Origin of the sequence: Siminovitchia fordii DSM 16014 = CIP 108821 (assembly GCF_000374565.1) — a bacterium.
Classification (GTDB): Bacteria; Bacillota; Bacilli; order Bacillales; family Bacillaceae_C; genus Siminovitchia; species Siminovitchia fordii.
In genome coordinates, this window is the sequence record NZ_KB894689.1 from 115,343 (window position 1) to 220,845 (window position 105,503).

At 42.8% G+C, this 105,503-nt stretch carries 98 protein-coding genes, 3 pseudogenes and 1 riboswitch; of the genes and pseudogenes, 72 read left to right on the forward strand and 29 right to left on the reverse strand.

Annotated features, from left to right (window positions below):
• The first annotated feature begins 21 nt into the window (after positions 1 to 21).
• From C509_RS0109320 to C509_RS0109385, 14 genes are all read left to right on the forward strand, one after another.
• Positions 22 to 975, forward strand: a complete 954-nt coding sequence (locus C509_RS0109320) for a VOC family protein (protein ID WP_018706662.1) — start codon at positions 22 to 24, stop codon at positions 973 to 975.
• Between the two features lie 274 nt (positions 976 to 1,249).
• Entirely contained in the window at positions 1,250 to 3,013 is a 1,764-nt protein-coding gene (locus C509_RS0109325) for a 2-oxoacid:acceptor oxidoreductase subunit alpha (protein ID WP_018706663.1), read from the forward strand.
• A complete protein-coding gene (locus tag C509_RS0109330; RefSeq protein ID WP_018706664.1) occupies positions 2,994 to 3,863 on the forward strand; it encodes a 2-oxoacid:ferredoxin oxidoreductase subunit beta in 870 nt (289 codons plus the stop codon). The genes C509_RS0109325 and C509_RS0109330 overlap by 20 nt, the downstream gene beginning before the upstream one ends.
• Before the next feature lie 56 nt (positions 3,864 to 3,919).
• Entirely contained in the window at positions 3,920 to 4,171 is a 252-nt protein-coding gene (locus C509_RS0109335; protein WP_018706665.1) for a ferredoxin, read from the forward strand.
• A gap of 492 nt (positions 4,172 to 4,663) precedes the next feature.
• Positions 4,664 to 5,524: an HpcH/HpaI aldolase/citrate lyase family protein gene (locus tag C509_RS0109340; protein ID WP_018706666.1), complete on the forward strand. Its 861-nt coding sequence runs from the start codon at positions 4,664 to 4,666 to the stop codon at positions 5,522 to 5,524.
• A gap of 42 nt (positions 5,525 to 5,566) precedes the next feature.
• On the forward strand, positions 5,567 to 6,721 hold the full coding sequence (locus tag C509_RS0109345; protein WP_018706667.1) for a CaiB/BaiF CoA transferase family protein: 1,155 nt from the start codon (positions 5,567 to 5,569) through the stop codon (positions 6,719 to 6,721).
• A 36-nt stretch (positions 6,722 to 6,757) separates the two neighbouring features.
• Positions 6,758 to 7,279: a MaoC family dehydratase gene (locus C509_RS0109350; RefSeq protein WP_018706668.1), complete on the forward strand. Its 522-nt coding sequence runs from the start codon at positions 6,758 to 6,760 to the stop codon at positions 7,277 to 7,279.
• A gap of 39 nt (positions 7,280 to 7,318) precedes the next feature.
• On the forward strand, positions 7,319 to 8,479 hold the full coding sequence (locus C509_RS0109355) for an acyl-CoA dehydrogenase family protein (protein ID WP_018706669.1): 1,161 nt from the start codon (positions 7,319 to 7,321) through the stop codon (positions 8,477 to 8,479).
• Between the two features lie 168 nt (positions 8,480 to 8,647).
• Positions 8,648 to 10,027: an MmgE/PrpD family protein gene (locus C509_RS0109360; protein ID WP_018706670.1), complete on the forward strand. Its 1,380-nt coding sequence runs from the start codon at positions 8,648 to 8,650 to the stop codon at positions 10,025 to 10,027.
• An 18-nt stretch (positions 10,028 to 10,045) separates the two neighbouring features.
• Entirely contained in the window at positions 10,046 to 10,747 is a 702-nt protein-coding gene (locus tag C509_RS0109365) for a GntR family transcriptional regulator (RefSeq protein ID WP_018706671.1), read from the forward strand.
• Positions 10,748 to 10,788: 41 nt separating this feature from the next.
• Entirely contained in the window at positions 10,789 to 11,898 is a 1,110-nt protein-coding gene (locus C509_RS0109370; RefSeq protein ID WP_018706672.1) for a zinc-binding dehydrogenase, read from the forward strand.
• 259 nt (positions 11,899 to 12,157) lie between these two features.
• Positions 12,158 to 12,991 carry an AhlS family quorum-quenching N-acyl homoserine lactonase gene (gene ahlS, locus C509_RS0109375; RefSeq protein ID WP_018706673.1) on the forward strand — a complete coding sequence of 278 codons (834 nt, stop codon included), beginning with the start codon at positions 12,158 to 12,160 and terminating at the stop codon, positions 12,989 to 12,991.
• A gap of 80 nt (positions 12,992 to 13,071) precedes the next feature.
• Positions 13,072 to 14,523, forward strand: a complete 1,452-nt coding sequence (locus C509_RS0109380; protein ID WP_018706674.1) for an aldehyde dehydrogenase family protein — start codon at positions 13,072 to 13,074, stop codon at positions 14,521 to 14,523.
• A 46-nt stretch (positions 14,524 to 14,569) separates the two neighbouring features.
• Positions 14,570 to 15,694: a zinc-dependent alcohol dehydrogenase family protein gene (locus tag C509_RS0109385; protein ID WP_018706675.1), complete on the forward strand. Its 1,125-nt coding sequence runs from the start codon at positions 14,570 to 14,572 to the stop codon at positions 15,692 to 15,694.
• 456 nt (positions 15,695 to 16,150) lie between these two features.
• On the opposite strand, the gene C509_RS0109390 is transcribed toward C509_RS0109385, so the two are convergent.
• From C509_RS0109390 to C509_RS0109415, 6 genes are all read right to left on the reverse strand, one after another.
• Complete coding sequence (locus C509_RS0109390; protein ID WP_018706676.1) at positions 16,151 to 17,689, reverse strand: HAL/PAL/TAL family ammonia-lyase; 1,539 nt, start codon at positions 17,687 to 17,689, stop codon at positions 16,151 to 16,153.
• Positions 17,690 to 17,709: 20 nt separating this feature from the next.
• Positions 17,710 to 19,293: a BCCT family transporter gene (locus C509_RS0109395; protein ID WP_018706677.1), complete on the reverse strand. Its 1,584-nt coding sequence runs from the start codon at positions 19,291 to 19,293 to the stop codon at positions 17,710 to 17,712.
• A gap of 143 nt (positions 19,294 to 19,436) precedes the next feature.
• The gene (locus tag C509_RS0109400; protein WP_018706678.1) at positions 19,437 to 20,411 is read right to left on the reverse strand and encodes an agmatinase family protein; all 975 of its coding nucleotides are present in this window, start codon (positions 20,409 to 20,411) and stop codon (positions 19,437 to 19,439) included.
• Between the two features lie 3 nt (positions 20,412 to 20,414).
• Positions 20,415 to 21,671, reverse strand: coding sequence for an imidazolonepropionase (hutI, locus tag C509_RS0109405; RefSeq protein WP_018706679.1), 1,257 nt, complete (start codon positions 21,669 to 21,671; stop codon positions 20,415 to 20,417).
• Entirely contained in the window at positions 21,668 to 23,347 is a 1,680-nt protein-coding gene (gene hutU / locus C509_RS0109410; RefSeq protein WP_018706680.1) for a urocanate hydratase, read from the reverse strand. Before hutU ends, hutI begins: the two co-directional genes overlap by 4 nt.
• A gap of 195 nt (positions 23,348 to 23,542) precedes the next feature.
• Positions 23,543 to 25,012, reverse strand: a complete 1,470-nt coding sequence (locus C509_RS0109415) for a response regulator transcription factor (RefSeq protein WP_018706681.1) — start codon at positions 25,010 to 25,012, stop codon at positions 23,543 to 23,545.
• A 567-nt stretch (positions 25,013 to 25,579) separates the two neighbouring features.
• Here C509_RS0109415 and C509_RS0109420 point away from each other — a divergent pair.
• The 10 genes from C509_RS0109420 (at position 25,580) to C509_RS0109470 (ending at position 36,327) form a co-directional block, all read left to right on the forward strand.
• Positions 25,580 to 27,898 (forward strand): xanthine dehydrogenase family protein molybdopterin-binding subunit, encoded by a 2,319-nt coding sequence (locus C509_RS0109420; protein ID WP_018706682.1) that lies wholly within the window; start codon positions 25,580 to 25,582, stop codon positions 27,896 to 27,898.
• A gap of 3 nt (positions 27,899 to 27,901) precedes the next feature.
• Positions 27,902 to 28,720 carry an FAD binding domain-containing protein gene (locus C509_RS0109425; RefSeq protein WP_018706683.1) on the forward strand — a complete coding sequence of 273 codons (819 nt, stop codon included), beginning with the start codon at positions 27,902 to 27,904 and terminating at the stop codon, positions 28,718 to 28,720.
• 26 nt (positions 28,721 to 28,746) lie between these two features.
• Positions 28,747 to 29,181: a (2Fe-2S)-binding protein gene (locus C509_RS0109430; protein ID WP_033369953.1), complete on the forward strand. Its 435-nt coding sequence runs from the start codon at positions 28,747 to 28,749 to the stop codon at positions 29,179 to 29,181.
• Positions 29,182 to 29,398: 217 nt separating this feature from the next.
• Entirely contained in the window at positions 29,399 to 30,244 is an 846-nt protein-coding gene (locus C509_RS0109435) for a MurR/RpiR family transcriptional regulator (protein WP_018706685.1), read from the forward strand.
• Positions 30,245 to 30,268: 24 nt separating this feature from the next.
• Complete coding sequence (locus C509_RS0109440) at positions 30,269 to 31,084, forward strand: GNAT family N-acetyltransferase (RefSeq protein WP_018706686.1); 816 nt, start codon at positions 30,269 to 30,271, stop codon at positions 31,082 to 31,084.
• Positions 31,074 to 32,180 (forward strand): o-succinylbenzoate synthase, encoded by a 1,107-nt coding sequence (gene menC / locus C509_RS0109445; RefSeq protein WP_018706687.1) that lies wholly within the window; start codon positions 31,074 to 31,076, stop codon positions 32,178 to 32,180. Before C509_RS0109440 ends, menC begins: the two co-directional genes overlap by 11 nt.
• 66 nt (positions 32,181 to 32,246) lie before the next feature.
• Positions 32,247 to 33,326 (forward strand): YkvI family membrane protein, encoded by a 1,080-nt coding sequence (locus C509_RS0109450; protein WP_018706688.1) that lies wholly within the window; start codon positions 32,247 to 32,249, stop codon positions 33,324 to 33,326.
• Positions 33,327 to 34,542: 1,216 nt separating this feature from the next.
• Positions 34,543 to 35,151, forward strand: a complete 609-nt coding sequence (locus C509_RS0109460) for a class I SAM-dependent methyltransferase (RefSeq protein WP_018706690.1) — start codon at positions 34,543 to 34,545, stop codon at positions 35,149 to 35,151.
• 196 nt (positions 35,152 to 35,347) lie between these two features.
• Positions 35,348 to 35,638: a hypothetical protein gene (locus tag C509_RS0109465; RefSeq protein WP_018706691.1), complete on the forward strand. Its 291-nt coding sequence runs from the start codon at positions 35,348 to 35,350 to the stop codon at positions 35,636 to 35,638.
• A gap of 125 nt (positions 35,639 to 35,763) precedes the next feature.
• Positions 35,764 to 36,327 carry an FAD-dependent oxidoreductase gene (locus tag C509_RS0109470; protein ID WP_018706692.1) on the forward strand — a complete coding sequence of 188 codons (564 nt, stop codon included), beginning with the start codon at positions 35,764 to 35,766 and terminating at the stop codon, positions 36,325 to 36,327.
• Between the two features lie 160 nt (positions 36,328 to 36,487).
• On the opposite strand, the gene C509_RS24745 is transcribed toward C509_RS0109470, so the two are convergent.
• The 4 genes and pseudogenes from C509_RS24745 to C509_RS0109490 form a co-directional block, all read right to left on the reverse strand.
• Positions 36,488 to 36,928, reverse strand: a complete 441-nt coding sequence (locus C509_RS24745; protein ID WP_342664518.1) for a GNAT family N-acetyltransferase — start codon at positions 36,926 to 36,928, stop codon at positions 36,488 to 36,490.
• A 400-nt stretch (positions 36,929 to 37,328) separates the two neighbouring features.
• A pseudogene (locus tag C509_RS27000) lies at positions 37,329 to 37,412 on the reverse strand (YjcZ family sporulation protein); the annotation flags it as partial.
• A gap of 172 nt (positions 37,413 to 37,584) precedes the next feature.
• On the reverse strand, positions 37,585 to 39,051 hold the full coding sequence (locus tag C509_RS0109485; RefSeq protein ID WP_018706694.1) for a sodium:solute symporter family protein: 1,467 nt from the start codon (positions 39,049 to 39,051) through the stop codon (positions 37,585 to 37,587).
• A 3-nt stretch (positions 39,052 to 39,054) separates the two neighbouring features.
• The gene (locus tag C509_RS0109490; RefSeq protein WP_018706695.1) at positions 39,055 to 39,270 is read right to left on the reverse strand and encodes a hypothetical protein; all 216 of its coding nucleotides are present in this window, start codon (positions 39,268 to 39,270) and stop codon (positions 39,055 to 39,057) included.
• A 1,501-nt stretch (positions 39,271 to 40,771) separates the two neighbouring features.
• On the opposite strand from C509_RS0109490, the gene C509_RS0109505 reads away from it, so the two are divergent.
• Together C509_RS0109505 and C509_RS0109510 are read left to right on the forward strand one after the other, a co-directional pair.
• On the forward strand, positions 40,772 to 42,139 hold the full coding sequence (locus tag C509_RS0109505; protein ID WP_018706698.1) for an amino acid permease: 1,368 nt from the start codon (positions 40,772 to 40,774) through the stop codon (positions 42,137 to 42,139).
• A gap of 38 nt (positions 42,140 to 42,177) precedes the next feature.
• Entirely contained in the window at positions 42,178 to 42,429 is a 252-nt protein-coding gene (locus C509_RS0109510; RefSeq protein WP_018706699.1) for a hypothetical protein, read from the forward strand.
• Between the two features lie 39 nt (positions 42,430 to 42,468).
• Here C509_RS0109510 and C509_RS0109515 read toward each other — a convergent pair whose 3' ends face one another.
• From C509_RS0109515 to C509_RS0109560, 11 genes and pseudogenes are all read right to left on the reverse strand, one after another.
• Positions 42,469 to 43,881 (reverse strand): sodium:solute symporter family protein, encoded by a 1,413-nt coding sequence (locus tag C509_RS0109515; RefSeq protein WP_018706700.1) that lies wholly within the window; start codon positions 43,879 to 43,881, stop codon positions 42,469 to 42,471.
• A 255-nt stretch (positions 43,882 to 44,136) separates the two neighbouring features.
• Entirely contained in the window at positions 44,137 to 45,102 is a 966-nt protein-coding gene (gene speB / locus C509_RS0109520) for an agmatinase (protein WP_018706701.1), read from the reverse strand.
• 101 nt (positions 45,103 to 45,203) lie between these two features.
• Positions 45,204 to 46,532: a sigma-54 interaction domain-containing protein gene (locus C509_RS0109525; protein ID WP_245542457.1), complete on the reverse strand. Its 1,329-nt coding sequence runs from the start codon at positions 46,530 to 46,532 to the stop codon at positions 45,204 to 45,206.
• 560 nt (positions 46,533 to 47,092) lie between these two features.
• The gene (locus C509_RS0109530) at positions 47,093 to 48,301 is read right to left on the reverse strand and encodes a homoserine dehydrogenase (RefSeq protein WP_018706703.1); all 1,209 of its coding nucleotides are present in this window, start codon (positions 48,299 to 48,301) and stop codon (positions 47,093 to 47,095) included.
• Positions 48,302 to 48,439: 138 nt separating this feature from the next.
• Positions 48,440 to 48,547, reverse strand: a riboswitch (SAM riboswitch).
• A gap of 293 nt (positions 48,548 to 48,840) precedes the next feature.
• Positions 48,841 to 48,993 carry a hypothetical protein gene (locus tag C509_RS26080; protein ID WP_018706704.1) on the reverse strand — a complete coding sequence of 51 codons (153 nt, stop codon included), beginning with the start codon at positions 48,991 to 48,993 and terminating at the stop codon, positions 48,841 to 48,843.
• Positions 48,994 to 49,061: 68 nt separating this feature from the next.
• Entirely contained in the window at positions 49,062 to 49,193 is a 132-nt protein-coding gene (locus C509_RS27210) for a hypothetical protein (protein WP_281168065.1), read from the reverse strand.
• Positions 49,194 to 49,270: 77 nt separating this feature from the next.
• Positions 49,271 to 49,348 (reverse strand): annotated as a pseudogene (locus tag C509_RS27345) (DUF1540 domain-containing protein); the annotation flags it as partial.
• 788 nt (positions 49,349 to 50,136) lie between these two features.
• Positions 50,137 to 50,274 carry a hypothetical protein gene (locus tag C509_RS26085; protein WP_169509197.1) on the reverse strand — a complete coding sequence of 46 codons (138 nt, stop codon included), beginning with the start codon at positions 50,272 to 50,274 and terminating at the stop codon, positions 50,137 to 50,139.
• A gap of 44 nt (positions 50,275 to 50,318) precedes the next feature.
• A complete protein-coding gene (locus tag C509_RS0109550) occupies positions 50,319 to 51,023 on the reverse strand; it encodes a hypothetical protein (protein WP_018706707.1) in 705 nt (234 codons plus the stop codon).
• A gap of 38 nt (positions 51,024 to 51,061) precedes the next feature.
• Positions 51,062 to 51,772, reverse strand: coding sequence for a DUF5058 family protein (locus C509_RS0109555; protein ID WP_018706708.1), 711 nt, complete (start codon positions 51,770 to 51,772; stop codon positions 51,062 to 51,064).
• Between the two features lie 35 nt (positions 51,773 to 51,807).
• On the reverse strand, positions 51,808 to 53,022 hold the full coding sequence (locus C509_RS0109560; RefSeq protein WP_018706709.1) for a M20 metallopeptidase family protein: 1,215 nt from the start codon (positions 53,020 to 53,022) through the stop codon (positions 51,808 to 51,810).
• Positions 53,023 to 53,412: 390 nt separating this feature from the next.
• Here C509_RS0109560 and C509_RS0109565 point away from each other — a divergent pair, with 390 nt between their 5' ends.
• Positions 53,413 to 54,849 carry an amidase gene (locus C509_RS0109565; protein ID WP_018706710.1) on the forward strand — a complete coding sequence of 479 codons (1,437 nt, stop codon included), beginning with the start codon at positions 53,413 to 53,415 and terminating at the stop codon, positions 54,847 to 54,849.
• Between the two features lie 97 nt (positions 54,850 to 54,946).
• On the opposite strand, the gene madM is transcribed toward C509_RS0109565, so the two are convergent.
• Positions 54,947 to 55,711: a malonate transporter subunit MadM gene (gene madM, locus C509_RS0109570; protein ID WP_018706711.1), complete on the reverse strand. Its 765-nt coding sequence runs from the start codon at positions 55,709 to 55,711 to the stop codon at positions 54,947 to 54,949.
• Entirely contained in the window at positions 55,692 to 56,120 is a 429-nt protein-coding gene (gene madL / locus C509_RS0109575; protein WP_018706712.1) for a malonate transporter subunit MadL, read from the reverse strand. Before madL ends, madM begins: the two co-directional genes overlap by 20 nt.
• Before the next feature lie 230 nt (positions 56,121 to 56,350).
• Here madL and C509_RS0109580 point away from each other — a divergent pair, with 230 nt between their 5' ends.
• The 36 genes from C509_RS0109580 to C509_RS0109765 all read left to right on the forward strand — a co-directional run bounded on the left by C509_RS0109580 (position 56,351) and on the right by C509_RS0109765 (position 92,574).
• On the forward strand, positions 56,351 to 57,001 hold the full coding sequence (locus C509_RS0109580) for a GntR family transcriptional regulator (protein ID WP_018706713.1): 651 nt from the start codon (positions 56,351 to 56,353) through the stop codon (positions 56,999 to 57,001).
• Between the two features lie 17 nt (positions 57,002 to 57,018).
• Complete coding sequence (gene mdcH, locus C509_RS0109585) at positions 57,019 to 57,948, forward strand: malonate decarboxylase subunit epsilon (protein ID WP_018706714.1); 930 nt, start codon at positions 57,019 to 57,021, stop codon at positions 57,946 to 57,948.
• Between the two features lie 16 nt (positions 57,949 to 57,964).
• Positions 57,965 to 59,626: a malonate decarboxylase subunit alpha gene (mdcA, locus tag C509_RS0109590; protein ID WP_018706715.1), complete on the forward strand. Its 1,662-nt coding sequence runs from the start codon at positions 57,965 to 57,967 to the stop codon at positions 59,624 to 59,626.
• Positions 59,627 to 59,628: 2 nt separating this feature from the next.
• Complete coding sequence (locus C509_RS0109595; RefSeq protein WP_018706716.1) at positions 59,629 to 60,495, forward strand: triphosphoribosyl-dephospho-CoA synthase; 867 nt, start codon at positions 59,629 to 59,631, stop codon at positions 60,493 to 60,495.
• Between the two features lie 17 nt (positions 60,496 to 60,512).
• On the forward strand, positions 60,513 to 60,809 hold the full coding sequence (locus tag C509_RS0109600; protein ID WP_018706717.1) for a malonate decarboxylase subunit delta: 297 nt from the start codon (positions 60,513 to 60,515) through the stop codon (positions 60,807 to 60,809).
• On the forward strand, positions 60,802 to 62,487 hold the full coding sequence (locus tag C509_RS0109605) for a biotin-independent malonate decarboxylase subunit beta (protein ID WP_018706718.1): 1,686 nt from the start codon (positions 60,802 to 60,804) through the stop codon (positions 62,485 to 62,487). Before C509_RS0109600 ends, C509_RS0109605 begins: the two co-directional genes overlap by 8 nt.
• Complete coding sequence (locus C509_RS0109610; RefSeq protein ID WP_018706719.1) at positions 62,478 to 63,080, forward strand: malonate decarboxylase holo-ACP synthase; 603 nt, start codon at positions 62,478 to 62,480, stop codon at positions 63,078 to 63,080. Before C509_RS0109605 ends, C509_RS0109610 begins: the two co-directional genes overlap by 10 nt.
• 581 nt (positions 63,081 to 63,661) lie before the next feature.
• Positions 63,662 to 64,051: a VOC family protein gene (locus tag C509_RS0109615; protein ID WP_018706720.1), complete on the forward strand. Its 390-nt coding sequence runs from the start codon at positions 63,662 to 63,664 to the stop codon at positions 64,049 to 64,051.
• 441 nt (positions 64,052 to 64,492) lie between these two features.
• Positions 64,493 to 64,828, forward strand: a complete 336-nt coding sequence (locus tag C509_RS23720) for a hypothetical protein (RefSeq protein WP_018706721.1) — start codon at positions 64,493 to 64,495, stop codon at positions 64,826 to 64,828.
• Positions 64,829 to 64,839: 11 nt separating this feature from the next.
• Entirely contained in the window at positions 64,840 to 66,732 is a 1,893-nt protein-coding gene (locus C509_RS0109625; protein ID WP_018706722.1) for a XylR N-terminal domain-containing protein, read from the forward strand.
• A 32-nt stretch (positions 66,733 to 66,764) separates the two neighbouring features.
• Positions 66,765 to 67,247 (forward strand): flavin reductase family protein, encoded by a 483-nt coding sequence (locus C509_RS0109630; RefSeq protein WP_018706723.1) that lies wholly within the window; start codon positions 66,765 to 66,767, stop codon positions 67,245 to 67,247.
• Between the two features lie 46 nt (positions 67,248 to 67,293).
• Positions 67,294 to 68,571, forward strand: coding sequence for a Rieske 2Fe-2S domain-containing protein (locus C509_RS0109635; RefSeq protein ID WP_018706724.1), 1,278 nt, complete (start codon positions 67,294 to 67,296; stop codon positions 68,569 to 68,571).
• A gap of 8 nt (positions 68,572 to 68,579) precedes the next feature.
• Positions 68,580 to 69,779, forward strand: a complete 1,200-nt coding sequence (locus C509_RS0109640; protein ID WP_018706725.1) for a dipeptidase — start codon at positions 68,580 to 68,582, stop codon at positions 69,777 to 69,779.
• 289 nt (positions 69,780 to 70,068) lie between these two features.
• Entirely contained in the window at positions 70,069 to 70,431 is a 363-nt protein-coding gene (locus tag C509_RS0109645) for a hypothetical protein (protein ID WP_018706726.1), read from the forward strand.
• Positions 70,432 to 70,463: 32 nt separating this feature from the next.
• Entirely contained in the window at positions 70,464 to 71,513 is a 1,050-nt protein-coding gene (locus C509_RS0109650) for a TRAP transporter substrate-binding protein (RefSeq protein WP_018706727.1), read from the forward strand.
• A 22-nt stretch (positions 71,514 to 71,535) separates the two neighbouring features.
• A complete protein-coding gene (locus C509_RS23725) occupies positions 71,536 to 72,108 on the forward strand; it encodes a TRAP transporter small permease (protein WP_018706728.1) in 573 nt (190 codons plus the stop codon).
• On the forward strand, positions 72,108 to 73,397 hold the full coding sequence (locus C509_RS0109660) for a TRAP transporter large permease (protein ID WP_018706729.1): 1,290 nt from the start codon (positions 72,108 to 72,110) through the stop codon (positions 73,395 to 73,397). The genes C509_RS23725 and C509_RS0109660 overlap by 1 nt, the downstream gene beginning before the upstream one ends.
• A gap of 144 nt (positions 73,398 to 73,541) precedes the next feature.
• A complete protein-coding gene (locus C509_RS0109670) occupies positions 73,542 to 74,933 on the forward strand; it encodes an Asp-tRNA(Asn)/Glu-tRNA(Gln) amidotransferase GatCAB subunit A (RefSeq protein WP_018706731.1) in 1,392 nt (463 codons plus the stop codon).
• Between the two features lie 13 nt (positions 74,934 to 74,946).
• Positions 74,947 to 75,990 carry a TRAP transporter substrate-binding protein gene (locus C509_RS0109675; protein ID WP_018706732.1) on the forward strand — a complete coding sequence of 348 codons (1,044 nt, stop codon included), beginning with the start codon at positions 74,947 to 74,949 and terminating at the stop codon, positions 75,988 to 75,990.
• 18 nt (positions 75,991 to 76,008) lie between these two features.
• Positions 76,009 to 77,109 carry an NAD/NADP-dependent octopine/nopaline dehydrogenase family protein gene (locus C509_RS0109680; RefSeq protein ID WP_018706733.1) on the forward strand — a complete coding sequence of 367 codons (1,101 nt, stop codon included), beginning with the start codon at positions 76,009 to 76,011 and terminating at the stop codon, positions 77,107 to 77,109.
• On the forward strand, positions 77,096 to 78,100 hold the full coding sequence (locus tag C509_RS0109685; protein ID WP_018706734.1) for a 3-hydroxybutyryl-CoA dehydrogenase: 1,005 nt from the start codon (positions 77,096 to 77,098) through the stop codon (positions 78,098 to 78,100). The genes C509_RS0109680 and C509_RS0109685 overlap by 14 nt, the downstream gene beginning before the upstream one ends.
• Positions 78,101 to 78,203: 103 nt before the next feature.
• Complete coding sequence (gene dctP / locus C509_RS0109690; protein WP_018706735.1) at positions 78,204 to 79,208, forward strand: TRAP transporter substrate-binding protein DctP; 1,005 nt, start codon at positions 78,204 to 78,206, stop codon at positions 79,206 to 79,208.
• Between the two features lie 31 nt (positions 79,209 to 79,239).
• The gene (locus tag C509_RS0109695; protein WP_169509198.1) at positions 79,240 to 79,737 is read left to right on the forward strand and encodes a TRAP transporter small permease; all 498 of its coding nucleotides are present in this window, start codon (positions 79,240 to 79,242) and stop codon (positions 79,735 to 79,737) included.
• Positions 79,737 to 81,047, forward strand: a complete 1,311-nt coding sequence (locus tag C509_RS0109700) for a TRAP transporter large permease (RefSeq protein WP_018706737.1) — start codon at positions 79,737 to 79,739, stop codon at positions 81,045 to 81,047. The genes C509_RS0109695 and C509_RS0109700 overlap by 1 nt, the downstream gene beginning before the upstream one ends.
• A gap of 125 nt (positions 81,048 to 81,172) precedes the next feature.
• Positions 81,173 to 82,204: an NAD(P)/FAD-dependent oxidoreductase gene (locus C509_RS0109705; RefSeq protein ID WP_018706738.1), complete on the forward strand. Its 1,032-nt coding sequence runs from the start codon at positions 81,173 to 81,175 to the stop codon at positions 82,202 to 82,204.
• A gap of 57 nt (positions 82,205 to 82,261) precedes the next feature.
• Positions 82,262 to 82,525 carry a ferredoxin gene (locus C509_RS0109710; RefSeq protein ID WP_018706739.1) on the forward strand — a complete coding sequence of 88 codons (264 nt, stop codon included), beginning with the start codon at positions 82,262 to 82,264 and terminating at the stop codon, positions 82,523 to 82,525.
• A 317-nt stretch (positions 82,526 to 82,842) separates the two neighbouring features.
• A complete protein-coding gene (locus C509_RS0109715; protein WP_245542458.1) occupies positions 82,843 to 83,631 on the forward strand; it encodes a dioxygenase family protein in 789 nt (262 codons plus the stop codon).
• An 80-nt stretch (positions 83,632 to 83,711) separates the two neighbouring features.
• Positions 83,712 to 84,851, forward strand: a complete 1,140-nt coding sequence (locus tag C509_RS0109720; RefSeq protein ID WP_018706741.1) for a muconate/chloromuconate family cycloisomerase — start codon at positions 83,712 to 83,714, stop codon at positions 84,849 to 84,851.
• On the forward strand, positions 84,848 to 85,315 hold the full coding sequence (locus tag C509_RS0109725) for a DUF3237 domain-containing protein (protein WP_018706742.1): 468 nt from the start codon (positions 84,848 to 84,850) through the stop codon (positions 85,313 to 85,315). The genes C509_RS0109720 and C509_RS0109725 overlap by 4 nt, the downstream gene beginning before the upstream one ends.
• Positions 85,316 to 85,340: 25 nt before the next feature.
• Positions 85,341 to 86,183 carry an alpha/beta fold hydrolase gene (locus tag C509_RS0109730; protein WP_018706743.1) on the forward strand — a complete coding sequence of 281 codons (843 nt, stop codon included), beginning with the start codon at positions 85,341 to 85,343 and terminating at the stop codon, positions 86,181 to 86,183.
• Positions 86,180 to 86,872, forward strand: coding sequence for a CoA transferase subunit A (locus C509_RS0109735; protein ID WP_018706744.1), 693 nt, complete (start codon positions 86,180 to 86,182; stop codon positions 86,870 to 86,872). Before C509_RS0109730 ends, C509_RS0109735 begins: the two co-directional genes overlap by 4 nt.
• Positions 86,869 to 87,522 (forward strand): 3-oxoacid CoA-transferase subunit B, encoded by a 654-nt coding sequence (locus C509_RS0109740; RefSeq protein WP_018706745.1) that lies wholly within the window; start codon positions 86,869 to 86,871, stop codon positions 87,520 to 87,522. The genes C509_RS0109735 and C509_RS0109740 overlap by 4 nt, the downstream gene beginning before the upstream one ends.
• Positions 87,519 to 88,721, forward strand: a complete 1,203-nt coding sequence (gene pcaF, locus C509_RS0109745; protein WP_018706746.1) for a 3-oxoadipyl-CoA thiolase — start codon at positions 87,519 to 87,521, stop codon at positions 88,719 to 88,721. The genes C509_RS0109740 and pcaF overlap by 4 nt, the downstream gene beginning before the upstream one ends.
• A gap of 529 nt (positions 88,722 to 89,250) precedes the next feature.
• Positions 89,251 to 90,006 (forward strand): SDR family NAD(P)-dependent oxidoreductase, encoded by a 756-nt coding sequence (locus C509_RS0109755; RefSeq protein ID WP_018706748.1) that lies wholly within the window; start codon positions 89,251 to 89,253, stop codon positions 90,004 to 90,006.
• 78 nt (positions 90,007 to 90,084) lie between these two features.
• Positions 90,085 to 91,212: an acyl-CoA dehydrogenase family protein gene (locus C509_RS0109760; RefSeq protein WP_018706749.1), complete on the forward strand. Its 1,128-nt coding sequence runs from the start codon at positions 90,085 to 90,087 to the stop codon at positions 91,210 to 91,212.
• 738 nt (positions 91,213 to 91,950) lie between these two features.
• On the forward strand, positions 91,951 to 92,574 hold the full coding sequence (locus C509_RS0109765) for a hypothetical protein (RefSeq protein WP_018706750.1): 624 nt from the start codon (positions 91,951 to 91,953) through the stop codon (positions 92,572 to 92,574).
• Between the two features lie 302 nt (positions 92,575 to 92,876).
• On the opposite strand, the gene C509_RS26735 is transcribed toward C509_RS0109765, so the two are convergent.
• Positions 92,877 to 93,032, reverse strand: coding sequence for an RlpA-like double-psi beta-barrel domain-containing protein (locus C509_RS26735; protein WP_211214262.1), 156 nt, complete (start codon positions 93,030 to 93,032; stop codon positions 92,877 to 92,879).
• Positions 93,033 to 93,041: 9 nt separating this feature from the next.
• Positions 93,042 to 93,209 carry a hypothetical protein gene (locus C509_RS26090; RefSeq protein ID WP_018706751.1) on the reverse strand — a complete coding sequence of 56 codons (168 nt, stop codon included), beginning with the start codon at positions 93,207 to 93,209 and terminating at the stop codon, positions 93,042 to 93,044.
• 70 nt (positions 93,210 to 93,279) lie between these two features.
• Between C509_RS26090 and C509_RS0109775 the strand changes: the two genes are divergently transcribed.
• The 6 genes and pseudogenes from C509_RS0109775 to C509_RS27005 form a co-directional block, all read left to right on the forward strand.
• Complete coding sequence (locus tag C509_RS0109775; RefSeq protein ID WP_245542459.1) at positions 93,280 to 94,395, forward strand: DUF4145 domain-containing protein; 1,116 nt, start codon at positions 93,280 to 93,282, stop codon at positions 94,393 to 94,395.
• Positions 94,396 to 94,661: 266 nt separating this feature from the next.
• Positions 94,662 to 95,618, forward strand: coding sequence for a TRM11 family SAM-dependent methyltransferase (locus tag C509_RS0109780; RefSeq protein WP_018706753.1), 957 nt, complete (start codon positions 94,662 to 94,664; stop codon positions 95,616 to 95,618).
• 559 nt (positions 95,619 to 96,177) lie between these two features.
• Positions 96,178 to 97,017, forward strand: coding sequence for a diaminopimelate epimerase (dapF, locus tag C509_RS0109785; RefSeq protein ID WP_018706754.1), 840 nt, complete (start codon positions 96,178 to 96,180; stop codon positions 97,015 to 97,017).
• 142 nt (positions 97,018 to 97,159) lie between these two features.
• The gene (gene cuyA, locus C509_RS0109790) at positions 97,160 to 98,179 is read left to right on the forward strand and encodes a D-cysteate sulfo-lyase (RefSeq protein WP_018706755.1); all 1,020 of its coding nucleotides are present in this window, start codon (positions 97,160 to 97,162) and stop codon (positions 98,177 to 98,179) included.
• A 242-nt stretch (positions 98,180 to 98,421) separates the two neighbouring features.
• The gene (locus C509_RS0109795) at positions 98,422 to 99,678 is read left to right on the forward strand and encodes a dicarboxylate/amino acid:cation symporter (protein ID WP_018706756.1); all 1,257 of its coding nucleotides are present in this window, start codon (positions 98,422 to 98,424) and stop codon (positions 99,676 to 99,678) included.
• A 271-nt stretch (positions 99,679 to 99,949) separates the two neighbouring features.
• Positions 99,950 to 100,079 (forward strand): annotated as a pseudogene (locus tag C509_RS27005) (tyrosine-type recombinase/integrase); the annotation flags it as partial.
• Between the two features lie 81 nt (positions 100,080 to 100,160).
• Here C509_RS27005 and C509_RS0109800 read toward each other — a convergent pair.
• From C509_RS0109800 to C509_RS0109810, 3 genes are all read right to left on the reverse strand, one after another.
• A complete protein-coding gene (locus tag C509_RS0109800; RefSeq protein WP_018706757.1) occupies positions 100,161 to 100,973 on the reverse strand; it encodes a class I SAM-dependent methyltransferase in 813 nt (270 codons plus the stop codon).
• Between the two features lie 130 nt (positions 100,974 to 101,103).
• Complete coding sequence (locus C509_RS26095) at positions 101,104 to 101,271, reverse strand: adhesive domain-containing protein (RefSeq protein ID WP_018706758.1); 168 nt, start codon at positions 101,269 to 101,271, stop codon at positions 101,104 to 101,106.
• A 510-nt stretch (positions 101,272 to 101,781) separates the two neighbouring features.
• Positions 101,782 to 102,933 (reverse strand): pyridoxal-phosphate-dependent aminotransferase family protein, encoded by a 1,152-nt coding sequence (locus C509_RS0109810; RefSeq protein WP_018706759.1) that lies wholly within the window; start codon positions 102,931 to 102,933, stop codon positions 101,782 to 101,784.
• Positions 102,934 to 103,226: 293 nt separating this feature from the next.
• On the opposite strand from C509_RS0109810, the gene C509_RS27010 reads away from it, so the two are divergent.
• The 3 genes from C509_RS27010 to C509_RS27215 all read left to right on the forward strand — a co-directional run bounded on the left by C509_RS27010 (position 103,227) and on the right by C509_RS27215 (position 103,798).
• The gene (locus C509_RS27010; RefSeq protein ID WP_281168066.1) at positions 103,227 to 103,367 is read left to right on the forward strand and encodes a UvrD-helicase domain-containing protein; all 141 of its coding nucleotides are present in this window, start codon (positions 103,227 to 103,229) and stop codon (positions 103,365 to 103,367) included.
• A 61-nt stretch (positions 103,368 to 103,428) separates the two neighbouring features.
• Positions 103,429 to 103,611, forward strand: a complete 183-nt coding sequence (locus tag C509_RS26740; protein ID WP_211214263.1) for a hypothetical protein — start codon at positions 103,429 to 103,431, stop codon at positions 103,609 to 103,611.
• Positions 103,612 to 103,666: 55 nt separating this feature from the next.
• On the forward strand, positions 103,667 to 103,798 hold the full coding sequence (locus tag C509_RS27215) for a hypothetical protein (RefSeq protein WP_018706761.1): 132 nt from the start codon (positions 103,667 to 103,669) through the stop codon (positions 103,796 to 103,798).
• A gap of 221 nt (positions 103,799 to 104,019) precedes the next feature.
• Here C509_RS27215 and C509_RS0109825 read toward each other — a convergent pair whose 3' ends face one another.
• Complete coding sequence (locus tag C509_RS0109825; protein WP_018705594.1) at positions 104,020 to 105,378, reverse strand: IS1182 family transposase; 1,359 nt, start codon at positions 105,376 to 105,378, stop codon at positions 104,020 to 104,022.
• Positions 105,379 to 105,503: the final 125 nt, after the last annotated feature.

Below are 105,503 nucleotides of genomic sequence, written 5' to 3' on the forward strand. Positions count from 1 at the left end.
TGAAAAGGAGTAAAATTCCGCTTGATTAAACCGTTATTTGGAAATAATCAAATCAACCAATTGGCTTTTGTCGTCAAAGATATTAAGGCAGCAAATGAAGCCTTCACAAAGTTATTGGGAATTAAAAAAACGGAACCCTTTTTGACGGGAGACAGCTCGGTTTCCAAGGTTATATACAAAGGAAAACCTACGGAGTCAAGATCTAAATTGGTTTTTTTGAATACACCAACTGTTCAATTTGAACTTATTGAACCGGATGAAAATCCCGGAACCATGCGGGAGTTTCTGGACAAGGTTGGTGAAGGAATTCATCATATCGCTTTTGATGTCGATTCAATTGATACCTATCTTCCGGTTATGGAGGAAAAGGGATATCCCGTTTTACAAACTGGTGAATTTACCTTTAGTGAAGGACGATACGTATATGTCGATACAGAAAAGGATCATAAAACTTTAATTGAGCTGCTTGAAAGTCAGGAACCAAGAGATACGGAATGGCAGAAGCCAGAGGATGAAAATAGGGGGCCTTTGTTAGGGACCAATAAAGTGGAGCAGCTTGCAATTGTTGTGAAAGATCTTGATGCAGCGGCAGATACTTATTGTCAATTACTTGGTGTAGAGAAGCCCGAAGTTATTTACTCGGCTCCAAGGGAATTGACGAATGTCATTTATAAAGGGGAGCCTACAGAAGCCAAGTCGAAATATTTGTTTATTCAGACTCCATTGATTCAACTTGAATTGATTGAGCCTGGCGACTCTCCGAGTACGTGGAAAGATCACCTTGATACGTATGGGGAAGGTGTTCATCACATATCATTTGTAGTAAATGATATGGATGAAAAAGTTAAGATGCTTGAAGAGATGGGGTACCCGGTTATACAAACAGGTAACTTTTATAATGGAAAAGGCCGATATGCATACATGGATACGACCTCCACTTTTAAAGTCATCATTGAATTATTGGAGCGTTTTTAACTTCATTCAGCAGAAAACTCCCACTTTTGTAAGTGGTGAGATGAATGCATATTAGTATTCCATTCAGTGGGGGATCAAACCCCGGCTGAATAAAATCAAAGCCTCCGGCGGATGCCACAGATTTTCAGAGGAAATTATCGAGCGGATCTCGATAAAATCTGGGCGCAAATACGCCAGGGCGCATTTGATTTCGGTCACCATTAGTATAGTTAATGCCTTGCTGAATGGACTGTATTTGTCTATTAAAGGCCAAATTTTAGGAATGGGGATTGTTATGAAAGCACAAATTGCATGGAAGGTCGGAGGCCAGCAAGGAGAAGGTATTGAAAGCACGGGAGAAATCTTTTCCGTCGGCCTGAACCGGCTGGGTTATTTTTTATATGGATATCGCCACTTCTCATCCAGAATCAAAGGCGGTCATACGAATAATAAGATTCGTGTGAGCACAGAGAAGGTAAATGCAGTATCGGGTGATTTAGATATCCTTGTGGCTTTTGACCAAGAAACAATTGATTTGAATGAACATGAACTGACAGAAGAAGGCATCATTATTGCTGATGCTAAATTCAACCCGACGAAGCCGGAAAGCTCAAAAGCTCAGCTGTATGCCGTCCCATTTACGGAAATTGCTTCTGAACTGGGCACTTCTTTAATGAAGAATATGGTTGCTATTGGCGCTACATGTGCTGTGATGAATCTGGAGGTTGAGGTTTTCAGCAGTGTCATCAGAGAAATATTTGGAAGAAAAGGCGAAGAGATCGTTCAGAAGAATATGCAGGCGATGCAGGAAGGGTATTTGTATATGAAAGATAGCCTGGGAGGCTCAGGGTCTTCATTATCTCTTGCTGAAGCTGATGGCATAAGAAGAATGTTCATGATCGGAAATGATGCCATTGCTCTGGGGGCTTTAGCTGCAGGAGTTCGTCTGATGCCTGCTTATCCAATTACACCAGCTTCTGACATCATGGAATATTTGATTAAAAAATTGCCGAAAGTCGGCGGCACCGTTATTCAAACAGAAGATGAAATTGCGGCTGTAACAATGGCGATTGGCTCGAATTATGCAGGGACCCGTGCTTTTACGGCTTCCGCAGGTCCGGGATTATCACTGATGATGGAGGCCATTGGACTATCCGGAATGACTGAAACACCGCTAGTTGTCGTGGATACACAGCGGGGAGGCCCTTCCACAGGGTTGCCGACAAAGCAGGAACAGTCTGATTTGATGCAAATGATTTATGGAACACATGGGGAGATTCCAAAAGTAGTCATTGCTCCGAGCACAGCGGAAGAAGCTTTTTATGATACAGTTGAAGCCTTTAATATTGCGGATGAATACCAATGTCCAGTCATTCTCTTGTCCGATTTGCAGCTTTCTTTGGCCAAGCAGACAGTCAATCCGTTTGATCTGAGCCAAGTAGAGATCCGACGGGGGAAACTGATGAAAAAAGTGGAGGCTCAAGAAGATAAGTCGATCTATTTCAAACGTTTTGAAATAACTGATGACGGGATTTCACCGAGAGTCCTTCCGGGGACAAAAAATGGCATCCACCATGTGACAGGACTGGAGCATGATGAAGAAGGACGGCCGAACGAAACGGCCCCGAACCGGAAAAAGCAAATGGTCAAAAGGATGCGCAAGCTAAGCAACTTTGTAGAAAAATTCCCGAATCCCATTGCTGTACACTCGCCTCATGAACAAGCAGATTTGCTGCTTATCGGCTTCAATTCCACAAGGGGTGCCATTGAAGAAGCGATGGAGCGGCTTGAAAAAGAGGGAGTCAAAGTAAACCATGTGCATATTCGGTTAATCCATCCGTTTCCGGCAGATCAGGTAAGGCTCTATATTGATTCAGCCAAACATGTCCTGGTTCTGGAAAATAATGCGACCGGCCAACTGGCCAATATCATCAAAATGAACGTGGGATATATTGATAAAATTCACAGCCAATTGAGGTTTGATGGTGACCCATTCTATTCAGAGGATGTCTATAAAGCGAGCAGGGAGGTGCTGGAGCATGGCTACGTCAACATTTAAAGACTTCAGAAATGGTGTAAAGCCCAATTGGTGCCCTGGCTGCGGAGACTTTTCGGTTCAAGCGGCCATCCAGCGCGCAGCCGCCAATGTTGGACTGACACCTGAAGAACTTGTCCTTGTTTCTGGCATCGGATGCTCCGGCCGGATCTCGGGTTATATCCGGTCTTATGGATTCCATGGGGTGCATGGACGTGCACTGCCGATTGCCCAGGGAGTGAAGATGGCCAATCGTGACCTCACTGTGATTGCAGCCGGTGGTGATGGAGATGGGTTTGCTATTGGAATCGGCCATACAATCCATGCCATGCGCCGTAATATGGATATCACCTATATCGTGATGGACAACCAAGTCTACGGATTGACAAAAGGTCAGACCTCACCACGCTCGGATGATGGATTTGTTACTTCTTCCACTCCGGATGGATCCATTGAGAGAGCGCTCTCGCCAATGGAGACGGCATTGATCAGTGGAGCAACATTTGTGGCCCAGAGTTTTTCGTCAGATATAATAGATCTGACGGCCACAATTGAAGCTGGGATTCAGCATAAAGGATTCTCCATCATTAACGTGTACAGTCCTTGCGTAACCTACAATAAGGTGAATACGTACGAGTGGTTTAAAGAGAACTTGACCAAGCTGACGGATATTGATGGTTATGATCCAACAAATCGTACAATGGCCATGAACACTTTAATGGAGAACAACAGCCTTGTAACGGGAATCATCTACCAAGAAGAGCGGCCTTCGTACCAGGAAATGGTGAAAGGATATGCTGACAAACCTTTGGTGCAGTCCCAGACCAACTTGGAACCAGAACTTTTCCAAGAGCTTGTCAATGAATTTATGTGAAGCTTTTCGGGTTAACAAACTGAACAGCGGCGTATTTTACGGAAGGAGATGATCGAATGGCTAAATTTACACGAGTAGACCAGGATACTTGCATTGCCTGTGGTGCTTGCGGAGGAGTGGCTCCCGATATTTTCGATTACGATGATGAGGGATTTTCTTTTAGCATATTAGACGATAATCAGGGAATCACCCCCGTAGAAGGCGAATTGGAGGATGACTTGATGGATGCTTTGGATGGATGCCCAACTGAATCAATTAAAATTCAGGACAAACCATTTGCCCATATAGAGGAAGAAAAGGCAGTGTAAAAATAAATTAAAATCGATGGGAGGAGAGATTAGGTTCTCTCCTTATTTTATTTACAAAAAAAGTGACCTGAAACGTAGAATACATGAGATTCGGGTTTTTTCTTTTTCCTATCGCTACTGGCTCATCGCTGAAATGTGGGCTTGTTTTAAAAAAGCAGTTGTTAACTTCCGAAATTGAGCAGGCCGGGAATGACCAATCGAATTTCCTCTTGATTAAATAGCTTCTAAATCTACTATTTTTATAATTTCATTTCCCTATAATAAATTTGGTTATCCGCAGTTCAAGGATGAAGGACAATATGATGATAACCGTGTGCATGATCACGCCAAGAATCGTTATGAAAGGATTGGTTGATAAAGTTGTCTAGTCCAATGTATTTAATTTTGTCAATTGTATTCAGATTATTTACTTTACACAGAAAACTTAATGTATTATGATAATAATTGTATCCAATATCCAAAATGAAAATAAACCTACAAAAAGGTGATTTTATGCATAGGTCATGGTTGTTTGTACCGGGAAGCCAGGATAAATACCTAAAAAAAGTAAAGGAGCTTAAGACAGATGTAATTATTTTTGATTTGGAAGATTCCGTTATTAAGGCAAAAAAAGACGAAGCAAGAGTCAAAGTTTCAGAGGCAATCAGTGATATGCGGACAAAAGTAAATTTTGTAAGGGTTAATGGAATATATACTGAATTTTTCATAGATGATCTCGAAAAATTGGTAAGGCCTGGCTTAACTGGCATTGTTCTTCCGAAAGTCAACAAAAGGGACGATATGATTATCGCCGATTATATGTTGGATCAAATTGAAAAGAAACACTTACTTGAGCCTAAGTCGGTAACGATTGTTCCTATTATCGAATCTGCCAAGGCTCTTCATAATGCATATGATATTGCATCCTCTTGCAATAGGGTCAAGTGCTTGGCATTTGGGGCTGAAGATTTGATGTTGGATATGAATATCAAATCAAGTAATGGAATAGAAACATTATATGCACGTTCAAAGATGATAGAGGTCTCCAAAGCCTCAAGCATAGGTCCCCCTATTGATCAAATTTATCCGAATTTAGCTGATATGGAAGGGCTGAGGAAGGAAGCGGAAAACGGAAGAAATTTGGGTTTTCAAGGGAAGCTATTGATTCACCCAAACCAAGTTGAAACGATTAACGAAGTTTTTACACCAACAATTGAAGAGATTAACGAAGCGAAAGAAGTTATAGAAAAGTACCACAAATCGATAGTGGAAGGATTTGGCGTATCAAAAGTTAATGGAAAAATGATAGATGCTCCTATTGTGGAAAAGGCAAAAAGGATTCTTGATTATGCTGAAAGAAACAAAACAACATAAGAGTCACTGTTGTCGTGAAACCTTACAAAGAGGTGAAAAAGGATGCTTCCATTAAAAGGTATAACCGTTGTTACATTGGAGCAAGCAATTGCAGTTCCATTTGCAACGCGCCAATTGGCCGATCTGGGGGCAAGGGTCATTAAAGTAGAACGTCCGGTGACGGGTGATTTTGCAAGAAATTATGATACAACAGTAAATGGATTATCAAGTCATTTTGTTTGGTGCAATCGTTCAAAAGAGTCCATTGTCCTAGATTTGAAAAATGAAAGAGATCAAGAAGTATTCGATCGCTTGCTAGAAATAGCCGATGTTTTTATTCAAAACCTTGCTCCTGGGGCATTGGAGAGAATGGGGTATGCCCAAAAAAAATTGATTCAAAAACACCCAAAGTTAATTATATGCAGTTTATCCGGCTATGGGAGCGGAGGGTTATATCAGAACAAAAAAGCATACGATCTGCTTATTCAATGTGAATCTGGCCTTGTTTCAATAACGGGAAGCGAGGACACCCCTTCTAAGGCGGGAATATCAATCGCCGATATAGCCGGGGGCATGTATGTATACTCGGGGATTCTTACAGCACTTTTAAACCGTGAAAAATCAGGTAAAGGTACAATTTTGGAAGTCTCGATGCTGGAGGCCCTTGGTGAATGGATGGGGTATCCGATGTATTATGCTGCATATGGAGGAAAAGATCCAGAAAGGACGGGTGCTAGTCACTCAACGATCTATCCGTATGGACCTTTTACATGTAAAGAGGGGAAAAAAGTTTTCCTGGGCATACAAAATGAAAGGGAATGGGCCAGCTTTTGCGAGCATGTACTAAAAAAACCTTCTCTTGTGACAGACGCGAGATTTATGAACAATACAAACAGATCAAAAAATCGAGAAGAGTTAAAAGAAATCATAGAGAACCAATTTAAAGAAATGTCTATTCATGATGTTATTTCAAAATTGGAAAAAGCAAAGATAGCCAATGCAAGACTAAACACACTGAAAGATTTCTTTGAACATCCACAGTTGGAAGCACGTGAACGATGGAGGACGGTTAAAACCACAGCCGGCAGTATTGCTGCTTTAATTCCCCCGGTTACAATGGAAGGATTCGAACCGGTCATGGATCCGGTACCGGCTTTGGGAGAACATACTGATGCTATTTTGACGGAGTTGGGATTAAGCTCTTTTTCTAACGAATAGAAGCAGATTAATTTTTTTCGAAGAGGGAGGATGGAAATGGGTATAAAGGAAGGCTGGACAAGCCGATTTTACGAGGATTTTGAGGTGGGAGATATCTATCCGCATCCTTTGGGGAGAACCGTCACAAAAACAGACAATATCTGGATGACTTTGCTTACACAAAACACCAATCCCATTCATTTTGATGACTATTACTCAAAGCAGACAGAGTTTGAAAAACCATTGGTTGATTCAACGTTTACGCTTGCACTTGTTACAGGTCAATCAGTCACTGATATATCTCAAAATGCGATGGCAAATTTGGGATGGGATGAAATACGCTTGCCAAATCCTGTGTTTGAGGGAGATACGATTTATTCCTATTCTAAAGTGCTTCATAAACGTGAATCCAAGTCGCGCAATAATGTTGGCATTGTTCATGTGAAAACTGTGGGATATAACCAAAAAGGCGATATTGTCATCACCTATAAGCGAACGTTTATGGTCTATAAAAGAGATAAGGCTCCAAACAGAGAGAGTTATTTGCTAAAGCGGGTGTTGGAAAAGGACAAGGATTAAGCTATAGATAAATTGTTTAAAGCGGGAGGCATGATGAATATGGCTGTAAGTGCGCCTGAGGAATTGGACCTGATCAGAAAAAGCATAAAAGCATTATGTTCAAGGTTTCCTGAATCATATTGGAGAGAGATGGATGAAAAAAAAGCTTATCCCGAAGATTTCATTCAAGCATTGACAAACGAAGGCTGGTTATCCATTTTAATACCAGAAGAATACGGTGGATCTGGCCTCGGAATGGTGGAAGCAAGTATTATTCTCGAAGAAATCAACCGTTCGGGCGGGAATGCAGGAGCCGGCCATGCTCAAATGTACACGATGGGTTCCATTCTTAGATATGGAAACGAAGATCAAAAGCAGCGCTATCTTCCGAAAATCGCCAGCGGAGAACTACGGCTTCAGGCCTTTGGAATTACCGAGCCTACTGCGGGAAGTGATACGACTAGCATAGAGACAAGAGCTGTCAGAAAAGGGGACAAATATCTAGTCAATGGACAAAAAATATGGATTTCCCGTACCCAGCATTCTGATCTGATGCTGTTGCTTGCCAGGACCACGCCCAAAGACCAGGTAAAAAGAAAGACAGAAGGATTAAGCTTATTCATTCTAGATATGCAGGATCAAAAAAATAACATAACCATCAGGCCCATAGATACGATGATCAATCATTCAACAACGGAGGTGTTTTTTGAAAACGCCGAAATTCCCGTGGAAAATTTAATTGGTGAAGAAGGAAATGGTTTTAAACAAGTCCTCAGCGGGATGAACGCTGAACGTATCCTAATCGCTTCAGAATGCATAGGGGATGCAAAGTATTTTGTGGATAAGGCCGTTCAATATGCAAATGAACGTGTTGTTTTCAACCGTCAGATCGGTGAAAACCAAGGGGTGCAATTTCCAATAGCACAAGCATATATGGATGCAGAAGCGGCTAAGCTGATGCGTGATCAAGCTGCTGAATTGTTTGATGCCGGGGAAAATTGCGGTGCGGAAGCAAACATGGCCAAATACCTTGCGTCCGAGGCTTCATGGAAAGCTGCGAACGCAGCGATGAATACGTATGGGGGTTACGGATTTGCTTCTGAATATAATATAGAGCGTAAATTTCGTGAGGCACGCCTTTTTATGGTGGCGCCAGTTACGAATAATCTTGTCACAAGCTATGTCGCACAGCATGTGTTGGGGTTGCCTCGTTCTTTTTAAAGTACGCCGGTTTTTTGGAATATTTGTTTAAAAAGCTTTGTTTTGTCCAACTCAGCGCCTATCGACTGGCAGAAGTTGCGCCTTCTCACCCTTTACTTCGTCGAAAGTGCTCCAATCTGCGATAAAAAGGCGCTTGCGATTTTTTTTATAAAGAAAGAGGTGTGTGTTGTGGGAATAAGTCAAAGGCTGGCTGAATATATTCACGATATCAAATATGAAGATTTGCCAAAAGACGTTGTTGAATTTACTAAACTATGTATCTTGGATTACTTTGGTTCTGCTATTGCCGGGTCAACTAAGCAGCCCATACAAATGATTGAGGAAATGGTACGGGAACTGGGTGGAGAGTCCCAGGCAACTCTGATGACAGGCGGAAGAAGTTCCATAACCAACGCGGCGCTTGTCAATGGGGCGGCAAGTCATATCATGGAATTAGATGATATCCATAAAACATCCATCATCCATGCCGGAACTGTCATCATTCCTGCTGCTATAGCTGTGTCAGAGTGGAAAGAATCAAGTGGAAAAGATTTAATCACGTCTATTGTTGCAGGATACGAAGTTGCCTATAGAATAGGCGAAGCAGTCACGCCGTCACACTATTACTATTGGCATAATACCGCAACGTGCGGTACGTTCGGAGCTGCTGCATCAGCAGGAAAGCTACTAAATTTAAATAAAGAGGAATTAATTCATGCACTTGGAAGCGCCGGAACCCAAGCCGCGGGCTTGTGGGAGTTTATCGAGGACGGAGCAATGTCTAAACAGCTGCATCCCGGAAAAGCTGCGATGAATGGGGTAATCAGCGCCCTTCTGGCACAGAAAGGTTTTACCGGCGCAAGTGAAATCCTAGAAGGACGACGCGGATTCTTTGAAGCAATGAGTAAAGAATATGATGTGAAAAAAGTTACCCGAGGGCTTGGTAACCAATTTAAGATCACGGAAAATTCTTTTAAAATCCATGCCTCCTGTCGTCATACACACCACGTAATGGACCTCATGATCGAACTTCATCACGAGGATAGACTCTCCTTTGAAGAAATCGATAAAATAGTCATCTATACTTATCAAACCGCTATCGATATTACCGACAACAACCAGCCCAGTACGGAATATGCAGCCAAGTTTAGCATCCAATTTTGCACCGCATTGGCATTGTTACAGGGGAATGGGGACTTCGACCAGTTTAATCAAAGAACACTTTGGGATCCAAAAATTCGTAAGTTGATGAATCGCGTATTTGTTAAGACTGATTCCGAAATGACAAGCTCATATCCGAAAAAATGGGGAGCGAAGGCTGAGATCTTCCTAACGTCGAGGAGTGTGATTACTAGAGTGACCGACTTTCCGAAAGGTGACCCAGAAAAACCGGTAACTAAAAAAGAACTGCTCGCTAAATTTATGAAAATGGCCTCAATGATGCCCAAACAGCGGCTTAAAAACTTTACTGACAAACTAATGGACTTGGAGAATTTGAGTGAAATTGGACCGATTATGAGTTTCATAGAAGAGAGTAATTTTGAGAGAGTCAGGGAAGGACAAACTTAAATTCAAGAGGGAGATTGCATGGAGAGCTATTTATTGACAGAACAAGACCGTTCTACTTTACAGAGCAAGGTAACAAACAAACTACGGGAAGTAATTTTAACGGGGCATTTTAATATGGGTGACCGATTGGTTCAAGAAGAGTGGGCAGACAAACTTGGGGTCAGCCGTATGCCCATAAGGGAAGCTTTGGTTCAGCTGGAAAAGGAGGGCCTTGTCCGGATCGAACCGCGGAGGGGTGCCATTGTAACTCCGATATCTGTTGAAGATATTAAGGAAATATACCAATTAAGGGTGTTGCTTGAGGGGGAGGCGGTGGAACGTGCCCTTCCTTATATTGAAGAAGAGGATATCAAGGAGCTTTCTAGGTTGGACAGCATGATGAGATCATTGGGCAACACGGAAGAGGACGTTGAAATATATATGAGATTAAATATCGAATTCCACCATATTTTGCGGCGTGGATGTCCTTGGAGAAGAATTCATGACATGATCGATACACTTTGGAAAGGGATTCCGCCATATACGCCAAGCCTATTGGCTGACCATTTGGAGGAAACTCATAAGGAACATGGACTGATGATCGAAGGGATTAAACAAAGGGATGCCAAAAAGCTTCGAAAAGTAATAGAAAGGCATATTTTAAGGACTAGGGATAATTTGATCGAGGTAATCCTGGAAGCCGAAAAGGAAACAAACAGGAGCAGAAGTAAAGATTTTTAAAAAAAATGTAAGCGCTATATTAGAGGAATGGAGGCTATGAGATGACTAAGGTTATTCAAAAAACAGGAAAAGTGGCGGTCATGATTGAGCCGGAAAAGCTGTCCTACCAGGAGTATGAAATCCCGGAGCCGGAAAATGGGGCAGTTGTACTGAAGGTAAGGAGAACAAACATATGCGGCTCCGAGCTTCATATATGGCAGGGGCTGCATCCGACGAAAAGAAAGGGAGTGCTTGGGCATGAGATGATAGGGGAATTATATGCAGCCGGAAAAGACGTGACCACGGACTACGCCGGCAATCCCATCAAAATAGGGGACCGTATTGTATCTGCATACTACATTACGTGCAGAAAATGTACACCTTGTGTAGAAGGTAAATTTCACTTATGTGAACATGCATACGACTTCTGGAATAAGGATCCGGAGGAATCACCGCATTTTCATGGAACCTATGCAACGCATTATTACATCCACCCTGACCAGTATTTTTATAAAGTACCGGATAATGTTTCGGACGTGTCGGCAGCAAGTGCCAATTGTGCGTTATCACAAGTATACTTCGGCATAGACAAGGCACGGGTTACTTACAATGAATTTGTTGTCATCCAAGGAGCAGGGGGCCTCGGTTTGAACGCAATTGCCGTAGCTAAGGAAAAAGGGGCCATTGTCATCGTGATTGACGGAGTGGAAAGCAGGCTTGAGCAGGCTAAACAATTCAGGGCGGATTATACGTTGAATTTTAATGACTATCTCTCAACGGAAGACTTGGCCGATGCGGTCAAGCAATTAACGGGCGGTAGCGGTGCGCACGTCGGAATAGAATTAACGGGAAATCCTAAGGCTTTTGCAGAAGGTATTTATTTCATCCGACCTGGCGGAAGATTTGTAAGTATTGGAAATATTACCCCTGGGAAGCTTGTAGAGTTCGACCCAGGCTTACTGACAAGGAAATCCATTGATATCATATCAGCTGTTCGTTATGACCCTTGGTATCTATATAAATCATTACAGTTTCTATCTGCCAATGATGGAAAATATCCTTTTGACAAAATATTGGATGCTGAGTTTTCGTTGGATGAGATCAAAACGGCGCTGGATAAATCGGCATCAAGGGAAGTGACGAGAGCAACCATTTTGGTCAATCAAGATTAACTTTTTATGATGTTAGGGAGGTGGCTTTTAAACGGTTTGGGTCAATCTTTTTAACTTCATTCAGCGGAAGTCTCCCACTTTTGTAAGTGGTGAGATTTAAGTATATAGGTATTCCATTCAGTGGGGGCAAACCCAGCTGAATAAAGTTAAAGCCTCCGGCGGATGCCAAAGATTTTCAGAGGAAATTTACCGAGCGGAGTTCGATAAAAATCTGGCCGCAAATACGCCAAGGCGCATTTGATAAAATGGAGGGATAAAAATGAGTCAAACAAAGTTGTATGTTTTGGATACCGGGAGAATGAGGATGGATAAAAATTTTATGGTTGCCATGCATAACCCCGCAAACATTGATAATCCTAACCCGCCAGCTGAATTTATCGAGTTTCCTGTGTACGCTGTTCTGATAGACCACCCTGATGGAAAAATATTGTTTGATACTGGCTGTAACCCGGAAGGTATGGGTAAGGAAGGCCGCTGGCCGCAGGCTACTCAAAAAATGTTCCCTCTCTTTCAGGATGAATCTTGTTATTTGATTAACCGTCTTGAACAGTTGAAGGTGAGACCGGAGGATATCCGATACGTGGTTGCCTCCCATCTTCATCTTGACCATGCAGGATGCCTGGAACTGTTTACGAATGCAACGATCATAGTCCATGATACTGAATTGTCCAATACGATGAAGCAATATGCAATGACGAAAGAGATGGGTGCCTATATATGGGCCGATATTGATGCCTGGATTAAAAAAGATCTATCGTGGAGAACAATCATGCCTAATGAGGATGAAATTGAACTTGCCAGTGGCATTAAAATATTGAATTTTGGTGCAGGGCATGCTTGGGGACTTTTGGGGCTTCACATAGAACTGCCTGGAGAGGGAGGGATTTTACTTGCATCCGACGCCGTGTATTCAGCAGAAAACTATGGGCCGCCAGTCAAGCCCCCAGGGATTATTTATGATTCCATCGGTTATATAAATACAGTTGAGAAAATCAAGAAATATGCAGAAAGAACAAATAGTCAAGTATGGTATGGGCATGATACCGAGCAATTTCATAGATTTATAAAATCGACGGAAGGATTCTATGAATAATTCAGGTTAATCTCATGAGGTGTCGCAGTGTTCATGAGATTGATTCCTTTAGGCAGGAATTAGTACGTTGAAAGGACAAGATGGGAATGGATGAAAAAGCATTTCAATTTGGTTCATTTATAGATGGGGAAGAAATAAAAGGGCTCGGTAGAAAAGAATTGGAAGTTCTTAACCCATATAACCAGAAGGTAATTGGGACCATATCCTGTGGAGTTGTTAATGACGTAAAACTCGCCGTCGCTGCTGCCGATAAGGTTTATCATGAAACAATGAAAAAAATGCCAGCTTATGAGCGCTCAAACATTCTCCGTCATGCAGCCGACCTATTGGAACAAAAATTTGAAGATTTTTCAAGATTGCTTACTCTTGAAGCTGGGAAGCCAATCCGTGAGAGCAGAGGAGAAGTGACCCGTGCTTTACAAGTTTTGCGTCTTGCGTCCGAAGGAGCAAAAAATATTTTCGGAGAACAAATACCATTGGATATTGCCGTTGGAGGCACAAACCAGATCGGTTTTACAAAGCGGGTCCCACTAGGAGTAGTAGCAGCTATTACCCCTTTTAATTTTCCATTAAACTTGGCGCTCCATAAAATTGCTCCTGCCATCGCAGCGGGCAATACAGTCGTCCTTAAGCCTGCAGAAAAAACACCATTGTCTTCCGCTATGCTTTATAAACTTTTTGACCAGGCAGGTTTGCCAAAAGGAGCCCTTAATGTCGTAATGGGGCTTGGGACTGAGTTGGTGGAAACGCTCGTGACAGATCCATTGGTGAAAAAAGTTTCATTTACCGGAAGTAATGAAGTGGGCTGGAAAATAGATGAGATGGCAAAGAGAAAAAAAGTGACATTAGAGTTGGGGTCGAATGCTCCTAATATTATCTTTTCTGACTGTGATCTGGACCATGCTGTTCAATCGATTGTACTGGGAGGATTTACTTTCGCAGGACAGGCCTGTGTTTCTGCGCAGAGAATTTATGTACAAAATGAAATATACGATGAATTTATCAATAAATTGGTCACTGAGTTAAAAGAACTAAAAATGGGTGACCCGCTTGATGAGGCAACAGAGCTAGGGCCAATGATTACGGAAGAAGCAGCCAAAAGAGCTGAAACCTGGATTTTGGAAGCGAGAGAGCAGGGAGCTCACATCGTCTTGGGTGGCAATCGCAGAGGAACAATGGTGGAGCCAACAGTAATCACTAATGTGAATCCCCGGATGAATGTAGTATGCGCTGAAGTTTTTGCTCCTATCGTCAGCATTATACCGTTTACTGATGAAAAGGAAGTAATTAAGAAAGCGAATCAATCAGAATTCGGTCTGCATGCAGGGATTTTTACAAACAACATCAATCGTGCGATGCAAATGGTGGACGCTATAGAAACAAGCGGGGTTTGGATTAATGAATCATCGGTCCGCCGGTATGACCACATTCCTTATGGAGGGATTAAAAATAGCGGCTTGGGCAAGGAAGGCATCAAATATGCGATTGAAGGAATGACGGACATAAAGTTTGTTGGCATTAAGCTTATTTAGTCTGAGTCGCTGAACGATAAAACTCTTAAAAAAGGATGGGTTGATAGTGAAGATTAAATCAGCAGTCTTGCGTGAATCCGGGGCGCCTACTCCTTATGCGGAAAGTCGGCCGATTAAAATTGAAACTCTGGAATTGGACTCCCCTCAAAGGGGAGAAGTGCTTGTTCAAATTAAAGCGGCCAGTTTATGCCACTCGGATTTGTCTGTCATGGACGGAAGCAGGCCAAGACCGCTGCCGATGGCATTGGGGCATGAGGCTGCTGGAATTGTTGCAAAAGTGGGAGAAGGCGTTACTGATCTTGCGGAAGGAGATCATGTCGTTTGCGTCTTTGTGCCCAGCTGTGGACAGTGTATTCCATGTAAAGAGGGCCGACCGGCGCTTTGTGAACCAGGTGCTGAGTCCAATACTGCAGGCACCTTATTGTCAGGAGGAAGACGGCTGCATACAGAAACGGAAAATATTAACCATCATGTCGGCGTTTCAGCTTTTTCCGAATACACCGTTGTATCAAGGCATTCATTAATAAAGGTTGAAAAGGATATTCCGTTTGAGAAGCTTGCCCTATTTGGGTGTGCAGTCATTACAGGTGTAGGTGCAGTAATAAATACGGCAAATATCAAGTTAGGCAGCACAGTTGCGGTCGTTGGACTTGGAGGAGTAGGCTTAAGTGCACTTATTGGTGCCATTGCAGCGGGAGCGAGTAAAGTAGTTGCAATAGATATAAATGATAGTAAGTTGCAGCTTGCAAAAGAGCTGGGGGCAACGCATACTTTTAATTCAAAGGATCCGGATGCCGTCCATTCTATTCGTGAACAAACAAGTGGAGGGCTGGATTACGTATTTGAAACGGCTGGAGCTGTATCAGCAATGGAAGTTGCATACCAAATTACGAAAAGGGGCGGTACCACTATTACCACCGGCTTGCCGCATCCAGAACATCATTTTTCCTTCCCATACTTAACCTTGACGGCCGAGGAAAGGACCTTAAAGGGTTCTTATGTAGGAAGTTGTGTACCAAACCGGGATATTCCAAGATTTATAGATCTATTTAAACAAGGCCGCCTCCCGGTTGACAGACTGCACAGCGAAACCATTTCTTTGGAAGATATTAATGAAGGATTTGACAAGCTGGCAAAAGGAGAATCACTTAGGATAATTATAAAAATGTAGAATAGAAATATGAAGATACACTTACGTTAAGGGCTTTTGCAGGCTCTTTTTCTTTTTAAAGTAACTGATACACTTTGAGGATTCAATATTTCCAATTGATAGCTTTGATGGGCCGTGCTGTTTGATTTTTTTGCAAAGACAGTTTATCAGAGCGGTGTACAGCAACTCTTAGCATCCATTGTATAACTTTGTTTAAACTAAAAACCCCCTTTAAGTAGCCAGGCTTTATTTTTTTACCTGTCTACTTAAAGGGGTATATCAATCTCAAGAAAGCTTTTTTTACAATCTCTATTAGCGCTGTAAATACGCATTTTCCCGATGTTTCCTCTTCCAATTTCAAGATTAAAGGGATGTTATTTTTATTTTCGTGAATCTTTAAAATAATACAAATATAACGACTTTGTTTCCAACAGGTCTTTTGCAAGATTCAAGATAATAAGAAATAATTCTATCCTTCTATAATGGATGCCCGATAGTTTCTTCAACTATATAAATAATCTTGTTCGAATGAATAAGTTCCCGAAGACTTTGAATGTATGGATAGAGATATAAATCTTGATCGAGTTCAGGAACTAATTCTGATATACGGCTTAATACAGCACTTGAGGCAGATCCAGGCGATAAATCCTCTTCAATTAAATGAAAAGCTTGATAAATTGATAGCAGTTCGATTGCTAAAATAAATTCAAGTTTCTCTGCTATTTTACGTGCTTTTTTAGCCGCATTATACCCCATTGCCACATAATCCTCTTGATCGGCACTAGTCGAAATATTATCTACAGTCGATGGGTGCGATAATATCTTCATATCATTTAACAAACCTGCTTGTGTATATTGAGGAATCATAAGTCCTGAATTTAATCCCGGCTTCTCTACAAGGAAGGAAGGTAAATCGGAAAGCCTGCTGTTTATAAGGCGGCTATTCCTTCTCTCTGACATTTTTGCGATAGCAGTAGCTGCAATACATGCGGAATCTAGTTCAATACCTATATAGGATGAATCACAATTACACCCGGATATTGCCCTTGCATTTTCTTCATCGGGCCATATAATTGGATTATCACAACAAGCATTCATTTCAATATCAAAAGTTTTTAACGCATCATTTAATGTTTTCTTTGCTGCCCCATGAAGTTGTGGAATTGCTCGTAGAGACAACGCATCCTGTAACCTGTAATCCATAAACTTTTTTGAGATAGAAGAGTCAGATAATATCGTTCGGATATTAAAAGCTGTATCTCTTTGGTCCTTATGAGGCCGGACACTCATTAAATTATCGTCAAACGCACGCACTGTTCCTTTTAATACTTCTAAAGCCATCGCGCCAATAATATCTGCCGTTTTCGAAGCCATTAACATATCAAATAAAGCCAACGCCCCAATACCGGTGGGACTGGTTGTCCCATTGATAAGAGCCAACCCCTCTTTAGCAGAAAGCTGAATAGGCTCTGCATTAATTTTACGAAGTGCTTTTGTTGCCGGAAGAAGCTCTCCATTTATATAGGCCATACCCTCACCGATTAAAACAAGTGCAATATGTGCTTCGATACTTAAGTATCCAACTGAACCTTCTCCGGGAGCAAACGGGGTCAACCCTTTATTTAAAAATTCTTTATACATGTCAAGAATTTCAAGCCTGACTCCTGAATATCCCTGTCCTAAGTTTTGCAAAACCATTAGCATTACGGCCCGAACTTCCTCTTCTTTAAGCGGGTCTCCAACTGACGTAGCATGGGACAAAAGAATATTCTTTTGTAATTGGACTGTCTCCTCTGGCATAATCATTTTTGAAGACAATGCTCCAAATCCTGTATTTACTCCATACATGACTTTTTTTTCTTCTATCCACTTTTCCACAAGTTGCCTTGAAGCCAATACTCTTTGACAGTATTTATCTGAAAACTCAACCTTGGCCTTAAAACGTGAAACCGCTACTAAGTCTTCCAGTGATATTGGCTCTCCAAGAGTTACTTTTGTAATATCTTTAGGCAGCATCTTAATATCCCTCCTCTTTCTTATTTTTTTACCTCATCTACAAAAAACATTTTAATTGCTGAAGCAACCTGTAAGACAAAAACAAACAGAATAGCTGTACCACCAAGAGCAGCCAAGTATTTAACACCATCCACACCTTGTTCTCCACCGGCAAATGCTACCATAACAAAAGCGATAATACCGATAGAAATAGCCCATAGAAGCTTTTTCCATTGATCCGGTTCCTCATCATGGCGAATGTTTGCAGTACACAATTGAGATATAGAACGGACCATTGAGTCAGCCGCAGTTGCAAAAGATAAAATAAGAGTTAACATTATAACTGGAATGATAATGAATCCCAATGGTAAATTGGATAAAAATGTCCACAACCCCGCTACAGCACCACTGTTCTTTATCGTTCCGACTAAATCTGCAACATTATTTTGCTGCCAGTTTAAAGCAGTACCGCCCCAAATGCCGATCCACACGATACTAAATACCGAAGGCAATATCCAGTTCACAATCATGAATTCACGGATTGTGCGTCCTTGAGAAATGACCGCCAGATAAATCCCCATAAGCGGAGCATACGCAATCCATATAGCCCAATCATATAGTGTCCACCACATGACCAGAGCTTCCCCACCTATGTCAATTGGATCAAGCCCCCATACCCAAAAATTTTGCAACCAGTATCCCATACCTGCTGTAGAGGTACGCAAATTGTACAACGTCGGTCCCAAAAGGATGAGCGCAAAAAGAATAATATAAAAGACCTTCACATTAATTTCCGATAATATGCGAATTCCTTTATCTAAGCCTCTCAATGTCGATAAAGTAAAAGTAGCTGTAATCAAAATAGTTAAAGTCAACCAAATAAAAGGACTTTGAGGTATTTTATAGATGGCTTCAATGCCCGATCCTACCAAGGCAAGTCCCGCTCCCAATGAAGATGCTAAACCGAGAGCAATTGCCAAAACAGCGAGCGTATCGACTATACTTGGCCAGATTCCTCTTGTTATCCTGTCTCCAAACAAAGGAGTCAACGTTGCAGATACAGATAACGATTTTTTTCGATTGTAGTACATATAGGCAACTACTAAACCACTTAATGAATACATAGCATAGGGAATAAACGACCAATTGTAGAAGCTGCGGCCCATCGCATAAATAGCTGCAAGCGGGGTACCTGGTTCCACTCCGGCTCTTTCCATTTCCCCGTAAATATTTCCAAAATATATAATTGGTTCATTTACACCGTATGTAATTAACCCTGTGGCAATACCGCCGGTCAAAGCCATGGCAAACCAAGCTGAAAACTTGTACTTAGGCTTTGTATTTGCACCCCCTAACCGTACATTGCCTAGTTTTGAAAAAGTCACAATTGCAACAATTATTAATGCCACAATAGAAACAATCTGATATAACCATCCCAGCCCCTTTAAGGACCCAACAAATCCATTCATGGCAATGTCCGTTAATAATTTGTTATTAACGATACCGAGAATTGCACCTCCCCCTACAATGAAAAAAGCAGGCCAAAATACTCCCTTTCTTGTTTTTCGTTTAGCGGTTTCATCAGTTTCTTCAAGTTCAGCAATGTCCCTTTCAGCTTTTAGCATGATAATTCCCTCCTTATTACGGATAATCAAATTTGGATTTCGAAAAACACCTGTAATCGCTTGCATACAGAATTACATTAGTGAACTTGCAAAAATAACACATACCGCCGGTAACCGGCGATATGTATACAACTTTAAACCTTTTACTTGACGTGAACCATCGCTCTGCCTGTCACAAACTGTAACCAGGCATATACTCCGGTTTTCACCGTTTCAGAAACTGACGAATCTTTCGTCGGGTCCAAACAGACAAAGTCGAGATTTTGCACTTCCGTACATTTCCCAATTTCGATCAATGCGTCAAACAGTTCTACTGTCGTCATGCCGCCTGGAGTTGATGCGGGAACTCCAGGGGCTTGCGTAATATCAAGAACGTCCATATCAACCGTTACGTAAATACGATCTACTTTTTTAGATAGGCAATCCAACGCCTCTTTGACATGAACCGAGACGCCCTTTTTCCTGGCTTGCTTGAGTGTGACCATATTAATCTCATGTTTTTTCGCATAGTCAACGAGAGGTCGCGCATTGAAAAAGCCGTGTAATCCGATGTTATAGACATCCCTACCTTTGATTACGCCACCGTCAATAAGTTGTCTAATCGGCGTTCCATTAGCAGGCCCAAGCTCGGCTGGATCTCGGACATCCAAATGTGTATCAAGTTGCAGAATGCCGATGGTTTCATTGGGAAAAGCTTGCTTAATTCCACGAACAGCGCAGGCGGTCGTGGAGTGATCTCCCCCAATCATACAAATAGTAGATTTATAATATTGTTGGGAGAGATATGCCGTGGAAGCCTCAATTCTATTATGCGATTCCAAAATATTGGTTGTATGCATGACAACATCTCCAGCATCCGATACTTGGAGTGTTGATAAGTCGATATCCTCATCTAAATTGTAAGTAGTAAAGCTCTTCCACATTTTCCGGAATTCTTGCGGATATAAAGAAGCGCCGGACACGCTGATGGAGGATCGTGAAATCGGAGCGCCATAAAGCAGCAGGTCAGGTGCCTCCGTTCCTTCATTAAGCGGGCGAACCCATTGGTGAACAAAATAAGGCTCCCCTTCAATTGAATTCCAATACCACTCTGGTCTACTCAGCCAATTTTCTCCCATCTGTTATACCACCTGGATTCCTTTCTTCCAAACTGATTGTACATGATTGACTCCAAATAAATATTGCAATTCCTGATAGTTTTTCACATTCCACAGAACTATATCTCCCAGCTTGCCTACTTCCAGGGATCCAACCTGATCCTGGCGGTTGATTGCACAGGCAGCATTGTATGTAGCTGCCGTCAGTGCCTCCGCTGGTGTCATCCGCATGGAAATGCAGGCAAGGTTCATGACGAGCGGCATGGAAGTTGTAGGTGATGAACCAGGATTGGCATCGGTCGAAATCGCCACGGCAACACCTTCATCAATCATGGCGCGGCCAGCAGCGGCTTGTTCTCGCAAATAAAGCGCAGTTGCAGGAAGAAGGCAGGCAATCGTACCGGATTTCGCCATCGCGCGAATTCCTTCTTCAGATGCCTTCAATAAATGCTCAGCCGAAATCGCTCCAACTTTGGCAGCCAACTCAGCTCCACCGTATGGCTCAATTTCATCGGCGTGGATTTTTGGAGTCAGCCCATAACGTTTGCCTGCTTCCAGAATCCGTTCGGATTGTTCAGGCGTATAGACATCTTTTTCACAAAATACATCGTTAAACTCGGCTAATTTTTCCTCAGCAACGATAGGAAGCATTTCTTTAATGACAATGTTGACGAATTCATCTTCATGCCCCTTGTACTCAGGCGGAACCGCATGGGCGCCCATGAATGTTGGTACAAGATCGATCGGATGAGTCTCTTGAAGCTTTTTCATGACGCGGAGCTGCTTCAATTCCGTCTCCAGATCCATTCCATAGCCGCTTTTCCCTTCAACTGTTGTAACACCATGGGCAAGGAAGGAGTTCAGGCGTCTTGTTGACTGCTCGATCAACTCTTCTTCTGACGCTTCCCTTGTCATACGGGTGGTGGCATGTATGCCGCCACCGGCGTTCATGATTTCCATATACGTGGAACCTTTGAGCCGCATTTCAAATTCCCGTTCACGGCTGCCTCCGTATACTACGTGTGTATGAGGATCGACAAGGCCAGGGGTCACCAGGTGGCCTGTTGCATCCACAACTTGCGCTTCATGCACTCTTGAAGCATATTGCTGTTCAAGCTCCACCGTTGTGCCTATTGCCTTGACGACACCGTCCTCGATCCATACACTTCCATCTTCAATTAATCCCAATTCCGACATTGCCTCTTTTGAACGCGGTCCGTTCACATCAGAAGCAAGCGTTGCAAGCTGCGCCGCGTGTTTGATCCAAACAGGCTTTGTCAATTTCGGTCACTCCCTTTATCTAGCATTGGAATTTTCATACCTGTTTCACGTGCCTTATTAACTGCAATATCATAACCTGCATCAACGTGGCGGACAATTCCCATTCCAGGATCAGTTGTAAGTACACGCTGTAGACGGGCTTCCGCCTCTTTCGTACCATCAGCTACGATAACCACCCCTGCGTGAAGGGAATAACCCATACCTACTCCGCCCCCGTGGTGCACGGATACCCATGTCGCGCCGCCGACAGCATTAATCATCGCATTGAGGATCGGCCAGTCAGCCACAACATCCGAACCATCTTTCATCGCTTCAGTTTCACGGTTGGGGGACGCGACCGAACCGGAATCCAGATGGTCTCTTCCGATAACGATCGGGGCTTTCAATTCGCCGTTGGCAACCATATCATTCAGGATTTTGCCAAAGCGTGCACGTTCCCCATAGCCAAGCCAGCAAATACGGGAAGGGAGGCCTTGGAATTCAATTTTCTCTTGAGCCATGCGTATCCAGTTGCAAAGATGCTCATTATCCGCAAATTCTCGCAAAATGGCCTCGTCTGTTTTATAAATATCTTCAGGATCACCTGAAAGAGCGGCCCAGCGGAAAGGACCTTTACCCTCACAGAACTGTGGTCTGATATAAGCCGGAACGAATCCCGGAAAATCAAATGCATTTTCGACACCCTCGTCTTTGGCAACCTGACGGATGTTATTTCCATAGTCAAAAGTGATGGCGCCTTTCTCCATCATTTCCAACATCGCTCTTACATGGGCGGCCATAGATGCTTTTGATAGTTTCACATATTCATCCGGATTGGATTCACGAAGCTGTGCTGCTTCTTCCAATGACATCTTTGATGGTACATAACCGTTCAGCGGATCATGCGCGGATGTTTGATCTGTAAGGGCATCCGGAATAAAATCACGTTTGATCATTTCTGGTAAAATATCAGCCGCGTTGCCGACCAAACCAATGGATAAAGCTCTACCTGCTTTCTTCGCTCTCTCAGCCAAATGAATGGCCTCGTCCAATGAATGGGCTTTCATGTCGGTGTAGCGCGTTTCAATGCGGCGGTCAATTCTTGTTTCATCGACGTCGATTGCAATGACTACACCGCCGTTCATTGTCACAGCCAATGGCTGAGCCCCGCCCATGCCGCCAAGCCCTGCTGTAACAGTAATTGTATTTTTCAATGTACCATTGAAGTGTTGCTTCGCAAGTTCAGCAAATGTTTCATATGTTCCTTGAACGATTCCCTGCGAACCAATATAGATCCAGCTTCCCGCAGTCATCTGCCCATACATCATAAGTCCTTTTTTATCCAGTTCATGGAATGTATCCCAGTTTGCATAAGCGGGAACAATGTTGGAATTTGCAATCAGTATGCGTGGAGCGTCAGTATGGGTTTTGAAGACAACGACAGGCTTGCCTGATTGTACAAGCAGGGTTTCATCTTCATCAAGTTCTTTCAACGTCTCTACAATAGCGTCAAAAGATTCCCAGTTGCGTGCCGCTTTCCCGATACCTCCATAAACAACGAGTTTGTCCGGATGTTCTGCCACTTCGGGATCTAAGTTGTTCATTAGCATGCGGAGCGCCGCTTCTTGCTGCCAGCCTTTTGTATTTAATGTTGTCCCTCTGTAACGAATGACTTTCGTTTTTGAGACTGCATTCATCTTCATTACCTCCTCACATTGTTAATTTTATTCTATAGTAAATATTCCAAAAATTTCTTTTGTTTTATTTGTATTTTTATAAAATGTTGATTAGTTCATAGCTATTTCGCGTTAATTTATAAAATATTTCATTTTTTCTTTCAGAAAAATGAGCCAATAAAAAAAGCTCACTGTACAGGGATAGGAGGTCGAACCTTACAGCCCTGAACGGTAAGCTGATGGTGAGCAGCCTTCAAGCTGCTTGAATTTGGCGCTAAAATAGGTTTGGTGAGAGTATCCGCACAACCGTGCAATTTCTTCCATAGATAAATCTGTTTCCATTAATAGGCGTTTTGCTTCTCTAATTCGCACACGATGGAGCGTGTTCTGGAATGAATGTCTGGATTCGGCTGCAAAACGGCGGCTTAAGGTGCTTTTATTTACCCGAAGTGTATCGGCACATTTGGCCAGGTTCCATTGAGCATCCCAATAGTTGGATTCAATCAACTCTCTGGCCTTCTCAACAAGCTCCTGTTTTGTTTCTTGTCCGTTATCCCAGTTCTCTGTAAGCAATCCTGTTGTAAACTTGATCAGTTCTTGGATAATGTCGTAAATGACCGGGTTTTGGACAATTTGAAGGAAAACATGATGGTAGGCTGATTCCCAGGGGGGTGTTTTAATATCATGTGATTTCATATAACGTCGGATTTGCGCGAGTACGCTGGTCAATCGGACACGAACAACCTCTGGGTCTGGATAAGGCTCGTGAAAAGTCAGAAATTCACTCTCCATCCAATCACGGATTGCCTTTATATTTCTTCGCTCAAGCATTTCAATCCACTCCCGTTGTTCCAATGGAGTAAGAAATGGATCCATCTCTTGATATGTAATTTGTTCTTCTTCTGTCAGGATAATGTCGTACCCTTCGAAAAAGACCCGTCTTATTAATTGCCGTATCTGTTGATAGGTGTGTTTTAATGAATCTTCCTGAGATGCTTTTTTAATGACAATTGCAAGTGACTCATCCATCATTTCCTTCCAGCGTGCAAGAAATGCATGGTGTTCCTCTTGAAATACATCATGCTCCCGTGTTTCACGCACACATAAAATAAAATCCGATAAAGCGAATGTCCAGTATCTCCCGGTAAATGGATATTGTTCTAATTCGCTTAATATGACGGGAAGGATTTCAGCTTTAGGGGTCAAAAAAGCAGCCATCATATAAGGAGCGTGGTATTTCCGTCCGCTCACAAATAGATCAGTGTATTCAATGGCCGATGCTCCATCATTTTCTGATGTTTGTTTCGACAGACTGTGCTTGTCATTTCTTAATTGATAGCGTAATTGCTGAATCCGTTTAATCAGATCCATAGGAGAAAATGGCCGAAAGAGGACATCTTCCGCCCGGAAACGGAGCGCTTGATAGACCGTCTGGAAAATCCGCTCAGATGAAAGGCCCAGCCAGTGGATGTTCTTCTTCTGCAGAATCTCACCGATCTTTTGGCTCTCATCCTTCCAGCCATCCATATCTAAAATGATCAGGTCCGGCTGATGCTTTGTTACACCAAATTGGAATTCATCCATTGAATTCCATCGAATCAGATGAACGCCGGTAAGATGGGATGTCACCATCCATTGTATTCCTTGTGCCTCTAACTCGTTTTTTGCTATCAAGTGGATCTCCAATTGCTACACCCTCTTTAGTCATATACCTTTTATCAATATAAAGGATATTAACATGATTTTCTAACTGAATTTACTTGAAAAAATCTTTCGTAACGGACTTGTCAGTTAAAACTCAATGGTGCCCAGTGTCCTTTAACACGGAAGAAGAGGCAAGGGCCTATGCTCTTTTGGACCATCGAATATGGGGCCACTGACAACAACTGAAAAAGCCCGAGCCAATTAACATACTTCTTACGCTGATTTAACCGCCAGGATCAGATCAATTAAATCTATGAGAAAAGTGGATATTATGATTTTTAGGTCAACTTTCTTCCCCTGTGATGGGACGCTAAAGAGGAATGGAAAATCCTGCAGAGTCAGTTCCAAAATCTACAGGAGAGCATTAATCAGGTTAATATCCGGATCAATCTATTCTGCTGTGTCTTTTTCCATGAGTGTCACCTGCCTATTCCTCATGTATAGGGTGATCATGCAGGGGTATCACCTTCAGGGAAATATCATTTAACAGGCATCTCCATCATAAGATGAAATAGTATGAACTCATGTGGGTGGGGGGTGACAGGAATCATGACGATTATCGGGCAGAGTGTTTTCAGGAAGAACTCCTGGGAAAAGGTAACCGGAAAAGCGAAATATACGGACGATTTTGAGTCGCCTGAAATGCTGTACGGTAAGCTTGTGACAAGTCCTTATGGACACGCAAAAATAGATTTTTTTGATACGTCTGAAGCGCTAAAAATAAGAGGAGTGCGCGCTGTAATCACAGGAGGAGAATTTCCGCTCACGGGTGAAGAGATGCGGGACCGCCCGCCAATAGCTGTTGACAGGGTACGGTATTATGGGGAGGTTGTTGCCATCGTTGTTGCAGATACCCTTGCAACAGCTCAACTTGCAGCAACTCAAATCCGCATGACATATTCTCCTCTCCCGGTTGTGAATTCCCCAAGTGAAGCTCTCCAACCGGGTGCGCCACTTCTTCATGAAAAACTTGGCACCTATGAAAAAATTGCCGGTGTATATCCGGTGCCCGGGACAAATATTGCATCAAAAATTAAAATTCGCAAAGGAGACATTCGAAAGGGGTGGCAAGAGAGCGATATTTCTGTACGGTCCACCTTTTCCTTTAATCCATCGGACCATGCAGCGATGGAAACTCGATGTTCTTTTGCGCAAATTCATGAAGACGGAACAATCGAAATCACTTCATCTTCACAGGCGCCTTTTATGATTAAAAAGCTGATCGCGCAATATTTTGGAATTCCTGTAGGCAACATTCTTGTGAAAACTCCATTGGTGGGCGGGGCCTACGGCGGAAAAGCATCAGTACAGCTTGAAATCCTGGCATATATCGCATCAAAGGCGGTAAACGGCAGGCTGGTGAAAATCGTGAATGACAGGGAAGAAGATATGGTCACCTCTCCAGGACATATCGGTTTGGAGGCAACAGTAAAGCTTGGCTGCACAAGCGATGGAATGATAAAGGTTGCAGAGCTGCTTTATTTATGGGACGGCGGTGCCTATTCAGATAAATCGATAGACTTGGCTAGAGCAGGTGCTGTTGATTGCACGGGGCCTTACCGCATCGAAAATATTTATTGCGATTCACTTTCTATGTACACCAATCATCCTTATCCTGCGCCGTTCAGGGGTTTTAGCCACTCGGAAGTCCACTTCGCTTTCGAGCGTGCGATGGATATGATGGCAAAAAAATTAAACATGGATCCACTTGATTTCAGATATATAAACGCGATCAGGCCGGGCGATACGACGCCCACCCAAGTAAAACTGAATACAAGCAATGTCGGCAACGTACAAAAATGTATGGACAGGTTAAAAGAACTAATTCATTGGAAGGATGGGCAAAGGGTCGAAGTTGATGAAAACATAATAAGAGCCAAAGGAGTCAGCTGTATTTGGAAAACTTCCACAATCGATACAAACGCAAGCTCAGGAGTCATCTTAACGTTTAACCCGGATGGGAGCGTCAATTTAATGTCTGGCGTTGTAGAAATCGGAACCGGAACCAAAACGATCTTGGCACAGATTTTAGCTGAGAGATTGAAAATGCCGATTGAGAAAATCCACGTTCAAATGCTGGTCGACACCCGAAATACACCTGAGCATTGGAAGACTGTTGCTAGCAGAGGAACGTTCATGGCAGGCAGGGCGGTTCTAAACGCAGCAGACGATGTGATTTTGCAACTAAAGGAAAGGGCCTCTTGCATTTTGCGCGCACCTATTGAAGATTTGGAAGTGGGGTATGAAAAAGTATTTCTTCGTGACGACCTGGATATCCACGTTCTTGTAAAAGACATTGCATATGGTTATGTTTATCCCAACGGAAATGCGGTCGGCGGCCAGATCATCGGAAGCGGAACATACACGCTCAGGCATTTGACTCAACTGGATAAAGAAACGGGTGCGGGAAAGCCAGGGCCGGAATGGACTGTCGGCGCTCAAGGTGTCGAAGTTGAGATCGATACAAGAACATACCGTTATCGGTTGTTAAAAGCTGTCTCTGTCATTGATATCGGCAGGGTGTTAAATCAAAAGACAGCGGAAGGACAGGTAATGGGGGCAATGAATATGGGCCTGTCCTTTGGAGGGCGGGAAACCTTTCTTTTTGATCAATATGCGCGGGTTCTTAATCCCCAACTCAGGACGTACCGACCGATTCGCTATGGCGAGCAGCCTGAATACATCGTCGACTTTGTCCAAACGCCGCAATTGGATGCCCCTTATGGAGCACGGGGAGTCGGAGAGCATGGCCTGATTGGCATGCCGGCGGCACTGGCAAACAGTTTATCCGCAGCGCTTCAAGTGGATCTTCATCATCTGCCTCTTACTCCTGAATTGTTATGGAGATCAAGAGAAGGGAGGACGTAAACATTGCTGCCGGCTTATGTGGAATATCACCGACCTGCAAGTTTGGAGGAAGCAGTGGAAATGTTCCAGAATTTAAAACAGGCAAACAAAGAACCGATGTATTGGTCCGGTGGAACCGAAATTTTAACGCTTGGCCGGCTGAATATTGATACGCCGGGTTCCGTCATTGATATAAAAAACATCACGGAAACGATGGCTTTAGAAAAAACATCGCAGTTTTTATCGATTGGCGCTGCTGTTCCCTTGTCCGTTCTTGAAGACGATAACAGTTTTCCATTATTAACAGAAGTTTCGAGTGGCGTTGCCGACCTGACCGCCCGCAATAAAATTACAATTGGAGGAAATATTTGCGGGAAAATTTTTTACAGAGAAGCGATATTGCCTTTTCTTTTGGCAGACAGCCATGTCCTCGTCGCAGATTTGCAAGGAATGAAGGAAGTCCCAATAAATGAGCTAAAAATGGAAGAGGGACAATTGCTTGTATCCATTCAAACAGACGCTTCCTTTCTTCATCTGCCTTTTATTGCACGAAAAATACGGAAACAATGGGAGACCGGTTATCCTCTTATAACCGCCGCGGCGGTCAAAACCGAAGGTCAGATCCGGTTGGCCTTTAGTGGACTTTGTCCATTTCCGTTTCGGTCATCAGCGATGGAAAATGAATTAAACAAATCAGAATTGCCTATTGAGAATAGGATAGAGAGAGCTTTGGAACATGTGCCTGAACCAATCCTGGATGATATCGAGGGCTCCAGGGAGTATCGTCTGTTCGTTTTACGAAATCTCTTACTGGACTTTTTGACCGAACTGGAGGGGGTTTAGTGGAAACACGAAAATTCACAGTTGAAATGGAAGTCAATGGTGAAATGGTTGATGTTGAAATTTTGGCTGGGGAAACTCTTTTACATGTTCTGCGGAATAAGCTTGGGTTGACAGGCGCGAAACCTGGCTGCCTGAACGGGGATTGTGGAGCCTGCACGGTTATGGTGGGAGAGCTTCCTTTTAAATCATGCATTATGCTGGGGGTGGAAGCGGCGGGCCATAAAATCACCACAGTTGAAGGATTGCGAGATACGCCAATCCAGCGAGCTTTTATAGAACATTTCGCTTTCCAATGCGGCTACTGTACCCCGGGTTTCATCATCAATTGCCACTCATTGCTCCAGAATCATTCCAACCCATCAAAGGAAACGATAAAAAGCTGGCTTTCATCGAACATATGCAGATGTACAAGTTATCAGGAAATCGATGAAGCGGTCATGTCAGTGATCAACAGCAAATGAAAAGACACCTTTTCTTATTAAAAAGGGTGTCTTTATTTTTTTAGCAAAATGAAAAGGGTATTTTCTATGGCTGGGGATGAATCTCCATAAGTTATCTGAAAAGATAATTGTGTGAAGACGTCAAATATGATAAGTTTATAAAATAAAATGAAGTTTAAACTTCACATTTAATCGATCTAAAAGTTTTAACTTCTTCATGTGATGTGGGTGAACAGTAATGAAACTGATGGAATTGGTTCAGTCCCAATACGGCAATCTATCAAAGGGACAGCAAAAGGTTGCCAAATATTTGCTTGAGAATCCCAGGGAGTTTGCGCTTCATTCTGCCAAAGAGATTGGAGAAAAAGCCGGTCTCAGTGAGACGACAGTGATCCGTTTTTGTTATGCCATTGGCTTGTCAGGGTACTCTGAGCTTCAAAAAAACGTACGTGATCAATTTATTTCTGAAAAAAGCAGTCTAGCCAACTATTATTCTTCGAAATTGGACATAGTGGATGAATCTCGCTTTTTTGAGCAGGTTATGGAGAAAGATATCCAGTTTATCCGGGAAACAATGATGCGAATCAATGAAGCTGATTTTCAAAAAGCCGTTGATTTGCTGGAATCAGCCGAGAAGGTATATATATGCGGGCTGAGATCATCTTTTTCAATGGCAAATTGGCTCGCTTTTTCACTTGGTATTGTCAGAAAAAATGTACAATTGATCCGAAGAGATACAGACGATGTTTTATCCATGATTTCCGGAATGAACAGCGATTCTGTCTTTGTTGCACTGTCTTTTCATCGATATATGAAGGAAACAATTCATATTGCAGAAATGGCCAAAGGCAAAGGGGCCTGCATTGTTGGGATTACGGATTCGCCGGTTGCACCGCTCCGGGACATTGCCGATATTCTGTTGCCGTTGTATTCTGCGGAAATGTCCACCCTGGATATTGCCCCAGCGTTGATTTCATTCATCAATGCCGTTGTGGCAGGTGTGACAATCAAAGACAAAGCTAAGTTTGAAAAACGGAAAGAAGAATACGAAAGAATGAATAGCGAAGGTCTATTCTTGAGTTAATTTTTAAAAAAAGAGGTAAGTGAAATGGTTGAAATACGCACGCTTCATACAACTCATGAGTTACAGCTTGTACAAAAACTAGAGAAAACCATTTGGGGTATGGAGCCGATTCCAATCCATCAAACAATCACCGCAGTCAAGAATGGCGGACTGATGTTGGGAGCGTTCATTGGGGATGAACCTGTAGGAGTCAGCTACAGTTTTCCCGGGTATGCCAATGGAAAAAGTTATTTATGCTCACACCTGCTAGGGGTTCATCCGGACTACCAGCATAAGGGGATTGGAAGAAAGTTAAAAGAAGAACAAAAAGAAGCCGCGTTGAAATTGGGATACACTATGATGACGTGGACGTATGATCCTCTTGAAAGCAAAAATGCCTATTTGAATTTATCCAAGCTTGGCGGAATTTGCTCAACATACGTAGAGAACTGTTATGGAGACATGGATGATTCACTGAATGCCGGACTTCCGACGGACCGTTTCAAATTAGAATGGTGGATTGATCGCCAATTTATTATTCCAAAATGTGAAAAACAATTCAAAATACCCTGGGAATCTGTACAGGAAGGCATGCCGAAGCTGGCTGATGTTGATTCAGCACTTTCCGGGATTGGGGATTGTGACTCCGTCTATGTACCGGTTCCTTCCTTTTTCCAGGAACTGAAACAGAAAGACAAACTGCTTGTCATCGATTGGCGGATGAAGACCCGGAAAATCTTTCAAACATTGTTTGCCAAAGGATTCGTGGCAGTTGCACTTGAACGGGAGCAAACGGGACCTGTCCATTATTATAAATTGGTCAAACAAGAATTAATGGGAGTTGAAAAACATGAAAATTAAAGAAGTAACGTTGCGCCATTTGCAAATGAAGCTGAAGTTTCCATTTACGACAAGTTTTGGGACATTTCAGGACAGAGATTTTATTTTACTTGAAGCGAAAGACGAAAATGGCCGCTCAGGGTGGGGTGAATCAGTAGCTTTTCATTCACCGTGGTACAGTGAAGAAACGATGAAAACGAACTGGCATATGTTAGAGGATTATTTAATTCCTGCGTTATTGAATCAGGAAATTACACATCCGGATGAAGTTTCCGAGGTTTTTTCCAATATCCGTAAAAACAATATGGCCAAATCAACGATTGAAGGTGCGGTTTGGGATTTGTACAGCCAGCAAAAAGGCGTTTCCCTTGCTTCTGCACTTGGTGGAAAAAAATCGAAGATAGAAGTCGGCATCAGCATCGGCATCCAGGAAACAGCTTCGGATCTTTTACGAATTATTGAAAAGCACGTAGAAGACGGCTATAAACGAATGAAAGTAAAAATCAAGCCGGGCTGGGACGTTGACGTGATGCGAGAGGTAAGAAAAGAGTTTCCGGATGTTCCGCTCATGGCAGATGCGAACTCCGCTTATACGTTAAAGGATATTGACACATTAAAAGCGTTGGATGAATTTGATCTGATGATGGTGGAACAGCCTTTGGCATCTGATGACATTATTGACCATGCCAAGCTGCAACAAGCGATTACCACTCCGGTTTGTCTTGATGAAAGCATCCATTCATATGAAGATGCAAGAAAAGCGATTGAATTGGGAAGCTGCCGTATTATCAACATCAAAATTGGACGTGTCGGCGGCCTATCCGAATCCAAACGTATCCATGATTTGTGTGAAAGCCATGATATCCCTGTTTGGTGCGGCGGCATGCTCGAATCTGGAATAGGCCGGGCGCATAATGTGGCGTTGACAACTTTATCCAATTTTACAATGCCAGGCGATACGGCTGCGTCTTCACGCTACTGGGAGAAAGATATTATTACACCGGAAGTTACGGTTACAGATGGTTATATTACTGTTCCTGATCAACCGGGAATTGGTTATGAGCCTGATGTGGAAGCCATCGAAGGTTTTACCATTGAGAAGAAAACATTTAGATAAGGAAAAAGAGTATTTCTTTTTCCTTGTTCGTCAAATTGACAAAAAATTTAAACAAAGGGGATAATCATGAAAAAAAGCATTCAAATTGGCGGAGCTTTTATCGGCTTAATTGTTGGAGCCGGTTTTGCCTCAGGACAGGAGATACTACAGTTCTTTACAAGTTTTGGCTGGTTAGGAATAATTGGTTCAGCAGTAGCCACTTTCTTATTTGCTTTTTTGGGTATGAACCTTGTCCAGCTTGGAAACCGTCTGCAAACAAACTCCCATAAGGAGGTCATTTACCATATTTGTGGTAAGTATCTGGGAATCGCAGTCGATATTATAATGACCTTCTTTTTATTCGGTGTTACAGTTGTCATGTTCGCCGGAGCAGGTTCCATATTTGAACAGCAGTTTGGCATACCGGGAATCGTCGGTAACATTTTACTTGCACTTATCACCATCATCGTCGTTTGTCTGAACATTGAAAAGGTCATTTCAGCCATAGGTATTGTCACACCGTTTCTAATTTTGGCGGTTATCATCATTGCTATATATTCATTGTCTACAGTGGATGTCACCTTTGCACAAATGCAGGAAGTCGCAAACACTCAAAAACCCGCTGCTTCCAATTGGGTGCTTGGCTCACTATTGTATGTTTCCTATAATATCGCTGCTGGAGCCGCGATGCTTGCTGTTATGGGGGGAACTGTAAAAGATGAAAAAACAGCAGGATGGGGTGGAATTATCGGTGGCGTCGGATTGGGTGTTTTGATCTTTTTTATCAATATCGGAATGTTTGCAAAATTGGATGTTGTTTCGGGAACAGATATGCCAATGCTGCATTTGGCAAATGAAATTTCTCCCGTCTTTGGTGCCATTATGTCCTTTGTTTTATTGGGAATGATATTCAACACCGCGGTAGGGATGCTGTATGCTTTTACCGCACGGATTAGTAAAACAGATACGCCAAGGTTTAAGGTCCTTGTCGTCATTTGCGGAGTTGCCGCATTCGGTGCAAGCTTTGTCGGCTTTATTACACTTGTTGGAACAGTCTACCCAACTATGGGGTACCTTGGATTTACATTAATTGCAGCGATTATTGTCGCATGGTTCAGATGGAAGCAGAAACCAGAAGTTCAGGATATGGGCAAACCCGCATCTTAATAGAGGAGATCTTTTTCTACGATTTGAGAATCTACTTTTCTGCTGGTATAGGTCTTGGGGGGCGAAGCATATTAGGGCTGTCAGAAATCCTTAATTGAAGGTAAGCGGATGTTAGAACGGGTTTAGTGCCCGTTCTAAGCTGCTTCCGGAAAAAACGGTCACGAATCGTGTGGATTAGTGCCCGTAATGAGCGTATATCCAAAAAATCGGTCACGAATCGTAAGGATTAGTGCCCGTAATGGGCGTTTATTCAAAAAAACGGTCACCAATCGTAAGGCAAGGTGCCCGTTCTGAGCGTATATCCCAAAAAGCGGTCACCAATCGTATGGAAAGGTGCCCGTTACGGGCGTATATCCCAAAAAGCGGTCACCAATCGTATGGAAAGGTGCCCGTTCTGAGCGTATATCCCAAAAAGCGGTCACGAATCGTATGGATTAGTGCCCGTTCTGTGCGTATATCCCAAAAAGCGGTCACGAATCGTAAGGATTAGTGCCCGTTCTGAGCGTATATCCCAAAAAGCGGTCACCAATCGTGTGGAAAGGTGCCCGTTACGGGCGTATATCCCAAAAAGCGGTCACGAATCGTATGGAAAGCTGCCCGTTCTGAGCGTATATCCCAAAAAGCGGTCACGAATCGTAAGGATTAGTGCCCGTTCTGAGCGTATATCCCAAAAAGCGGTCACCAATCGTGTGGATTAGTGCCCGTTCTGATCGTATATCCCAAAAAGCGGTCACCAATCGTGAGGAAAGGTGCCCGTTACGGGCGTATATCCCAAAAAGCGGTCACCAATCGTGTGGATTAGTGCCCGTTCTGATCGTATATCCCAAAAAGCGGTCACCAATTGTGTGGATTAGAGCCCGTTCTGTGCGTATATCCCAAAAAGCGGTCACCAATCGTATGGAAAGCTGCCCGTTCTGAGCGTATATCCCAAAAAGCGGTCACGAATCGTGTGGATTAGAGCCCGTTCTGTGCGTATATCCCAAAAAGCGGTCACTAATAGAGAGTTAAGCGCGTTTCTCCAAAAAGTGGTCACGAATAGCCACCATCTTCAGAAAGGATCCGTTCCCGTTTGTTGAATAAATTTCTCCCCAATGGTCGTTTGGCTGCCGAGAAAATCAGTATCTGCTGATTTTGTCGCCGGCCTCATTTCTTCTATCTGAATAAACTTCCTAATAGATGCTATATTTAAATAAACCAGAGCGGGGGAAGTGATGAGTTGAAAAAAGAGAGGTTGGTACGTATTTTTGATAGGCAGGCGGAAAGGTACGAAAAGAATAAAGAGCCGTCCAACTTGAGAATGTGGCGAAGAAACCTTTTGAGCCAAGCGGAGGGTGAAGTGCTTGAACTGGCTGTTGGAGCGGGCGCCAACTTTCCATACTATCCTTCAGGTGTAAAGGTGACGGCTGCAGACTTCAGCGAAGAGATGCTGGCCGGAGCTCGAAAAAAAGCATCGGCTTACAATATTGAAGCTGAATGGATCTGTATGGACATAGAGAAAATGGATTTTGCCGCTCACTCATTTGATACCATTGTGTCGACTTTATCTTTCTGTTGTTATGAAAACCCTTTGGAGATGCTCAAAAAGATCCAGCATTGGTGCAAGCCTGAAGGAAAAATATTATTGCTGGAACATGGAATCAGTTCCAATATAATGGTTTCTGGAGCTCAAAGAGTTTTGAATCCACTTTTATTTAAAATGATCGGTTGTCACCATACCCGAGATATCTTAAAACTTGTCCGAGATTCAGGTTTAAACGTCCACAAGTCGGAAAGTCATTGGTTAAATATGTTTCATATTATTTGGGCAAGTCCTCGGAATCAATGATAGGTCATTGAAAAATCTGGCTCAATGACACCACCACTATCTGCGAATGCAAGGTGCTCCTGCCAGGAGAAGAAAAAATTATAACGAATTTACGGACCCCTTTTTGCATCTATTGCTACATAAGGGGAGTTTTTTTACTTCACCAAAGGTGTTTTGAAAAAATGAAACAGGGAACAGATAAGAGTGATGTAAGAGAGTGGGACAGGTGCTGAAAGCAGGTCATCAGCAATGTGCAGCGGAAAATGCCGAAGCAGGATCATACTTAAGAAAAACGGCTAAAATTGTTGGGGAATGGAGCATATGGACCGCACTGTCATTGCAATTTGTTAATAGGGCCTGGTTTAGAAGGGACATTGATCTCGCCTTTCATTATACCGTCAGTGTAAGCATTCCTGAAAAAACATTGGAAAAAAGAATCAAAAATCTTTGGGCGTTTAGAACGCCGGTTTTAAGCTTTTTTTCCAAGCATTTCGACAGCGAAAATTAGTTCGAAAATGAATTTAAACTGAGCATCTTACGCATCAATTTTCAGAAAATATGATATACTGCAGGCGAGCAGAGCTGTTGAAGAACATCATAGAAGCTGAGAAATAGGTAGGGGAGAGGATATATATGTACGACATCGCCATTATCGGAGCTGGTACGGCCGGAGGAAGTGCAGCCATCTTTGCAGCCAAAGCCGGAAAGAAAACAATCGTCATTGATAGTGACAAGAGCATGACTAAGCGTGCATGGATTAGAAATCATTACGGAATTGAGGATATTACAGGACCTGAATTAATTGAAACCGGGAAAAAGCAGGCAGAGAATTTTGGGGCGGAAATTGTTCAGGACACAGTCGTGAATGTGACGAAGACCGACAACGGATTAAAGGTTGAAGGGGAAAGCGGAACATACGAAGCTAAACATGTTATTCTCGCTACGGGTGCGTTGGCCACATTGGCTGAGAAAATTGGCGTTAACACGAAGGCTGGAACAGAGCCACGAATTAAGACAATCGTAGACGCCGGTGTCGATGGAAAAACAAACATCGACGGTATCTGGGCTGCCGGAACAGTCGCTGGTGTTAGTGTCCACACCATCGTAACAGCGGGTGACGGAGCAAAAGTGGCCATCAATGTCATCTCTGAACTGAACGGAGAGCGTTATGTCGATCATGATGTATTGAAAAAGTGATTTTAAAATGAAGGGCCGGGACATAACTAAAAAGGCTGATGATTATAGAATATTATAGATATTAAACAAGAAAATCCGAACTGATTCGATTTCTAACTTAAAGAAATTTGAATCATAGTTCGGATTTTTCATTACCTATAATGCTTTGGTCCCAGCCTCTTCATATAAAATTCTTGTAATCTCTCATGAGCAAGGCATACATGTATAAATCATCAAATTTTCCTGCCCCATATTCGTATTCGCAAAGAAGTCCTTCTCGGGTAAAATTGAAGCTTTCCAGCAAAAGCAAAGAAGCTGTATTTTCAGGTTCAACCAATGCTTCAATCCTATTTACCTTCATTTTTTCAAACCCGTATTGGATGATGGCCGCCATCGCTTCGCTAACAATCCCTCTTCTCCAGAAGTCCTTATGCAACTCATAGCCAATTTCAGCCCGGAAATGTGCTTGGTTCATACTTAAAAATCCGCAGCTCCCGATAATTGTCGGGTCACCCTTTAAAGCGATTCCCCATCTAATCCCAGTTTTCGTCCTGTATATTTTGTTGTACCATTCTATCTCCTTATATGTTTCTTCTATTTTTGTATAAGGCGATATTCCCATATATTTTCTGACTTCCGCATCGGATAATATGTATGAAGGTCATAAGCGTCTGATAGCCGGATTTTCTTCAAGAATAGCCTTTCTGTCTCTAATTCAGGGAATGACAAAGGAAAGTGGATCTTGTTTTGCTTCATGATATGATATTCTCCTTTTAAAAGGATATTGCTTTATTTTAAAGTCAAATGACGAATACGATACAAGAATCGACTTTCAATCCGAAAAGCAGTTATGGCTCTTTACAGTAGAACTAGCGCAATCTCACGAAACTACTGATGACTTCGGAAGCTCTGAAAAACGAAATAAGGAACGGAAGGATACTCCGTTCCAATAAAAGTGGGGGATAAGTGGGTTACCACCACCAGCCCCCGCCGTAACCGCCGTAACCTCCATATCCTCCGCCATAAGCAGTTCCAACAATAATCAACAAGATGAATAGGACTACGATAAGCGCAAATCCTGCCCCGTATCCTCCGCCATCACTCATTACAAACACCACCTTTAGCCCTAAGATGGTATATCTTATGACAACTACCTTCAAATGAGTGGACGTTAGTAAATGATAGATCTTCAAAAATGAGTAATATATTGAGTTGTAATACACCGGATCCATATCACTTGATAGGCTACATACGAGTTAAAGAGACTGAAAGCTTTCCCTACTCTATTTCTACATACTGCCTGGCAACATCTTCGTTCAGCGGTTTAGTCAGATAGCTGACAGCTATAAAGACAATGATATTTGCCATGAGCCCTAGAATTCCTGCATGAATATCCAAAGGAGTGTTTGTCTGGATCATTTGAAAGTAGACGTTTACCACAAATCCGGTCAATAGGCCGGCAATCACACCGGAAGCTGTCGCTCTTTTCCAATAAAGGGCACTGTATATACCTGGTGCAAACTGGACAATCGAGCCGTACGCACCAGCAAGCAATGCAATGAGTCCCTGTCCGCCGAATACTGCAACAAGGTAGGCCAAGGCTCCAATCATGACAACCGCGCTCCTCATGATAAAGAGAACGGTCTTGTCGGAAAGGTCGGTCTTTATGTTTCTGATTACTCCGTCAGTGAACTCAAGGGAAGCACTGTGCGTGATGACATCTGCCGATGACATCGCAGCCGCAAGCGCTGCCGCACCGACAAGTCCGTAAACAACGCCAGGCATATCCAGAACGGTTGTGATGAGATAGGGAAGGATTTGATCCGGATCTCCCAATTGCTCCATGCTCACGAAACCGATTCCGGCAAAACCTGCCAACAGCAAAGGTAAAAGAAATAAAGCGAAAATGGGATAAGCAATGACTGTCTGTTTGATCGCTTTACTTCCGGAAGAATAAGAACGTGAGAACAAATGTGGCCACATAAGCAGTCCAATGGAAGAAACAATGATCAAAGTGGTGAAGGCCATTGGAGACATGGTTGACCCCGCTGAACCGATTTCAAGGAATCCGGGCTTTTCTTCTATGATTCTTTCAAACATCGAAGTTGTATTCCCATGTAATTTTTTTACGATAAAAAGGCCGACTGTCCACGAAACGATAATCATCAGCAACCCTTGAAATACATCAGACCATGCGGCGGCCCGGAGTCCCCCAGTTGCTACATAAATAACGACGATGGCGTACGCGATCAATGCTCCGAGCCAGAAGGGGATCCGGCCTTCGGTCATGACGTCGAAAATGATGGCCATGCCTTTCAACTGAATAGCCAAGTATTGGATAAAAGCAAAGAAGGAAATAATTCCTATTAAAATGGCAAGTGTCCTGCTTTCAAATCTCCCCTTTAAAAAACCTACAAGTGAATAAAGCTCAAACTTCCGGCCGATTTTGCCGACCTTGGGACCGACAAAATACCAGGGGACAATGCCGAAAACCAAATAGGCCAATATATAAAATGCCGGCGCTCCACGGGAAAAGGCCCAGCCCGGTCCTCCCAAAAATGCGAAAGCGCTGAAAATGGCGCCTCCCATTAAAAACCAGGTGATAAACAAGTTCAAATCTCTGCCGGCAACGGTAAATTCAGTCAGTGAACCCGAGTCCCTGCCTACGCCGGACAGGATTCCAATCCCCAAAGCAATGATCAAATAAGCTATCATCATGATTAAAGCAATTTGCCATTGTTCCAACTCTTACTCCCCCTTTGTATTATCCGGATCCAACCAATAAAAGATGAGGACGGTTAAAAATACAATAACCATCCATAGGCAAATCCAAAAAAGTGAAAAGGGCAAACCTAAAATGATGGGTGTCGGCCTGTTGGCAACTTGAAATAATGGAAAAATAAATGGAAAAAACAAAACCAGCATCGTGATCCAATAAGCCCGCTGCAAAGTGTGTTTATTCATGTTTCACTCCTCCTTTTCAGGTCAGTCGGCAGTTCATTCAGGATTGAAAACCAGACTGGTGGGTATTGCATTCAGATTAGGTCATCCTAAAAATGCTCCGATACAGCAGATGCGTTCTTATTTGGGATTTCCCACCTCCTTTGGAAACTTAAAAACATCTAGGGTTTATTGTTGGTTGAACTTATCTTGTGTGAATTCCTAATTTTCTCTTATTTTAATTTATTAAAACATTAACACTTCAATGTCTCTTTTACAATAGTCAACCGGATGTAGTTCCATCCATCTAAACGCGTTAATTTTAGGCGTCACTCTCGTATAAAAGCTGCAACTCTCGTATAAAGCTCCCAACACTCAAATAAAAGCTGCCACTCTCATATAAAGGCTACAACTCTCATATAAAAGCTGCAATTCTCGTATAAAAGCTCCCACTCTCTAATAAAGGCTGCAACTCTCATATAAAGGCTACAACTCTCATATAAAAGCTGTAACTCTCATATAAAGGCTACAACTCTCATATAAAAGCTGTAACTCTTTTATAAAGCTCCCACTCTGGTATAAAGGCTGCAACTCTCGAATAAAAGCTGCAACTCTCGTATAAAGGCTGCAACTCTCGAATAAAAGCTCCCACTCTCGTATAAAGGCTACAATTCTCATATAAGGCTCAACTCTCGAATAAAAGCTCCCACTCTCGTATAAAAGCTGCAACTCTCGTATAAAGGCTACAATTCTCATATAAAGCTCAACTCTCGTATAAATCTCCCACTCTCGAATAAAATCTGCAACTCCCGTATAAAAGCCCCAACTCTCGAATAAAAGCTGTAACTCTTTTATAAATCTCCCAATCTCGTATAAAGGCCCCAACTCTCATATAAAATCTGCAACTCTCGTATAAAGCTCCCAACTCTCGTATAAAGCTCCCAACTCTCGTATAAAGGCTGCCACTCTCATATAAAGCTCAACTCTCGAATAAGAGCTGCAACTCTCTTATAAAAGGTCCAACTCTCGTATAAAAGCTGCAACTCTTTTATAAAAGCTCCCACTCTCGTATAAAAGCTGCAACCCTCGTATAAAGCTCCCAACTCTCGTATAAAGGCTGCCACTCTCATATAAAAACCCCAACACTCATATAAAAACTCCAACTCCCTTATAAAAGCTCTGCTTTTTTTGCCGTGTTGGGCCCGCCAGTTTAGCAGCACCCTCCAATAGCTCCTTGCCAAACGGATATGGAAAGTCCCTGAACTTTTTGCCTTTTATAAGAAGCATCCAGTCAAAAAACACGAAAAGTGATAAGAAAAAAGAAAAACACCTATTTTTCCCTGCTTTTGCGGGTAAAGTACATTAAAGAGACTAGAAGTACTTTCCATTTCTGTCTAAATGAGCGCAAGTTGGAATCACTTATTCGCTCCTTTTTAGCTTAGCTGAAGTACTTTTATGGGTATCAATATATTAAGGATAGCTGAAAACAATTCACAAATCCTAAATAGTTAGAGAGGTAAGTCACATGCAGCAGGAAGATTTATCAAGAGGTTTAAAAAACAGACACGTACAATTAATTGCCATAGGCGGAGCCATCGGAACGGGATTGTTTCTTGGTGCAGGGAAATCGATACATTTGGCAGGGCCATCTATTTTATTTGCTTATCTGATAACAGGCGCCATTGGTTTTTTAATCATGCGCTCACTGGGAGAGATTCTTCTAAGCGATTTAAGCTATCATTCTTTTGTTGATTTCGTGAAGGATTATTTTGGTGATACGGCAGGCTTTATCACTGGCTGGACCTATTGGTTCTGCTGGGTCACGATTGCCATGGCCGACTTGACAGCAGTTGGAATTTATATTCAATTTTGGTTTCCCGCCGTTCCACAATGGGTGCCGGGTCTCATCACACTAATTTTATTGCTGTTGATCAACCTGGCTACTGTAAAACTTTTCGGAGAACTGGAATTCTGGTTTGCAATAATTAAAGTCGTTGCCATACTGGCCTTGATTGTCATAGGCACCATAATGATTTTGAAAGGTTTCTCCACAAATGCAGGTCCATCGAGTTTCACCAATCTTTGGCGTCACGGCGGCATGTTTCCGAATGGGATGACCGGTTTCGTCCTCTCTTTTCAAATGGTCATGTTTGCATTTGCGGGCATTGAGCTTGTAGGACTCACTGCTGGTGAGACAGAAGATCCAGAGAGGGTCATTCCCAGAGCAATTAACAATATTCCCATACGTATCATTATTTTTTACGTTGGCGCGCTGGTGGTGATCATGAGCATCTATCCTTGGACAGCCGTTAGGCCGGATGAAAGCCCTTTTGTCCAAGTATTTGCGGCAGTCGGTATAACAGCAGCTGCCGGCATTATCAACTTTGTCGTTCTGACATCGGCGGCATCGGCCTGCAACAGCGGCGTTTTCAGTACAAGCCGAATGATGTACTCACTTGCAAAAAATCGACAGGCGCCTCAAACATTAACAAAACTAACGAACCATAAAGTGCCTTCCAATGCCTTGTTTTTTTCAGCTGTGGCGATACTGATTAGTGTTGTGTTGAACTATACCATTCCGGAAGGAGTATTCACGCTTGTCACTAGCGTATCCACATTTTGTTTCATCTTTATATGGGGAATCACCGTCCTTGCCCATTTAAAATATCGGAAAACAAGACCGGAATTAGCCAAAGCGAGTAAGTTTAAAATGCCGCTTTTTCCATTTGCCAATTACTTAATCTTAACTTTCTTCGCGTTTATATTGGTCGTGCTGGCACTTGGAAAAGACACCCGGGTTGCCCTGTTTGTAACTCCTTTGTGGTTCATTCTTTTGTTTGTCATTTATAAAATCCGGGCAGCAAAAATGAAAGCTGAGGGACAGGAGAAGTAGCGAAGACTTAGGTGAACAGGTCACATAGGTGGAAAAGTTTGAATTTGAATGCTGAGCGAGCGGATATCCATGAACGGTTGATTGAGAAAACAATTAAAAAAGCCGCGTGCATATTGGTTGCGCGCGGTTTTGGCGTTTCGCTGAAATTAATTGAATCTGGGTTCCATGATAGGAATCTAGCTGAAAAAGTGTACAAGCTTCGCTTTCTTTCGTCCTTATTAGTGAAAAAAACCCCGTTGGATGTTTTTTGGAAAATCTCTCACAAACCTCTAAAAATTTTATGCATTTAAGGACAATTGTTAAAAGCGCTTACATTAGTGTTTTCTTACTTATAGAATGGACTCTTTTTTTTCTATATTTTCATCCGGTGGATTAGAGGAAAAAAATATGACGCCTATAAGCATAGATATTCCACTAGCTATAATTCCAAACAATATCGCGTTTAATGATGATAGGCCTTCTATAATTAAATCTAACAAAACTACAAATGAACTTATAGCCATCGAAAACAGCACAATTTTTGAAGTAACTCTTTTCCAGAAAAACGCCGCTAAAACTGGAAGAAAAATACTTCCGGACAATAGGGCATAAGCCACGTCAAGGGCAACAACAATATTTTTTAACCATACGCTTATCAAAATGGCTAGTATCCCTACAATTAATAGTACGACTCTTGTCAACTTTAATTTTGATTTATCTGATAATTCTTTCCTTGAATAAGGCAAAATTAAATCATTAACAAGTATAGTTGCAGATGCCATAATAGTTCCTGATGCAGTAGACATAACTGCAGAAAGAATAGCTGCTATAACAAGTCCCACCAATCCAATAGGTAAAAAGTGAACGGCTAGTTCAGGGATTGCTTGTTGAGGATCATTCAAGTTAGGTAACAACACACTTGCAGCCATACCGATAATCGCCCCAGCTATTGCGTAAATAATACAGTATAATCCAGCTAAAATCGTACCTCTTTTTAATATTTTTTCACTTTTTGCAGTAAAAGCTCTTTGCCAAATGTCCTGGCCAATCATCATACCAAAGAAATATAGAAGGAAGTATGAAAATATTTGGGATCCCCCGATATTGGAAAGACTCAGAAAAGAAGGGTCAACCTTATCAATTAAACTGTTAACACCACCAATTTCAACAATACTTGTAGGTAAAAGTATGAAAATAAGCCCAACAGTCATTATCCAAAACTGGATTACATCTGTTAAGGTAACTGCCCACATACCACCTAAAATGGTATATAAAAGAACAATGACGCCGCCTGCTACCATTGCAAAAGTCGTGCTCCAACCAAACAAAGTCGATAGGACTACACCAATTGCAATAATTCCGGTTACAGCTACCATAAGATCATAGACAGCCATTACAACTGCACTCAATGAACGACTTTCTTTGCCAAAACGTTTACCTAGCAACTCGCTAACACTATATACATTAGCCGCACTAAGTTTTTTTGAAAACAAAACACCCATTCCAAGTATCCCAAGTCCAATCATGACGACTAACCACATGCCTGATATTCCGTATAAATAGCCCAGGCTTGACCCTCCTAGTGTTGAGGCACCGCCTAACACAACAGCTGCCATTGCAGGTACATAGAGACCATATCCTAGTCTACTTCCAGCAATTAAGAATTCTTTTTGGCTTTTTATTCGGCGTATACTAATAACGCCAATTGTAACCAGGAGGAGTAGATAAAATATCATTACTGCTAAATCTAAATTATTTACCATGATTAAACCCCCAAATAATATATTCTAAGAAAAAGGATCTCAGGTGCGTTGATTTAAGCCTAGTAGCATGTGTTACAAAGTAAAATTAATTCCAACTAAGACTTTCTTTGACCTGTTTTAAAAAGCACTCACACCTTTCTGAACATAAATTATTTAACTTTTGTACGACTTCTTCCAGCCAGATTTCATCCTGGCTGGAAGAAGTCGTACTATGGTTTGCGGCATAGTATCTATTATTTAAGTCTTTGGAAAAGACTACTTTCTTTGTTGTTGTTTCTCCCTCTTGTTGTAAGCAATTATAGATATAAACTCAAAGCAAATATTGGCGGCTGCTAAGCTTGTTACTTTTGTTGGATCCCTGTCAGGAAGGACTTCCACTACATCAAAGCCTTTTATATTTAACCCTTTGAGAGTTCTCACAAATTGCTGTGCTTCAAAAGTACTGAATCCTCCTATTTCGGGAGTGCCGGTTCCCGGAGCAAAGGCAGGGTCCAAGAAATCTATATCAAACGTAACAAATATCGGATTATTCCCAGTTCTATTTTTTATTACATCTCCGAGCTTACTTGCCGTTATGCCTTTCAGCATTTGGGAAGTGATGACTTGATAGCCTAAATCCTCTGCATTTTTAATATCTTCAGGGCCGTAAAGGCTTCCCCTCATGCCAATTTGAATGGATTTTGACGGATCAACGATTCCTTCTTCCACTGCACGCCTGAACATCGTTCCATGGGTATATTTTTTTCCATAATAAGAGTCCCAAGTGTCCCCGTGGGAGTCAAAATGAACGAGACTTACTTTTCCGTATTGCTTCGCTATTGCTCTCAAATGGGGCAAGGAAACTGAGTGGTCGCCGCCGATTAAAACGGGAATGACATTATTGTTTAAAATCGGTTCTAATTGCGCTGCAATCAATTGATAAGATTCTTCGATGTAACCAGGATTTACAGACAAGTCTCCGTAATCTACTCCAGAGCAATAGTTGAAAATATCAATTTCCAGACCGGGATTGTATGGCCTGATCAGTGAAGACATGGAACGGACTGCCTCTGGACCAAATCGTGTGCCAACAGCAAAGCTTCCGCCGGTGTCAAAAGGCACTCCGATAACTGCAAAATCAATATTTTCCTCTGTTTTAACGTGTGGAAGTCTCATAAAAGTTTTAATTCCGCTAAAGCGAGGGTATTCTTGCGAGTTGATAGGTGCGTATTTAGTTAGCATAAAAATCCTCCTCATCGTTGTCAGTTTTTCATACTTTGATAGAGCAAGTTTTATGCCAACCAAAATAGCGCACAAAAATAGGCTTCTCTTTGGGGGAATAGTCAATTTTGACTAGTGGACTTAATGTATTTTTGTATTTTTCTGTTTGCCGTTGATTGACTGATTTTCAAAGCTTTACCTAAGGCAATACTGTTTGGGAACTTTGAATACATCCTTTTAATGTAATCGCTCTCTATTGCTTCTATAAAAACATTTAAAGGAGTAATTTTATCGGACTCTTCATGATTCCTATTTTCTTCTTGATCAAATGTAATGATATCTTCATTTGAAGTAATCATAGTCCTTTCAACAAAATTTCGAAGCTCCCGCACGTTTCCCGGCCAATTCTTTTCAGTTAATCGGGTAATCATTTGTGAGGAAAAGTGTTTGTTGAAACGATACTTCTCATTAAATTCCCTTGTGAATTCTTCAATCAAGGGCTCTATTTCATCTTTTCGTTCACGAAGGGGAGGGATGGTGATCTTTATCACATCCAGGCGATAATACAGATCTTCACGAAATTTCCCTTGCTCAACTAATTTTTTTAGATCCGAGTTTGTTGCGCAAATAATACGGCAATTTATATCAATTTCTCGTGAGCCTCCCAATTTGGTAATTCGTTTGTTTTGCAGCACTGATAGGAGCTTGACTTGCAAGTTTAGCGGCATCTCCCCAATTTCATCCAAAAAGAGGGTACCTGATTTAGCTTGTTCAAAACTGCCTGCTTTACCGCCGCGCTTGGCTCCTGTATACGCGCCTTCTTCATAACCGAAGATTTCAGATTCAAACAAGGACTCAGGAATTGCTCCGCAATTTACCTCTATAAAAGGCTCATTTGAACGGAAAGATTGTTTATGTAGAGAATAAGCAAGCTGGTTTTTTCCTACGCCAGATTCCCCTTCGATTAAAACAGTTACATCAAGGTCTGCAACTTTATTGGCAATTTCCATTACCTGTTCCATTTTTTTATTTTCAAAGTAAAGATATTTATATTCTTTTATCTGGTTAAACTCCTCTTTATAATAGGCAAGTGTTTTAGCAACTTCTTCGTTTCTTCTTTTTAAAGTTTCAAGTTCAGTTATATCTCTTGAGTAACTATAAGTGTAAGCCAACTCCCCGTCCTTAAAGTAAGGATAAGCAGAGACCAAAACACTTTTTCCTGTATTCGTTTCCTGAACTTTATTCACTCTTTGGCGGTGTTTTAATACCAAAGCCGATACAGAGGGATTTAAGATGCCTTTCCTTTCAAGGTCAAATACACTTTTCCCGACTAAATCACTTGACTCCACTCCATACAACTCATAGCAAGTTGGACTAACGGCAAGAACAATCCCATTACCATCAGTTATAAAAATCTCATCAAAAGAGTTTAAAATAATATCCTTTAACAAACCTTCTTCCATATTAAAAGCAGCCAAGACCCACACACCTCTTTTGATAGTCAAAAATGACTTAATTAGTCGATTTTGACTAAATTTTATGTATTTTTATCATATTTCAAAAAGGAAAGTTTGAAAAGTTATTTTGAAAACAGAGGTATAGAAACTTATTAGAAATGATGGTATACGGAATTAATGCGAAGTCCTTGTTATTAAAACAGTGAATGGTTCGCAAAATAATAATGCGCGGTTTACTCAGAAAATTTTTATCTATTCCTTATGTCAACCAACCTAAACGTAATTTTTTGTCTGGAAAGTAACAGGGCAGGTGCTTATGTGCCATGGATGAATATATTTGAAAGGAATGCATTAACCAGAGGTCGGTAATTTTGAAAAGCGCAATAGATAGTTTGGGCATCCACGCTGTAGCATGGATGCCAGGTATTTTTTCCATAATAGTATTTTCGGGCAGTTTTTAGAATGATACAGCCTGTTCAAAAGCGTATCCGGCTGTATATTATGTTCGTTCATCGTTGTCTCTTAAGCTTTATTGCACAATCGAGACAAATTCATTAGTCTACAAGCGCTGCTTCTTCAATCAATACTTTTCCAAGAACTTGATAACAATAAATATCTGGCGATTGAATACTATAAATGTCCTCCTCTGAGGCTTCGACAAGGAGAACGTTTGGATGAAGCCTGTCAATGATTTTAATATGAGGAGGCAGGTTTTCTGAAACCATATCTCCTCCTATGGCCCAATAAGTACTAGATAGTTTCAAACTTAATCCATTTTGTTCATCTAAGAAAGTGGGTGAAAAATTATATTTATTTATATAAACCAGGTCTTCGATAATGGCACTTGCAGTTGGAAACATTCCAGCTCCTGGTCCTTGGAGGCTAATGTTCCCCACAATATCTCCGTCAATCGATACAGCATTTTGAACACCTTCGATTTGATAAAATGGATGTGTTTCATTTACCAGTACAGGTTTTACTGAGCATATGATTCCTGCCGCAGTCTTTTCTATAGAGGCTATATGTTTAAATCGATAACCGAACGATGTAAATAGATTAATTTGCTCAGGTGTGATTGATTTAATCCCTATTCGAATCGATTCCTCCCAATCAGGTTTCTCTCCAAATGCCAGCTCGCTTAAAATCACCGCTTTGTAAAAGGCGTCATATCCTTCGATGTCATTTGTAGGATCAGCTTCTGCATATCCATTTTCTTGTGCTACTTTTAATGCTGTTTCAAATGAACAGCCGTCTTCTCTCATCTTTGTCAAAATAAAATTAGAGGTTCCATTAAGGATGCCTTGCACTTTTTGTATATTATTTACATTTAACAGTTGCCGCAGAGTTTGGATAATTGGAATTCCACCTGCGACAGTTGCCTCAAACCCCAAAGTTACTCCTTGCTCTTTGGCTAATTGCTTTAATTCAGCTCCATGATGGGCAAACATTTCTTTGTTGGCCGTTATCACATGACACCCTTTGTTAATTGCTTGCTGCAAGTAACTAAAGCTGGGTTCTTTACCAACGATGGCATCAATTACAACATCAAGCTTATCAAGTGTAATAATTTCCTTGAAATCATCAGTTAAAAGAACATCCGAATCGGGTGCAAGATGTTTTTCAATATTTTTAACAAGTATTGCAACAACTTTTACATCATTTCCAAGTATCCTTTTAAGCTTTTCCTGATGTGTTTGAATGGTTTTATAAACCCCATTGCCTACTGTGCCATATCCCAACAATGCTATACGTAAAGCTGACATTCATATTACCTCCTGGTTATTAGATGACTTTGTGGAAAGTTACTTTTGGTCAAAAGAATTTTATTGAACGAAAAAAACTCCCCATTACATACGAATAGAAGGGGAGTTTGAATTTCATTTATTCAAGATTTATCCACCTTCTTATCTACGGAATTGTTTACAATTCCTCTGAAATTGGCACCGGGCAATGATATGCTGGTTGCCGAGACTTCATAGGGTCAGTCCCTCCGCCTCTCTTGATAAGAAAAGTTTTAATTAAAATTTAACTATTTTATAATAATATAAGACTCTAAATATTTATTGTCAATATATTATGCTTACAGATTCCTACAGGCAGGTAGCAGTCCTTTGAATTTTAGGGGAGGCCGTTTGAACGATCAGCGGAAAAACTCAAGGAATCGGACGAGATCTATCTAAATTTGGGTGCTCTAGATTGGTTAATAATTGTTTTGATACCAGAATGACATCATTTTTATTTTTCTCAACCATGAAGGGGATATGTCAGCCTATTAGGGACCTGCTTAGAAGGTAAATGCTTCTTATGACTCTTTTTCTTCACTATCTTTTTCAGTTACTGGTGCCATTCCGCCAGCCCCGGCTGCATCCCTATCAGGGTCAGTAGGAAAAGATGTCTTTGTCCTTTTAGTTTGCTTCTCGGCTTCTTTGGAAGTTCCTTTCTTGTCTTGTAACATACGATTTCCTCCTTTTTTCTTTTGGTAAACCAACGCCTAGTTTACGGAATGTCGAATCAATTGCTGGTTCAATTTGACAAAGACTTATCATTGGTTTTGGCTATGCCGACAATCATAAAAGGTATGTTGAATAGCCGGTTTAATCCAATGCCATCAAAAAACAGGCCGCACAATTCCTTTGTACAACCCGTTTTCTTCATCCACCTTATCTTCTTTCAAATGTTTGGCAATCCGTTTCCTTGACTGTCTCAGCTTCAGGTACATGAGAGGTGACAAATATTTCGTTCGCATCGCATCTGTTTCCTTTAACCCAATATTTACAGGAGTCCACATCACATAAAACATCTTTTGCCATTGTGTTCACCTCATTTTATAGAAATTTTTGCCTTTGGTTTTTTTATTCCCGCATAGATTCCGGGTAAACCTTCCTGCTAAAGGCAGGGTGGAATCTTAAAGGGGGCACCAAAATGAGTATTTTGATAGGAAACGGATGGGGTGTTTGCCGAGGTACTGGAGATGTCGGAACTTCCTGTGGAGGGGGTTTTCTATTTGAGGAAGTCTGACAGAATGGTAGAAGAAACAATTATTTTCAAATCCAGCTTAATGTCATATGGATAACAGGGATCATAGAAAATAGGGTGAGTAATAAGAGAGCAGTGGGGAAGTTGCATTCCCTCATTGCTCTTTTCAGCTATTGCAGGATTAAGTGGTATACCTGTACTTTTTTATCGATTGCAATCTGTTCTTATGGAATTCCATATAAGCAGGCTCAGACATAACAAAGAGTATCGGCACCGCCTTCGCCAAATACCATGATAGCCACACTCGCTATCCAACCTAAAATATTTATTCTTCCTAGGATCCTGCCTGCCTATAGTCTCTACCCGTGCAGATCGGAACTTAAACACCTCTCTAACTTTTTAACTTGGAAACACAGAATTTTCATCAAGTCTTTTATATTTTGACGGGTGAGCCTGTATTAAAAAAAGCTTAAAGACGCTTTGCTTTCTCCGTTGAGGAAGGCAGGCGTCTTTTTTCATGACCTCGCAATTTTCCATATTATTACAAAGTAATAACGGCTAAAATGGGAAATTGGATTTTTGTGAGAAATAAAAACGCCTATTTTTTTAGAACCGATATCACTTATTTGGCTTGTGAAATAGGGTTTTCATCAGATGATTTATTAGCTTCCAAGGTTCTTAAAATCCAATATAATCCACCTGTCGTTCTAATAGCTGGTATTGTCGCACTAATTGCTTCTGTTAAAAGCACTCCTGCCAAGTCAGCGGGAGTGCTCATGATCATCCTTGTTATATGTCATCAAACTAAGAAGCTCTTTTTTTGTCTTTCAGTTTTTCCATATACAATATAAAAGTTATTGTCATTGCTACGCATAATGCAATTTTAATAAAGCTGATGATAGGAGAAACCAATATAGCCAGTCCAATCAGGGAGCCAACTAATCCGTATAATGGAGTTTTAAAGGCAAATTGGCCGAGGACTGCACCGAAGATGGCCGGAAGAATAAAGTTGAAAGCACTTTTGATAGCCTCAGGCAGCATCATGATAATATAAGAACCGCCTAAGATGACGATGACAATGACGATTGTGTTAACTAAGCAAGCAACCGCTATGCCAAAAACACCGGCAATTTCGCCTTTGTTGGACCCGTTTTCCGCACCGATCGCTTCTTGGGCAGCAGCTGAACATGGCAGGCACAGATTTGAAATGTTTCCTGACAAGAAGGCCAGGTAGGTTCCGGCAATCCCGAGAATAGGGTAGTAAGTAATCGGTTCAATCACCCACATGACGCCTATAAAGCCGGCATATCCAATCAATCCGGCAAGGATTGGCCCCCAACCAGGATGGGCTCCCACAACAAATGACATATAAAGGGGGGCTGATAGGGAAGCCAAAATTGTCATAAAAAGAGTCAAGCGCCCCCAAAAATGTGCTTTGTTATGAAAGTTTGCCATACCTTGATTGATACTGGCATCTCCCTGCAATACTTTTTGTGGATTAAGGGCCATTGATTTTCCTCCTCCTATTCTATCGTTTTTACTAAAGCTTAAATAAGCGAAACAAGGTACCCAGAGTACATTCCGACAACCATTGATATTGCCAGGGACCATTCTTTTAACCAGGACTTTCCGGTTTTTTTAGCGATGTACAATACGGCAAACATCGTAATGATCGCCATAAGACCTGCAATCGCCGAACTGATATCAATCACCATTTTTTCAACGGCCAGGTATCCAAAGGCCCCCATCATGGCCGCAGCCGATACGATTCCCATTAATTTCGGATTTTTCGACTTCAGCTTGTTCTGGACATTCCCGAGGGACTTTGTAAAAAGGAAGGCAAAGATCAGCCATCCCATCCCTCCAAGGCACATCGTCCAGACAACTGTTGAGAAGGCTTCAACTGTAAAGGATTCTGTTCCAAGGCTGCTGCCAAACGCCTTTGCGCCGATTTCTGCAGCCGCGGCTTCTGTTGAAGCCGATCCAATAATGCCGATTCTCATCATCGTCAATGGAGAGCCGATTAATGCAATCAGCGAAATGATGACGATTCCAATACCCATAGATGGACCAATTGATCCGATTAACCCGGTCTTGATGGCAGTCTTCACCTCTTTAGGTGTCATTCCAACCTCAGGAGCTGTTTTCTTTGCCATTCTAATGAAAATCAAAGCTTGGAAAATCACGATAAATATGACGCTGAAGGCAATGATCCAAATGGGTGCAGAATTGGAGGTTTTCATAACTTCCTTTATCAATGAACTCTCTCCTTCCCAATCTTTCTTTAAAAAGGTTATTGGATTGCTTCTTTATCCAAGGCAGTTTTGTTTTCATTGAGTGACAAGAAATCCGATACCAGGCCGATAAAGAGTTTGCCAATATATAGGATAGCCTGTTCGTCTACATCAAATTTTGGATGATGATGAGGATATATTTTCGTTTGGTCTTCCAATGCTCCGCCTACCCAAAAGAAGGAACCCGGCCGTTCTTTCAAATAATAAGCGAAGTCTTCCATTCCCATTTGTGGTGGATTTTGTTTAACCATTTCTTTTCCAAATAACGATACCGCCACTTGTTCAACCCGATCCGTCTCTTCCGGATGATTGACCACAGCAGGATAGCCGCGTGTATATTTGTAATCGACAGATGCTCCGAGCCCGCCGCATGTTGATTCAGCGATTTGTCCAATGGCTTTTTCGATGTGGTCACGGACGCCTTCCTTGAAAGTCCTGACCGTACCTGTGATTTTTGCTTTGTCAGGAATTACGTTATATCCTTCTCCGCCATGAAAGGACGCTACAGTAACGACGGCCGAATCAATCGGATCGACTTGCCGGCTGACAATTTGCTGCAAGTTTAAAAGCAGTTGACCCCCTACAACAAGAGGATCTACGGTTAAATGAGGGGTAGCCGCATGTCCGCCTTTACCGGATATTTCTATTTCAAAAATGTCGCCGTTTGCCATTGCATAACCTTCTTTTATCCCAACCCTTCCAAGGGGATCGCTTGAACTGACATGGGCGCCATAAACGACATCTACATCCTGCAAACAGCCGTCCTCAATCATCGCTTTGGCTCCTCCAGGAATGACCTCTTCCGCAAATTGATGGATAAAAACAATATTGCCGTTGATACTGTCGCGATTCTCGCTGAGAACTTTAGCTACACCTAGCAGGGCAGCTGTATGCAAGTCATGGCCGCAAGCATGCATGACACCGGGAATTCGAGATTTATAGTCGACATCCTTTTCATCCTGAATGGGCAAAGCATCAAAATCAGCACGGAGAGCCACCGTTTTTCCGGGTTTGCTTCCTCTAAGGATTCCAACAACTCCACGCCCGCCTACGCCTGTTCTGACCTCTAAACCAATGGAAGTCAGGAAGTCTGCAATTTTCTTTGGAGTGTCTTCCTCCGTATGAGACAGCTCCGGGTACATGTGTAAATCCCTTCTGAAGTCAACTAACTCTGGATACAGTTCTTCTAATCTTGAAAAATACTTTTCTTTCAATGCATATCCCTCTTTTCCAAATTTTAGAGTTAAGTCATTTTTTTGAAGCGCTTTCTTTTCTCGGTTGGAGTATTATAAATTGTCGACAGTCGATTTACTGCATTCTATAAAACCTCTTTTATTGTGTCAACAATTACAAAAGTTCTAATTTATCTAAAATATCGGTGCGTTTATGTCATTCTGTGACTAAATTCCCATTAAATACGGCTATTCAATTCAGTTATTGAAATACCCTCCAAAAGTTCGGAATTGAATAAATTATTTAAAGAGTGTTGAAATAATTTAAGTTTGTTTATATAATACTAAAAACATTTCTTTAATTGTCGACAATCGACCCTAGTTCTTTCTCCGTATTTTTAAAAAATTAATAGAATCAGGAGTTGTTTAAAGATGAATGAAATTTGTTATTTTACTGCCCGCGAGCTGGCCAGAGCCGTTCGAAAGCGTGAATTATCAGCTCGTGAAGTGATGGAAGCGCACCTGGAACAAATCGAAAAAGTAAATCCAAGCATCAATGCGATTGTTTCGCTAAATGAGGAAGCGGCATTGAAATCTGCGGATCAAGCTGATCAAATACTTGCTTCCGGAGAAGAGGCAGGCCCATTCCATGGTCTCCCGATTGCCATTAAGGATACACATAATGCAAAAGGTTTCCCTATGACAAGCGGTTCTCTAGCATTAATTGATAACGTTTCCAAAGAGGATGACCTCATTGTGGAAAGGTTAAAAAATGCAGGGGCCATCGTAATTGGCAAAACGAATGTGCCGGAGTTTGGGGCTGGTGCCCATACATTTAATGAGATATTCGGACCAACAAGAAACCCTTATGACCTCAACCGTACTGCGGGTGGAAGCAGCGGAGGGGCGGCAGCTGCAGTAACCTCTGGCATGCTGCCTTTTGCGGATGGAAGTGATATGGGCGGGTCGTTGCGTTTTCCGGCTGCCTTCAACAATGTGGTAGGAATGAGACCATCACCGGGACGGGTGCCCTCCTATCCGAAAGCGGCCCCTTATTCGACACTTGGTGTTCAGGGGCCGATTGCAAGAAATGTGGAAGATGTGGCTTTTCTGATGTCAGTGATTGCAGGATATGATAAAAGATCGCCGATTGCAATCCATGAGTCGGGTGAAAAATTTTTAGAACCATTCAAAAAGGATATAAGCGGTTTGAGGGTGGCATGGACCTGTGATTTTGGCGGGGAAATTCCTGTTGAACCTGCGGTAAGAAAAAATCTCCAGGAGCAGTTGAAGGTATTTACCGATTTAGGCTGTCATGTAGAAGAGGCAAGTCCCAATTTAGCGGAAGCGGATGAGGTGTTCCATACATTAAGGGCCTGGGAATTTGAAATGGGCGGCAAGGACTTGTTTGATAAATTCAGTCATCTAATGAAACCGAGCTACGTTTGGAATTTTAATAAAGGCCGTGACTTGCGCGGGATCGATATAGGCAGGGCAGAGAGGCTTCGCAATGAGCTATATCACCGAATGAGAGTGTTTTTTGAGAAATACGATATCTTCATCCTGCCGGTCAGCCAAGTTCCTCCTTTTGATGTGAATATAGAATATCCAACAGAAATTAATGGAGTGAAGATGGAACATTACATAGACTGGATGCGTTCCTGCTGCTATATTTCAGCACTTGGCAATCCAGCATTATCAGTGCCTTCAGGATTTACTTCTGATGGTCTTCCGCTTGGCCTCCAAATTGTTGGTCCTTATCATGCAGACTTTGAGGTACTGCGCATTGCGTATGCATTTGAACAGGCAACAAAGTACGGGAATACCCGGCCTGTTCTGGCAACCAATGCGCTTGCCCAGTCAAAATAAAATTTTAACTATGGAATATTTCTACAAAGAAAAGACATAGGGTCTAGCAAGCCCCATGTCTTAAACCAGTTTTTTTACGTTAAATAAACTTATACACTTATCCAAATGCAGCTTTAGTCATTAAGAACAAAACGGAAGGGCCCATTAAACATCCAAGACCCGTATAAAAGGTTGCCGTAACTGCCCCATATGGTACCAATTTGGGATCCGTTGCCGCCAATCCACCTGCAACGCCACTTGTTGTCCCCATTAATCCTCCGTAAACCATAGCCGTACGAGGATTATTGAGCCCAATATATTTCGCTACAAACGGCGTACCTACCATGGTGAGAATGGATTTTACAAGACCGGCAGCAATACTGATTGTAATGACCTCAGAGGTTGCCCCTATGGCGGCTCCCGTTACAGGTCCGACAATATATGTAGCCGTTCCGGCGCCAATCGTTGTAAGACTAACTGCATCGGTGTATCCGAAAGCGAGAGCAATACCGACTCCAACCACAAAGGAAAGTATGACACCGATAAAAAGTGATACCACACCTCTGACCCCGGCTTTTTTAATTTCATCAAAACTGGCTCCAAAAGCGGTAGCGACAATGGCAAAATCCCGGAGCATTCCGCCACCCATCAGACCTATTCCGGCAAAAATGCTAACATCAGACAGCCCCTTTTCACCGCCTGTCGTTATCCCTCCGAAATAAGCAAGTATCAGACCAATAATGATAGCAATGGCCGAACCGTGAATTCTTCCTTTTGTAAATCTATCAGAAATAACATAGGAGATATACATTGCGGCCCCGACAACTGCAAAGGAAACGATAAGTGGATTATCTGTAAAGACTTTACTTAATGTTTCTAACATTGGCTTCTTCACCTCCAGTGAGATGATTTTCGTCTAGAGCCCCATCAAAGACTTCTTTCCTTTTGCTTGCGCTTAAAATGGGTACAACTATCCAACTGATAGCTACAGCCGCTACGCCTGCGACAATAGCAAGGGGTCCTCCATCAAGTGCGCCGGCAACATTTTGACTGGCTGACATGGCGATAACAATAGGGATATACATAGCGCTCCAAAAGCCCAGACCATCTTGCGCAGCTTGGCTTAATTTCCCTCGCTTTTTGAGGTGATCAACGATCAGCACAAGCAACAACATGGCTATACCTACACCGCCTACGTTTGCTTCAATACCCAATGAAAGTCCCAACAATTCACCCAGGAAAACACCGCTTAGCATACAAATCGCCAGCAAAGCTACACCGAAAATAACCATCCGTCCACCTCACTATTTTTAGTATTTTGATGAAGAACACAAAAAGTAAGCGCTTGCAATGGTGAGATAGTATAAAGTCGACTGTATTCTATGAAACATCATAAATCCTATTAATTAAAAAATCAAACATTATTTTAATTTCTAAAAAAATTGAATATAACTTCTTTTACTAGTATAATATAATCGACAGTCGACTATATTCTAAATTTCCGTCTTAAGGAGTGTGGAGCATGAGAGCCAAATTAGCAGACAACGCTTTATCCAACTCAATTGCAAAATACATCACCGAACAAATCATTACTGGTGAAATAAAACCTGGTGAAAAATTGGTGGAACATATATACGCGGATCAGTATGGAACGAGCAGAGCTCCCGTTCGTGAAGCAATCTATTTGCTTGCCATAGAAGGGCTGGTAGAGAGAATTCCCCGAAAGGGAGCAGTAGTGAAAGAATATACGGAGAACGAAATCTATGACCTCTTGGAGATTAGGAATATGTTGGAGAATATGGGGATGGAGCGGATTAAAAGACATGGGGTTGATCAGGACCTGCTAAAGGAAATGAGAAAAATTCTCGAAGAAATGAAAGAAACGGATGACGTTTTTTCTTATACCCAATTGAACCACTCCTTTCACATGTGCCTTATTAAAATGAGCAAAAGTGAAACAATCAAAAACATGTATCTCCGTCTGGGATGGCCATTACTGAGAGTTCAAAGCGCTTCGTTTTCTTATAAGAAAAATATTGAAAAGTCTGTTGCGGAACATGAACGTATTGTTAAATTGCTCCATGAGGCCAACATGGAACAGTTGTCCGAATTGCTAGGAAAACACAACAAAGATGTCATCTTGAGTGTCCAAAAAATGATGGCAGCTGATTAAGCTAAGGGGGAAGTACTGTGAAAATTGCCTTTTTGTTCCCGGGTCAAGGATCACAAAAGCCTGGATTGCTGCATGAATTGCCATCATGCGAGGCAGTGGATAAAGTACTTGAAACAGCTTCTGCGACCCTGAATGTAAACGCATACAATCTACATCTGGAGGAATCCCTCTCTTCAACCAAAAATGTTCAACTCTCCCTATTAATTGCAGGTATCGCCGCGTATAAAGCCTTCGAAGCGGAGGGAGTTAAACCACACTTTGTAGCCGGTCATTCTGTCGGCGCCTTCAGTGCTGCCGTAGCAACAGGCGCTATAGCTTTTACGGATGCTCTGAGAATGGTCAGTCTACGCGGCGAGTTAATGGAACGGGCATATCCCGATGGTTACGGGATGGGGGTCGTATTAGGGATGGAAACACGGAGGCTTCAAAGGTTGGTTGATTTTTACTCCGATAATGACAATCCGGTATTTATAGCCAACCAAAATGCACCGGATCAAGTAACGATTTCAGGTTCTTTGCCATCGATACAAAGGGTATTGGAGGATGCAAGGCAAGAAGGGGCACGCTGTGCCTCACTGTTGAACGTCAATATTCCCTCCCATTGTCCGCTTTTACAGTCTGTTTCTAAATCCCTTGCCGAAGCCCTTCAAGGGATTTCATTCTCCCGTCCGAAGATTCCATACATAGGAAACCGAAGAGCCCGTGTATTATACGACCCGGACGAAATCAAGTTGGATCTTGCAGAAAGTGTTTCAACCCCAGTTCAATGGCATGACGCCTCTACTGTTTTATACGAAAAAGGGGTGAGGCTGTTTATCGAAATGCCTCCAGGAACAGTGCTGGCCGATTTAGCAGAGAAGGCATTTCCTGATGCAAGAATATTCTCCGTAACAGGCAATGGCTTCGACGATTGTGCATACATTGCGACACAAGAGCAAGTGAATTAAAGAAAGGAGATTAGCGATGGAAACCGTGAAACAGCCAGTAACCAAGAAGACTTCCTGGACAACCCGCCTTGAGGAAAAGCTGAGAAGAGTTGAAAGTATAAAAGGCCTCGCAAACGGCAAAGTGATTCCGACGGACGCTATAGTGGAGGCGATGGAGAAGCTGATTTTGCCCCGTGACCGTGTGGTTTTAGAAGGAAATAACCAAAAACAAGCGTCATTTCTATCTGAGGCACTTGCTCAACTTAATTCAGAGAAAGTATTTGATTTACACATGATCATCTCGAGTATTTCCAGACCGGAACATCTCGATTTATTTGAAAGAGGGGTCGCAAGGAAAGTGGATTTTGCCTATGCCGGCCCACAGAGCTTGCGCATGGCCCAAATGCTGGAGGACGGGCAGCTTACAATGGGGGAAATCCATACATACATTGAACTGTATGGGCGCCTTTTTATTGATTTGATTCCTTCTGTTGCTTTGGTAGCTGCGGATAAAGCGGATCGAAATGGAAATCTTTACACGGGACCTAATACAGAGGAAACACCGACGCTTGTCGAGGCGGCTGCTTTCCGGGATGGCATTGTAATTGTCCAAGTAAATGAATTAACGGATGAGTTGCCGCGTGTAGATATACCAGGATCCTGGGTTGATTTTGTTGTTGTTGCTGATCAACCATACGAGCTTGAGCCGCTATTTACCCGAGACCCGCGCCATATTACCGATGTTCAGATTTTGCAGGCGATGATGGTTCTCCGCGGCATTTATGAAAAGCATCAGGTGCAGTCACTTAATCATGGAATTGGATATAACACGGCTGCAATTGAATTGCTGCTGCCAACATACGGTGAATCGCTTGGCTTGAAAGGAAAGATCTGCAAACACTGGGCGTTAAATCCTCATCCGACTTTGATTCCAGCCATTGAAAGCGGCTGGGTCGAAAGTGTCCATTGTTTTGGTGGAGAAGTAGGGATGGAGAAATACGTGGAAGCTCGCCGCGACGTCTTTTTCACCGGACCGGACGGAAGCTTGCGGTCCAATCGAACCCTTTGCCAAATGGCCGGGCAATATGCGGTGGATCTGTTCATTGGCTCTACGCTGCAAATGGATCATGAGGCAAACTCCTCAACTGTTACGCGTGGACGGCTGGCGGGATATGGAGGAGCGCCCAATATGGGGCACAATCCTGGGGGACGCCGCCATTCTTCTCAAGCTTGGTTAAATATGATGACTTCAGATGATCCTTTGGCTCGTGGAAGGAAACTGGTGGTTCAAGTAGTAGAGACCTTTCAAAATGGCAATAAGCCGGTATTTGTTGATTCACTCGATGCCATTGATGTAAAAAGAGATTCCAATCTCGCTACAGCGCCGGTGATGATTTACGGGGAAGATGTAACACACGTAGTAACCGAAGAAGGAATTGCCTATTTATATAAAACAGACAGCATCGAAAAAAGAAGAGAAGCACTCTCGGCAATCGCTGGTGTTACTCCTGTTGGACTTAAGCAGAGTGCCTTCAAAACGGAGGAATTGCGCAGAGAAGGGTTGATTGCCTATCCGGAAGATTTACAGATCCGGCGGACAGATGCAAAAAGATCGCTGCTCGCAGCCAAGAACATAGAGGAAATTGTTGAGTGGTCGGACGGGTTATACGAACCGCCTGCCAAATTTAGGAGCTGGTGAACATGTGGGGAACTCATGCGGAAGACAAAAACACGTTCAGTACTGCAGTTGCAGAATTGGCCGTCTCTTCACTGATTGAAGAATTGGAACTCACTCCTAAACCTGGCCTCGTTGATAAACAAAACACAGGAGCACACAAAGACTTAACCGTTCAGTTAATGAGAGCTTCAGCCGAATCACTTTGGGATACTTTTAAAGAAATTGCGTTGATCAGCTACGATCGTTTCCCGGAGCAATCCTTGAGAGAAGAAATTGCAGCCATTGGCAGGGACGGGGAAAAAACAATGTTCCGAGTTACCGGCGGCATCAACACACATAAGGGAGCCATTTGGTCGATCGGGTTGCTTGCATCCGCTTTCTCCATAGGAAAAGGACGATTCACGACTGAGGAAATCCTCTCCACGGCAGGCAAATTAGCTCGTTATCCTGACCGGTATTGTCCCGTGGCAGACACAAATGGAAAACGGGTGATCAAAAAATTTGGTGTGGAGGGAGCCAAAGGAGAAGCCCAGCAAGGGTTTCCACATATTAGACAGTTTTCCCTTCCCATGTTGAACCACTCCCGTGCCATGGGATTAACAGAAGAGAAAGCTAAATTATATGCGCTGCTCTCGTTAATGGCTCATTTGGACGACACGTGCATTCTTCACCGGGGCGGGTCGGACGGCTTGTCATTTGCAAAAGAGCAGACGGCATTCTTCTTAATCAGCGGTGATTTTGATTTATTAAATAAAATCGACGAAGAATTTATAAAACGCAATATTTCTCCTGGAGGAAGCGCGGACCTCCTTGCTGCTACACTGTTCTTGGATAAAATCGGTAAAATGCAATCATTCAACGAAGTCTCAAACGAATATCAGCTTATTTGATCTTGGGGGTGCTTTACTTGGAAAAAATCGTCTATACTTTTCCCGCCACAAAAAAAATAGATCGCTTTTCACATGTTGGTGTGGTTGGGTCCGGGGATTTGGAAGTCATTATGAAACCATCCGATAACCCCGAGGCTGAAGTTACGATCCGGACTGGTATATCAGGATATAAACATACATGGGAAGCTGTGATACAGCGTTTTTTTACCCGGCATGATATTGCGGCAACCGTAAAAATTAATGATTTTGGTGCAACCCCGGGGGTTGTCAAACTCCGTCTCGAACAAGCGCTGGAGGTGAGCGGTCATGATTAAAACAATAAAAGCCAGTTTTGTTGAATGTGACGCTCGTGAAAGAATCCTTGGATTACTGGACGAGGGAACGTTCAGAGAATTACTGGGACCGATGGATGAATTCGAATCCCCTCATCTGGAACCGCAAGGTATTGTCCCGCAAAGCGATGATGGAGTAGTGGTGGCGAAGGGCAGGATATATAACCAACCATCAATTGTCATATCCATCGAAAGCAAATTTCAGGGCGGTGGAATTGGCGAAGTTTCCGGCGCCAAAATTGCCGGAGCATTGGAGCTGGCTCTGGAGGAATGCAAAAGGGGGGCACATATCATCCCTGTCCTTGTATTCGATACAGGCGGAGTCAGATTGCAGGAGGCAAACTATGGTCTGCTTTCCATCGCTGAAATCAGTGCAGCGATTGTAGCACTTAAACATTATGTTCCCGTCATTGGGGTTGTACCGGGGAAAGTGGGAGCCTTTGGCGGCATGTCCATTACAGCAGGTCTTTGCAGCGCGATTATTATGACGCGAGAAGGAAGACTTGGATTGAATGGACCTGAAGTAATCGAGCAGGAAGCAGGGATTCGCGAGTTCGATTCAAGAAACCGACCTCTAATTTGGGGAACAATAGGTGGTGAACAGCGGACGGCTTCCGGGTTTGCGGATATATTGGTTGAAGATGACATCAGAGAGATGAAAGACGCAGTCTCATCTGTCATGACCGGCCAAGCTGTCGACACTGCAAGAACGGATCAAATAGGACAATACGAATCTCTCTTACATTCAATTGATCCAACTAAACCATTATCTCCTGAAATGGTCAGATCCCTCTGGCAACAAAAAAATAATACACCCCCAAATAAAATTGGGTCTCCGGAAAATGGGGGAAAAACGTCTGGAAGAGGGCAAGTATGGTTTGACCTATTGCGAGGAAATGCCCCGGAAATAGGTGATCTTCCATCTGTTCAAGTGGCCGATGGAGTGATTGGAGATAAGAAAGTTCGATTCATTGCGGTCGTCCCCGATTCACAAAACAAATTCCCGCGTGCCAGAAAAGGAGAGTTTGGTCTTCTGGAAGGCTGGTCAGTAGCAAAACATGTTCAAGAAGCCATTAAAGAGGACCAAAATGGTGAAAAAAGAGCCATTATCGCCATCGTAGATGTTCCGAGCCAGGCGTACGGTTACCGGGAGGAATTGCTGGGGATTCATCAGGCCTGTGCTGCAGCTGTATCTGCCTATGCCTCCGCAAGACTCAACGGGCATCCAGTGGTTGCATTCATTCCAGGAAAGGCCATATCCGGCGCCTTTTTATCCCATGGCATGCAGGCGAACCGATTAATTGCATTACGTGACCCAGGAGTAAACGTACATGTGATGTCAAAAGAATCTGCGGCTCGGATTACTCAACGTACTCTGGAAGAGTTGGAGGCTGCTACAAAAGAAGTGCCGGCCATGGCGTATGATATTAATTCATTTGAAAAATTGGGCGCTTTATTCTCGCTGGTGGATCATGTCGAGGCGGATCATCCGGGAGAAGAGGATCGAAATACAATCTATAAAGAAATAGAAAAAGCGATTGAGGATGTAGAAAAGGATCAATCGAAGGATCTAAGCACCAGATTAAAAACTCATTTGGCGGCATCCGGCAGAGCCGCTTCTATCCTGGTCAGGGAAAAGTTGCGTGAACAATGGAGTTAAAGCCCCATGATTTATTGGAAATTAACAATGCAGAGGACTTAATATGTTACGAGGTTTTGCCAGAGTGGGCTGAGTCGTCGATTGATAATGCGCCCTTCGTGGTAGTGCGACGAGCTCGGGCAGGTCCGGGTGTTGCAGCGGTCGGAATACGGGGATCCAATAGAAGCGAGCGATTTGCAGCCTTTTTGCCGATTGAGCGCTTTAAAAGAAGGATCACACCCGAGGAGCTGGCTAAAGAACAGGGTTGGAAGAAGCAGGACAAGGAAATCTTTCATCATTTAGAGAAAGTTGCTCATTTGATGAACCACCACTCTCTTGAATGGGGGATTACGGGAAGTGTGGGATTTGAACTGGCCAGCGGCAAAGAGACAACTAACAAAACGAGCGATATCGATCTTGTTATCCGTTTTAATGATCAACTTACCGTAAAATTCGCACAAGAAATAAAAAATGAGCTGGAAAAAATGAAGGTTCGTGTAGATGTCCAAGTCGAAGCCAAAAATGGGGCTTTTTCGCTTATTGAATATGCCGGCAGCGAAGGCAGGCCTATATTGTTTCGAACGATGGATGGACCTATTTTAAAGGAAATATAATGGATTATTCCTGTATAAGGGCGCTGATAGAAAAACGACTCTTATACGGGATATTTGTGTTTCAAAAGGTAGTCTCGATTTTAGTGCTTTTAGGAGTGATTGAAAAATCAGAGCAATGGTAAATAGAAGTTTTTACTGTTTGCCGATTTTATGTTTGTTGACCGTCACAGAAACCTCCAAGTAGTCTCGTGGTATAGGTAAGTCTCAACGCTAGACAACTGCCCCATTCATAAGCCATCCCTACTATTAGGTTGTGAAACATAAAGAAGTCTAATCGATTCGTACATTGATTAGGTAAAGTCATTTATCTATCATATATGAATAAATTACAAGACTTCTGATAGGGTTGAAAAATCCGGTTTTATGAACTTTATATGTTTGATGGAACGGTAAATGTGCAAGAGAGGTGATTGAGAAGGCCAGAGACATAAGAAGCTGAGATTATTCCGATAGACTACCATGGAGTAAGGCGTTAAAAGTAAGCTTCTATTACAAAAAGGTCAATCAATACAAACAACAAAAAAACAAAGCACCTATGCTTATGCTTTTAAGGAAATTTTACATGAAATGAGGGGTATATCATGATACAAAAAATGGAACACACGGCGATCATGGTTCAGGATATGGAGCGATCCATTCAATTTTACTGTGATGTCCTCGGATTTAACGTACGTCTTAGAGGCCGTAAACCTGGTAGGGAAATGGCTTTCCTCTACCTTGAATCCCAGCCTGATATGGAAATCGAGCTAATTTGTGACGTTGATTCAGCAGTAGGTTACAACGAAGACGGAATTGTAAATCATCTTGCATTTACTGTAAACGATATAGAAGCGGCCATCGGCTATTTAAAGGATAAAAGAGTGGAATTTTGTTCCGATGAGATTAAGCCAACACTTGAAGGTGGACGTATGATTCTTTTTTGGGGGCCGAGTCAGGAGCTTTTACAGCTTGTTGAACGGGTGAATAATTAGGTACTTAATGATTAAAACTCTAGAGAACAGTTTGGGAATACGCTTATATCTTCGGATATTTCGGATAAAAAGGCAAGGTACTATGTTTGCAAAATTAAAATCAAAAAGGATCCTTGCTTGAAATGCTTCAATTTCACTTGCGTAATTCAGCACAATAATACAGAAAATAGTTACTTTTTAGACTGAATCATTCATTGTTTGTGAAAATCTCATGACATAAAATTGGAATAGTTAAGAAAAAACAATTTATGACAATCATTTTAAATTTATTCATTAAAGGGTGAGAGAATGAAAAGTGGTCTTTTATGCCGAGATGCAAAACCAAGAGCAGTGTAGACGCCTGCATGATTGTTCGAGCATATGGACAATAGCAGAAACACACACATGGTTACCTGAAGACATTTCCGAGTAATTCAAATATTGGCGGAGAGGTTATCTTACATGAATATGGATAAGGTAAACATTGTTTCTGAAACTGAATACGACCGATATGATCAGCTGTTAAACTTACCCGATCTGGAATTCACCAGTTTATGCAGAAGAAAGTATTCCATCAATCGCGGAGTGTTTAATGTCATTGACGATTGGTTTTTCAACTATGGGGTGACCAACATAACTGCCAGAAGGAAAACAATTTTACAATTCTTGGCTTATGTTTATGAAAAGAAGAAGCCGGATCAACGTGAGATGTATCTGCAGTTTGGAAAAGGTGGAGTCAAAAGTCACCTTTATTATTACACCGATAAGTGCTTAAATGAGAATCAAACTTATGAATAAGGGTGATATCTTTGGGAATTAAGGCACATGAACTCTCATTAAGCCATTTAATAACGACTGAGGAAAAATCCGGAATGAAACTAAAGGACTTGCAACTGACTTTCACAAGCACAGATGCATGGGGGTTGCTCCGGAAGGATTTAACCAATGCCCTTGGCATTAGCAGGGCGAAGAGGTTTTTGCTCCGATATGGATGGAACTGCGGTGTTCATGAAGCAAGGATTCTAAAGGAAGCAATTGATTGGAAAGATGATATTGAATGGCTGATCGCCGGATCAAAGGTGCACCACCTCACAGGGAGGGTCCTGTCATACCCTAAGAATTTCCAGGTGGATATGGAAAAGGGCCAATTTAATGTCTCCGGATACTGGATTGATTCTTATGAGGCGAACCAGCATTTAACTTATTCAGGCAAGTACCATGAACCTGTCTGCTATTATTTAATCGGTTATGCAAGCGGATACACAAGTGAATGCATGGGTAAAAAGGTAATCTTTAAAGAGATCAATTGCAAAGGAAAAGGAGATGACCATTGCAGCTATATCGGTAAGACAGTAGAGGAATGGGGAGAAGAAATTTCGGAAGAGCTCTTCTTTTATGAAGATACTGATATGGCTAAAGAGTTGGACCAGATGTACAAAAGAATTGAACAGCAGAAAGAACGGCTCAAGATCGGATATACTCTTAGCCAGAATCTTACCCAAGATATGCTGCAGGGGAAGGGGCTGCCGGGATTTGCAGAAACGATAGGGAAAAGCCTCCATTGCCCGGTCTTGATTGAAGGCAAGCATTTTGAAAAGCTGGCTGAACACGGAGAAATCCCGGGGATTCATAAGTATATGAGTGTAACCAATATAGAAGAAAAATTAAAAGATCTGGCCGGCAATTCTTTTGTTGAATGGTCACACAAAGATAAGACCTTTAAATTATTAACCACCCCTATTTTAATAGAAAGTAAGATATTCGGTTATATCACGATCGTTATCGATCGGGAGAGTGATGATTTTTACAAGGACTTGTTAGAAAGGGCAGCGATTATTTCAGCTCTCCATATGCAAAATGAAAGGGTTGCTATTGAAACAGAACAACGCTTAAAAGGCGAACTCCTGGAGCAGCTGCTTAATAATAAAGAAATTAACAGAAAAGAAATATATGACAGGTTTTCATACCTCGACTACAACCTTTCTACCGAACACTACGTCATGTATGTTGTCATCCAGGAAAAAGCCAGCGTAAAAGAGATTGATGATTATGAATATTTAAAAATCAGAAACAGAATCTCTGAATATATCTATCAAGACTTTTTATACGAAGATAATCAGCCATTATTATTGCCCAAATTAAATTGCATACAAGCCATTATCGATAAAAATTCAATTGATAAGAGGTATAAATCCCCAAGACACTTTGGTGAACAGCTGATAAAAAAGTTGGGCTTGCCCAACGTGTATATCGGATTAAGCGACCAGACAAAGGACGTATCCGATTTCTACAAAAAGTTCCAGGAAGTGAAGCGGGCAGTGGAATTGGCCATTTGGAAGAAAACTGATAATAAAGTCGTCCTTGCTAATGAACTTGGACACTTGACCCTCTTCCTGAGTGCAAGAGACCCGGAAGAATTGGAAGCCTTTGCAAGTGAAAACTTAAAAACTTTGATCGAGTACGATGAAAAAAGAAATGCTGAATTGTTACATACCCTTATGCAGTATTCCCAAAATGAGTTCAACCTTCATAAAACAGCGAGAGAAATGTGCATTTCCATCAGTGGAATGCGGTATAGGGTTCAAAAAATTGAAGAGCTGCTGGAAACAGACTTATCTGATTCCAACAGCAGGTTTCAGGTACAGCTCTCCCTGCAAATCTTGCTTTTGCTTGGCAATGTGGATGACTTAACAATTGCCTAGCCAATTACAGAAAAAAAGAGGAGGAATGCAATATGGATTCTAGAGAATTTAGAAACACACTGGGGCATTTTGCCACAGGTGTAACAGTCATTACAACAACAAACGAGGGGGAAAATATCGGTTTGACAGCGAATGCTTTCTCATCCCTCTCGCTGGACCCGCCATTGATCCTCGTTTGCATTGATAAACAAGCCAGGAGCATTGAAGCTTTTAAAAAGGACCGTCCATTTGTTGTCAATATTCTTCAACAGGGTCAGGAAGCAGATTGCTGGGGATTTGCCAAAAGGGGGCAGGATAAATTTGCCGATGCCGATTACACATTATCTGAAGATGGAGTCCCTGTTCTCCATGGGAACCTGGCTACTCTCGAATGCGATGTAGATGAAATATTTGAAGGCGGCGACCATTATATCATTACCGGTAAAGTGAAGAAAGCCAATTATGACAAGGAAAAAAATCCTCTATTATTTTTCAGGGGAGAAATACGGAAAATGAAGGACTTGGCTGTAACCTGATCCATTAAATCATATATCAAATCTATTTATTAGGAGGCAAGACAAGATGCTATCAAAAGAAGATAATCAGCTTTTAACTCAAACAGACCCCGGTACCCCGATGGGGGATATGTTCCGGAGATATTGGATACCTGCTCTCCGATCTGAAGAACTAGCGAAGGACGGAAAACCTCAGCGTGTAAAATTGCTGGGCGAAGAATTGGTGGCTTTTCGGGATACAGAGGGAAAGGTTGGACTCATTGATGAGCGCTGTCCACATCGGGGGACGTCGTTATACTACGGAATCAATGCAGGCTGCGGAATTCGCTGCATGTATCACGGCTGGAAGTTTGACACTGAGGGCAACTGTACGGAGATTCCATCCGAACCGACGGACGGCAAGTTCAGACAATCAATTAAATTAAAAAACTACCCGGTTAAAGAGGTCAGCGGAATCATTTGGACGTATATGGGACCGGAAGAGCACATGCCTCCGTTTCCTGAATTCTATTGGATGGGATTGCCCGAAGAAAGTAAATTAATAGAACGTGTATGGCAAGAGTGTAACTATGCGCAAGCAATGGAAAATGACCTGGATTTTGTGCATGCTGCTTTCTTGCACAGGGCCCACCAGGAACAAAACGTTCAAGAAGGAATTTTAAGCAGTGACCTGGGGATCGACCCTGAGCACCCGCTTGTGAAAAACCCGCCTGTAAAACAGGCAGTTCAAGATGCAAATTACGGAAAACGCTGTATAGCCGTTGGAATCGGAACTGAAGAAAAGAATGCCTTCATGGAAATCCATTACATTTTCCCGTTTTATACGTACCCGCCTCGTTTTGGCGGAGAAGATGGAATGTGGCATGCCTTCATCCCAAGGGATGACCATAGTACATGGACTTGGGATGTCCAGTTTACCCACGAGGGAACAATTGATGTGGAAGCGCAGCATGCAAGACGCGGCTTGGACTTGGATGAGAATTACAGAAAGAAAATCAGCATGGAAAATGAATATCACCAAGACCGGGAGCTGCAGAAGACGGGCAACTTCACAGGTATCCGCGGAATCGCCAATCAGGACCACGCGGCAACTGAAACAATGGGCACAATCGTTGACCGTTCACGCGAGCGCTTGGGAACAAGTGATGTGCCAATCATTCATATGCGCCGCCTGCTGCTGGCTCAAGCAAAAGCGTTCAGGGATGGAAAAGAACCGATGAAGCTTGATAACAAGTCTCTAAAAACCTTATACAGTGATGGCTTGTATGACGATAACAAGAAAACATGGCAGGAAGCTTTTCCAATGAAAGAACCATTTGAGGTTAGAAAGAAGGTAGAACAATAATCGGCTCTGTGAACGCGAAAAAATATAACGGGTACCGCTCTTTTAGTTATTTAGAGCCCGGCAAGGATTTTAGAGAGTATGAGCTTTCTTATGAAATTGACCGGGTTTCCCGTTTTACCCTGGATATGACCGTAGAAGAAGAGAATGTTCTTCAGGAGATTTTAGAAAAGGAGTACATCGTATCGCTGCGAGATCACGGATTTATCACACCAAAAAATTACAAGGATATCATTCCGTATTGCAGCCAGCTCCATACACATTTCCATTATGAAGGGATTGCCCAATCAGGCATTGATGTTATTTTCGAGAATTTTATGGATGGAATTTCCCTTATTACTTCTAAAAATGGCCTGAAATGGGATGATGTGATTTATTTGCTCGGAAGCAGGTATGCAGATATTCAGAAGCAAGAAACAGTGTATATCGCCAGTGACTTCCGAGACATCCGGCAAGCGAAAGAAAATCGGCAAACAGCACTCCTACCGTCCCTGGAGGCAGCAAGCGCATTGGAAAATGAGGTTGACCGTGTCGATATCCTGTACGGATTTGGAATTCGCTGTATGGGAATTACATATAACCAGGCCAATACACTTGGGTCGGGGCTTGGAGAAACCATTGACGGCGGCCTTACTCAATTTGGGCGAAAAGTCATTGAAAGAATGAACCGCTTAGGGATGATGATCGATATTTCACACTGTGGGGACCGGACAAGCATGGATGTGATTGAAGCCAGTACTCAGCCGGTTCTTATCACACATGCAGGAGCACGGGCTCTTTGGAATACTCCACGGATGAAGCCCGATGAGGTATTGAAGGCTTGTGCTGAAAAAGGGGGACTGATTGGTGTCTGCGCGGCGCCAAATACCACCTTGACAAGAAACCATTCAAACCATTCCATTGAATCAGTGATGGAGCACTTTGAATACCTAGTTGAGCTGGTGGGAATTGATCATGTCGGTTTCGGTCCAGACACCTTCTTCGGGGACCATACGGCTATACAACATGCGTTTGATGAATTGCTAGGAATTGCCGACTCACACAGCGGCGAGGAGTTTCAAGAGGCTTCTTACGTAAAGGGACTTGAAAACCCCGCTGAAGCCATGAAAAACATGATCGCATGGATGGTAAAACAAGGATACGACCGTACAGAAATCATCAAAGCAGCCGGCGGTAATGCCATGCGTGTCATGGAAGAAATTTTACAGTAATAATGAAGAGTTAAGATTAAGCAGGTAACTAATCGGATAGCTGTTGTCAGGGTGCCGGCCAGGGAATCACCGTGAATTCCGCCGCTCCGGCAGCAATCGAAGCACCTTCAATGAATCCACTGAAACTAAAAAAATGAAAGAAAGCATTCATGTTAAGCGATTTTGGAACTGAGGGGGAGGCCGAGAAGCTAGTAATCTTTTTACTCGAAAAAAAGATTATATCACTGAAGCTAGTTTTGATATAAACGGCGGAGTATGAATGCGTTAAAAATGAGAGGAGCATGTAAAAATGAGTGAAATTAAGCATGGGGCACCTGAGATCCCCAACCCACTGAGAGTATTTATGACATTTGAGTCCACAGGGTGGTTTGATACATCAAAAGAGCAGAAAGAAAAAGAGATTCTTCCGGCGCTGAATCAAATATTGGAAAGCTGGAGAGGCAACGGATCGGAGCTATTGGGAACCTTTGACAGGGATATTTTTACTGCCGGACATGCAGGTCCCAATAACTGGCATGCTTGCTTCCTGTTCAATATTCTAGATTTGCAAACGGTTACAAATATGACGCATTCCTTTCGAGAGGCAGGACTGGATCGTTATTTCCGACTGGAAGCCTCGATTGGACGCCCGTTTTTCTTAGTGGAAAAATAGTTCGCTGCACATATGAAAGAAGAGGTGGAAAAATGAAGAGATTGTTCGTTCTTATCCCATTGCTATTGGCAGCTGTCATTCTAGGTGCCTGCGGAGCAGACGGTTCCGAGAAATCAGCTTCTAATAAAAGTAAAGATGACGTAATCAAGTTGACCTATGCATTTTTTGCTCCAGCAGGAACATTTCCTGCAGTTCAGATGGAAGAGTGGAAAAAGCGGCTTGAAGAGAAGACAGATGGAAAAGTGGAAGTTGAGCTTTTTCCAGGTGGTACCTTATTGGAAGCGAACAATATGTATGATGGAGTAGCGAATGGGACGGCTGACATCGGGCTAACCTCTACATCCTATGAGCCGGGCAGGTTTCCCCTTCTGGCCATTTCAGATATGCCATCAGGCTATGCAAATGCCAAATCGGCGAGTCATGTAGCAGCTGACCTGGTAGAAAAATACCCGCCGGAAGCACTAAAAGATTTTAAAATCATTACGACTTTTGCGACGGAACCTGCTTATATACAGAGCAAAAAACCAATTTCTTCTATTAAAGAATTAAAGGGAAAACAACTGCGAATCGCTGGTGCACTTACACCGATCATGGAGGAGCTCGGAGCTGCACCAGTCGGGATGTCGCAGGCTGAAGTTCCTGAAGCATTACAAACAGGGGTTGTCGAGGGATACGTTTCATCAAGAGAAATCTTAAAAGATACGAAACTGGCAGAGATGGTCGGCTATGTGACTGATTATCCTTTGGCGCTGAACACCTTTATAGCTGTTATGAACAAAGATAAATGGGATTCTTTACCTGAAGATGTTCAACAGGCAATTGATGAGTTGAATAGAGAGATGACGGAGTTTACCGGTGATTATTTAGACAATCATGTTCAAGAATCCATCACATGGAGCCAGGAAACTCATGACCTTAAAATTGTTGAATTGTCCGAGAGTGAGAAAAAGTCATGGGATGATCAATTGAGTAAAATGCAGGAAGAGTATGTTGAAAAGGTAGAGAAGGATGGGCAGCCTGCAAAGGAATACCTTGAGGATATGAGAACTTTAATTGAAAAATACAATGAGCAATTCAAGTAATGGAGTATAGGAGGTTCGAACAATGGCAACTGAACAGTCTATCCAATTAGACACTGAAAACCCGAAAATTACGGCGCATATAGATTCGACTGATGCTCCACAAGGTGCAGGTAAACCGAATATCTTTTTTAGAATAACAGATTCTTTAAATCAGGGACTGGCTTTTATAGCCGGTCTATCTCTCATTTGTATGATGCTGTTGGTCGTCTTTAATTCTATCAAGCGATTATTCTCTGATCCCATTGCCGGGACTGTTGAACTGGTCAGCTGGCTTGGGGCCATGACTGCCGTCTTTTCCCTCGGATATGCTCAGCTGCACAAAGGCCATGTGTTCATTGACTTGCTCATTGTGAAATTTCCTTCAGGATTGCAAAAGCTGACACACTCCATGGTAAATGTAATCAGCATCTTGTTCTTTGCCATGGCTGGCTGGCAAATTACCTTGTATGGCATGGGTTTGAAACAGAGCGGTGTTGTTTCAGAAACGATGCAGGTTGCTTTTTATCCCTTGGTCATTTTATGTTCCATCGGTTTTTTTAGCTTGGTTCTGGCATTAATCAAAGAAACCATTGAAGTGTGGAGGGAGGCAAGATAATGGATCTGATTCTATTGGCGGTATTAGGAATCTGCGTTCTTTTCGTGTTGATGTTCCTGCGGATGCCGTTAAGCTTTTCTATGTTCATTGTGGGTTTTGTAGGTTTGCTATTGGCAGCATCTCCGAAAGCTGCCTACAACGTGTTAAGCGCAGACTTATGGAACCAGTTTTCCAGTTACTCTTTAAGTGTAATTCCGCTTTACATATTAATGGGGGAAGTGGTCTTTCGAACAGGCATTGCCGAAAGACTTTTTGAATCAGCATACAAGTGGGTTGGACATTATCGCGGAGGAATGGCAAGCACGACCATTTTGGCGAGTGCCGGTTTTGCCTCAATCTGTGGTTCCAACTCTGCCACGGCAGCAACGATGGGGACGATGTCCCTTCCTGAACTAGATAAATACGGGTATAACAAAGCCCTCAGCACTGGAAGCATTGCAACAGGAGGTACTCTTGGGATTATTATTCCTCCAAGTACTGTCTTAATCGTTTTGGCGCTTCAAATGGAGCAATCGATTAAAGATCTTTTTATCGCAAGCATTGTCCCAGGCATTTTTCTCACCATTCTCCTGATATTAACCGTTGTCTTTCTATGCAAAAGAAATCCGGATCTCGGACCGGCAGGAGAGAGATTCAGCATGGGAGAGAAAGTGAAGTCCCTTAAAGATGTCATCCCGATTGCCCTGTTGTTCATCTTTGTCATCGGCGGTTTGTACAAAGGATTTTTCACACCGACTGAATCAGGGGCATTCGGAGCCTTTGGAGCAATTGTTCTGTCGTTGGCCATGGGAAAGCTGAACCGGAAGAATTTCCAGATTGCTATTGCAGGAGCACTCCGCTCATCCGCGATGGTCATGATGTTAGTTGTTGGAGCCATGGTGTTTGGTAGATTTTTAACGATTACGAGGCTGCCCTATGAAGTATCTGAGTGGGTGACCAACCTTCCTGTCCCGCCGATTTTCGTGTTGATCTCGATTTTGATCATTTATATCATTGGCGGATCGATCATGGATGCACTTGGATTTTTAATGATTTCTATCCCGGTGTTTTATCCAACCGTTTTGGCACTGGGATATGATCCAGTCTGGTTTGCTGTCGTCCTATGTGTTGTGACCAGTATGGGAGCCATCACTCCGCCTGTTGGAGTGAATGTATTCGTTGTACAGGGGCTTACTCCCAAAACACCTGTAACGACCATTTTTAAAGGGGCAGCCTATTTCTTGGTCACATATGTAATTTTCATTGGCTTGCTGCTGCTGTTTCCAAAAATCGTTCTATTTTTAGTCTAAAGGAATTGGAAAAAAATAAGGATGGGGTGTGCATGGTGTCGTTGGAAGAATACACAAGTAAGTTATTGGATGTAAACAAAGAAGACCTATTATTATCAGATCCGGCTTTTTCTTTTTCACTAGAGGGCGCTGAGGAGAATGAAAATGAGTGAGCTTTTATTTGACACCATTGATAACATCAGCAGGCGAATTGCGGAGAAAGATGTGTCGCCGGTGGAATTGGCGAAACTGACCATTGAGCGTATCCGGCAGGTGGAACCTGCTCTCAACGCTTTTATTACAGTATCGGAAGAACAAGCTCTTGAACAAGCAAAAGTGTTAGAGAAGGAAGCACAGCAAGGAAACATTCGGAGTCCTTTGCACGGAGTACCAATTGCTGTCAAAGATATGGTGCAGACGAAAGATATTCTTACCACTGGGGGTTCGAAGATTTTTGAGAACTGGGTGCCTGATGAGGATGCCGCTGTGGTTCGAAACTTGAAAGAGGCAGGGGCCATTATTATAGGCAAAGCGAACTTGCATGAATTTGCCATGGGAGCCACTACGGAAAATCCCCATTATGGGAGTACCAGAAATCCTTGGAATGGGAAATACATTCCGGGCGGTTCCAGTGGAGGATCGGCGGTTGCAACTGCGGCGGGAATGGCATTCGGTGCAGTAGGGACTGACACGGCGGGGTCCATACGTCTTCCTGCAGCTATGTGCGGAACAGCAGGAATCAAACCTACCTATGACTTGGTCAGCCGCGAGGGCAGTATTCCTTTCAGCTGGTCACTTGACCATGTAGGACCAATGACCAGGACCATCAAAGACTCAGCCATCATGCTTGAGGCAATGGTTGGATCTAATGGGCAGACATCTGCTTTTAATGAACGGGATGATCTAAAAGGTATCAAGCTGGGTTTCTATGAGTCTTATATGTATTCAGGTATTGATTCGGATGTGAAAAGTGTCATCGAAAAAGCTTTTCAACAATTGGAATCATTGGGAGCCGAAATCATTCCCATTGATCTACCTTTTATCGATAGTGCTCTTGAAGGATTGAAAACGATCGCTCAATCCGAGGTCGTCGCCTATCATGAACCCCTGTTAAAAAAACACGGAGATCTATATGGAGATGATCTAAAGTATCGTTTTCAGTATGGACGGGATATATCGGCAACTTCTTATATTCATGCACAAAGGGTTAGAAAAAAGTTCATTCAATCCACACTCACGCAAATGAAGGGGATAGACGCTCTCATTGGACCGACAAATGTACAGCCTCCGTTTGAAATTGGAACGATGGTTCCCGAGCAAGCCATAAGCAATATGTTTGTACTTGGAAAAACTCCGTTAGCAAATATTTTGGGTTTTCCGGCGTTGTCTATTGCGTGTGGATTTACGAAAGATCACTTCCCTGTAGGACTTCAAATGATAGGAAAACCTTTTTCTGATCATCACATAATGGAAATCGCCGATTGTTACGAGCGGTCGGAATCGTGGACGGCAGCTTTAAAAGAGAATAAGAGTTACCTAGAGTTAAATCACTCATAAAGGGGAGAACGTGATGAGGTTCATAAAGAAAAAGAAATTCCTTATTCTTTTCATATGTTTCATGGTATTTCTGATGGCTGCCTGCGGCAACAAAGAAACATCGGGAGATAAATCCGGAGGCAAGGACAGCATTACCCTGTCTTATGCTTTTTTTGCACCTGACAATACATTTCCTGCAGTTCAAATGAAAAAATGGGCGGAAGAATTGGAGTCAAGAACTAATGGTCAAGTCAAAGTAGAAATGTTTTTCGGCGGAACACTCCTTGAAGCCAGCAACATGTTTGACGGGGTTGCCAACGGCACCGCTGATATAGGTCTTACCGCGACAACTTATGAACCCAAGCGTTTTCCATTATTAGAAATATCAGACTTGCCTTCCGGTTATCCCAACTCGGAAGTCGCGAGTCAAGTGGTACATGATTTGATCAAGGAGTATCCACCTGAAGCCTTGAAAGATTTTAAAATCATAACAGCCTTTGCCACAGAGCCGTCCTACATCCAAAGCAAAGAGGCCATATCCAGTTTGAAAGATTTATCGGGAAAACAGCTGCGAATATCCGGCGGGTTGACTCCGGTCATGGAAAAGCTGGGAGCGGCACCGGTCGGAATGTCACAGAATGAAGCCCCTGAAGCGTTACAGACCGGTGTCATTGAAGGGAATATTTCTTCGAGAGAGGTATTGAAAGACTTGAAACTTGCTGAATCTGTCAAACATGTCACTGACTATCCGCTGACGATTACTTCATTTGTGGCAGTAATGAACAAGGATAAGTGGGATGCCTTGCCAGAGGATGTGCAGAAGGTCATTGAGGAACTAAGCAGTGAAATGAGTGAATTCACCGGAAAGTATCTGGACGAGCACGTCCAAGAGGCGATGCAATGGAGTGAAGAAGAGGAAGGACTAAGCGTAGTCTCACTGTCTGATGAAGAGAAGTGGAATGAGCTATTGGAGACCACGCAGAAGGAAGCGGTTGAAAAGGCAGAGGCAAAAGGCTTGCCGGCAAAAGAGTACCAGAAAAGGCTGTACGAACTGATTGAGAAATACAAAGGAAAATAAAAATAGGGGGGAATCCACATGGAAATTGCAGTGCTTGGAGGCGGAAACGGCTGTTATGCGGCAGCGGTTGATCTCACAGAACAGGGACACAGGGTGAGGTTATGGAGAAGAAATCAGGAATTGTTCAAGGGTGTATTGGACAAGCAGGCCATTACTGTGAAAGATCGAAAAGGAACGCGGGAAGTTCAGCTTCATTTGGCGACCAGCGACTTAGAGGCTGCAGTACAGAATGCGGAATTGATAGTTATCCCATTACCCGCCACCACTCAGGTTTCGTTGGCAAAAATACTGACTCCCGTACTTGAGGATGGCCAGGTGATATTTCTTCCGCCAGGTACCTTTGGAAGCTATCTGATGTCAAAAGCGTTAGCAGAAGAAGGATGCCAAGCACATGTCGCTTTTGCAGAAACTGGAACCTTGCCTTATTTGGCCAGGAAATATGATGAAGAAACAGTTTCGATCTCAGGGCGTGCAACGAGGCTCCCGACAGGTGTCTTTCCTTCCAATCAGTCAGATAGGGCTTTTCACATTTTAAAACAGGCATATCCATCGGTTGAGCCTATACAGGATGCATTGGATGGGGCGCTGATGAATGCCGGTCCGATCATTCATCCGCCTCTTATCATTATGAATGCAGGGCCCATCGAGCATTTCGACAGATGGGATATCCATGATGAAGGGACGCAGCCATCAGTCAGGAACGTCCATAAAGCCCTAGATGCAGAGAGAATTAAAATCCGCGAGGCGCTGGGATATACAGCTCCGCACTTTCCTTTGGATGACCACTACAACTTGGATGGAGACGAATGGATGTATGGGAATGGGGCCCATGAAGAGTTGGTCGACGGGGAAGATTGGTATGAACCGCTCGATTTGAAGACGCACCGGTATATGAGGGAAGACATTGCCTGCGGTTTAGCGTTTCTTGTCTCCCTCGGTGAATGGCTGAATATACCGGTTCCGACAGCAGCTGGATTGCTTTCTATTGCAAGCAGCATAGTTGGAGAAGATTTAAGAAAAACAGGGCGGACAATGGAAAACATCGGCTTGTCGTCTAAAACAACGGAAGAGCTGAAAATGTTGCTGCAGAAAGGTTTAGTTCAATATGAAGTCAATTAATGGCTGCATCCTGATTGCCGGCGCAGGGAGAATGGGCAGGGGAATCGCGTTGACATTCGCCTATCAAGGGTATGAAGTTAATTTGGTTGACTTTAAGCAAAGGACCAATGGGGAGTTTGCGCAATATGTAATTGATGCAAAGCAGGAAATCAAAGGCCAGTTGTCTATTCTGTCTCGCAGTGGTGTCCTGTCCGAGGAGTCCGTCGAGCTGGTTCTGGACCGGATACATATCCGTCCGAAGGATGAGAAATGTGGATGGGAGCGCGCAGATATAGTATTTGAGGCGTTACCGGAAATAGCGGAGGCAAAAAGAGAGGCTTTTGAATTTATCTGTCTTAAAGTTCCTCAAGAGGTGCCGATTGCATCCACATCTTCCGCTTATTCTGCTAACGAACTGGCAGAAATGGTCACACAAAAAGAGAGGTTCTTAAATACTCACTGGCTGAACCCTGCCTATCTTATTCCGTTGGTGGAAGTAAGCCCGGGCACCGAGACGAGTGGAGAGGTTCTGGGTGAGGTCTTCCAACTCCTTGAGCGAATTGGGAAAGTGCCGGTCAAGTGTGCGCCATCTCCAGGATATATTGTCCCCAGGGTTCAGGCGCTTGCCATGAACGAAGCTGCCAGACTGGTTGAAGATGGAGTGGCTTCTCCAGAAGACATTGACAAAGCTGTCCGAGTCGGGTTTGGCCTGCGATTTGCCGTTCTGGGCCTTCTGGAGTTCATTGACTGGGGAGGGGCAGACACACTTTACCATGCAAGTAACCATCTGCAATTGTCATTGGGAACAGACAGGTTCACTCCTCCTCAGATCATTCAAGAAAAAATAGAGCAGGGGGACATCGGAATGAAGACCGGAAGAGGGTTTTATTCCTTCGATGAAAAAAGGATGGATCAGTATCAACTGGAAACCATTCAAAAGTTCATTGATTTATTGGATCATTTGGGACTAATACCGAAGCCGGCTGTTGAGCCATTAGTGACTAAGGAGTAACATATGCGTTCAGCTCTACCCGAGAGCTGAACCTTTTTAATAAGACTCCTTTACAATATCGAATCCCTGCTTCAAATAAATATTGCGCAAAAAAGGTGGTTATATGAAAAAACTACTCGTTGGTCTTTTATTGTTGTGCATGATTTTTATCAGCGCCTGCGGCAATAAAGAGGTAACCGGGACATCCGGTAAACAACAATCAGAGTCTGTCACTTTTACAGCAGTCAGTTTTCTTCCGAAAAATGATCCTCTGACCATTACTTTAAATGAATGGATCGAAGAAGTTGAAACAGTGACAGAAGGAAGGGTCAAGATTGATTGGAAGGGCGGAGCCAATATCATCCCGGTAAACCTTCAGTTTGAAGGATTAACATCAGGAATTGTCGATGTGCTCTTTACATATACGGGGCAATATCATTCACAAGCTCCCGCAGTCTCTGCTTTACCGCTCTCACAGCTTACTCCTTGGGAGGAAAGAGAAAATGGATTATACGATGAAATGGTCAAGGAGCATCAATCACTCGGAGTCCAATATATTGGCAGATGGCTCTCAGGCTCCCCGCGGATTTGGCTGAATGAACCGATTGAAGAATTAAAGGAGTTAGAGGGCATGCAAATCCGCTCCGCACCCAACTATCGGCGTTTTTTTAATGACATAGGGATATCTTCCGTCATGGTTGCCCCAACGGAAGTCTATACTTCTCTACAAACAGGGGTGGTGAAAGGCTTTGTATACGGCGGGCTTGTAGGACCCCGGAGAAATGGATGGACAGATGCTTCTAAATATGTGCTGGATCATCCGTTCTGGAATCAAAACTGCACCATTTTAATGAATGATAGTAAATGGAATGAAATATCACCGGAAGATCAGCAGGCGATCATCCATGCCACAGCCGCTTATGAAAAGAAAATGGTTGAACATTACTTGAAAGAAGATGAGGTTGAGAAGGAAGAATTGCTCAAGGCAGGAATTGAGTTTATTCAACTGTCTTCAGAGGATGGAGAAAAGTTTACCAACCAGGCCTACGAGGTGGAGTGGAGATATCTGGAAGAAAAGGTGCCTGATAAAGTGGAAAAACTTCGGGAACTTACGACCACGGAATCATAGCTAAAGGAGTAATCAAAGGAGGCAGAGGATGTTGAGAAAAGCAGTAAATCGTATGACGGATGTATTTGGCATGATCGGCATCGTCCTTATTATCGGGTTGTGCTGCCTGGTGATCATTGAAATCATCAACCGGAATTTTCTCTATTTGGGGATGGACTGGACGATTGAGATGACAGAGTACATGCTTGCTTTTATAACTTTTTGCGGAGCTGGTTGGCTATTGAAAGCGGATGGCCATATCAAATTCGATTTAATTACGGAGAGATTGTCACCTAAATATAAAAGGGCTGCAAACATTCTCAGTTCATCAATAGGATTTTTGATCACTGCCTTACTGACAATTTTCGGTTTTTATAAAGTGGTGGGCTTAATATCCCGGGGGATTGTGACAGAGACAGTCTTGGAACTGCCCCAAGCGCTGCTTATCGGTATAGTGCCGGTGGGCCTGTTCATTGCCTCACTGCAATTTTTGTTCAGAATGATTGACTCCTTTAATGAGCTCCCTGCCGAACAGAAAGGAGAAAATTGATGGAATGGTATATGGTGTTAACTCTCATATTTATAGGATTGGCATTTTTGTTTGGAATCGGTATGCCTGTTGCCTTTGCCTTCTTGGTGGTAAATACGATCGCCGTTTTTATTCTATGGAATGGGACCAACGGGGTGGAATTACTGACTATGGATATGTTTCAATCTGTCAGTCTGTTCTCTCTGCTCCCTATCCCCATGTTTATTTTAATGGGAGAGATTATGTTCCGGACGGGTATCGGGGCCTATGTGTTTGAAGCGCTTGGCAAGTGGCTGGGTGCGCTGCCGGGTCGATTGAGTCTGCTGGCGGTCGGAAGCGGGACGCTATTTTCCGCTTTGAGCGGGTCAAGTGTGGCGAGTACCGCCTTGCTGGGATCACTTTTAGTCCCTGAAATGGAGAAAAAAGGGTATAGTCACAAGATGTCGATTGGACCCATATTGGGGAGTGCAGGCTTAGCCACAATGATCCCGCCGACTGCGCTTGGCGTCATCCTTGCTTCTCTAGCGGGAATACCTGTCGGGCATTTCCTGGTGGCCATCGTGATTCCCGGATTGTTGTTAGCGTTAATTTTTGTTATTTATGTCACTATACGTTGTGCTCTACAGCCGGAGTTGGCTCCTACTTACCATGTCGAGAAGGTGTCTTGGGCTGAAAGGATAAAAGATACAATGAAATACATCATGCCTATTGGCCTTATTGTAGCCATCATTGTAGCTTCAATCATGTTAGGGATCGCTACACCGACTGAATCGGCGGTCCTCGGAGCAGTTGCCGTTGTACTCCTGGCAGCCTTCTATAAAAGATTGACGTATAAACTGCTGTTGGAGTCCCTTCATGGAACATTAAAAACAACTGCTATGATTTTAATGATCATGGCGGGAGCTTCCATATTCAGTCAGGTTCTCAGTTTTACAGGAATTACGGAAGCTCTTATCCTGTTTTTCAGCGAGCTTTCAATACCTCCTATTCTGGTGTTGTTCATATTACAGATCTTGCTCATTTTTCTTGGCTGCTTTCTGGAGCCTGTTTCCATTATGATGATGACCCTGCCATTACTCATGCCCATAATAGGAGCAGTTGGATTTGATAAAATCTGGTTTTCGGTCATTTTACTGCTGAATATGCAATTGGCAACGATCACACCGCCGTTTGGAATGGACCTGTTTGCGATGAAGGGCGTTTTGGCCGATAAAGTAAGCATGGGGCAGATATACAGTGCAGTCACCCCGTTTATTATATTAAATGTTGTTTGTATGGTATTACTTATCATGTTTCCCCAGTTAGTATTATGGCTGCCAAGCTTGATGTGAGACAGATACAAGGGGAATCGTATGGTTTTTCTTCGTTTTTTCAGCCTATTGGTATGTTGTGAGAGCTGAAAAGTAAATTTAAAATTAAAAATATACACTCATTTAAGTTTGAGGGAGGGATTGACTTGCAGGAGGACAAGGAAGTACGTGATATTACGATTATTGGCGGAGGGCCTGTTGGGATCTTTGCGGCCTTTTATGCTGGACTGAGACAGGCAAGTGCCAAAATAATCGATAGCCTTCCGCAATTGGGCGGACAATTAAGCGCATTATATCCCGAGAAATATATATACGATGTTGCTGGCTTTCCAAAAGTACGGGCACAGGAGCTTGTGGACAATTTGATTGAGCAAATGAACATGTTTGAGTCCAATACATCTATCTGTTTGAACCAGGCTGTCCAATCTATCCAAAAAGAGAACGGAATTTTCAGGATCGAGACGAGTTCCGGTCTTCACTATTCAAAAACGATTATTATCACAGCGGGAAATGGAGCTTTCCAGCCGCGTAAATTAAAGTTGGAAGAGGTAAGTCAGTTTGAAGATTCTAATGTTCACTATTTTATTACTGACCTTGAAAGATTCAGAGATAAGCGTGTAGCCGTTTTCGGCGGAGGGGACTCAGCCGTAGATTGGGCTTTAATGCTCGAACCGATTGCCAAACAGGTTACCGTTGTGCACCGCCGGGATAAGTTCAGAGCTCATGAACACAGCGTAGAGCTGCTAAAGCAATCTTCGGTGGAGGTTTTGACGCCGTTTAATCCTATTCAATTCCTAGGCGATGATCGTGTGAAGGAAGTGATTTTGCAAGAAGCAAAGAGTGACTCCGAAATCACGATCCCTGTAGACGACGTCCTCATCAATTATGGGTTTGTATCCTCCTTGGGCCCTATTTTGGAATGGGAATTACACATCGAGAAGAATTCGATTGTAACGAACTCCAAAATGGAGACAAATATGGAAGGGATTTATGCAGCGGGTGATATTACAACCTATCCGGGCAAGGTGAAGTTAATCGCTTCCGGGTTTGGAGAAGCTACTACAGCTGTAAGCAATGCCAAGGTATTTATTGACCCTGCTGCAAAGGTACAGTCGCTTCACAGCACAACCATCATGGAAAAAAGGGAAAGGGAAGAAAAGCAGCCAATGACCTTATGACGGTCGGTACTGGAAAAGTTTACAGACCAAATTTCACGCGAGGAGGAAAAAATTCCGATGCCCAAATATACAATTGTTGACCAAGACACCTGCATAGCATGCGGAGCTTGCGGGGCTGCTGCACCCGATATATATGATTACAATGAAGAAGGGCTGTCGTTTGTTTTATTAGATGACAATAGCGGGAATGCACCTGTTCCTGAGGATCTGATGGATGATTTGGAAGATGCCCATGAAGGATGCCCGACAGAATCTATTAAAATATCTGATGAACCATTTAATGGGGATCCGTACAAATTTCCGGATGCCGGAGGCTTTTAGTTATAGGAATGTCAAAAAATGGGGGACCTGATGAGAGGGTTCCCCTTGTTTTATAAAGTATTTAGCCTATTCATATGGCTATTTCAAATATATTAGTAGGATTATGCGGTACAATACATAACTAAATATTGTTACAATTTGAATAACTTGATTCTTTCGTGCTAGAGTTATAGGTAGCTGGTCTATCATTTAGTGTATGAGTCTATTCTTATCTTTCTTGTTTTATACATATACACTGTAATGTAATCGCTATCTTAACAGCGAGATCTAACCTGCTTCAAAGCACAAGATGAAAGTAAATAGTTAACTTGGAGGTAATGATCTTGCAGAAACAAGTAGTGAAAAAGAACGAGCGTGTCGAAGAAGTGTTTAATCTATTTATCTCGCATATGCAGGAGTTTTTGAAAGAAGCAAAGTTGAACCACGAGGAATACACCAATTTCGTCAACTGGGCGGATCGACTTGGAAGAGCTGGAGAACTTCCTCTTTATGCGGATGTGTTCCTGGAGACACATGTATTGAGAGCTATGTATACGGACAAGCCGGGCACTCAGCCTTCCCTCTTGGGACCTTACTTCATTGAAGGCTCGCCGGAAATAGAAAAGGAACCGGGCAAACCCTACACTTTGACTCAGCGGCCTGATGAAGCAGGAGAGGTTTTGATTTTCAAAGGAAATGTAAGCAATACGGATGGTATGCCGCTCGCAAACGCAAAGGTGGAAATGTGGCAAAACGACAGTACAGGAAAATATTCAGCCTTTGATGCCGATGCACCCAGATATAACTTAAGAGGGCACTTTTTCACAGATGAAGACGGGAACTTTGAAGTAAAATCCATTGTTCCGCTCCCTTATTCAATTCCGGATCAGGGCCCTACCGGGGAGTTCCTGGAATATATGGACCAGCATCCGATGCGTCCGGCGCACCTCCACTTCATGTTTGAAGCCGACGGCCATGAAACACTGATCACCCAGGTGTTCTTCGAGGGCGATGAGTGGCTGGAAACAGACGTAGCAGACGGCGTACGAACAGAACTGGTCACCAAGCTGGAGGATAAGGGCGATCACAAGGAAGCTTCTTTAAATTTTGTTATGCGCCGGGAATAACCTCCGGCTGCCGGGGGCATAAAAACTGTCCCCTTTTTTCTTTGCCTGAAGTTCTTTATAAGTACAGGAGGAGATTTTCCGTGACAACCTTGCGAATTAAACGCATTACTACAGAATTGCTGGACATCCCCATTAAACGACCCCACCAGTTTTCGACCGAAAAGGTGGCCGCCAAAAGCTTCGTGCTCATCCGAATGGAACTGAGCAACGGTGTCGTGGGTATCGGAGAAGGCACAACGCCGGGAATCTGGTGGAATGGTGAGAGTGTGGAAACGATGAAGCTCGTCATCGACCGGTACGCCGTCCCCCTGCTTCTGGAGGAGAATCCTATTTATATTGAAAAGATCATGCAGAAGCTGAACCGGCAGATCCGTGCGAATCCATTTGCGAAAGCCACGGTTGAAATGGCGCTCTATGATGCACTTGGAAAAACGTATGACGTACCGGTCCATCAGCTGCTGGGCGGCCTGCACATGGAAAACATACCTGTTCGCTGGGCCCTTGCTTCCGGAACGCCCGAAGGGGATGTCGAAGAAGCAATCGGCCACGTGGATGCCGGACGCTATGCCAACTTCAAAACGAAGTCCGGTAAGGAGAGTCCTGATGACGATGCCATGCGCAATATAAGGATCGCCGAAGGCATCAGAGGCAGGTCCTCCATCGGGATCGACCCGAACGGTTCTTGGGATAAGGTCACTGTGATGAAATGGATGGACGCCTTCTTCGAAGCTGGCATCGACTTCCTTGAGCAGCCGCTTCCACCAGAAGACATCCGGGGTCTTGCCCAACTGGCTGCCATGAAAAAAGTACCCATCATGGCCGACGAAAGCCTGGCCACTGTCCAAGATGCCCTTCGCCTGGCGGAAGAAAAAGCGGCGGATATTTTTTCCCTGAAAATACATAAATCGGGCGGAATGAAGAACACGGTGAGAATTGCAGGAATCGCCCAAGCAGCCGGCATCTCCTGTTTTGGGGGAACGTCACTGGAAAGCTCCATCGGAACCGCTGCCTGCGTGCATGCCTATGCCTCCATCCCGAATCTGGATTACGGCAGTGAGCTGTTCGGTCCTGACTGGCTGGCCGATGATCCGGTGAAAAACCCGCTGACCATTAGGGACGGGTCCATTCTGGTTCCTGATAGACCGGGTCTTGGAGTAGAGCTGGATGAAGCAAAAGTGGAAAAATATCGAAGAGAAGAGAAAGGAGTGCTGACCCGATGAGACATTTGCCTGCCCCCTCCCTTTCTTTTTTATGTGATATGGAGTTGACCGTCGAAGGGGCCCATCTGCCTGGAAAGACCCCGATCGGCAATCGGCGGATCATCCGCGTTACCGGTGGTGCCTTGCGAGGCGACCGGCTGACGGCTGAGGTGATTCCCGGCGGAGATGACTGGATCACTGTCCGGGAAGACGGCACCATCATTCAGGACGTGAGGATTTTACTGAAAACAGATGACGGTGAGCTGATCATGATGTCCTATAGAGGCATTCGCACCGGAGAGCCGGAAGTGCTGCAGCGACTGGACAACAATGAAGAGGTCGACCCGGATGAGTACTATTTCCGGACCGCCCCTATCTTTGAGACCGCGTCTGCCAAATATGACTGGCTGAACCGCCGGCTGTTCGTTTCCAGAGGCATCCGGCTGCCCGGGAAAGTGAACTATTCCATCTACATCGTCGATTAATACGTAGAAAGCGGGGATATGAACAATGGGACAGTACGTGACAACCAAAAAAGGACGTACCTTTTATATCCATGAAACGCCCGGGGAGCGCGGAACGATCATCGGCTCCCACGGGCTCACCGGCAACCATAAGCAGCTCCATTATTACCAGAAGGCCCTCTCCGACTACCGGTTTATCAGCTACGACATCCTCGGCCGCGGAAACAGCGATCCGGCTCCGAAGGACAGCTCGATTGACACCCATGCGGATGACCTGCTGGACCTGATTGACACACTTAAGATTGAGCATCCCATCCTTTTGGGCTATTCCATGGGCGCGTACATCAGCGCGATTGCCGCCAGCAGGCTGGATGGGGCAGAAGCGTTGATCCTTCTGGATGGGGCTGGTAAAGCGGACGAGGCGACCAGGAAGCTCGTCCTCCCTTCCCTGGATCGTTTGAAAAAGACTTTCGCAAGCCCGGACCACTATGCACAGGAGGCGAAAAAGCTTTATACCGGGCTTGGTGTCGACTGGGGACCGCATATGGAAGAGGTGGTCCGCTATGAAATCAAAGAAGACGGCGGAGCCTGGAGAAACAAATCCGACCCGGACACCATTGCCCGGGACTTCGAAAGCTTTTACACGTTCCAACATGAAAACGTGCTGGTGCAGATCGACTGTCCCGTCTTTCTGCTGACGGCGACCGGCAGCCTCGGGGACAAGGGTCCGCTTTTTAAAGATGAGGGCTATGCCGAGACAAAAGAGGCGGCCGGAAACATCCGGACGGCCGTAACATCGGCCAACCATTATGAACTGGTGTTCAACTGGCAGCCGGAGATTATCGGGCAACTGGAATCATTTTTATCTCAAAAGGAAGTGAAGTCATGACTGGGACCAAACAGACGGATGCACAGCAGATCATACGAAATATCGTCAAGTCTGGAGACACCATCATGGTCGGCGGTTTCGGCCTGATCGGCAGTCCCCTGACACTGATTGACGAGCTCACACGACATGACGCGAAGGACCTGACCATCATCAGCAACAATGTGGGCGAAGCCGGACGGGGTCTGGGCCTTTTGCTGCGGCAGGGAAAAATCAAGAAGGCAATCGGTTCCTATTTTACGAGTAACCGGGAAGTCGCCCAGTGGTATAACGATGGCAAGCTCGAAATCGGATTGCTTCCACAAGGAACTTTTTCAGAGGCGATCCGTGCAGGCGGTGCGGGGATAGGCGGGTTTTACACGAAGACTGCTGTCGGCACGGAGCTGGCAAAAGGCAAGGAAACAAAGGAGATCGACGGAGAGACGTATCTCTTTGAAAAAGCCCTGAAGGCCAACGTGGCCCTGGTTCGGGCAGAAAAAGCGGACACAAAGGGAAACCTGATCTACTATAAGACGGCACGGAATTTCAACCCGATCATGGCTACTGCCGCGGATTACGTCATTGCGGAAGTGGATGAAATCGTTGAAGAAGGAGAGTTGTCTCCTGAAGAGATCGTCACTCCTCATCTGTATGTAGATGCCATTGTTACCAGCCGGCTCATCTTGACGAATGAAGGGGTGGTCGAAGCATGAATAGGAAGGAAATGATTGCTAAGCGGGCGGCGCAAGAACTGACCCCATATTCCATCATCAATCTGGGAATCGGCATTCCTACTTTAGTTCCCAATTATCTCGACCAGAGCAAATATTATCTGCACACGGAAAACGGGCTTCTGGGTGTGACATCCGTTGAAGAGGATGAAATCGATCCGAATCTGGTCAACGCTGGCAAGCTCCCGGTCGGAGAAGCCGTGGGTGCTTCTTATTTCCATAGTGCGGACTCATTCGCGATGATCAGAGGAGGCCATGTGGATGTCGCTATTCTCGGGGCGCTGCAGGTAGATGGCAGTGGTCATGTCGCCAACTGGGCCATTCCCGGGAAGGATATCATCGGTGTCGGCGGAGCCATGGATCTGTTATCCGGCGCCAAGAAAATCATTATTACGATGGGCCACGTCTCCAAGGACGGCTCGCTCAAGTTTATTGAGCGTTGCACGTTTCCGATTACGGCTGAGCGTGTTGCCGATGTCATTATCACAGATCTCGCCGTCTTCCATTGGAAAGATGGAGAATATGAGCTGACTGAGCTGATGGGGGACGCCACCTTGGAAGAAGTCAAAGAAAAAACAACGGCCCCGTTCCAAATTAGCAAGGAACTCCTCCAAAAGGAGGGCACATTATGACAGAAGTCGTCATTGTGGATGCTGTCCGGACTCCGATTGGAAGATACAAGGGCGCACTAAAGAATGTCCGCCCTGACGATCTGGGAGCCATCGCCATCAAAGCACTGATGGACCGTAATCCTGGCCTGCCCCCGGAGTCAATCGGGGATGTCATATTCGGCAATGCCAACGGGGCCGGAGAGGACAACCGGAACGTAGCGCGCATGTCATTGCTTTTGGCAGGGCTACCTGAAACAGTGAGCGGAACGACAATCAACCGCCTGTGCGGGTCCGGTCTGGATGCCGTCAGCATGGCCGCGCGCACGATCCTTGCCGGGGAAGAGGATATCCTCATTGCCGGCGGGACAGAAAGCATGACCCGGGCCCCGTTTGTGATGAAAAAGCCGGAAGCGGAATTTCCGAGAGGAAATATGGAGATGTTTGATACGACGATCGGCTGGCGGTTCATCAATCCTAAGATGCAGGAGATGTACGGGACGGACTCTATGCCGCAGACAGCGGAGAACGTGGCACAGAGATTTGGCATTTCACGGGAAGAGCAGGACGAGTTCGCTTATTTCAGCCAACAGAAGGCGAAAGCAGCCATGGAAGCCGGCCGGTTTTCCGACGAAATAGTGCCTGTCACCATCACGGACCGTAAAGGCAATGAGACCGTTGTGGAAACGGACGAACATCCACGTCCAGAGACAACCCTGGAAAAGCTGGGGAATCTTAAGCCTTTATTTGCAAATGGGACGGTTACGGCTGGGAATGCTTCTGGAGTGAATGACGGAGCTGCTGCCCTGTTATTGATGAGCGCGAAGCGGGCAAAAGAACTGGGATTAACACCACTTGCCAGATTCGTGGGATCTGCAGCCGCCGGAGTGGAGCCTGCTGTAATGGGATTAGGCCCAATCAACTCCACGAACAAGCTGTTGGATCGACTGAGATGGACAATCAATGATATCGATCTGATTGAGTTGAATGAAGCCTTCGCCTCCCAATCGTTGGAATGTATCAAGCAACTGGGCTTGGATAATGACAAAGTGAACGTAAACGGGGGAGCCATTGCGCTGGGCCATCCCCTTGGAGCCAGCGGAGCAAGAATACTGACGACTCTTTTGTATGAGATGCGGAGGCGTAATGCCAAGCGCGGACTGGCAACAATGTGTATTGGTGTCGGTCAAGGAATATCTGTTGCTGTTGAAAACCTTTATTAAAAAATATTTAACTTCTCAAAAAACCTCCCTCTTCGGGAGGTTTTAATACTGTCAGCTATTGCTGCTCAAATACATTTAATGAAGCAGCAAAGTATATAAGAAATGCCCAGTAGTACTTATCGGATTGATATTCTGTAATCTGGATAGTCCCTCCCGGAAGAAGGCTGCTTTATGGACCTCCTTAACTCCGACCGCACCCCCTTTGTAGACAATTCCCTATTTTTAGCTCCTGCCTTATACGATACGAATCGTACTGAACTTTGCGGAATATTCAAACCTAATGTGATGTGGTTTGAGTTTTTCAAATATTCTATTATTGCAATAGAGGTTACTTCTAAGCCTACCTGCATGAATCAGATTACTTTATGAAAACGTGTTCAAATCTGGAAAACAGAATTCAGATCAAAAAGATGAGAGTACCGTTATTAATTTCTAATGTTTTATTCCGCTATTTTGAAGGAATACGAAATCTTGTTTATGCAGCTGTTAATAGGTTTCTTTACTTTTAGGGGAAGAGAGGAATTTGATAATGACAATGAACGATCAAAGGGTTGCAATCGTTACTGGAGCAAATAAAGGTCTAGGGTTAGCTATTGCCGAAAATTTCGTGAAAGAAGGGAAAAAAACGGTTTTCGTAATTAGAAATAAGGAGAACCTCGAACAAACAAAGCAGCTGTTTCAGCAGGAAGCAATGCAAAACCAAGTGATGTTCATACAATTGGATGTATCTGATATGGACGGGATTAAAAAGGCTGTCGATCAAGTCATAAATGAATGGGGCAGGATCGATATTCTCGTAAATAATGCGGGAATTCGTTTTGAAACCCCGATAGAAGAGATCAATGAGGAAGAATGGGATCAAGTTTTGTCTGTAAATTTAAAAAGCACATTCTTTTTTTCACAAGCTGTCATTCCTGTAATGAAAGAGAGGAAGTGGGGACGAATCATCAACATGTCTTCTTTTGGAGGGCAAGCAGGCCCATTGACTTCAGGAGCTCATTATTCTGCTTCTAAGGCAGGACAAATCGCGTTGAGCAAAACCTTTGCCCGCTCGCTGGCGGCTTATGGAATTACGGTTAATGCTGTTGCACCAGCTTCTGTTCGTACACCGGAGATGGATAAAATGGATCCGGATAAACTGGCTCAAATGATCGAGACCATTCCACTTAAACGTGTAGGAGAACCGCAGGAGGTGGCAGACTTAGTATCCTATTTAGCCTCTGATTCAGGCGGATTCACAACTGGAGCAACGTTCGATATAAATGGCGGCAGGCTTATGAGATAAAGTTTCAATACGTTTTAAATGTATTTATTAGAGAAAATCAATCGGGCAAGTTTTATAAGAAGCAGGGAGGAAATCATTATGGCTGTTGATATAAAAAGTCAAAACCTACTTAATCGTGTGTTGACTGAAATCCGCGACCGACGGGATGAATTTGAAGCGAAACGGCATGTGCCCCGGGATATGGTGGACCAACTAAAACAACTGGGTGTCTATCGTGCTCACGCGCCGCGCTGCTTTGGCGGGGATGCTCTTTCGCCTTCGGAATTCCTCAAGTTGATTGAGTCTATTTCAGAGGCTGACGGCTCCACCGGATGGGTAGCAAGCTTCGGTTCCTCGGCGGTCTACTTAGCGGCTCTACCGCGTGAAACACTTTCACAAATTTACGCAGATAGTCCGGACGTGGCCTTCGCGGGCGGCCTGTTTCCAGTTCAGCCCGCGGAGAAGGTCGAGGGAGGCTGGCGTGTGAACGGTCTCTGGAAGTTTGCAAGTGGCTGTATGGGAGCCGACCTTCTTGGTGTCGGTATTGGAGCTGGCGAAGGTGGTAAACCGCTTACTGCTGTACTTAAACCTGAGGATGTGGACATCGTCGAAAACTGGGAAGTCATCGGGATGCGTGGAACAGGCAGCCATGACCTGCGGGTAAAAGACGCCATCGTCTCTGACGAATGGACCTTTGTCCGAGGTGGTGTGCCTTCTATTGAAGAACCGATCTACCAGTACCCATCCATTGCTTATGCGGCACAGGTACTGGCGGTAGTCAATCTTGGTATAGCCCGTGCAGCGCTTGATGAAGTTTCTCAGATGGCTGGTAACCGTGCCGGCATTACCGGGGCACCGAAGATGGCCGAACGTGCTTACCTGAGAATCTCCTTGGCAAAGGCAGAAGCATCCTTAAGGTCAGCACGCTCCTTCTTCTACGAGGCCACTGACTCCGCGTGGGAATCGATTCTAAAGGGCGATGGGGTATCCGATGACCAAACGAGCATCCTTCGTTTGGCCGCCACTCAAGCTGCCCGTGAAGGTGCCCGTGTCGTGCAGTCAGCTTACCTGCTTTCTGGCACTGCAGCGATTTACGACGGTCACCCGCTTCAACGCCATCTTCGCGACGCAATGGTCGTGACCCAGCACGCATTTCTTAATGAAAGCATGTATGACGGAGCAGGATCGGTATTCCTGGGCGTGCCACCGATAAGGGGTTATATCTAAGTCTGTCGCGGTTACACGAACAAACTTACAATTTAACTTTTTAAAAGAAAGTCTAGAAAATAAAAGTACATTAAATATAGTACTCATCCGAATAGGTCGATCAGGCTGTGTTGAAGGTTAGAGCATGTTTAGAGAGACACTCCAAAACTACATTTGACCAGGATTAGGCAACTGCCGGATAGGAAAGAGCGTACTATGAGTACTTGATGTGCTGCATAGCAGTTTTTGAAAGGGAATTTAGAAGATTGTTACGTAAGATACTGAGAATGAATGTGATTGACTAAATAATTATAAAATTTTTAAGACGCTTCGCTTTCTCCGTTGAGGAAGGCAGGCGTCTTTCTCGATTTGACCATCTAGCAAGTTTCCATATTATGATCGAATAGGTAACGGCTAAAGACCAATATATATGGAAAGTTGGATTTTTGTGAGAAATAATAAACCTATTTTTATAAATTTCTAGAACCGATATCGAACTTGTCGGCAAGTAAATCGTCCATCCCTATGGAAATTTCAAAAAAGTGAAACAAATTGAAGTTGAACTGCGTGTTTTTTAGGAAGCAGGCGTGTGGTCAACCGATCCATACTGATCAGAAAAAAGCCCCATAGGGGGCTTTTTTAAATGGAAGAACAGGCACAACGTATGGAATGAATAATTTGAGATAGTTGCTTACCTTTTGTATTGTTTGTCATCGCTTTGTACAATTGATAAAAAGAGTGGCTTGGGGTGCTGAATAAATGAAAATGAGAAAAGAAGATTTAATAAGGATATATGGCGGCTTAGAGGAGCTACGGCAGAAACAGGTATCCAAAGGGTTATCAAGTACAGAGGAGCGAAAGTTGGAGTCTCTTTTAACTGAGGCGGAGGTGGATGAGCCCGATATTCGGCAGAGCCAATGGGAAAGCCCTGTGAATGTATTTGCATTGAAGAATGAACGTTTTAAAGAGCAACCGGTGAAGCGCGGACTGTTGCAACGGCTTTTCCAAAGAGATTACCCGGAGTATCACCGTCTGATAATGACGAAAGAAGAGGATTTTATAAGAAAGCAATGGCCTTTTCCATTTATTTTGGAATTGCGACAGTTCATGGAAGAGGCAGGGTTGGGATGGGACTGGCCAAAAATGCTGCCGGTAACCATTTACCAAGATATTTTTGAACATTTGACAGAAGAAGATCTTGATTGGTTCAAGCAGTTGCCAGATCCAAACTGGAGCCAAATGAAGTTTTTGGAGATTGAGGATATGGAAATGAAAGCAGCTGCTCATAGCGAGGAAATGCTCGAGGCTGTCCGGTGGCTAAGAGATCATTGGGATAAAGGATATAAAATCTACTTGGATTTGACGGAGTTGTTTTTCTTTTAACAGTTGCTCTAGTAAAAAGCCGCTTTATTTTTTATAACAAAACTAATGTGTCAGCTTAACGAGGGTTGCAAAATGATTTTCCATGCTATTTTCCGAATGCCATTTCTCAATCGAGTAGTCGTAAAAGCAAATTAATTTTAAATTAGTGACCATAAAAGAAGCATTCCCGGAGCGAGAATGCTAATTTACATGTTGAAAAAATAGGGCAATTCATATGGTTTATTTGTTCAGAGCCAATTAATATGACATCATTATGTCCATAAATATTTAGTTTTTTATTCATAGAAGGAGTAACTTGTATTTTAATAAGTCCACACCTCAGTCTCTAGTTGTTGCACTCCAAATTGCAACGCATCCGCCAATTCTCTCTTATAAATATCCAGATGGCCGTTTGTAAATTCTCTTCCATTAACTTCACAAACATAAGTTTCATTTAATTTCGGAATATGTATTTTCATGTTGAAATTTTAGAGTATTATCAAAGCCTGAAGTGCATTTGGAGTTTGCTCATCAAGTACTAAATAATTGTTATCAAGACAGTATAGGATCACCGTAGTGGGTTTTACAAAAGATTTGTTGAGCCGCCTGTCCGCTTCTTCATTGAGGAAGTCAGGCGCCTTTCTTTGTTTTTTCATCTAACAAAATTCCTATATGATAGAATAGTAACGGTTATGCACCATGACTTACAGAGAAAGTTGGATTTTTGTGAGAAATAATAACACCTATTTTTATAAATTTTTAGAACCGATATCAAAGGAATTGGCCTACTTGGCAAGGGAGCTTGAAAACAGCATATATTCAAGTCCGCGGACAATGCTGACACATGCTCGGACATTTGCAGAAGCGATTCTTCAGCAGGTTATGCTCATAGAAAAGGTAACTGATACACCTTATATGACCCTTAAAGAAAGAATCGACTTGCTCAGTGACAAAGAATTTCTGAACAAGGAAATGATCGATGCGCTGCATTTCATCAGGATGAGCGGAAATAAAGCAGCGCACGATACCCGTAAATTCAGATACTCAGAGGCTTTGCTTTCATGGGAAGCCATTTATACCATTGTCCAATGGTATGTTGAAGTGTATGGCCCGGTTGAATTGGCTGTACCGGAGTATCAAGATCCTGTGCCCAATTCAGGAAATGGCTTTGAGATAGCTGAACTGGAAGCCAGGCTTAAAAATATGGAGAACCTGATCAAAGCTTCGCTTAATCAGCAGGAAGAAGGAACGGCCAAGGAGGAAGTTGCGGCAACGGTAGAGGAAACGCCTCAGGAAGCAGAGCTCCCAGGATTCACTACAATCAGGACAATTACTTATAAAGAAAAATCACTTGAAGTGCCTTATTTTTTGCGGGATGCATTTTTACTGCCGCAAAGATTTGAAAAATCGGAGAGGTTCCTGGTCAAGCTGGGGGCAGAACAACAAGCGAGAATCATGAGCGAATTGCCCTGTGACCTGGAAGACCTGCACAAACACGTCAAGCGCTACAATGAGAAAAATGATGAAAACCTATTTGAAGAGCTAAAGATTTACATAAAAGAAGAGATCGCTAGAAGAAAAACAATGCTGGACCGTCCCGGAGAGCTTTTTTTGTTCTATAAAGAGGACTATGTCATTGTCACAGAAGAATTAGCAAAAGTGCCTCTTACCACTGATGAATTTACTGGAAGCCCAAGCCTTTTCAGGCAGTTGAACCAAGATCAAATTGAAACAGTGGGACAATTGCCAAGGGAGCTTGTGATCCTTGCGAAATATGAAAATGTTGGGACTGGGACCGTGGAGAAGTTGTTTGAGCAATTGAGGGAGAGGCAGGGAGTATAGATTTTATGTGAGACTTCGCCGATTTTTTAAAAACAATTTGGAATCTGGCACCACGAACCGTCCCGCAAACCGAGACTGAACATTCCCTGAATAAGATCAAATGAGTAATAAAGGGTTTGTGTTGTTGAAAATCCTGTTAATCGGGAAATTAGGAACATACATCATTAATAAGACAATGTATAATATAAACAAGGTTTTTAGATAATGCTTGATTAGACGGCAATGAGTACAGTCGTACTTATTGCTTTTTAAAAGGTGGAAAAAAATTGAATCATACAGAGAAAAAATTGCCGACCTATTTATATACTTACTCCTGCAATGGTGGAGAACATTCTTTATGTGCTTTGGAGGCCCGTACATTGTTTGGAGCCGAGCCCCAAGATAACCTAGTGAAAAGCCATGTAATGATTGATCCAAGCCGAAGTCCTTTTATAAAGGAAAGAATGCACGTCATGTATGAGGGGGAAAGCCTTCAAGACCTACTCAAGCAAGTGGAGACCTTACAAATAACGGGTGAAACGTTTAAAGTAGTCTATGTGAAAAATGAAGGCTTATCAAAAACGGAAAAGATAGGATTTGAGAACAGACGTGCAATTGAGAAGGAAGTTGGGCTACACATCAATGGTGAGGCTGCTCTTGAACACCCAAAAAGACTGTTCGGTGTCATGGTTGTGAACGGAAGATGGATTTTCGGTGATTATGTTAAAAGTGAACCGGTTTGGCATCGACATCAACAAAAGCCTCATAGCTACTCCACTGCGCTGAACACACGCGTAGCTAGAGCTGTTGCAAACATCGCAGTTCCTAAACCAGTCGGAATAAAGGCCATCGACCCTTGCTGCGGAATCGGGACTGTACTGGTGGAAGCTTTATCCATGGGGATTGATATTGTAGGAAGTGACAAGAACCCTCTTATCCTCGATGGCGTCAGAGAGAATATCGCTTATTTCGGGCTTTCGGGAGAAGTGACCTTCACAGACATCCGTGACGTTACTAATCACTATGATGTAGCGATTATCGACCTACCTTACAATTTATGTTGCGCCATCACCCCTGAGCAGCAGAAAGAAATACTCAGTCATGCACGCAGGATTGCCCAGAGGGCCGTATTTGTAAGTGTTGAGCCAATCGATGACATCCTGCTAGAAGAGGGATTTTCCATTATAGATCGTGCTGTCGTCAGCAAAGGGAAATTCACACGCGAAGTGATTGTGTGTGAATAAGTTTCCTTAGAAATGAAAAAAGACTGTAGACAATATGTAAGTTTGTCTACAGTCTAAAGCTAATGATAAATTAAGCTCTATTAAAATGATAGAGTCTCCAGAGCACTCCAATTTATCTATTGTAGCTTTTGAATTATGTATGAAGTTCACGGTAAGTGCAGTTTAACCAAAGAACAGTCACAAAAAACTATGGTTATTAAGTGCTGAAGATAAATGCCACCTTTCTATATTATTGGACAAGCCTTAACAAACTTTGCATCTATACTGGCAAAATTAATCTATCGACACGAAGCTGCTGAATATTCGGCAGCTTTTGCATTATTCATATATAAAACTTATAATATTAGGTAAAGTTACATCTTTCTGAAAAGACTTTAAAATGCGGTTTTTTTATTTTTTTAAGAAAAATGATGCGTAGGCATGAAACTTGCTAGTGCTTATATAACTGTGCCTCACATAGAGTCAACAGATTATTGTAAACGACAGGACCTACAACTTGAAAATATGGGAGGGAACTTAATGAAGTGAGTGAAATCATCATAAGAGGAGTGATTCAGGCTTGAGAAAAGTTCCGTTTAAAAAAATGCATGGTTGCGGCAATGATTTTATTGTGATTGATAATCGGGAATCTGTAATGAAAAGTTTTGAGCTTTCTCATTTTGTCAAGTCCGTTTGCACCAGGAGGTTCCATATTGGTGCGGATGGCCTCATGTTATTGGAAAAATCCACATCAGCAGATTTTAAAATGAGATATTTCAACTCAGACGGCAGTGAAGGGGAGATGTGCGGAAACGGAGCACGCTGTATCGTGAAGTACGCCTATTTAATGGGAATAGGCGGTGATGTCATGACTTTCGAAACGTTGAATGGTATTTACGAAGGAAGAATACGTAATGAGAATGTCCAAATTAAATTTCCGCCCATACCGATTCAGGATTTCCATCTCCATCAACCTTTTCCTTCGAATGAAAACGTTTTCTATCATTTTGCTTGGGTAGGCGTACCACATACGGTATTTGTTGAAAGGAATATTGATCTAAAACAGGATCAATCTTTTATTCAGTGGGCCAGAGCCATCAGATACAATCCAGCCATCTGTACAAGTGGAACAAATGTCAACTTAATTGAAATAGGTGATGAAAATCAAATCAAGATTAGAACGTATGAACGCGGAGTGGAAGATGAGACATTGGCCTGTGGTTCTGGTGCGACCGCTTCGGCCATTATTTCAGGTTTGTTGGGCAATGTATCTTCTCCTGTAAAAGTTCATACCAAGGGAGGCATTTTGACGATTACCTTTCGAATCACAGAAGACTATGTTCAAGATATATGTTTGGAGGGAAATGCGGTTGTTGTTGCTGAGGGAGAACTTCTGTCAGAAGCATCAGTCAGAGTATAAAGCGGAAAGGGAGAGGATGCTTAAGATATGTATTTACACGGGACATCTAAGATTCATAAACAGGGTGATGTAGAAAATCGGCGGTTGTTTGTAATAGAATTGACGAAACAATACGGCCATCAAAAAAGGTGGAGATATTTGAATGTTATTATCAAAAATACCGAGAAGAAGTTATACACAAGTACAAACACCCATTGAAAAGTTAAATCGGCTTACTCATTTATTAAATGGGCCTAATATTTTCATCAAAAGAGATGATTTGTTGGGACTGACCGGGGGCGGCAATAAAACAAGAAAATTAGAGTTTTTAATGGCGGATGCCATTGCAAAGGGAGCAGACACGATTGTAACATGTGGTGCGCTTCAATCGAACCATTGCCGCCTAACATTGGCTGCAGCAGTGAAAGAGGGATTAAAATGCCAGCTTGTATTAGAAGAAGGGGTTTCAACAACATATGACCCAAATGCGAATGGAAATAATCTCCTATATAAATTGCTTGGAGCAGAAGAGATTATAGTCGTAAAAAATGGTTCAGATTTAAATGACGAGATGCAGGCAGTAGGTGAAAAACTGATTGCTTCAGGAAGAAATCCCTACATCATTCCTGTCGGTGGATCCAATGAGTTGGGGGCTGTAGGTTATGTTGCTTGTGCACAGGAAATCCTCCAACAATCATTTGAACACGGGCTTGCGATTGACCATATTGTTGTGGCAAGCGGAAGCGGCGGGACACAAGCAGGATTAATTGTTGGGTTACATGGAAACAATGCCTCCATTAAGGTAACAGGGATTAATGTTTCCAGATCAAATGAATCACAGATCCCCAAAATCTATCAACTGGTACAAGAGACAGCCAAATTTCTAAATGTTTCATATGAGATTCCCATCAAAAGGGTGCAATGCAACGATCAGTTCGTTGGCGGAGGTTACACGATTCCAACTGAAGGCATGATTGAAGCGGTACAAATGCTGGCACGTACAGAAGGGATCCTATTAGATCCCGTTTATACCGGAAAAGTTATGGCTGGACTGATTGAATTGGTCCGAAATGAAACGTTCAAGAAGGATGAAAATGTACTGTTCATCCATACAGGCGGTTCTCCTTCCCTATACGCAAACCATACATTATTCAATGAAGATTTGTTTGTTTTGCAGGGTTGACGCATACAGCGGAGAGCAAATGTATTTGGATTGTGGATTAAATGATAAAAAGTGTTGAACGAAGGGCTAAACATATGAAGGCTGTTGCAGTTTTGCCGGATTCAGAATATTATATGTGTTCGCTTAAGTATGGATATAACGATTAAATGGCTAAAGCAAACATGTAAAAAATGACAGGGGCGGGACTGGATTAAATATGAATTCGAAAGACCAGAAGTTAACAAACATAGGGGGTAACGACTTTGGGAAAAAAATTAAAAGCCTATCGTTTTCCATTAATTCTTCTTTCGGCAATTATTATCGGCTCCATTATCGGACTGATTTTTGGTGAAAAGGCTGGTGTCATTCGGCCACTTGGAGACTTGTTTATCAATCTACTTTTCATGGTCGTTGTTCCACTTGTTTTCTTTTCCATTTCATCGGCTGTAGCCAACATGGACAGCATGCGCCGGCTTGGTAAAATCATGGGATGGATGATAACCGTTTTCGTTATTACTGGTATTATTGCATCTATTACGATGGTTGTTGCAACGATTATTTTTCCGATGGGATCTGGAGTGGATATCTCTTTGGAAACTCCCGAAAACTTAGAAAAGCTAACACTTTCAGAACAACTTGTAAGCACTTTCACAGTTCCGGATTTTGTTAACTTGTTTTCCCGTCAACACATGCTGGCTCTCATTGTGTTTTCTGTTCTTATCGGAATAGCAACAGGGTTAACCGGTGAAGTTGGCAAACCGTTTGCCAGATTTCTTGAAAGTGGATCTGAAATATTTATGAAGGTCATTCAACTCATTATGTATTATGCACCAATTGGTTTAGGAGCTTATTTCGCTGCGTTGATAGGAGATATGGGCGCGGAGTTGATTGGTGATTACGCTCAGGCATTCCTTCTTTATTATCCTGTTGCCATCCTTTACTTTGCTATTGGATTTACACTGTATGCATTTATTGCAGGAGGAAAAAAGGGGGTTACCCGTTTTTGGAAAAATATCCTTACACCAGCAGCAACGGCATTGGGAACCGGAAGCAGTTTTGCCACATTACCGGTAAACTTACAAGCTGCCAAAAACATAGGTGTTCCGAAAGATATCCGGGAAACTGTATTACCTCTTGGAGCAACCATTCATATGGATGGATCCTGTCTTTCAGCCATACTTAAAATTGCTTTTGTATTTGGTGTGTTCAACATGGACTATAGCGGACTAGATACGTTTCTAACAGCTATTGGTATAGCCTTATTGTCCGGTGTTGTAATGAGCGGGATTCCTGGCGGGGGCTTCATTGGAGAAATGGTTATTGTTACTCTCTATGGCTTGCCGATCCAAGCATTGCCAATTATTTCAGCCATCGGTGTCGTCGTAGATCCACCTGCAACAATGGTCAACGCTACTGGGGATACAGTAGCAAGTATGCTCGTTTCAAGACAATTAGAAGGAAAAGATTGGATGGACCAAGTAAACGTTGAAGAACCACAACAGCATAGTTTAACCCTATGAGGAAGGAAAAAAGATTATAAAGGCTGATAAAGTTTCAACCAATGCAAAGTCTTATGTAAGTGAAAAATATAACTCTTTCAACCATAAAAGCAGGAAAAAAGAAACATTACATTTTGAAGTGACTCCAAAAAGGTAGGCATCATATTTTCCTAAGCAACCTCCAAGGTCTGAACTCGGTATTCTACCGGGCTCAGGCCTTTTAATTTTCCATGCGGATTTATAGCCTGGAAGATTATGTAGTTGCTACTAATCGGCATGTAATATTCCGGGGCCGATTGGAACTCATACGTTAAGAAAAACTTTTGGTTATCATTTCTATCAAGAGCATAAAGATGTTGCCATGGCTGCAAAGGATTTTTGGGTATTCTTCGCCAACCGTCACGTTGCGTTATATCGGATGAAATGATTGATGATGCATTTATTTGTTCAAAGAAGTCAACAAGATCAACACTTTTGGTATGGAACCAACAGGACTTAATATATCATGAACTAAACTTTACTGCCGTAGTCATATACATAATATCGTTATCAAGTTTAATAGTACCTAGAGTCTTCTTTTCATATTCACCATGTAAAGTAATATCAATATCAGTAAAACCAAGTTCCTCATACATTTTTACTAATTCATCTTCAGAGAAAAATGATTTCCATGGAGCACCAATTTTTTTCATTAATTGAAGGTGTTCGTTTGCTTTTTTGTGTCTTGGAGGCGAAAATACTTCTTTACTCATAAAATCTACACTACACCCTACAATATTTATATGACTACAGAGGTACTGAAGTACTTTGTATACATTAGATTTACTAATAAAGAAGGTGCCTCCCTCCCAAATAATATAAGTTGGTTTGCTATGAATCATTCCTTCTTGTTCTAGTTCCTCAAGAATAGTAGAATTAATATCTTTTTCAAGATCACACTGTAGAATCTTAGTCTTAGTTTTAGTTTTGGAATATGAATAAATATTTTTAATGTCATTCGCTGCAATATCTAATCCAAAACATTTTTTATTTTTTAAGGAAAAGAGTGTATCTGGTTTTGTATCTAATCCTACAGATAGAATTAACAGTTGCTCAAATGAATTAGAATGTTTGTTTATTTGGTTAGTTAAATAATGATGTCGGGATATAATATTTCGCGTATAAAATCCATCATATAACTCATCACAACTTTCTTGAAATTCATTCGCATATTCAATTTCCCTAATAATTTTTTCGGACTGCATATCATTCAAGTGTTTACTTTTTACATATGGAATTCCTAACATTGTTAAATTAAGATCTTCTTTTTTAATCAAGCTACTTCCTCCTCGTATATGATATTTAAGCCTTATTTCAACTTTATTTGATATTGTTTAAAAAACCATATTTTTGCAGTTAAGGCTGTTTAATCATCTAACCTTCTTAATAGCAACTGTATGGCTTTTTTCACAGTTCGATGGCTTGAGATGCAAGTTTTTCTTGACTAAACTTACTTTGCTCAGGCAGCATCACTTCCATGCTCTCTATTGAGTTATCCAATGCTGATATGTCAATAACAGCCTGCTCACTAGCAGCGTTTGGTTCAACGTTGATATTAAAGAGATCCTTATCCATATTTACTGTTGCACTAACTGCGGGCAGGACGCATTGAAAAGATAAAAGTACGACAAAATTATTGGAAAAACTCTTTGCAAAAGTATGCCTCCAAATGAATTAAGAAGGTAAATATTACTAATAATGTGAAAATGAGGGAAAGTGTAACATTTAATAAATAATTGTAATAGTAGTTTAATATAAATCAAGGGAAAAAGAGTTTATTGTCGGAAGATGCGGAAAAAGTAGTGTTTTTCCAAATAATAAATTCAAAAATTATAATCCTTGATGACTAGTATACAGATATTTAGACTTATATTGATTTGCAAGTCGTTTCTTAGTCGATGAGACTACATGTTGTTATACTAAAAGAAATATTTAGTGCCTAAAACAACTAAAAAGAGATATTAAACCAAAAGAAAAAGACTGAATCTATGTTGAATCCAGCCTGAATTATGATTAATTTGGGATTTTAAAAAACCGCTTGGGGAAGAGTGGGTTCTTTAGCGGTCATCACCAAAAACTATGCCCTTAATTTTCTGCTTTATAGGCATCCAGGAATAGTTGTCCAAGATTACCCTTTCCTTTGAAACCTACATCACGTAGGCCATTATCGATCACTGTTAATACAGATAGAACTTTTTCAATGAAGGCATTTTCCCCCATATGACCAATTCGCAAGATGACATCTTCATATTGCGCCAAAGAAGTGGCGATGTATAGATTGTATGTTTTTTGGATGTGTCGTTGTAATCGTAATGCGCCTATTTCTTCCGGAATGATGACGGCAGTGACCGTATTGGAGCATCCTGATTCTAAGAATAAGGATAGTCCATATTCTTGTATGGATTTTCGCACGGCGTTCGCAATTTTCGCATGTCGCTCATAAACCGCCAATTGTCCTTCTTTTAAAATATTGTCCAAGGCAACATCTAAAGCTTCAATATTGCCAGCGGGCATCGTATAAGGCAAGGTTCCTTTTTCAATATATCCATTGAAAATTTGGAGGTTTGCATAATATGAAGCAATGGGTGTTTTACGATCATTCATCGCTTTTTTAGCGTCCGCACTAATGGAAACGATAGCTAAGCCAGTAGGTGCTGAGATCGCCTTTTGAGTACCTCCACAGCAAATGTCGATTTGATTTTGGTCGACATCGATGGGTTCACCGACCATACCAGCTACTGAATCAACCACTGTTAGAATGCCATATTCCTTTAGTAAGGGAGAGAGTTGGCTAACATCATTTAAGATGGACGTTGGTGTATCACAATGAACAAATGTCGCATATTTGAAGTCATGATCTTTTTCTAAATAATCGCGTACTTCTTCAACAGGTATGTCTTTATGATAATCAAAACTTAAGACAACAGGTTCTCCTCCATACATTCTGACAAAATCTTGAAAACCTTCACCGTATATACCGTTATCGAGTACAAGGACACGGTCACCAGGTTCAGTTAAGCTTGCACAGGCAGCTTCCAAAGCTAGAATCCCTTCTCCGGCAAGCAGCAATACCTCATTTGTAGTACCCATGACCTGGGCCATCTTTTGGCATACCTCATGGTAATAGTCGATGAATTCTTTATCAAAATCAGGGTTATTTGTTTTTTTAGCTAACGCCAAGCGTACATTCTCACGTACGTCCGTTGGTCCTGGTGCATAGCTTGGTTTAAATCTCATATAAATCGTTCCTTTTCCATCATGTATTTTATGGGATAACCTTAGCAAATAATTGGTATGTTTAAAAGTATCAACTTATCCTAAAATCTAGGGGTCAGTTTAAATGAATTACCTATTTATGGATCCTTTACAATTAGAAATTTTTCGGGGCGAGATTATATAAAATAAGATTGCAAATGAGGAGAATCATCAATTACAAGAGGTTAGAATTGCCATCTATACTCGGAACACATCAATTGAACAACCAGAAGGACGCAGCTTATTGTTCAAGGTTTAATAAGGAGTAATATGAAATCGAACACGGTTCTACTGATGGGCACACAATTGTACAAGCAGGGGCGGGAACCGGAAAAACGACAGTTATGATTGATCGTTTCCTGTTCCTTAAGAAAACTTTGCTAATAAATTCGTTGGAAGCCTTAAAGAAAGAATAGACTTGCTCAGCGAAAATGAATACCTGAACAAGGAAATTATTATGCGTTGCATTTTATCAGAATGAGCGGAAATAAAGCAGCGCACGATACCCGTAAATTCAGATACTCAGAGGCTTTACTTTCATGGGAAGCCATTTATACCATTGTCCAATGGTATATTGAAGTGTATGGCCCGGTTGAATTGGCTGTACCTGAGTATCAAGACCCTGTGCCTGATTCCATGTCATTGTCACAGAAGAATTAGCAAAAGTGCCGCTTACCACTGATGAATTACTGGAAGTACCAGTCTTTTCAGGCAGTTGAACCAAGATCAGATTGAAACAGTGGGGCAATTGCCAAGGAAACTTGTTATCCTTGCTAAATATGAAAATGTCGGGGGTGGAACTGTGGAGAAGTTGTATGAGCAGTTGAGAGAGAGGCAAGGGGATTAGACTTTATATGAGGATTCATCAATTTTTTGCAAAAAATTTTACTTATGGTACCATGAACCGTACCATAAGTAAATGAGTTTTTATAGTAGAGGTAGTATTGGAAAAAAAGATTCATTGGGTATTTCCTATTTGAATCGATTTCATAATTGACGTTTTTGAAAATGGGTTGAGTTACCCTACGATGTTTTTTAATGTTTTTTTAAAAAGGTATTGCGATTTAATCACGCTGTTTTTAACGAATGTTGCTCCATTTCTAGTCTGATCCGGTCTGCGGCTAATTTTGAGGCATTGTAAACAAGCGTCACCAATTGGAAGTGAAGCCTGGCTTTCTTACCGGTCCGATGACGGACATTATTGAGTCCAAAGAATTCCTTTAAGTACGCATTAACCCGTTCAACAGCTGTGCGTTCCTTGTAAAGTTCATTCCACTTTTTCGAACCTCTAGCTGGATGTGTGTACTTGCGGATATCCGTCGATTGCCTGATCTTAAAGGTCATTTGACAAAGGGAATCGAGTCGCAATGGGCAAACTGTACATTCTTTTGGACGTGTGTATTTCAGTGTCTTGTACTTCTGGTCGAAGCTGTCGTAACGATAAGAATGTTCCCGGACGCATGTAGGTGCGAAATGTTCATCGTATCCAACTACTTCCCTTTCATTGCGCTGGTTATATGGGATGACAGCCTGTAGATTCTGATTGATTAATTGCTGATATATGGGCTCATAATCATAACCTGCATCGAAAAGACCGGCGGTAAATAAAGCTGGAAGATCCCGATCAATTTTCTTCAATAATGGGATGGCTGCCTTCCCATCATTGAGATTTCCTGACGTCATTATACCCGTTAGAATGTATTGACTCTTTGTGCTGACGGCTAAATGTCCTTTATAACCAAACCAGAAGGTATTTTTCCCATCACTGTTTTTCTTGATTCCCCATTTTGGTTCGATGGGAGCTTCTTTATACAACGTTTCCACTGATTCGGATAGCTGGTGAACAATCTCTTTCTCATAAATCGGGCGTGCGTTTTCGGCAGCCTGTTTTTCCTTTAACCATTGCTCTCGTTCCACCTTCGGCTTGCGTCCGCGCTTTTTCGGTGTCTGCTTTTCTTTCTTTTTGGAGGCTTGCGCACGATCTCTTGCCTCAAAATGCGTGGCATCGAAGGCGATGTTTTCATCGCTGATATGCCCCTCGTTGATGGCAAGTAGAATCAGTTCATCATGGATATGTGTCATCACATTTGATTCGCTGATGACAGTAATCATCCTTGAATAGGAGGCTTCAGATGGAATTTGGTCCGAGTGAAGAAACCCACAGTCATATCGAAAAACCGGGTCACGTTTTAACCGTTTGATTAGGTCCTTGATTGTCACGATACGCTCCACCACACGAGCGATAAGTGAATAGACCATGGCACCATAATTCAGTTCTCTTGGGGCACCTACTTTTTTTGGTTTATCGAAAAGATTCCAAAAAGGATTCAGATCGATTGTCGAAAAAACAGCCTCAAAGTGGTGGGTAGGTTCCAACTCATATAATTCATGCATGTCAAATAGGCTTGGTTGACGTATAATGGACATAGGGCATCTCTCCAGTCTGTTATGTTTGTGTGGTAACTTACATTATACAGGATTTGGGGAGGTGCCTATTTTTTTACGTCTTGAAAGCCTTGAGCCCCAAGGGCTCGGGATTATGAAATTAACTC

Coding starts and splice junctions, on each gene's coding strand:
- C509_RS0109670 (WP_018706731.1), top strand. CDS start 73,542: ATGAGTGAGCTTTTATTTGACACCATTGATAACATCAGCAGGCGAATT.
- C509_RS0109580 (WP_018706713.1), top strand. CDS start 56,351: ATGAGAGCCAAATTAGCAGACAACGCTTTATCCAACTCAATTGCAAAA.
- C509_RS23725 (WP_018706728.1), top strand. CDS start 71,536: ATGGCAACTGAACAGTCTATCCAATTAGACACTGAAAACCCGAAAATT.
- C509_RS0109740 (WP_018706745.1), top strand. CDS start 86,869: ATGAATAGGAAGGAAATGATTGCTAAGCGGGCGGCGCAAGAACTGACC.
- madM (WP_018706711.1), bottom strand. CDS start 55,711: ATGTTAGAAACATTAAGTAAAGTCTTTACAGATAATCCACTTATCGTT.
- C509_RS0109700 (WP_018706737.1), top strand. CDS start 79,737: ATGGAATGGTATATGGTGTTAACTCTCATATTTATAGGATTGGCATTT.
- C509_RS0109430 (WP_033369953.1), top strand. CDS start 28,747: ATGGAAGTCAATGGTGAAATGGTTGATGTTGAAATTTTGGCTGGGGAA.
- C509_RS0109765 (WP_018706750.1), top strand. CDS start 91,951: ATGAAAATGAGAAAAGAAGATTTAATAAGGATATATGGCGGCTTAGAG.
- C509_RS0109350 (WP_018706668.1), top strand. CDS start 6,758: ATGGGTATAAAGGAAGGCTGGACAAGCCGATTTTACGAGGATTTTGAG.
- C509_RS0109650 (WP_018706727.1), top strand. CDS start 70,464: ATGAAGAGATTGTTCGTTCTTATCCCATTGCTATTGGCAGCTGTCATT.
- C509_RS27210 (WP_281168065.1), bottom strand. CDS start 49,193: ATGAAGAAAACGGGTTGTACAAAGGAATTGTGCGGCCTGTTTTTTGAT.
- C509_RS0109735 (WP_018706744.1), top strand. CDS start 86,180: ATGACTGGGACCAAACAGACGGATGCACAGCAGATCATACGAAATATC.
- cuyA (WP_018706755.1), top strand. CDS start 97,160: ATGTTATTATCAAAAATACCGAGAAGAAGTTATACACAAGTACAAACA.
- C509_RS0109450 (WP_018706688.1), top strand. CDS start 32,247: ATGAAAAAAAGCATTCAAATTGGCGGAGCTTTTATCGGCTTAATTGTT.
- hutU (WP_018706680.1), bottom strand. CDS start 23,347: ATGAATGCAGTCTCAAAAACGAAAGTCATTCGTTACAGAGGGACAACA.
- C509_RS0109395 (WP_018706677.1), bottom strand. CDS start 19,293: ATGCTAAAAGCTGAAAGGGACATTGCTGAACTTGAAGAAACTGATGAA.
- C509_RS26090 (WP_018706751.1), bottom strand. CDS start 93,209: ATGAAAAAACAAAGAAAGGCGCCTGACTTCCTCAATGAAGAAGCGGAC.
- menC (WP_018706687.1), top strand. CDS start 31,074: ATGAAAATTAAAGAAGTAACGTTGCGCCATTTGCAAATGAAGCTGAAG.
- C509_RS26735 (WP_211214262.1), bottom strand. CDS start 93,032: ATGAAAATACATATTCCGAAATTAAATGAAACTTATGTTTGTGAAGTT.
- C509_RS0109685 (WP_018706734.1), top strand. CDS start 77,096: ATGAAGTCAATTAATGGCTGCATCCTGATTGCCGGCGCAGGGAGAATG.
- C509_RS0109680 (WP_018706733.1), top strand. CDS start 76,009: ATGGAAATTGCAGTGCTTGGAGGCGGAAACGGCTGTTATGCGGCAGCG.
- C509_RS0109610 (WP_018706719.1), top strand. CDS start 62,478: ATGGAGTTAAAGCCCCATGATTTATTGGAAATTAACAATGCAGAGGAC.
- C509_RS0109470 (WP_018706692.1), top strand. CDS start 35,764: ATGTACGACATCGCCATTATCGGAGCTGGTACGGCCGGAGGAAGTGCA.
- C509_RS0109400 (WP_018706678.1), bottom strand. CDS start 20,411: ATGGGAGAAAATTGGCTGAGTAGACCAGAGTGGTATTGGAATTCAATT.
- C509_RS0109515 (WP_018706700.1), bottom strand. CDS start 43,881: ATGGTAAATAATTTAGATTTAGCAGTAATGATATTTTATCTACTCCTC.
- C509_RS0109380 (WP_018706674.1), top strand. CDS start 13,072: ATGGGAATGGATGAAAAAGCATTTCAATTTGGTTCATTTATAGATGGG.
- C509_RS0109725 (WP_018706742.1), top strand. CDS start 84,848: ATGAGACATTTGCCTGCCCCCTCCCTTTCTTTTTTATGTGATATGGAG.
- C509_RS0109635 (WP_018706724.1), top strand. CDS start 67,294: ATGCTATCAAAAGAAGATAATCAGCTTTTAACTCAAACAGACCCCGGT.
- C509_RS26095 (WP_018706758.1), bottom strand. CDS start 101,271: ATGGATAAGGATCTCTTTAATATCAACGTTGAACCAAACGCTGCTAGT.
- C509_RS0109365 (WP_018706671.1), top strand. CDS start 10,046: ATGGAGAGCTATTTATTGACAGAACAAGACCGTTCTACTTTACAGAGC.
- C509_RS0109565 (WP_018706710.1), top strand. CDS start 53,413: ATGAATGAAATTTGTTATTTTACTGCCCGCGAGCTGGCCAGAGCCGTT.
- C509_RS0109730 (WP_018706743.1), top strand. CDS start 85,341: ATGGGACAGTACGTGACAACCAAAAAAGGACGTACCTTTTATATCCAT.
- C509_RS0109710 (WP_018706739.1), top strand. CDS start 82,262: ATGCCCAAATATACAATTGTTGACCAAGACACCTGCATAGCATGCGGA.
- C509_RS0109715 (WP_245542458.1), top strand. CDS start 82,843: ATGATCTTGCAGAAACAAGTAGTGAAAAAGAACGAGCGTGTCGAAGAA.
- dctP (WP_018706735.1), top strand. CDS start 78,204: ATGAAAAAACTACTCGTTGGTCTTTTATTGTTGTGCATGATTTTTATC.
- C509_RS0109440 (WP_018706686.1), top strand. CDS start 30,269: ATGGTTGAAATACGCACGCTTCATACAACTCATGAGTTACAGCTTGTA.
- mdcA (WP_018706715.1), top strand. CDS start 57,965: ATGGAAACCGTGAAACAGCCAGTAACCAAGAAGACTTCCTGGACAACC.
- C509_RS26080 (WP_018706704.1), bottom strand. CDS start 48,993: ATGTTACAAGACAAGAAAGGAACTTCCAAAGAAGCCGAGAAGCAAACT.
- madL (WP_018706712.1), bottom strand. CDS start 56,120: ATGGTTATTTTCGGTGTAGCTTTGCTGGCGATTTGTATGCTAAGCGGT.
- C509_RS26740 (WP_211214263.1), top strand. CDS start 103,429: ATGAGCGGAAATAAAGCAGCGCACGATACCCGTAAATTCAGATACTCA.
- C509_RS0109330 (WP_018706664.1), top strand. CDS start 2,994: ATGGCTACGTCAACATTTAAAGACTTCAGAAATGGTGTAAAGCCCAAT.
- C509_RS0109335 (WP_018706665.1), top strand. CDS start 3,920: ATGGCTAAATTTACACGAGTAGACCAGGATACTTGCATTGCCTGTGGT.
- C509_RS0109490 (WP_018706695.1), bottom strand. CDS start 39,270: ATGAATAAACACACTTTGCAGCGGGCTTATTGGATCACGATGCTGGTT.
- ahlS (WP_018706673.1), top strand. CDS start 12,158: ATGAGTCAAACAAAGTTGTATGTTTTGGATACCGGGAGAATGAGGATG.
- C509_RS23720 (WP_018706721.1), top strand. CDS start 64,493: ATGAATATGGATAAGGTAAACATTGTTTCTGAAACTGAATACGACCGA.
- speB (WP_018706701.1), bottom strand. CDS start 45,102: ATGCTAACTAAATACGCACCTATCAACTCGCAAGAATACCCTCGCTTT.
- C509_RS0109675 (WP_018706732.1), top strand. CDS start 74,947: ATGAGGTTCATAAAGAAAAAGAAATTCCTTATTCTTTTCATATGTTTC.
- C509_RS0109345 (WP_018706667.1), top strand. CDS start 5,567: ATGCTTCCATTAAAAGGTATAACCGTTGTTACATTGGAGCAAGCAATT.
- C509_RS24745 (WP_342664518.1), bottom strand. CDS start 36,928: ATGGGAATATCGCCTTATACAAAAATAGAAGAAACATATAAGGAGATA.
- C509_RS0109615 (WP_018706720.1), top strand. CDS start 63,662: ATGATACAAAAAATGGAACACACGGCGATCATGGTTCAGGATATGGAG.
- C509_RS0109505 (WP_018706698.1), top strand. CDS start 40,772: ATGCAGCAGGAAGATTTATCAAGAGGTTTAAAAAACAGACACGTACAA.
- C509_RS0109825 (WP_018705594.1), bottom strand. CDS start 105,378: ATGTCCATTATACGTCAACCAAGCCTATTTGACATGCATGAATTATAT.
- C509_RS0109760 (WP_018706749.1), top strand. CDS start 90,085: ATGGCTGTTGATATAAAAAGTCAAAACCTACTTAATCGTGTGTTGACT.
- C509_RS0109340 (WP_018706666.1), top strand. CDS start 4,664: ATGCATAGGTCATGGTTGTTTGTACCGGGAAGCCAGGATAAATACCTA.
- C509_RS0109810 (WP_018706759.1), bottom strand. CDS start 102,933: ATGAGATTTAAACCAAGCTATGCACCAGGACCAACGGACGTACGTGAG.
- C509_RS0109355 (WP_018706669.1), top strand. CDS start 7,319: ATGGCTGTAAGTGCGCCTGAGGAATTGGACCTGATCAGAAAAAGCATA.
- C509_RS0109550 (WP_018706707.1), bottom strand. CDS start 51,023: ATGGCCCTTAATCCACAAAAAGTATTGCAGGGAGATGCCAGTATCAAT.
- pcaF (WP_018706746.1), top strand. CDS start 87,519: ATGACAGAAGTCGTCATTGTGGATGCTGTCCGGACTCCGATTGGAAGA.
- C509_RS0109530 (WP_018706703.1), bottom strand. CDS start 48,301: ATGTCAGCTTTACGTATAGCATTGTTGGGATATGGCACAGTAGGCAAT.
- C509_RS0109645 (WP_018706726.1), top strand. CDS start 70,069: ATGAGTGAAATTAAGCATGGGGCACCTGAGATCCCCAACCCACTGAGA.
- C509_RS0109630 (WP_018706723.1), top strand. CDS start 66,765: ATGGATTCTAGAGAATTTAGAAACACACTGGGGCATTTTGCCACAGGT.
- C509_RS0109390 (WP_018706676.1), bottom strand. CDS start 17,689: ATGCTGCCTAAAGATATTACAAAAGTAACTCTTGGAGAGCCAATATCA.
- C509_RS0109325 (WP_018706663.1), top strand. CDS start 1,250: ATGAAAGCACAAATTGCATGGAAGGTCGGAGGCCAGCAAGGAGAAGGT.
- C509_RS0109595 (WP_018706716.1), top strand. CDS start 59,629: ATGTGGGGAACTCATGCGGAAGACAAAAACACGTTCAGTACTGCAGTT.
- C509_RS0109420 (WP_018706682.1), top strand. CDS start 25,580: ATGACGATTATCGGGCAGAGTGTTTTCAGGAAGAACTCCTGGGAAAAG.
- C509_RS0109370 (WP_018706672.1), top strand. CDS start 10,789: ATGACTAAGGTTATTCAAAAAACAGGAAAAGTGGCGGTCATGATTGAG.
- C509_RS0109755 (WP_018706748.1), top strand. CDS start 89,251: ATGACAATGAACGATCAAAGGGTTGCAATCGTTACTGGAGCAAATAAA.
- C509_RS0109435 (WP_018706685.1), top strand. CDS start 29,399: ATGAAACTGATGGAATTGGTTCAGTCCCAATACGGCAATCTATCAAAG.
- C509_RS0109660 (WP_018706729.1), top strand. CDS start 72,108: ATGGATCTGATTCTATTGGCGGTATTAGGAATCTGCGTTCTTTTCGTG.
- C509_RS0109605 (WP_018706718.1), top strand. CDS start 60,802: ATGATTAAAACAATAAAAGCCAGTTTTGTTGAATGTGACGCTCGTGAA.